Annotated in this window: 113 protein-coding genes, 1 tRNA gene, 1 other RNA gene, 1 riboswitch and 3 other annotated features (1 of these 119 running past the window's edge); of the genes, 18 read left to right on the top strand and 97 right to left on the bottom strand. The window is 39.5% G+C overall.

Annotation, left to right across the window (positions count from 1 at the left end):
* From tig to BTR25_RS02750, 15 genes are all read right to left on the bottom strand, one after another.
* Positions 1-528, bottom strand: the 5' portion of a protein-coding gene (tig, locus tag BTR25_RS02820; RefSeq protein ID WP_075685953.1) for a trigger factor. 750 nt of this gene lie to the left of the window's left edge; only the first 528 of its 1,278 coding nucleotides appear in the window; the start codon lies at positions 526-528; its stop codon lies beyond the left edge, outside the window.
* Positions 529-693: 165 nt separating this feature from the next.
* Positions 694-1,716 (bottom strand): tetratricopeptide repeat protein, encoded by a 1,023-nt coding sequence (locus tag BTR25_RS02815; RefSeq protein ID WP_075685951.1) that lies wholly within the window; start codon positions 1,714-1,716, stop codon positions 694-696.
* A gap of 148 nt (positions 1,717-1,864) precedes the next feature.
* A tRNA-Arg gene (locus BTR25_RS02810) sits at positions 1,865-1,941 on the bottom strand.
* 121 nt (positions 1,942-2,062) lie between these two features.
* A complete protein-coding gene (locus BTR25_RS02805) occupies positions 2,063-2,572 on the bottom strand; it encodes a metallophosphoesterase family protein (RefSeq protein ID WP_075685949.1) in 510 nt (169 codons plus the stop codon).
* A 2-nt stretch (positions 2,573-2,574) separates the two neighbouring features.
* Entirely contained in the window at positions 2,575-3,180 is a 606-nt protein-coding gene (locus tag BTR25_RS02800; protein ID WP_075685947.1) for an XTP/dITP diphosphatase, read from the bottom strand.
* A gap of 16 nt (positions 3,181-3,196) precedes the next feature.
* Positions 3,197-3,949 (bottom strand): ribonuclease PH, encoded by a 753-nt coding sequence (rph, locus tag BTR25_RS02795; RefSeq protein ID WP_075685945.1) that lies wholly within the window; start codon positions 3,947-3,949, stop codon positions 3,197-3,199.
* 112 nt (positions 3,950-4,061) lie between these two features.
* On the bottom strand, positions 4,062-5,111 hold the full coding sequence (locus BTR25_RS02790) for a GerMN domain-containing protein (RefSeq protein ID WP_075685943.1): 1,050 nt from the start codon (positions 5,109-5,111) through the stop codon (positions 4,062-4,064).
* Between the two features lie 237 nt (positions 5,112-5,348).
* A complete protein-coding gene (racE, locus tag BTR25_RS02785) occupies positions 5,349-6,143 on the bottom strand; it encodes a glutamate racemase (RefSeq protein ID WP_075685941.1) in 795 nt (264 codons plus the stop codon).
* A gap of 105 nt (positions 6,144-6,248) precedes the next feature.
* The gene (locus tag BTR25_RS02780; RefSeq protein ID WP_075685939.1) at positions 6,249-6,698 is read right to left on the bottom strand and encodes a MarR family winged helix-turn-helix transcriptional regulator; all 450 of its coding nucleotides are present in this window, start codon (positions 6,696-6,698) and stop codon (positions 6,249-6,251) included.
* Between the two features lie 118 nt (positions 6,699-6,816).
* Entirely contained in the window at positions 6,817-7,191 is a 375-nt protein-coding gene (locus BTR25_RS02775; protein WP_083652225.1) for a DUF202 domain-containing protein, read from the bottom strand.
* 112 nt (positions 7,192-7,303) lie between these two features.
* Positions 7,304-7,528, bottom strand: a complete 225-nt coding sequence (gene gerE / locus BTR25_RS02770; protein ID WP_009796032.1) for a spore germination transcription factor GerE — start codon at positions 7,526-7,528, stop codon at positions 7,304-7,306.
* Positions 7,529-7,705: 177 nt separating this feature from the next.
* A complete protein-coding gene (locus tag BTR25_RS02765; RefSeq protein ID WP_075685937.1) occupies positions 7,706-8,275 on the bottom strand; it encodes a class D sortase in 570 nt (189 codons plus the stop codon).
* A gap of 134 nt (positions 8,276-8,409) precedes the next feature.
* Positions 8,410-9,171 (bottom strand): succinate dehydrogenase iron-sulfur subunit, encoded by a 762-nt coding sequence (gene sdhB, locus BTR25_RS02760; protein WP_075685935.1) that lies wholly within the window; start codon positions 9,169-9,171, stop codon positions 8,410-8,412.
* A 6-nt stretch (positions 9,172-9,177) separates the two neighbouring features.
* On the bottom strand, positions 9,178-10,935 hold the full coding sequence (gene sdhA / locus BTR25_RS02755) for a succinate dehydrogenase flavoprotein subunit (RefSeq protein ID WP_075685933.1): 1,758 nt from the start codon (positions 10,933-10,935) through the stop codon (positions 9,178-9,180).
* 50 nt (positions 10,936-10,985) lie between these two features.
* Entirely contained in the window at positions 10,986-11,594 is a 609-nt protein-coding gene (locus BTR25_RS02750) for a succinate dehydrogenase cytochrome b558 subunit (RefSeq protein ID WP_075685931.1), read from the bottom strand.
* 452 nt (positions 11,595-12,046) lie between these two features.
* On the opposite strand from BTR25_RS02750, the gene BTR25_RS02745 reads away from it, so the two are divergent.
* A complete protein-coding gene (locus BTR25_RS02745; protein ID WP_075685929.1) occupies positions 12,047-12,499 on the top strand; it encodes a YslB family protein in 453 nt (150 codons plus the stop codon).
* Positions 12,500-12,668: 169 nt separating this feature from the next.
* Here the strand turns inward: BTR25_RS02745 and BTR25_RS02740 are convergent, their stop codons facing one another.
* The 13 genes from BTR25_RS02740 to zapA all read right to left on the bottom strand — a co-directional run bounded on the left by BTR25_RS02740 (position 12,669) and on the right by zapA (position 27,736).
* Entirely contained in the window at positions 12,669-13,892 is a 1,224-nt protein-coding gene (locus BTR25_RS02740) for an aspartate kinase (RefSeq protein WP_075685927.1), read from the bottom strand.
* Positions 13,893-14,002: 110 nt separating this feature from the next.
* Positions 14,003-14,181: riboswitch (Lysine riboswitch) on the bottom strand.
* Between the two features lie 77 nt (positions 14,182-14,258).
* Positions 14,259-16,031: an excinuclease ABC subunit UvrC gene (uvrC, locus tag BTR25_RS02735; protein WP_075685925.1), complete on the bottom strand. Its 1,773-nt coding sequence runs from the start codon at positions 16,029-16,031 to the stop codon at positions 14,259-14,261.
* A gap of 123 nt (positions 16,032-16,154) precedes the next feature.
* Positions 16,155-16,490, bottom strand: coding sequence for a thioredoxin (trxA, locus tag BTR25_RS02730; RefSeq protein WP_303046807.1), 336 nt, complete (start codon positions 16,488-16,490; stop codon positions 16,155-16,157).
* Between the two features lie 184 nt (positions 16,491-16,674).
* Entirely contained in the window at positions 16,675-17,652 is a 978-nt protein-coding gene (locus BTR25_RS02725; protein ID WP_075685921.1) for an electron transfer flavoprotein subunit alpha/FixB family protein, read from the bottom strand.
* Positions 17,653-17,700: 48 nt separating this feature from the next.
* Positions 17,701-18,474 (bottom strand): electron transfer flavoprotein subunit beta/FixA family protein, encoded by a 774-nt coding sequence (locus tag BTR25_RS02720; protein WP_075685919.1) that lies wholly within the window; start codon positions 18,472-18,474, stop codon positions 17,701-17,703.
* 116 nt (positions 18,475-18,590) lie between these two features.
* Positions 18,591-19,364 carry an enoyl-CoA hydratase gene (locus BTR25_RS02715; protein ID WP_075685917.1) on the bottom strand — a complete coding sequence of 258 codons (774 nt, stop codon included), beginning with the start codon at positions 19,362-19,364 and terminating at the stop codon, positions 18,591-18,593.
* 28 nt (positions 19,365-19,392) lie between these two features.
* Entirely contained in the window at positions 19,393-19,986 is a 594-nt protein-coding gene (locus tag BTR25_RS02710) for a fatty acid metabolism transcriptional regulator FadR (RefSeq protein ID WP_075685915.1), read from the bottom strand.
* 360 nt (positions 19,987-20,346) lie between these two features.
* Positions 20,347-22,050: a long-chain-fatty-acid--CoA ligase gene (locus BTR25_RS02705; RefSeq protein ID WP_075685913.1), complete on the bottom strand. Its 1,704-nt coding sequence runs from the start codon at positions 22,048-22,050 to the stop codon at positions 20,347-20,349.
* Positions 22,051-22,343: 293 nt separating this feature from the next.
* Positions 22,344-22,751 carry a DUF350 domain-containing protein gene (locus tag BTR25_RS02700; RefSeq protein ID WP_075685911.1) on the bottom strand — a complete coding sequence of 136 codons (408 nt, stop codon included), beginning with the start codon at positions 22,749-22,751 and terminating at the stop codon, positions 22,344-22,346.
* Between the two features lie 18 nt (positions 22,752-22,769).
* Positions 22,770-25,127, bottom strand: coding sequence for an endonuclease MutS2 (locus BTR25_RS02695; protein WP_075685909.1), 2,358 nt, complete (start codon positions 25,125-25,127; stop codon positions 22,770-22,772).
* Between the two features lie 13 nt (positions 25,128-25,140).
* A complete protein-coding gene (gene polX / locus BTR25_RS02690) occupies positions 25,141-26,859 on the bottom strand; it encodes a DNA polymerase/3'-5' exonuclease PolX (RefSeq protein ID WP_075685907.1) in 1,719 nt (572 codons plus the stop codon).
* A 55-nt stretch (positions 26,860-26,914) separates the two neighbouring features.
* Positions 26,915-27,469, bottom strand: coding sequence for a CvpA family protein (locus BTR25_RS02685; RefSeq protein WP_075685905.1), 555 nt, complete (start codon positions 27,467-27,469; stop codon positions 26,915-26,917).
* A 6-nt stretch (positions 27,470-27,475) separates the two neighbouring features.
* Positions 27,476-27,736 carry a cell division protein ZapA gene (gene zapA, locus BTR25_RS02680; RefSeq protein WP_075685903.1) on the bottom strand — a complete coding sequence of 87 codons (261 nt, stop codon included), beginning with the start codon at positions 27,734-27,736 and terminating at the stop codon, positions 27,476-27,478.
* Between the two features lie 152 nt (positions 27,737-27,888).
* On the opposite strand from zapA, the gene rnhC reads away from it, so the two are divergent.
* Positions 27,889-28,851 (top strand): ribonuclease HIII, encoded by a 963-nt coding sequence (rnhC, locus tag BTR25_RS02675; protein ID WP_075685901.1) that lies wholly within the window; start codon positions 27,889-27,891, stop codon positions 28,849-28,851.
* Between the two features lie 64 nt (positions 28,852-28,915).
* Here rnhC and pheT read toward each other — a convergent pair whose 3' ends face one another.
* The 3 genes from pheT to BTR25_RS02660 form a co-directional block, all read right to left on the bottom strand.
* Complete coding sequence (gene pheT, locus BTR25_RS02670; RefSeq protein ID WP_075685899.1) at positions 28,916-31,330, bottom strand: phenylalanine--tRNA ligase subunit beta; 2,415 nt, start codon at positions 31,328-31,330, stop codon at positions 28,916-28,918.
* Positions 31,331-31,413: 83 nt separating this feature from the next.
* Positions 31,414-32,451, bottom strand: coding sequence for a phenylalanine--tRNA ligase subunit alpha (pheS, locus tag BTR25_RS02665; protein WP_075685897.1), 1,038 nt, complete (start codon positions 32,449-32,451; stop codon positions 31,414-31,416).
* A 385-nt stretch (positions 32,452-32,836) separates the two neighbouring features.
* The gene (locus BTR25_RS02660) at positions 32,837-33,589 is read right to left on the bottom strand and encodes a TrmH family RNA methyltransferase (protein WP_075685895.1); all 753 of its coding nucleotides are present in this window, start codon (positions 33,587-33,589) and stop codon (positions 32,837-32,839) included.
* A gap of 118 nt (positions 33,590-33,707) precedes the next feature.
* Between BTR25_RS02660 and sspI the strand changes: the two genes are divergently transcribed.
* Complete coding sequence (gene sspI / locus BTR25_RS02655; protein ID WP_075685893.1) at positions 33,708-33,914, top strand: small acid-soluble spore protein SspI; 207 nt, start codon at positions 33,708-33,710, stop codon at positions 33,912-33,914.
* Between the two features lie 98 nt (positions 33,915-34,012).
* On the opposite strand, the gene BTR25_RS02650 is transcribed toward sspI, so the two are convergent.
* The 3 genes from BTR25_RS02650 to BTR25_RS02640 form a co-directional block, all read right to left on the bottom strand.
* Positions 34,013-34,345 (bottom strand): coiled-coil domain-containing protein, encoded by a 333-nt coding sequence (locus BTR25_RS02650; protein ID WP_075685892.1) that lies wholly within the window; start codon positions 34,343-34,345, stop codon positions 34,013-34,015.
* A gap of 21 nt (positions 34,346-34,366) precedes the next feature.
* Positions 34,367-35,452 (bottom strand): M42 family metallopeptidase, encoded by a 1,086-nt coding sequence (locus tag BTR25_RS02645; protein WP_075685890.1) that lies wholly within the window; start codon positions 35,450-35,452, stop codon positions 34,367-34,369.
* A 63-nt stretch (positions 35,453-35,515) separates the two neighbouring features.
* Positions 35,516-36,007 (bottom strand): dUTP diphosphatase, encoded by a 492-nt coding sequence (locus BTR25_RS02640; RefSeq protein WP_075685888.1) that lies wholly within the window; start codon positions 36,005-36,007, stop codon positions 35,516-35,518.
* A 104-nt stretch (positions 36,008-36,111) separates the two neighbouring features.
* Here BTR25_RS02640 and BTR25_RS02635 point away from each other — a divergent pair, with 104 nt between their 5' ends.
* Entirely contained in the window at positions 36,112-36,492 is a 381-nt protein-coding gene (locus BTR25_RS02635) for a sigma-w pathway protein ysdB (RefSeq protein WP_075685886.1), read from the top strand.
* Positions 36,493-36,498: 6 nt separating this feature from the next.
* On the opposite strand, the gene BTR25_RS02630 is transcribed toward BTR25_RS02635, so the two are convergent.
* The 24 genes from BTR25_RS02630 to BTR25_RS02515 form a co-directional block, all read right to left on the bottom strand.
* Positions 36,499-37,083, bottom strand: a complete 585-nt coding sequence (locus BTR25_RS02630; protein ID WP_075685884.1) for a TVP38/TMEM64 family protein — start codon at positions 37,081-37,083, stop codon at positions 36,499-36,501.
* 61 nt (positions 37,084-37,144) lie between these two features.
* On the bottom strand, positions 37,145-37,414 hold the full coding sequence (locus tag BTR25_RS02625; RefSeq protein WP_075685882.1) for a DUF1294 domain-containing protein: 270 nt from the start codon (positions 37,412-37,414) through the stop codon (positions 37,145-37,147).
* A gap of 111 nt (positions 37,415-37,525) precedes the next feature.
* The gene (gene rplT / locus BTR25_RS02620; protein ID WP_075685880.1) at positions 37,526-37,885 is read right to left on the bottom strand and encodes a 50S ribosomal protein L20; all 360 of its coding nucleotides are present in this window, start codon (positions 37,883-37,885) and stop codon (positions 37,526-37,528) included.
* 37 nt (positions 37,886-37,922) lie between these two features.
* Positions 37,923-38,123 (bottom strand): 50S ribosomal protein L35, encoded by a 201-nt coding sequence (rpmI, locus tag BTR25_RS02615; RefSeq protein ID WP_075685878.1) that lies wholly within the window; start codon positions 38,121-38,123, stop codon positions 37,923-37,925.
* A gap of 17 nt (positions 38,124-38,140) precedes the next feature.
* Positions 38,141-38,659, bottom strand: a complete 519-nt coding sequence (infC, locus tag BTR25_RS02610) for a translation initiation factor IF-3 (protein WP_175596693.1) — start codon at positions 38,657-38,659, stop codon at positions 38,141-38,143.
* Positions 38,660-38,792: 133 nt separating this feature from the next.
* Positions 38,793-38,926 (bottom strand) — a sequence feature (ribosomal protein L20 leader region).
* A gap of 175 nt (positions 38,927-39,101) precedes the next feature.
* A complete protein-coding gene (gene thrS / locus BTR25_RS02605; protein ID WP_075686455.1) occupies positions 39,102-41,036 on the bottom strand; it encodes a threonine--tRNA ligase in 1,935 nt (644 codons plus the stop codon).
* Between the two features lie 184 nt (positions 41,037-41,220).
* Positions 41,221-41,463, bottom strand: a binding site (T-box leader).
* 204 nt (positions 41,464-41,667) lie between these two features.
* On the bottom strand, positions 41,668-42,549 hold the full coding sequence (locus BTR25_RS02600) for a putative sporulation protein YtxC (protein ID WP_075685874.1): 882 nt from the start codon (positions 42,547-42,549) through the stop codon (positions 41,668-41,670).
* A gap of 149 nt (positions 42,550-42,698) precedes the next feature.
* On the bottom strand, positions 42,699-43,628 hold the full coding sequence (gene dnaI, locus BTR25_RS02595) for a primosomal protein DnaI (protein WP_075685873.1): 930 nt from the start codon (positions 43,626-43,628) through the stop codon (positions 42,699-42,701).
* A gap of 10 nt (positions 43,629-43,638) precedes the next feature.
* The gene (locus BTR25_RS02590) at positions 43,639-45,033 is read right to left on the bottom strand and encodes a replication initiation and membrane attachment family protein (protein WP_075685871.1); all 1,395 of its coding nucleotides are present in this window, start codon (positions 45,031-45,033) and stop codon (positions 43,639-43,641) included.
* Positions 45,034-45,270: 237 nt separating this feature from the next.
* Positions 45,271-45,732, bottom strand: a complete 462-nt coding sequence (nrdR, locus tag BTR25_RS02585; RefSeq protein WP_075685869.1) for a transcriptional regulator NrdR — start codon at positions 45,730-45,732, stop codon at positions 45,271-45,273.
* A 94-nt stretch (positions 45,733-45,826) separates the two neighbouring features.
* A complete protein-coding gene (locus BTR25_RS02580; RefSeq protein ID WP_075685867.1) occupies positions 45,827-46,213 on the bottom strand; it encodes a hypothetical protein in 387 nt (128 codons plus the stop codon).
* 108 nt (positions 46,214-46,321) lie between these two features.
* Entirely contained in the window at positions 46,322-46,696 is a 375-nt protein-coding gene (gene speD / locus BTR25_RS02575) for an adenosylmethionine decarboxylase (protein WP_075685865.1), read from the bottom strand.
* 353 nt (positions 46,697-47,049) lie between these two features.
* Positions 47,050-48,081 carry a glyceraldehyde-3-phosphate dehydrogenase gene (locus tag BTR25_RS02570; protein WP_075685863.1) on the bottom strand — a complete coding sequence of 344 codons (1,032 nt, stop codon included), beginning with the start codon at positions 48,079-48,081 and terminating at the stop codon, positions 47,050-47,052.
* Between the two features lie 166 nt (positions 48,082-48,247).
* The gene (coaE, locus tag BTR25_RS02565) at positions 48,248-48,850 is read right to left on the bottom strand and encodes a dephospho-CoA kinase (protein ID WP_075685861.1); all 603 of its coding nucleotides are present in this window, start codon (positions 48,848-48,850) and stop codon (positions 48,248-48,250) included.
* A 21-nt stretch (positions 48,851-48,871) separates the two neighbouring features.
* Positions 48,872-49,507 (bottom strand): sporulation membrane protein YtaF, encoded by a 636-nt coding sequence (gene ytaF, locus BTR25_RS02560; RefSeq protein WP_075685859.1) that lies wholly within the window; start codon positions 49,505-49,507, stop codon positions 48,872-48,874.
* A gap of 82 nt (positions 49,508-49,589) precedes the next feature.
* The gene (gene mutM / locus BTR25_RS02555; protein WP_075685858.1) at positions 49,590-50,417 is read right to left on the bottom strand and encodes a DNA-formamidopyrimidine glycosylase; all 828 of its coding nucleotides are present in this window, start codon (positions 50,415-50,417) and stop codon (positions 49,590-49,592) included.
* Between the two features lie 57 nt (positions 50,418-50,474).
* Positions 50,475-53,111 carry a DNA polymerase I gene (gene polA, locus BTR25_RS02550; RefSeq protein WP_075685856.1) on the bottom strand — a complete coding sequence of 879 codons (2,637 nt, stop codon included), beginning with the start codon at positions 53,109-53,111 and terminating at the stop codon, positions 50,475-50,477.
* Positions 53,112-53,131: 20 nt separating this feature from the next.
* Positions 53,132-54,892 carry a two-component system histidine kinase PnpS gene (gene pnpS / locus BTR25_RS02545; protein WP_075685854.1) on the bottom strand — a complete coding sequence of 587 codons (1,761 nt, stop codon included), beginning with the start codon at positions 54,890-54,892 and terminating at the stop codon, positions 53,132-53,134.
* Positions 54,889-55,605, bottom strand: a complete 717-nt coding sequence (locus BTR25_RS02540; RefSeq protein WP_075685852.1) for a response regulator transcription factor — start codon at positions 55,603-55,605, stop codon at positions 54,889-54,891. Before BTR25_RS02540 ends, pnpS begins: the two co-directional genes overlap by 4 nt.
* Before the next feature lie 129 nt (positions 55,606-55,734).
* A complete protein-coding gene (locus BTR25_RS02535) occupies positions 55,735-56,214 on the bottom strand; it encodes a MaoC/PaaZ C-terminal domain-containing protein (protein ID WP_075685850.1) in 480 nt (159 codons plus the stop codon).
* 83 nt (positions 56,215-56,297) lie between these two features.
* On the bottom strand, positions 56,298-57,236 hold the full coding sequence (gene mdh / locus BTR25_RS02530; protein WP_075685848.1) for a malate dehydrogenase: 939 nt from the start codon (positions 57,234-57,236) through the stop codon (positions 56,298-56,300).
* 116 nt (positions 57,237-57,352) lie between these two features.
* On the bottom strand, positions 57,353-58,621 hold the full coding sequence (gene icd / locus BTR25_RS02525) for an NADP-dependent isocitrate dehydrogenase (protein ID WP_075685846.1): 1,269 nt from the start codon (positions 58,619-58,621) through the stop codon (positions 57,353-57,355).
* 154 nt (positions 58,622-58,775) lie between these two features.
* Positions 58,776-59,897, bottom strand: coding sequence for a citrate synthase (gene citZ / locus BTR25_RS02520; RefSeq protein ID WP_075685844.1), 1,122 nt, complete (start codon positions 59,895-59,897; stop codon positions 58,776-58,778).
* A gap of 363 nt (positions 59,898-60,260) precedes the next feature.
* Entirely contained in the window at positions 60,261-60,722 is a 462-nt protein-coding gene (locus BTR25_RS02515) for a DUF441 domain-containing protein (protein ID WP_075686453.1), read from the bottom strand.
* A gap of 197 nt (positions 60,723-60,919) precedes the next feature.
* Between BTR25_RS02515 and ytvI the strand changes: the two genes are divergently transcribed.
* Positions 60,920-62,035: a sporulation integral membrane protein YtvI gene (gene ytvI, locus BTR25_RS02510; protein ID WP_075685842.1), complete on the top strand. Its 1,116-nt coding sequence runs from the start codon at positions 60,920-60,922 to the stop codon at positions 62,033-62,035.
* Positions 62,036-62,076: 41 nt separating this feature from the next.
* On the opposite strand, the gene BTR25_RS02505 is transcribed toward ytvI, so the two are convergent.
* The 8 genes from BTR25_RS02505 to dnaE form a co-directional block, all read right to left on the bottom strand.
* Entirely contained in the window at positions 62,077-62,463 is a 387-nt protein-coding gene (locus BTR25_RS02505; protein WP_075685840.1) for an FxsA family protein, read from the bottom strand.
* A 95-nt stretch (positions 62,464-62,558) separates the two neighbouring features.
* Positions 62,559-64,322, bottom strand: coding sequence for a pyruvate kinase (gene pyk / locus BTR25_RS02500; RefSeq protein ID WP_075685838.1), 1,764 nt, complete (start codon positions 64,320-64,322; stop codon positions 62,559-62,561).
* A 31-nt stretch (positions 64,323-64,353) separates the two neighbouring features.
* Positions 64,354-65,313 (bottom strand): 6-phosphofructokinase, encoded by a 960-nt coding sequence (gene pfkA / locus BTR25_RS02495; protein WP_075685836.1) that lies wholly within the window; start codon positions 65,311-65,313, stop codon positions 64,354-64,356.
* Positions 65,314-65,699: 386 nt separating this feature from the next.
* A complete protein-coding gene (accA, locus tag BTR25_RS02490; protein WP_075685834.1) occupies positions 65,700-66,677 on the bottom strand; it encodes an acetyl-CoA carboxylase carboxyl transferase subunit alpha in 978 nt (325 codons plus the stop codon).
* A complete protein-coding gene (gene accD, locus BTR25_RS02485; RefSeq protein ID WP_075685832.1) occupies positions 66,671-67,546 on the bottom strand; it encodes an acetyl-CoA carboxylase, carboxyltransferase subunit beta in 876 nt (291 codons plus the stop codon). The genes accA and accD overlap by 7 nt, the downstream gene beginning before the upstream one ends.
* A gap of 184 nt (positions 67,547-67,730) precedes the next feature.
* Positions 67,731-68,306 (bottom strand): FadR/GntR family transcriptional regulator, encoded by a 576-nt coding sequence (locus tag BTR25_RS02480; protein ID WP_075686451.1) that lies wholly within the window; start codon positions 68,304-68,306, stop codon positions 67,731-67,733.
* 56 nt (positions 68,307-68,362) lie between these two features.
* Positions 68,363-69,601 (bottom strand): NADP-dependent malic enzyme, encoded by a 1,239-nt coding sequence (ystJ, locus tag BTR25_RS02475; protein ID WP_075685830.1) that lies wholly within the window; start codon positions 69,599-69,601, stop codon positions 68,363-68,365.
* A gap of 112 nt (positions 69,602-69,713) precedes the next feature.
* Positions 69,714-73,079 (bottom strand): DNA polymerase III subunit alpha, encoded by a 3,366-nt coding sequence (dnaE, locus tag BTR25_RS02470; protein WP_075685828.1) that lies wholly within the window; start codon positions 73,077-73,079, stop codon positions 69,714-69,716.
* Between the two features lie 167 nt (positions 73,080-73,246).
* Between dnaE and ytrH the strand changes: the two genes are divergently transcribed.
* Both ytrH and ytrI read left to right on the top strand, forming a co-directional pair.
* Positions 73,247-73,582, top strand: coding sequence for a sporulation membrane protein YtrH (ytrH, locus tag BTR25_RS02465; protein WP_075685826.1), 336 nt, complete (start codon positions 73,247-73,249; stop codon positions 73,580-73,582).
* A complete protein-coding gene (ytrI, locus tag BTR25_RS02460) occupies positions 73,579-74,082 on the top strand; it encodes a sporulation membrane protein YtrI (RefSeq protein ID WP_075685824.1) in 504 nt (167 codons plus the stop codon). The genes ytrH and ytrI overlap by 4 nt, the downstream gene beginning before the upstream one ends.
* Positions 74,083-74,124: 42 nt before the next feature.
* Here the strand turns inward: ytrI and BTR25_RS02455 are convergent, their stop codons facing one another.
* Positions 74,125-75,063, bottom strand: coding sequence for a DHH family phosphoesterase (locus BTR25_RS02455; protein ID WP_075685822.1), 939 nt, complete (start codon positions 75,061-75,063; stop codon positions 74,125-74,127).
* A 93-nt stretch (positions 75,064-75,156) separates the two neighbouring features.
* Here BTR25_RS02455 and BTR25_RS02450 point away from each other — a divergent pair, with 93 nt between their 5' ends.
* Positions 75,157-75,465 (top strand): YtpI family protein, encoded by a 309-nt coding sequence (locus BTR25_RS02450; protein WP_075685820.1) that lies wholly within the window; start codon positions 75,157-75,159, stop codon positions 75,463-75,465.
* 57 nt (positions 75,466-75,522) lie between these two features.
* Here the strand turns inward: BTR25_RS02450 and BTR25_RS02445 are convergent, their stop codons facing one another.
* From BTR25_RS02445 to BTR25_RS02435, 3 genes are all read right to left on the bottom strand, one after another.
* A complete protein-coding gene (locus tag BTR25_RS02445) occupies positions 75,523-76,842 on the bottom strand; it encodes a CBS domain-containing protein (protein ID WP_075685818.1) in 1,320 nt (439 codons plus the stop codon).
* Between the two features lie 107 nt (positions 76,843-76,949).
* Complete coding sequence (locus tag BTR25_RS02440) at positions 76,950-77,186, bottom strand: hypothetical protein (RefSeq protein WP_075685816.1); 237 nt, start codon at positions 77,184-77,186, stop codon at positions 76,950-76,952.
* A 65-nt stretch (positions 77,187-77,251) separates the two neighbouring features.
* Entirely contained in the window at positions 77,252-77,932 is a 681-nt protein-coding gene (locus BTR25_RS02435; RefSeq protein ID WP_075685814.1) for a metal-dependent hydrolase, read from the bottom strand.
* A gap of 175 nt (positions 77,933-78,107) precedes the next feature.
* On the opposite strand from BTR25_RS02435, the gene BTR25_RS02430 reads away from it, so the two are divergent.
* On the top strand, positions 78,108-79,205 hold the full coding sequence (locus tag BTR25_RS02430) for a M24 family metallopeptidase (RefSeq protein WP_075685812.1): 1,098 nt from the start codon (positions 78,108-78,110) through the stop codon (positions 79,203-79,205).
* 55 nt (positions 79,206-79,260) lie between these two features.
* A non-coding RNA gene (ssrS, locus tag BTR25_RS02425) (6S RNA) lies at positions 79,261-79,458 on the top strand.
* A gap of 93 nt (positions 79,459-79,551) precedes the next feature.
* Here the strand turns inward: ssrS and ald are convergent.
* From ald to BTR25_RS27395, 3 genes are all read right to left on the bottom strand, one after another.
* On the bottom strand, positions 79,552-80,673 hold the full coding sequence (gene ald / locus BTR25_RS02420) for an alanine dehydrogenase (RefSeq protein ID WP_075685810.1): 1,122 nt from the start codon (positions 80,671-80,673) through the stop codon (positions 79,552-79,554).
* A gap of 175 nt (positions 80,674-80,848) precedes the next feature.
* The gene (locus tag BTR25_RS02415; protein ID WP_483295225.1) at positions 80,849-81,103 is read right to left on the bottom strand and encodes a spore coat protein; all 255 of its coding nucleotides are present in this window, start codon (positions 81,101-81,103) and stop codon (positions 80,849-80,851) included.
* Between the two features lie 114 nt (positions 81,104-81,217).
* Positions 81,218-81,376 carry a hypothetical protein gene (locus BTR25_RS27395; protein ID WP_175596686.1) on the bottom strand — a complete coding sequence of 53 codons (159 nt, stop codon included), beginning with the start codon at positions 81,374-81,376 and terminating at the stop codon, positions 81,218-81,220.
* Between the two features lie 105 nt (positions 81,377-81,481).
* Here BTR25_RS27395 and BTR25_RS02410 point away from each other — a divergent pair, with 105 nt between their 5' ends.
* Together BTR25_RS02410 and BTR25_RS02405 are read left to right on the top strand one after the other, a co-directional pair.
* On the top strand, positions 81,482-81,934 hold the full coding sequence (locus tag BTR25_RS02410; RefSeq protein ID WP_075685808.1) for a universal stress protein: 453 nt from the start codon (positions 81,482-81,484) through the stop codon (positions 81,932-81,934).
* Positions 81,935-82,021: 87 nt separating this feature from the next.
* Entirely contained in the window at positions 82,022-82,336 is a 315-nt protein-coding gene (locus tag BTR25_RS02405; protein ID WP_075685806.1) for a hypothetical protein, read from the top strand.
* Positions 82,337-82,379: 43 nt separating this feature from the next.
* On the opposite strand, the gene BTR25_RS02400 is transcribed toward BTR25_RS02405, so the two are convergent.
* From BTR25_RS02400 to sppA, 9 genes are all read right to left on the bottom strand, one after another.
* Positions 82,380-82,892, bottom strand: coding sequence for a MogA/MoaB family molybdenum cofactor biosynthesis protein (locus BTR25_RS02400; RefSeq protein WP_075685804.1), 513 nt, complete (start codon positions 82,890-82,892; stop codon positions 82,380-82,382).
* Positions 82,893-82,894: 2 nt separating this feature from the next.
* On the bottom strand, positions 82,895-83,734 hold the full coding sequence (locus tag BTR25_RS02395; RefSeq protein ID WP_075685802.1) for an EcsC family protein: 840 nt from the start codon (positions 83,732-83,734) through the stop codon (positions 82,895-82,897).
* Between the two features lie 117 nt (positions 83,735-83,851).
* Positions 83,852-85,036: an acetate kinase gene (locus BTR25_RS02390; protein ID WP_075685800.1), complete on the bottom strand. Its 1,185-nt coding sequence runs from the start codon at positions 85,034-85,036 to the stop codon at positions 83,852-83,854.
* Positions 85,037-85,285: 249 nt separating this feature from the next.
* Positions 85,286-86,269 (bottom strand): class I SAM-dependent methyltransferase, encoded by a 984-nt coding sequence (locus tag BTR25_RS02385; RefSeq protein WP_075685799.1) that lies wholly within the window; start codon positions 86,267-86,269, stop codon positions 85,286-85,288.
* 176 nt (positions 86,270-86,445) lie between these two features.
* Positions 86,446-86,946 carry a thiol peroxidase gene (tpx, locus tag BTR25_RS02380; RefSeq protein ID WP_075685797.1) on the bottom strand — a complete coding sequence of 167 codons (501 nt, stop codon included), beginning with the start codon at positions 86,944-86,946 and terminating at the stop codon, positions 86,446-86,448.
* A 202-nt stretch (positions 86,947-87,148) separates the two neighbouring features.
* Positions 87,149-87,625, bottom strand: coding sequence for a GerW family sporulation protein (ytfJ, locus tag BTR25_RS02375; protein WP_075685795.1), 477 nt, complete (start codon positions 87,623-87,625; stop codon positions 87,149-87,151).
* Positions 87,626-87,643: 18 nt separating this feature from the next.
* Positions 87,644-88,339 carry a DUF2953 domain-containing protein gene (locus BTR25_RS02370; RefSeq protein WP_254842615.1) on the bottom strand — a complete coding sequence of 232 codons (696 nt, stop codon included), beginning with the start codon at positions 88,337-88,339 and terminating at the stop codon, positions 87,644-87,646.
* A gap of 76 nt (positions 88,340-88,415) precedes the next feature.
* A complete protein-coding gene (locus BTR25_RS02365; RefSeq protein ID WP_083652224.1) occupies positions 88,416-88,940 on the bottom strand; it encodes an RDD family protein in 525 nt (174 codons plus the stop codon).
* Positions 88,941-88,951: 11 nt separating this feature from the next.
* Positions 88,952-89,962: a signal peptide peptidase SppA gene (gene sppA, locus BTR25_RS02360; RefSeq protein ID WP_075685792.1), complete on the bottom strand. Its 1,011-nt coding sequence runs from the start codon at positions 89,960-89,962 to the stop codon at positions 88,952-88,954.
* Positions 89,963-90,115: 153 nt separating this feature from the next.
* On the opposite strand from sppA, the gene BTR25_RS02355 reads away from it, so the two are divergent.
* Positions 90,116-90,916 carry an NAD kinase gene (locus BTR25_RS02355; RefSeq protein ID WP_075685790.1) on the top strand — a complete coding sequence of 267 codons (801 nt, stop codon included), beginning with the start codon at positions 90,116-90,118 and terminating at the stop codon, positions 90,914-90,916.
* 100 nt (positions 90,917-91,016) lie between these two features.
* Here BTR25_RS02355 and rarD read toward each other — a convergent pair whose 3' ends face one another.
* From rarD to refZ, 7 genes are all read right to left on the bottom strand, one after another.
* Positions 91,017-91,946, bottom strand: coding sequence for an EamA family transporter RarD (gene rarD / locus BTR25_RS02350; protein WP_075685788.1), 930 nt, complete (start codon positions 91,944-91,946; stop codon positions 91,017-91,019).
* A 392-nt stretch (positions 91,947-92,338) separates the two neighbouring features.
* Positions 92,339-93,919, bottom strand: coding sequence for an acyl-CoA synthetase MbcS (mbcS, locus tag BTR25_RS02345; RefSeq protein ID WP_075685786.1), 1,581 nt, complete (start codon positions 93,917-93,919; stop codon positions 92,339-92,341).
* A 181-nt stretch (positions 93,920-94,100) separates the two neighbouring features.
* Positions 94,101-94,307 (bottom strand): alpha/beta-type small acid-soluble spore protein, encoded by a 207-nt coding sequence (locus tag BTR25_RS02340; protein ID WP_075685784.1) that lies wholly within the window; start codon positions 94,305-94,307, stop codon positions 94,101-94,103.
* Positions 94,308-94,406: 99 nt separating this feature from the next.
* A complete protein-coding gene (thiI, locus tag BTR25_RS02335) occupies positions 94,407-95,612 on the bottom strand; it encodes a tRNA uracil 4-sulfurtransferase ThiI (protein ID WP_075685782.1) in 1,206 nt (401 codons plus the stop codon).
* A 1-nt stretch (position 95,613) separates the two neighbouring features.
* Positions 95,614-96,756 carry a cysteine desulfurase family protein gene (locus tag BTR25_RS02330; protein ID WP_075685780.1) on the bottom strand — a complete coding sequence of 381 codons (1,143 nt, stop codon included), beginning with the start codon at positions 96,754-96,756 and terminating at the stop codon, positions 95,614-95,616.
* Between the two features lie 113 nt (positions 96,757-96,869).
* A complete protein-coding gene (gene ezrA, locus BTR25_RS02325; protein ID WP_075685778.1) occupies positions 96,870-98,552 on the bottom strand; it encodes a septation ring formation regulator EzrA in 1,683 nt (560 codons plus the stop codon).
* Positions 98,553-98,874: 322 nt separating this feature from the next.
* A complete protein-coding gene (refZ, locus tag BTR25_RS02320) occupies positions 98,875-99,504 on the bottom strand; it encodes a forespore capture DNA-binding protein RefZ (protein ID WP_075685777.1) in 630 nt (209 codons plus the stop codon).
* A 158-nt stretch (positions 99,505-99,662) separates the two neighbouring features.
* Here refZ and BTR25_RS02315 point away from each other — a divergent pair, with 158 nt between their 5' ends.
* A complete protein-coding gene (locus tag BTR25_RS02315) occupies positions 99,663-100,145 on the top strand; it encodes a GAF domain-containing protein (protein WP_075685775.1) in 483 nt (160 codons plus the stop codon).
* A 54-nt stretch (positions 100,146-100,199) separates the two neighbouring features.
* Here BTR25_RS02315 and megL read toward each other — a convergent pair whose 3' ends face one another.
* Both megL and BTR25_RS02305 read right to left on the bottom strand, forming a co-directional pair.
* A complete protein-coding gene (megL, locus tag BTR25_RS02310) occupies positions 100,200-101,387 on the bottom strand; it encodes a methionine gamma-lyase (protein ID WP_075685773.1) in 1,188 nt (395 codons plus the stop codon).
* A 94-nt stretch (positions 101,388-101,481) separates the two neighbouring features.
* Complete coding sequence (locus BTR25_RS02305; protein WP_075685771.1) at positions 101,482-102,909, bottom strand: sensor domain-containing diguanylate cyclase; 1,428 nt, start codon at positions 102,907-102,909, stop codon at positions 101,482-101,484.
* Positions 102,910-103,426: 517 nt separating this feature from the next.
* Between BTR25_RS02305 and rpsD the strand changes: the two genes are divergently transcribed.
* Positions 103,427-104,029: a 30S ribosomal protein S4 gene (gene rpsD, locus BTR25_RS02300; RefSeq protein ID WP_075685769.1), complete on the top strand. Its 603-nt coding sequence runs from the start codon at positions 103,427-103,429 to the stop codon at positions 104,027-104,029.
* Between the two features lie 33 nt (positions 104,030-104,062).
* On the opposite strand, the gene BTR25_RS02295 is transcribed toward rpsD, so the two are convergent.
* Both BTR25_RS02295 and tyrS read right to left on the bottom strand, forming a co-directional pair.
* Positions 104,063-104,260 carry a DUF6954 family protein gene (locus tag BTR25_RS02295; protein WP_075685767.1) on the bottom strand — a complete coding sequence of 66 codons (198 nt, stop codon included), beginning with the start codon at positions 104,258-104,260 and terminating at the stop codon, positions 104,063-104,065.
* 224 nt (positions 104,261-104,484) lie between these two features.
* Complete coding sequence (gene tyrS / locus BTR25_RS02290; protein WP_075685765.1) at positions 104,485-105,738, bottom strand: tyrosine--tRNA ligase; 1,254 nt, start codon at positions 105,736-105,738, stop codon at positions 104,485-104,487.
* 49 nt (positions 105,739-105,787) lie between these two features.
* Positions 105,788-106,003: a binding site (T-box leader), on the bottom strand.
* A gap of 290 nt (positions 106,004-106,293) precedes the next feature.
* Here tyrS and BTR25_RS02285 point away from each other — a divergent pair.
* Positions 106,294-109,050 (top strand): transglycosylase domain-containing protein, encoded by a 2,757-nt coding sequence (locus BTR25_RS02285; protein WP_075685763.1) that lies wholly within the window; start codon positions 106,294-106,296, stop codon positions 109,048-109,050.
* A 31-nt stretch (positions 109,051-109,081) separates the two neighbouring features.
* On the opposite strand, the gene BTR25_RS02280 is transcribed toward BTR25_RS02285, so the two are convergent.
* Genes BTR25_RS02280 through BTR25_RS02270 form a run of 3 tightly spaced genes read right to left on the bottom strand, consistent with a single transcriptional unit; the run spans position 109,082 to position 111,576 of the window.
* Entirely contained in the window at positions 109,082-110,254 is a 1,173-nt protein-coding gene (locus tag BTR25_RS02280; RefSeq protein WP_075685760.1) for an acetoin utilization protein AcuC, read from the bottom strand.
* The gene (locus tag BTR25_RS02275) at positions 110,251-110,898 is read right to left on the bottom strand and encodes an acetoin utilization AcuB family protein (protein ID WP_075685758.1); all 648 of its coding nucleotides are present in this window, start codon (positions 110,896-110,898) and stop codon (positions 110,251-110,253) included. The genes BTR25_RS02280 and BTR25_RS02275 overlap by 4 nt, the downstream gene beginning before the upstream one ends.
* A gap of 45 nt (positions 110,899-110,943) precedes the next feature.
* Positions 110,944-111,576 (bottom strand): GNAT family N-acetyltransferase, encoded by a 633-nt coding sequence (locus BTR25_RS02270; RefSeq protein ID WP_075685756.1) that lies wholly within the window; start codon positions 111,574-111,576, stop codon positions 110,944-110,946.
* Between the two features lie 201 nt (positions 111,577-111,777).
* On the opposite strand from BTR25_RS02270, the gene acsA reads away from it, so the two are divergent.
* The gene (acsA, locus tag BTR25_RS02265; protein ID WP_075685754.1) at positions 111,778-113,496 is read left to right on the top strand and encodes an acetate--CoA ligase; all 1,719 of its coding nucleotides are present in this window, start codon (positions 111,778-111,780) and stop codon (positions 113,494-113,496) included.
* Positions 113,497-113,714: 218 nt separating this feature from the next.
* Here the strand turns inward: acsA and ccpA are convergent, their stop codons facing one another.
* The gene (gene ccpA, locus BTR25_RS02260; RefSeq protein WP_075685752.1) at positions 113,715-114,713 is read right to left on the bottom strand and encodes a catabolite control protein A; all 999 of its coding nucleotides are present in this window, start codon (positions 114,711-114,713) and stop codon (positions 113,715-113,717) included.
* A 449-nt stretch (positions 114,714-115,162) separates the two neighbouring features.
* Here ccpA and BTR25_RS02255 point away from each other — a divergent pair.
* The coding region (locus BTR25_RS02255; protein WP_483295224.1) for a transposase at positions 115,163-115,343 on the top strand (181 nt) is incomplete at its 3' end.

The raw sequence follows: 115,343 nt of genomic DNA, 5'->3' as shown, positions 1-115,343 counted from the left end.
GCCATCAACATATCCGTCAAAGTCGATTACAACTGTGTCACCTAGTTCCGCAGTTCCTTCTTCTTTCACAACAAGCTCAGCTTGACGGCTTTGAAGAGTTTCTAATTCTTTCGCAACATCTTCGTCCGTTACGTTTGTATCGAATTCTTCAACCTCTAACCCTTTGTACTCGCCTAATGTTACTTCAGGCTTAACTTGTACAGTAGCTTTGAAGATAAGCTCTTTGCCTTTCTCCATTTGCTCGATGTCGATATCCGGACGATCGATTGGCTCGATACCAGTTTCGTCGATTGCATTTCCGTATGCTTCTGGAAGAAGAATATCTAATGCATCTTGATAAAGAGATTCTACACCAAAGCGTTGTTCGAACATTCCACGAGGCATTTTTCCTTTACGGAAGCCAGGAACGTTTACTTGCTTAACTACTTTTTGGAAAGCAGCTTCTAAGCCTTTGCTTACTGTTTCTGCACTAACTTCTACTGTAAGGACACCGCGGTTTCCTTCTAATTTTTCCCATTTCGCTGTCATACCTTTTCCCTCCAACAATCTATTATCATTTCATTCATAAATGAATTGAGTATGGATACGTCTTGTTCAACAAGCATATACCCACTGATTTTATGTAAAATACACGTTTTACACAATGCAACCCTTACATTATAACACAGGATAAATTTCTTTCAACATGGTTACCTATATATTAGGATAAGAAATTTCTTCTAATTCTTTGATTTTAGCAAGTGCCTGTGCAATATGTTCTGAGGATGCTTGATATTCTTCTGAAATTAAATCAAAATCTGGTTCGATTCCAAAGTACTCCTGTGCTAGTAAATGATAGGCTGCAGCCCACGCTTCTGCTCTCTCTGGTTCAAGGTCTACCGGGTAGCTGATAAAAAAAGTTCTTTCTAGTATTCCTTTGATGTTTTCAAAAAGGACAGGATCTTTGCTCTCTAATCTATCTTCTAGCAGCTTTTCTATTTCTAGTAAACGCGGCTCTGTTTTGAAATCTGACAGTTCTGTTGGTACGACATTTAATTCTAGATTAAATTTTTTCACCATAATTCTCTTGTCGTATTCCTGCTCCTTTAATAAAGAGAGCAGCATCGTTTTTAAGAACGGATGGCCTTCGTCTGAGACCAAGTATTCTTTGATTTCATCCATAAAAGGGCGGATATTTTTTTCTGCTAGATTTGAGACTATCAGCATTTGCTCATTTAGATTTTTAAGAGCGAACAGGTTTAGTGCCTTACTTTCTGGTTCTTCCTCATCGAAATCTCTTTCCACCCTGCTGTTTTCGGCCATCCGTTTGCTGAACTGGAGTAAAGTAAGGAAATGATCATGTTTTTCTGGCGGAATTTCTTTTTCCTCTAGTAATGCCTCAATTGTTAGAGCAATTTCGTTATATTCATGTAATTGGACGAGCACCGTTAAGTATAAATCGACCATTTGGTAATAATCACCGATACCCTTTAACAGCATATCATTGGCTAGAACCTTTGCCTTTTGGAACGCCCCCGCTTCAAAATAGGCAAGAACAAGGCCAACTAAAATTTCACCATTTTCCGGATCAAGCTCTTTTGCTTCTTCTAGGTAATGAATTGCTTCTCGAAATCTTTTATTATGCAGGCTTTCAAGGCCTTTATCTGTTAATCTTTTTTCCAGTCCAGGGAGGAAAATGACATTATCAATCTTTTTAGGCCGCTCCCGTTTTTTCATAAAAATAACCGTCCTTTATGGAAAAGCATAGGCGTAAGCACGCTGCTGCTTCACATGTTCAATATGAAGATAAGTTTAGCACGAAACCTAGAAAAAACAAAAAAACTCACCTATCTAGGTGAGTAATATACTTTGGTATGTAGTTAAATGGCGTCCCAGGAGAGATTCGAACTCCCGACCGTACGCTTAGAAGGCGTATGCTCTATCCGGCTGAGCTACTGGGACATATTAAGTTTCTCAAAGACAAGATTTATTATATAACCCTACTATACAAAAGTCAACACTATTTCAGTATTTTTTTTAGGAGTGTAAAACGGCGGGGAAAGAGTTACACTCCCCTACCCTCTTACAGACTAAATTCAAAGGCTAAATCCTTTAATTCTTTCCCGCTTATATCAAACACTGACATTTTTATCTTATCATCTAAAAGATCTAAAATCACATATGTTTTTTCAAAGCGCTCCCGTGGCAGGCGGATGCTCCCTGGGTTTAAGAACAATGTCTTGCCGATCATTTCTGCACCCAAGATATGAGAATGTCCGAAGCAGACAATATCGGCACCTGTTTCCTCCGCCTTATACTTTACGTTCATTAAAGAGGTCTTCACAGAATACCCGTGGCCGTGAGTAACAAAAATCTTCCTGCCAGCAAGCTCTGTTATTGTATCTAGCGGATAGCTGCCAAAATCGCAATTCCCCATGACGGTTAGATACCCAGTTAATGCTGCGTCTTCATGATTTAACTCTGAATCGCCGCAATGGATCATCAAATCTACTTCATCCAGGTGCCTCTCCCTGAGAATCTCAAGTTCCCTAGTCAGACCATGACTGTCACTAACAATTAGTACTTTACTCATCCCTATTCCGCTCTCTCTATTATAGTCTCAAGAACATCTTCTAGTTCTTTTAAAGCATTTGCCCGGTGGCTGATTTTATTTTTCTCATCAGAGGAAAGCTCTGCCATCGCCAGGCCTTTCTCAGGTACAAAGAAGATTGGATCGTAGCCGAATCCGTTTGATCCTCTTCGATCTTCTAAAATAAGTCCCTCACAGGTGCCTGACACCGTCATTGTTTTTCCTTTAGGGATAGCAACAGCGAGTGCACAGTAAAACCGTGCCGTACGGTCCGCTTCTGGGACGTCTTGTAGTTCGGCTAAGACTTTATCGATGTTTGCCTGATCGTCCTTTTGTGCTCCAGCATATCTAGCTGAAAAAATTCCTGGTCTGCCTTCGAGGGCGTCGACGACTAAACCTGAATCGTCTCCAATCACCACTCGATTCAATTGTTCTGATACACTTTCAGCTTTCAAAATAGCATTATCTTCAAAACTCATGCCTGTTTCCTCTACATCCTCAATCGCCGGAAAATCAAGCAAGGTTTTTACGATAATTCCTCTTGGAGCAAAGATATGCTCAAACTCTCTAGCTTTGCCAGGATTTTTGGTCGCAATAATTACTTCGTTCATTTTGGATGATCTCCTCTTATTTTTTCCGTCTTTCGTCTATTTTCTTTGTAATGTCTTCGCCTAAGGCATGTTTTTGATGCTCAAACAATTCCATCAGCCCTTCTTGTGCAGCTCCTAGCAAATCCTGCAGCTGTTGATACGAGAATGTTGATTCTTCACCTGTTCCCTGCAATTCAACAAACTCACCATTTCCAGTCATAACGACGTTCATATCAACCAGCGCTTTTGAATCTTCAACATAATTTAAATCAAGAACCACTTCGTTGTTTTTCAAAATCCCTACACTTGTTGCGGCTAAATAATCTGTTATCGGAAACTTCATGGGTTTTTTCTCCCCGAACGAATTAAGTGCTAATGTCATCGCCACAAACGCGCCGGTAATCGAGGCAGTCCGAGTTCCTCCGTCCGCTTGGATTACGTCACAATCAATCCAGACCGTTCTTTCACCAAGTGCGGATAAATCTACAATCGCTCTCAACGCACGGCCGATTAAGCGTTGAATTTCCATCGTCCGCCCTGAAACCTTCCCCTTCGAGCTCTCACGAATATTCCTAGACTCTGTAGCACGTGGAAGCATGGAGTATTCAGCCGTAATCCAGCCCTTTCCTTCACCTCTCATAAAGTGAGGCACCCGGTCTTCAATGGTTGCGGTGCAGATCACCTTTGTATTGCCTACGGAGATAAGAACTGATCCCTCGGGATGCATTAAATAGTTGGTTTCAATATGTATCGGTCTTAATTGTAATGGTTCCCTGCCATCAAAACGCATAATAATTCCTCCTCTATTGAGGTGCTAAGCCTCTATTAAACCAAATAAAGAAGAGGCGGCGATATGGCCAACCTCTTACATTGTCACTATATAGTATATCAAAAATATATTTTTAAAAACTACCTGTGTTGACTTTTTCTGGACGAGTTACAGGCTCGGTTAACTTTGTCCCTTTATCGTCAACCAATTCCGCTTTGCCTTCCACTGTAATCGCAACACTTTTAATTCCTTTTTGCTCTGTTAAGGAAAGAACCAGCGCGTTTAAGAGGTTCTGCGAAATAACATTTTCTTCAAAGCTGCCATAGACATTTTTATTGAAGTTCAATGTTACTTTTCCTTCTTCAACCTTCGGCGCTTCAAGAAGTGCGACATCCGACATAAACTCTGATACTAGATTTGATTTTGCATGAGGTCCTTTAATCAACTGGTTAACAACTGCCGTGTATATGTCTTTCTCACTTGATTTAATCCTTGTTGTAACCGGTACATAGTAGTAAGCACCTTCCTCACCACCGATATAATAAACGGTTACTGGCTTTGTATTCGTAATATCGATGACGCCAGCTGTATCAAGATTGATGCCTGTTGCTCTTGATAGATTATCACTAATTGGTGTGCCGTCAACTGGCATTTCAGTTAATTCATGTCCGTTCATTTGCAGCTTTACTTTATCAACTGTATCGAATTGAGTTAGTGTCCATGTTACAGATTGGAGAATTTTCTTCTCATCTTCTGATTGATAGTTTTTAAATTCATTGGAGAAATCAACAGTGGCGACGCCATCTTTAATGTTCACAGAGACCTGGGTATCCTCAGGTAAAACCGCCCGGAAATTATCTGGAAGCATATTGGTTACCGGTCCATTTGCGACTAGGTGTTCTAATGCCTGCTTTGCCACACTGTTTGTTTTTGGCAGGGCTAAGGTTTGTGGAACGACATAACCGTTCTTGTCAATCAGGTAAAGTTCGGTTTGTAATGACGAAACTTCCGCTTCCTCTCCGGTTTGGCCAGTTGTCTCCTCGGTCACATTTTCCTCGGTCACGGTGACCTTTGGTGGATCTACTTTCTTCTTCGTTTCACTTCCAAATAAACCGCATCCTGATAACAGAAGTGATGATGCTAAAACAACTGTGATAATTTGTTTGGATTTATTTTTTGACATATTTTTTCCCTCCCAAGACAGTTTGTACTATCATGTATACGAGCCTATTAAAAAAAATAGACCCGCCTGAGAAAGAAAAATAGGACAAATTTAAAACTTTTTATCTAGGTATTCCTTTGTTTCGGGAAAATCTACACGTTCGATTCCCTTGGCACTCGCTTATTACCTTCTATGGGAATCGTTGGCCACTAATAGACGATCTCCAACAAAAAGAGCTCCTGTTTAAAAGAGCTCTTGTTATAGGGTTATTCTTTTCACATTGGTAATATTTTTTCCGAGCCATTGTGAGGCGATTTTTGAAAAAATCTCCTTTGATCCGGTTGTATAAAATTCATGATCAGATTCTGCCTCATTCGTTTCGAGGATTCCATTGTATTGGAGAATTGTACTTACTTCTCGGGCCGTCTCGTCACCTGAACTAATCACATTCACGTTCTGCCCCAGTACTTGTTGAATTAGAGGTTCCAACAAAGGATAATGGGTACAGCCGAGAATGAGTGTGTCCAGATTTTCATTAAGCAAGGGTTGTAAAGATTCTGTGATAATCTTCTCCGCCAGCTCACCTTCTAACTCACCGCTCTCCACTAGAGGAACAAATTTGGGGCACGCCTGACTTTTAACGGACAGCTTGCTGTTTAACGCCTTTAAAGCTTTTTCATAAGCTCCGCTCTTGACGGTTCCTTCTGTTCCAATGATTCCGACCCGATAGTTTTTCGTCCGCTTAATGGCTGACCGGGCACCAGGATAAATAACACCAATCACAGGAATGTTCAGTTCCTCACGAATTTCATCTAGGACAGCAGCAGTTGCTGTGTTACAAGCAATAACAAGCATTTTAATATTCTTCTTCAATAGAAAGGTTGTTAATTCCCAGGTAAATCTTTTCACTTCCCTTAGAGGTCTTGGGCCATACGGACAGCGGGCAGTGTCCCCTAAGTAAATGAGTTTTTCATTCGGCAGCTGCCTCATAATTTCCTTGGCAACTGTTAATCCGCCGACACCTGAGTCAATTACACCAATTGGTTGCTTCAAGCTAATCGCCTCATCCTTTACTAATCAATTCCACCCGATAGAACACAGAATTCAACCCGCCTCATGAATGGTCCGTGTGACTGCGAACATCCGGCGGGTTGAATCTTATTTCATTTCTTGATGTAGTTTCATTAAATTGGTTTGAAGAAGTTGAATTTCATCTGCCGAAAAATTCGTTAACACTTCCTCCAAATATGCCTGCCGTTTAATAATTACCTCGTTGATAATTCGTTCGCCTTCTTCTTGAAGGTGAATTCGGACCACGCGGCGGTCGTTAGGGTCCTTTACACGCATGACAAGATTACTTTTTTCCATCCTGTCAACAAGATCTGTTGTCGTGCTGCATGCTAAGAACATTTTATTAGAAAGTTCACCAATTGTCATGTCTCCATCCTCAAACAACCATTGTAACGCGACAAACTGAGGTGGTGTAATCTTGTAGTTTGTTAACATTTCTCTGCCTTTTTGTTTGATGATTCCAGATATATACCGTAGGTCTTTTTCTATGTTAGCGACCATTTCTACGCTTATCTTTTGCGTTTCTTCCGCTTTCATTTCTCCTTCACCCCTTGTAAGGCTAGACAATCAGAATTATTTTAAAAAACTGTCATAACCTTAAATCTTGTTATTATTTTCACCTTTTTCCGGGAAAATTTCAAGATTAAACTTATAATTACTTAATCAGTTCCATTTTCTTGGTTGTTTTTTTACAGCGAAAAAAGCTCATAATCCCTAGGACAAAGACCGTAAAGGCTACTGGAATGAGTATATAACCAATTACGACGAATACTTTATTTTCAAAGAATTGGATTAGTGTAACAGAACCCCCAAGGAATGCCATGACTGTACGGATATAGGCTAACAGTGTGCGTTCATTGGCAAGGTACGTCCTTTGCATTGCCAATTGAGTTCTTTCTCTCGCTAACAAATCGTCAGGAGTGACGGTGTTTTCGGCTGGTTCCTTCGTTTCCTGAGCCTCCTGCATCGCCGCCTGCAGCTTTTGGGTTTCTTCAATACCCTGTTGAATTTGTTTTTCATCTTGTCCCATTTTTAACACCTCTTTTACACTTACCAATGAGTTTTAACTATAATTTATTTAATATCCTTCTTTTAAGCCTAAAAAATTAAGAACCGGCTTCCCTTTGGGAAACCGGTCAGGATTAAAGCTCAAGCTCTCCCATCCGAAGGAGCTCTACAACTGCTTGTGAACGCCCCTTGACACCAAGCTTTTGCATGGCATTTGAAATATGATTTCGAACTGTTTTTTCGCTTATAAATAATTCACCAGCGATTTCCTTAGTAGTTTTATCCTGTACTAAGAGTTCGAATACTTCCCTTTCACGTTTGGTGAGTAACGGCTTGTGAGTATATTCATTCTCCTTCAAGTATTGTGACCCTCCTTGCCTTCGCCAGTATGAACCGTTTGTTGTGATATATTTAGTCAACATATCATATGTGAGGGTGGCATATGTAGTGACTATAAATGCTTTTGCGGAGATATTTTCAGAAAAAAACTTTATACTTTGGCAAAATAAAAAGCCCTTACTCAAAAAATGGGCTTTTTACATAGGTTTGGCATAGATAATATAGCGCTGCGGGGCATCTCCTACGTAGCTGAATGGGTAACAGGTAGTAACAATTAATTCTTCTTCTTCATCCTGAAGCGTAATAATTGTCCGATCGTCGGCCTCCACAATCTTTGTATGGCTAATTTCATAGGTGTACACACCATCAGGCATCTGTATTTCAAATTTGTCACCGATCTTCAATTCGCCTAAACGACGAAAGACGGTATCACGATGTCCTGATAATACTATTTGCCCGTTCTCGCCTGGAAAATACGATCCTGTATAATGCCCAACACCTTTAGCGAGATCATTTGGGTCGGTACCTTCGACAATCGCTAATTCTGCCTTTATTTTGGGAATAGTTAATAAACCAACTGTGTCCCCAAACTTTGGCTTGTCCTTTTCCGCAGATGCAGGCTTAGGGTCAGACTGGACCTTACCGACCAGTTCTTTCGCTTCTTTTAGAGAAGCGTTTGATTGAAGTTTTGTATCAATAATCTGCCATGCTCCTATGGCAAAAATAATAAGTCCTAAAGAAATGAACAGCAAGGGTAGCTTTTTCATATAACCAACCATCCTTTTACAATCTACTACTTAAAGTATAACAAAAAGCACGGACGAAACCCATGGTAAAATTAGAATTGAAAATAAGAAAACCATCTTTTCACGATAGAAAAGATGGTTTCGAATCTAAACGATTAAGCATTGTCACTTCCGAAAAAGCTTCTGAACGCTTGGATGGTGGTGTCACGGTTTAATGCAGCAATCGATGTAGTCAAAGGAATACCCTTTGGACATGATTGTACACAGTTTTGTGAGTTACCACAGTTAGCAAGTCCACCGTCGCCCATGATCGCTTCTAAGCGCTCTTGCTTGTTCATTGCACCGGTTGGATGTGCATTGAATAGACGGACCTGAGAAAGCGGCTGCGGGCCGATAAAGTCGGAGTTGCTATTAACATTCGGACATGCCTCAAGACAAACACCACAAGTCATACACTTTGAAAGTTCATATGCCCATTGGCGCTTTCTTTCTGGCATACGAGGTCCTGGCCCTAAATCATAGGTGCCATCAATTGGAATCCATGCTTTTACTTTCTTTAATGCATCAAACATTCTGCTACGGTCAACTGAAAGGTCACGAACAACAGGGAATGTTTTCATTGGAGCCAAACGGATTGGCTGCTCCAGCTGGTCAACAAGTGCTGAACAAGACTGGCGCGGTTTACCGTTTATGACCATTGAACAAGCACCGCAAACCTCTTCAAGGCAGTTCATTTCCCAAGTAACTGGCGTTGTTTTTTGTCCCTCTGCATTTACCGGATTATTTCGAATTTCCATTAGTGCCGAAATCACGTTCATATTCGGACGATAAGGGACTTCAAATTTCTCCTCGTAAGGAGTAGAATCCAAGGCATCTTGACGTGTAATGATAAACTCTACCGTTTTATTTTCAGACATTCTTTCCTACTCCCCTTTCTTTTTTGCATAGTTACGTTCACGAGGCTTGATTAAGGAAACGTCTATTTCTTCATAATGGAAAGCTGGAGCAGTCTGGCTGTCAACGAACTTAGCCATTGTTGTTTTTAAGAATTCCTCATCGTTACGCTCTGGGAATTCAGGCTTGTAATGTGCACCACGGCTTTCATCACGGTTATACGCACCAATGGTAATCACGCGTGCCAATTGCAGCATGTTCTGCAGTTGACGAGTAAATGCGGCACCTTGGTTGCTCCACTTAGAAGTGTCATTAATATTGATATTTTGGTAACGTTCCAGCAATTCTTCAATTTTCGCATCTGTCTTAAGCAGCCTGTCATTATGACGAACGACCGTAACGTTGTCAGTCATCCACTCACCAAGCTCTTTATGAAGCAGGTAAGCATTTTCTGTACCGTTAAGAGACATGATGCTGTTCCATTTTTCTTCTTGTTCTTTCACATGACGATCGTAAACAGAAGAATCAATAGCATCAGAACTCTTCTCAAGACCATTAATATATCGAACAGCGTTAGGCCCAACGACCATCCCGCCATAAATAGCCGATAGTAAGGAGTTAGCTCCAAGACGATTCGCACCATGCTGTGAATAATCACATTCACCAGCAGCGAAAAGGCCAGGGATATTTGTCATTTGATCATAATCTACCCATAGTCCGCCCATAGAATAGTGAACGGCTGGGAAAATTTTCATTGGAACTTTACGAGGATCATCACCCATGAACTTTTCATAGATTTCGATAATTCCGCCTAGTTTAATATCCAATTCTTTTGGGTCTTTATGTGAAAGATCCAAGAACACCATGTTTTCGCCGTTAATACCAAGCTTCTGATCCACACAGACAGAGAAAATCTCACGTGTTGCAATATCACGTGGTACTAGGTTTCCATATGCAGGATATTTCTCCTCAAGGAAGTACCAAGGCTTTCCATCTTTATATGTCCAAACTCGTCCACCTTCACCACGAGCAGATTCACTCATTAAGCGAAGCTTATCGTCACCAGGGATCGCAGTTGGGTGAATTTGAATCATTTCACCATTTGCATAATAGACACCCTGCTGGTATACGATTGAAGCTGCAGAGCCTGTGTTAATAACAGAGTTAGTAGATTTTCCAAAGATAATTCCAGGGCCGCCAGTAGCCATAATAACAGCGTCACCTGCGAATGATTTAATTTCCATACTGGTTAAGTTTTGGGCAACAATTCCGCGGCATACGCTATCGTCATCAAGTACAGCACCCAAGAACTCCCAGCCCTCGTATTTTGTAACTAAGCCGGCTACTTCATGTCGACGAACCTGCTCGTCTAATGCATATAATAACTGTTGTCCTGTTGTTGCTCCCGCAAAGGCAGTTCGAGAATGCTGCGTACCTCCGAATCGGCGGAAGTCTAGTAAACCTTCAGGAGTACGGTTGAACATAACACCCATACGGTCCATTAAGTGAATAATTCCAGGTGCCGCTTCACACATTGCCTTTACAGGCGGCTGATTTGCTAAGAAGTCTCCGCCATATACCGTGTCATCGAAGTGAATCCATGGAGAATCTCCTTCACCTTTTGTATTTACAGCTCCATTCATACCACCTTGTGCACAAACGGAGTGGGAACGTTTAACTGGTACAAGTGAAAATAATTCTACTGGTGTGCCTGTTTCTGCAATTTTAATGGTTGCCATTAAGCCGGCTAATCCGCCGCCGACAACGATCACCTTACCCTTACTCATCGTGACTCACTCCCTTAATCCAAAATCCAATATTTTCAGTACGTTCAATCTTACACAAATGCTAATAAAGTACGAATTAAAATAATTGATAATATCACGAAAACTCCTGTTGTAATGTAGGTCGAGATTACTTGTGAACGAGGTGAAACGGTAATTCCCCAGCTAACCATGAATGACCATAAACCGTTAGCAAAATGGAAAACAGTTGAGATTGTACCAATTACATAAAAAGCAAACATAAATGGAGATGATAAGATTTCATTCATCATGCTGTAGTTAACATGAGCACCGAACGCTGCTGCTACACGCGTTTCCCAAACATGCCAGGTAATAAAGATCAAGGTGATTACACCTGATACACGCTGGAGCATGAACATCCAGTTTCTAAAATAGCTATATTGGCTTGCGTTGTTTTTCGCGGTAAAAGCAATATACAGCCCATAGATTGCATGAAATAAAATTGGTAAATAGATAATTACAGTTTCTAGAACGATGCGAAATGGCAGATTTCCCATAAAATCTGCAGCCTTATTAAAGGACTCAGGTCCCCCTGTAGCAAAATGGTTTACTACTAGATGCTGAATAAGAAAGATTCCAATTGGAACAACTCCCAGCAAAGAATGCAATCTCCGATACAAAAACTCGCGATTTCCCGCCATTATTTACCCCCCTTAAAATTTTCAACATGATGTTAAGCCAAAACCCCTGTTGTACTTTTTTCAAAAGATTACTATATACTTAGCATCAGTGTGACGAATATGTGACAAGTTCATTTTACTCCCATCATCATAGAGCGTCAAGAAAACGGATACACAAAAATCCTATAAAAATAAAATTTTTTAAATATATTGATATTATAATAGACTACCAATTTGGTTTGAATTAAATGGATTTTTCTTCTAAAATATCCAATAGTTTCGCACAAAAAACAATTTATTTCACGTTAGAATTGAACCGACTTTAGGGTACGATAATAATAAATTGAAGTGGATGTAGATATTACGGAATAGCAATTTTTTCCACCCTCATTCTAAACAATAAAAACATTCAAAAATGTTCTGCCTAAAAGCTTTAATTGTATATAATAGAAAAGTAGAAAGAGGGGAAAGATGTGAAAGAAAGCACAGTTGTAAAAGAAACTACCCAGCCCGATGATTCAAGATCCGTTTCAATCTTCGGTTATGAACTGATTCGTGAGTTTGTCCTGCCTGAAATTTTAGGAAAAGATACGCCAGAAATTTTGTATTGGGCCGGGAAAAGACTTGCAAGAAAATATCCTTTAAATGGCTTTGATGAGCTAATTGATTTTTTCAACAATGCATCGTGGGGACATTTGGAAGTAAAAGCAGAACTCAAAGATGAAATCGAATTTGAATTAATGAGTCCACTATTCGTCTCACGAGTAAAATCCAAAGCCGAACACTTCTTCCAAATAGAAGCAGGCTTCCTAGCCCAGCAAATCGAACTCCAAAAACAAGTCATCGCCGAAACCTTCGAGCACCCAGTAAAAAAAGCAAACAAAGTCAAATTCACCGTCAAATGGGACAAAAAGGATTCCCTATAATAATGTAATGTGTCAAAAATTGACGGTGCCAATTGGCGGTGCCTGTCACCGCCCGTGGACAAAACCATCGATTTGTCCACCTCAGGCGGACACTCAGGGTATATTTGAAGGCTATCACTAGAGGATGAATCTCTGTTGATAGCCTTTTTTATTTTATAGAAGCTTTATTTTATTGGCTGTCTTGTGAGAGGTTGAATGCTTTGTGCAGAACATCTACTGCTTTTAGCATGTTGTGCTCTTCGACTACGACAGAAACTTTGATTTCAGATGTGCTTACTAGTTTCACATGGATGTTGTTAGCCGCAAGGACTTCAAACATTTTTGCAGCCACACCTGGATTTGAGATCATTCCAGAGCCAACAATCGAAACTTTAGCCAGCTTGTTTTCTGCATCCAGCTGTTCATAATTCAGAACATCTTTATTATCTTCAAGAACATTTAATGTTTCTAATAAATCTTCTGTTTTAATGGAGAATGCTAAATTAGCTGTTTTTGCGTCTGTTGTGCTTTGAACGATAATGTCTACGTTTAAATGATTTTCAGCAAGTGTGGTAAAAATGGTTGATAAGCTTGTTAGGGAATTCGATAACCCAAATACACTAACTTTGGTAATTTCGTCTTCAAATGCAACCCCGCGGACTACTAAATTTTGTTCCATTGATGCTTCCTCCTCAATCACTGTTCCTTCCACGTTCTCCATACTAGAACGGACCTCTAAGCGAACCGAATAATTCTTGGCAAATTCTACTGCTCTTGGATGTAATACGCCCGCTCCTAAGTTAGCAAGTTCAAGCATTTCATCATAGGAAACAGATAGCAACTTACGTGCGCTCTTGATATATCGTGGATCTGTCGTGAAAACTCCGGTTACATCTGTATAGATATCGCACTTATCGGCTTTTAATGCTGCAGCTAATGCCACCGCAGTTGTATCAGAGCCGCCGCGCCCTAGTGTGGTAATGTCTCCATCTTCAGTTATTCCCTGGAATCCTGCAACGATCACTACTTTCCCTTCAGCTAGCTGCTGCTGGACTAGTTCTGTGTTGATCCTTGTGATTCGTGCATTTCCATGTACTGCTTCAGTAATAATCCCAGCCTGCCAGCCAGTATGTGAGACAGCTGCAAGCCCCTGTTCATTAAGCGCCATTGATAATAGCGAAATGGTTACCTGCTCTCCTGTTGATAAAAGCATATCCATTTCTCGTCTATTTGGCTGCTGCGAGATTTCCTTCGCTAAACTTACTAGGTGATCAGTCGATTTCCCCATCGCTGAAACAACGACAACTACTTGATTGCCTCTTTCTGTTTCTGCTTTCACATTTTCTGCTACCTTTAAGATTCTTTCGACACTGCCAACAGAAGTCCCGCCAAATTTTTGGACAATTAACCCCATTATTTCTCCTTCTTTCCAATAGGATTAGCTATCGTGTACGTCTGAAAAAAATAAAAAGCAATGAGAGGGCATCTCATTGCTAAAATTACGAAGATATTTTTTCGCATACAATGTAAGATAGCTCTCCAAGACTAGTCGTCTTGACAATCCGGCATTTATTCAATACAGGACCAGCAAAGAAAGAAATGAGACTTTCCTTACTTCGGCGAACATCCCCTTTCATGATTCATCCTAGAAGCTCACCCTTCTCCGAATCATTACTATTGAAGCTCGCACCTCTACCTTCACTTTAGTAAATAAAAGTGATAGTAAATATTCAATTATTGACTGACTCATTATAGCATGGTCTAATTTTTCTGACAATCACTAAGTTTGAAGTTTTTTCAATAATTCTTCTGCTACATTTGCTGGAATACCGATGGCTTTGAACTCTTCCACTGTCGCTTCCTTCATTTTCTTAACTGAACCAAATTCTTTTAGAAGCTGCTTTTTGCGCTTCTCCCCAATGCCTGGAATGTCATCCAGTAAGGATTGAAAGGCCGTTTTCCCACGAATTTGCCGGTGGAACGTAATCGCAAAACGATGGACCTCATCTTGAATTCTTTGCAGTAAATAGAATTCCTGACTGTTTCGCGCAAGCGGAACAATTTCAAGCGGATTCCCATATAACAGCTGAGATGTTCTATGTTTGTCATCTTTTACAAGTCCCGCCAACGGAATATCTAGACCCAGTTCATTTTCTAGGACATCTCTAACCGCTTCAACATGTCCTTTCCCGCCGTCAATAACAATTAAATCTGGAAGCGGAAGTTCGTCTTTTAAAGCACGGGAGTATCTCCTTCTCGTTACTTCGCGCATCGACTCATAATCATCTGGCCCTCGTACCGATTTAATTTTATACTTCCGATACTCACGTTTATTTGCTTTCCCGTCTATAAAAACAACCATCGCCGAAACAGGGTCTGTTCCCTGAATATTTGAGTTATCAAATGCCTCAATTCGGTGCGGTGTATAAATTCCAAGCAACTCCCCAAGATTCTCAACCGCTTTGATGGTTCGAACCTCGTCTTTTTCAATCAAGGAGAATTTCTCATTTAAGGCGATTTTTGCATTATTTACAGCCATTTTAACAAGGTCCTTCTTTTGCCCGCGCTGAGGCTTCAATACCTTCACTTGTAAAAGCTGTTCGGCCAGGCTGAGATCTGTCTCGTCCTGTATCAAAATTTCCTTAGGCTTAAAGTGATTGGTTTTATCATAAAACTGCCCTAAAAACGTAAGGATTTCTTCTTCAGGCTCATTATAGATCGGAAACATCGAGACATCCCGCTCGATCAGTTTACCCTGTCGCACAAAGAAGACTTGAACACACATCCAGCCTTTATCAAAGGAATAACCAAATACATCACGATCGGTAAAATCGGTCATCGTGATTTTTTGCTTTTCCATAATGGTTTCGATATGAACAATTTTATCGCGATATTCTTTTGCCCGCTCAAATTCTAATTCTTCAGCCGCTGCCGACATTTTTTCCGTTAGTTCTTTTTTGATTTCTTTATAACCGCCATTTAAGAAACGGGTAATTTCGTCTGTCATTTGTTTATAGGTCTCTTCTTGCACTTCAAATACACATGGTGCCAGGCACTGTCCTAAATGATAGTACAAGCAAACCCGGTCAGGCAGGGTCGAGCATTTTCGTAAAGGGTAAATTCTGTCGAGTAGCTTTTTTGTTTCATTTGCAGCCATGACATTTGGGTATGGACCAAAGTATTTCCCCTTATCTTTTTTTACTTTTCTCGTAATAATCAGCTTTGGATGTTTTTCCGCCGTAAGCTTGATGAACGGGTAGGTTTTGTCATCCTTAAGCATTACGTTATATTTTGGGTCGTATTTTTTAATTAAGTTAAGCTCAAGAAGTAGTGCTTCAATATTAGATGAGGTAACAATATATTCGAAGTCCTCAATTTCATTGACGAGCCTTAAGGTTTTTCCATCGTGTGATCCTGTAAAATAGGAACGGACACGATTTTTCAAAATCTTCGCTTTCCCTACGTAGATGATCGTTCCCTGACGGTCCTTCATTAGGTAGCAGCCAGGCTGATCAGGCAGCAGGGTTAATTTTTGTTTGATAATCTCATTCATTCCGGCCACTCCTCTCCGTCTCTATCTTAAAAATTTTATCTCAAACCGCTAATAAAGAAAAGTAAACACTTTTACCAAATAAAAAAACTTAGCTAGAAAGTTCTAGCTAAGCTTATTTGTTCCTTATACGTGCTTTTGAAGCACACCTGCTAAAGCGTCTTTTGGCTGGAAGCCGACTACTTTGTCTACAACTTCGCCATTTTTGAAAACAAGCAATGTTGGGATGCTCATAACGCCATACTTAGCAGCCGTTTCTTGATTTTCGTCAACATCAAGCTTAACGATTTTCACTTGCTCACCCATTTCTGAGTCAATTTCCTCAAGAACAGGAGCAATCATTTTACAAGGTCCGCACCATGGAGCCCAGAAATCTGCAAGAACAACGCCAGAGCTTGTTTCAGCAGAGAAATTTTGATCAGTTACGTTTGAAATAGCCATTTGTTTAGCCCTCCTATTAATACTATTACTGTAATACTACCGCAAGTATATCACCGTTTAAAAGTTCATGCTAATAATCTGTTTCGAAACTAATTTTCCCTTAATTTCAGTATATATTCTATGCGGATGCATAGAAAAAGACAGGCAAAATTATGCCCGTCTTACCTAATGTCTAGCTACAGCACCTAGGGGCATCCGCTATTCTCTATGAATGAACTTTTAACTTTTTAAACTCTTCTGTTAACAGTGGAACAACTTCGAATAAGTCGCCGACGATACCATAGTCAGCTACCTTGAAGATGTTCGCTTCAGGATCTTTATTAATTGCTACGATGACTTTTGAGTTGGACATTCCAGCTAAATGCTGAATCGCACCAGAAATTCCGCACGCAATGTAAAGGTCCGGCGTAACCACCTTGCCTGTTTGACCAATTTGCAGGCTGTAATCGCAATAGTCCGCATCACATGCACCACGGGAAGCACCAACTGCTCCGCCAAGAACTTGTGCTAACTCTTTTAGAGGTTCGAAGCCATCCGCACTTTTCACACCGCGCCCGCCTGAGATGACTACCTTTGCTTCACTTAAATCAACACCCTCACTTGCTTTTCTTACCACTTCCTTAATGATGGCACGAAGGTCTTTGATTTCAACAGATAGGGTAGAAACTTCACCAGAACGGCTTTCGTCCTTCTTTAACGGAGCAATATTATTTGGACGTACAGTCGCAAAAATTAAGCCATCGGTTACAATCTTCTTTTCAAAAGCTTTTCCAGAGTAAATTGGTCTAGTAAAGACAACATTTCCCCCAGCAACTTCAACAGCCGTTGCATCAGATATTAACCCTGAAGAAAGCTTGCCAGCGATTCTTGGCGAAAGGTCCTTACCAAGTGCTGTATGACCTAATACCAAGCCTTCTGCTGTTTCCTGTTCAAGAACGGCTAACAGCGCTTGAGCATAGCCGTCAGATGTATACTGCTTAAGCTTCACATCTTCAACCACTACCACACGGTCTGCACCGTACTGGATTAATTCAGCTCCAAGGGAACTTACTGTTTCACCGACCAAGACACCAACAACTTCTCCACCTTCTGCAACTGTTTTTGCTGCAGCGATCGCTTCGAAAGATACGTTACGTAAGGAACCGTCGCGAGTTTCACCTAACACTAATACTTTTCTAGTCATTCCTTTTACCTCCTGCAAAATCATTTTTTGTATTGTTTTCAGTCCGATTTAGACAATTTTCGCTTCAGTATGAAGAAGGTGAACCAATTCTTTTACTTGGTCGTTAAGTTCTCCAGATAATACCTTTCCAGCTTCCTTTTTCGGTGGCAAGTAAATTTCAATTGTCTTTGTCTTTGCCTGCACATCAGCTTCTTCAAGATCTAGATCATCTAACTCAAGTTCATCAAGAGGCTTCTTCTTGGCCTTCATAATTCCAGGAAGTGATGGATAACGCGGCTCGTTCAACCCTTGCTGCGCTGTCACTAATAAAGGAAGGCTTGTTTCAATTACTTCAGAATCACCTTCAACGTCACGGGTAACGGTTACATTTGTACCGTCAATTTCAAGTTTTGTAATCGTAGTAACGTAAGGAATGTTGAGCAGTTCAGCAACGCGCGGACCTACTTGACCGGAAGCATTATCAATTGCAACATTACCACCTATAATTAAATCAGCTTCTTTATCCTTCAAGTATTCAGCCAAAACTTTTGCAGTTGTATATTGATCACCATTCTCAACATCATCTTCAATGTTGATTAAAACCGCTTTATCTGCGCCCATTGCCAGTGCAGTACGTAATTGTTTTTCCGATTCTTCGTTCCCAACAGAAACAACAGTTACCTCACCGCCATTTGCATCGCGAACTTGGATGGCTTCTTCAATCGCGTATTCATCGTAAGGATTAACAATAAATTCAGCGCCATCCTCGTTGATTTTTCCGCCGGCTACAGTGATTTTTTCCTCAGTATCGAACGTTCTTTTCATTAATACATAAATGTTCATGGTTTCCCTCCTAATATGCAAACATTTGTTTAGTTCATAAGATTATGAATATTTAACAGAAAAAAAATATAAGAGTAAAACTTCAGACAGCAAGAAAACATCTTGCTGTTCTGAAATTATTCACCTGTGAAATTTGGTTCGCGCTTTTCAATAAAAGCTTGAATTCCTTCTTTGGCATCCTTTGAAATGAACACTTCACCAAATAATTCTGCTTCTTTTCTAGTACCCTCGTAAAACTCTGAGGTTTTAGCATAGTTTAATAATTGGATCGCCGCACTGATGGATACAGGACTTTTCTTTGCAATCTTACCTGCTAATGTATAAGCCTGCTCTAATACTTCATTTTCTGGGTATGCATGGTTAGCCAGGCCATAACGGACTGCCTCCTCACCTGTGATTGGTTCTGAGGTGAAGAGCATTTCAGCAGCACGTGCAACGCCTATATATTTAGGTAGGCGCTGGGTTCCAGCAAAACCTGGTATTAAGCCAAGCTGAAGTTCTGGAAGACCAAGCTTAGCCGTTATACTGACAAGACGGATGTGGCAGGCCATGGCAAGTTCAAGACCGCCTCCAAGGGCTGCACCATGAATCGCTGCGATGATCGGTTTAGGGAACTTTTCCATACGATCAAACAAATCCTGACCATACTTCCCCAGGTTCGCAAACCCTTCTGAAGAGTTAACAGTAGTAAATTCTTTAATATCTGCACCTGCTGAGAAAAAGCGTCCTTCTCCGTGAATGACAATGACCTTAATTTCACGAATTAACTCAATTTCATCAAGGGCGACTGACAATTCTCTTAATAACCCTGATGACAAGGCATTTGCCGGTGGACGCTGCAATGTGATGGTTGCAATGCTGTCTTGATTAGACCATTTCAAATATTCCAATACAATCCCCCCAATTCCTTTGCCCGAGCTACCTGCTTTCCATACTGCCACAGCCATTGATTAATAGCCGGTGGACCGGTTTTGCAAGCGCATTCAAATCATATTTCTCCTCGTTCAAAACCCAGGTTGTGACGGTCTCGTCCATTGTTCCGAAAATCATTTGCCGGGCTAAACGGACGTCAAGGTCGCTTGAAAACTCTCCCGTTTCTTTTCCTTCTATGATGATTTTATCTATCACTCTTAAATATCCCTTAAGAACGTTATTGATTCTCAAACGAAGTTCTTTGTTGGACTGGCGTAATTCAAGCTGAGTTACGATTGCCATGTGATGGTCATCAGAAAGATTACGAAAATGAGCTTCAATCATCATTAATAACTTCTCCGTTGCCGTCTGTTTTCCTGCAATCATTTCATCTATTTTTTCGATAAAGCTTCCCATTTTTTCTTCAAAGAGTGAGATTAAAATGTCTTCTTTGTTCTTAAAATAAAGATAAATCGTACCATCTGCCACACCTGCCTGCTTCGCAATTTTCGAAACCTGCGCCTGGTGATAACCATTTTCTGCGATGACAACCACCGCTGCATCAATGATTTGCATATACTTTGGCTTATTTTTTTTCACTGCTCTCCACCCTTTGAAGAAATTTAATTAGTTATTTGGCAGTGTTAAAGATAATTGTTGATGATTGGAGCGGAAGGTGCGAGACTCCTGCGGGAGTACGGGGCAGGGGAGACCCCGCAGGCGCCAAAGCGCCAAGGAGGCTCCCCGGCACGCCCGCGGAAAGCGAAGCACCTGAAGCGCAAATCAACAAACAGCTTTAACACTGCCAATTATTAAAAAGAAAAATATGAATGAATAGTCATTCATATTTTTATAATAGAGATTTAAGCTGTTTCTGTCAAGAAATACAGAGTTATTTTTTCACTTATTCACTATACCAAATGGACAAGCTTTTTAGTACAAAAAAAATTAGAGCTTAAGCTAGGCGTGCTTTTTCTCTTCTTCCTCTATTTTTCTAATTTCTTCCTCAACGAGTGTTCTTCTTAAAATTTTCCCTACAGCTGTTTTCGGCAATTCCTTTCTAAATTCATATAATTTCGGAACTTTGTAGGCCGCCAAGTATTTTCTTGAGAACTGGTTCAACTCTTCCGGAGTTATCTTTGACCCTTCTTTTAAAACAATATAAACCTTGACCGTCTCTCCTCTATAGGGGTCAGGTATGCCGGCAGCCACCACTTCTAGAATATCTGGATGCTCATATAATACTTCTTCAATCTCTCTCGGATAGATATTAAACCCGCCTGCGATAATCATATCCTTCTTCCTGTCGACGATATAGAAATATCCCTTTTCATCCATGTATCCTAAGTCGCCTGTATATAACCAGCCATCCTTAATCGTTTCTTCTGTTGCAGTCGTATTGTTCCAATAGCCTTTCATGACCTGCGGACCTTTAATGATAATTTCACCAATCTCGCCCACCGGCATTGGTTCACTTGTTTCCATATCAACCACTCTTACTTCCGTATCCGGCCAAGGTACACCGATACTTCCCTTTACACGCGGACGGTCCCATAAGAAATTGGAGTGCGTAACAGGTGATGTTTCGGTTAAACCATACCCTTCCACAAGCTTTCCGCCCGTAAGCTCCTCAAACTCTTCCTGCACCTCAACGGGTAGGGGAGCAGAACCACTGATACATGAATCAATTGAAGATAAATCGTATTTTTTCAATTCTGGGTGATTTAGCAGTCCAATATAAATCGTTGGCGCACCTGGGAACAAGGTAGGACGTTGTTTCTGAATCGTTTTTAAGGTGGCTAAAGCATCAAACTTAGGCATAATGATCATTTTATTCGCCTGCATTACTGTCAAAATTAGCACTATGGTCATTCCGTATACATGGAAAAACGGCACAATTCCTAAGACTGATTCTTCACCTGGTTTGCATTTATAAAGCCAAGCCTGGCACATCGATGAGTTTGCAGCTAAGTTTTTGTGGGTGAGCATAACTCCCTTTGGATGACCTGTAGTACCCCCAGTATATTGTAGGAGAGCAAGATCCTCTTCAAAATCAAATTCATATTCTACGAGCTTCTTGGGCTTTATTTTTACTATTTCTTTTAGCAAATGGGTATTGCCTTCATGCTTAACATTGACGACAATTCCATATTGCTTCTTTTGGATAAAAGGATAAACCCAATTTTTTGGGAAAGGTAAATACTCCTTGATAGCGGTTACAATTATATGTTGCAAATCTGTCAAAGGCATCACTTTTGATACGCGTGGGTATAGGATATCGAGTGTGATGATTGCCTTTGCACCGGAGTCCTTCATTTGGTATTCAAGTTCACGTTCAGTATACAATGGATTCGTTTGTACAACAATCGCTCCTGCCATTAAAATACCAAAATAGCTAATAACCGATTGTGGTGTGTTCGCTAGCATAATGGCCACTCGGTCACCCTTCACTATACCAATTTGCTGTAAATAGCTGGCAAAACTAAGAGTTTCAACGTAAAGTTCCTTATACGTCATTTCCTTTCCCATAAAATGAATAGCTGTTTTTTCTGGAAAGCTTTTAGCTGCATTTATGAGGTACTGTTGAATAGGTTCTTTGGAATATTCCAAGGTTGTTGGAATCTCCTCAGGATAATGCTGCAGCCACGGTTTAGAATCGTACATAATATCCCTCCTTTTTTTACCACTTCCCTTTTATTATATTATAGTCAGATTCTTTAAACAATTAGAAAATAGACATATTTTGACACAATTAAAAAGCGGCACGTCCGTCTAACGAAGTTCACTAGTCGCTGGCGCTGAAGCTTAAGCTGGAAATAAAAAAGCTCAAGGAACCTTATGGGGGACCTTGAGCTTTTGTTTATACAAAAAACATCATATATATGATACCAACCAGTAAAAACAAGCCGCATAAACCTAGTAGTACTTTTGCTAGTGTCTCCACTTTTTTTCTCCCCTTACGAAATTCCTGCTCCTATTACATACGATAAGCCTACTGACAGAATTAAAGAAATTAATCCTACCGCACGATTATCGTTTTGGATTTCTTCATCGACTTTAAATTTCGGTGTTAAAAATTCAAAGATAAAATAGCCGATTAATAGGAGGACGAATCCAAAAACTCCCCAGCTGACCATGGTGACCAATGAATCGTTCTGTTCAATCGAGTAGCGAAATATATTAGCGATCCCGAAAATCTTTCCACCTGTTGCCATAGCTACCGCGAGATTCCCTTTTTTGATTTCTTCCCAATTCTTATATTTTGTGACTAATTCAAAAATGGCTAAAAAGACAACCACGCATAATATTACGACACTGTAATAGGCGGCACTATGCACATACATGTTATCCCAAAACTGATCCATCCTTTTTCACCCCGTACTTTATTTAAATTCAACGATGGTCACACCTGAGCCACCCTCGCCTGCCTCACCAAAGCGAATTTTCTTAACGGAGCGGTGGTTGCGTAAATATTCCTGAACTCCTTGCCGTAAGGCCCCCGTGCCCTTCCCATGTATAATGGAAACACGTGCATAGTTTGATAATAACGCATCATCAATGTATTTTTCCACTCTCATTAATGCATTTTCATATCTTTCCCCACGAAGATCAAGTTCTAGCTTTACATCAGCATCTCTTCCCCGAACAATCGCCATTGGCTTTGTCTCTACAGGCTTAGGAGTACTGATATATTCCATATCCTTTTCCTTGACCTTCATTTTCAAGATACCGATCTGTACCTGCCACTCATGATCCGATACTCTTTCCAGAAGGTTCCCTCTTTGGTTAAAGGTCAATACCTTCACCTCATCACCCGGAGAAAAGATATGTTTCTTTGTTTTCTGATTTAAATGTTTCGAAGATTTCTTTACCTGTGGTACGGCTTCCTCCAGGCGGCGCTTGGCATCAATTAATTCATGCTCCTTCACTTCAGCATGCTTTTCGATTCTCATTTTACGAAGGTCGCGAATAATCTTTTCCGCTTCACTCTTTGCCTCATCAAGAAGTTCACTCGCTTTTTCAGCCGCTTTTTCCATCATGCTATCTTTTTGCTCGTGAAATTCAATCATTTGCTTCTGTAAATCCTGGTGAAGTTTCTCTGCCTGTTTCAAATAATCACGAGCTTCCTGCTGCTCCGTTTCCGCCTGACGTTTGCTATCTTCTAACGATGCAATCATTTTGTCTATTTGGTTTGTGTCCTCGCTAACATGCGATCTAGCAGCCGAAATGACCCGGTCATTTAACCCAAGCCGCTTCGAGATTTCGAAGGCATTGCTTCGTCCCGGAACACCGAGCAGAAGCTTGTATGTTGGGCTTAGCGTTTCAACATTAAACTCGACGCTTGCATTGAGTACCCCTTCACGATTATAGCCGTATGCTTTTAACTCCGGATAATGCGTAGTTGCGATAACCCTTGCTCCCTTTCTGTGCACCTCATCTAAAATCGAAATCGCTAATGCAGCACCTTCTTGAGGATCTGTTCCTGCCCCCAGTTCATCAAATAAAACAAGGCTGTTAAAATCAACCTTTTCTAAAATATCTACTATATTGACCATATGAGAAGAAAACGTACTTAAGCTTTGTTCAATCGACTGTTCGTCACCGATATCCGCATAAACCGCATCAAAAACCGCCAGCTCTGATCCGTCATAGGCAGGAACCTGAAGTCCAGCCTGAGCCATCAAAGAACAAAGGCCGAGCGTCTTCAAGGTAACTGTTTTACCACCTGTATTTGGCCCCGTAATCACAATGGTTGTGTAATCCTTACCCAGCATAATATCATTGGCGACAACTTCGTCGACCGGAATAAGCGGGTGTCTTGCTTTATAAAGAGCGATTCGTCCCTCATTATTCATGGTCGGCATTGATGCTTTAATTTTCCGGCCATATCTAGCTTTAGCAAAAATAAAATCCAAATTTGCAAGTACATCGACAATGACCTGCAATTCACTTTCATTTTCAGCGGTTTCTGCTGAAAGAGCTGATAAGATTCGTTCAATTTCAAGCTGTTCTTTTACTCTGATATCCTGCAATTGATTGTTTAATTGGACAATCACCTGCGGTTCAATAAATAAAGTCTGTCCTGAAGCACTTTGATCATGGATTATCCCGCCATAGTGTCCGCGGTATTCCTGTTTTACCGGAATAACAAAACGATCATTTCGAATAGTAACAATGGCATCAGACAGCATTTTCTGTGCATTAGACGACCGAATCATACTTTCAAGCTTTTCACGAACTCTTGATTCATTTGAGCGCAATTGGTGTCTTAATGAGCGAAGCAGTTCACTCGCACTATCCAGTACTTCTCCACTCTCATCAATTGCCAGCTTTATCGATTGTTCCAGGCTCACTAGTGGAATAATCCGCTCAACCATATCCAATAAAATGGGGATTTCCGTTCGTTCTTCCGCAATATCCGCGATAAACCGTTTCATTTGTCTGCTAGCGTGTATCGTGCTAGCGATGTGGACTAATTCGTGTGGACTAAGGACACCACCGATTACCGAGCGTTTAATATGCGCACGAATATCATGAATACCAGATAGTGGCACATTGCCTTTAATCCTTAGAACCGTGGAAGCCTCATCTGTTTCTGCCTGAAGCCTGACTACTTCCTCGAAATCTGTTGATGGGACTAGTCTCTTCACTTTATCTATACCTAGCGATGAAGCGGCATGCTCGACAACCTGCTCCCTCACTTTTGTAAATTCTAAAACCTTTAATGCTCTCTCCTGCATGGGATGTCCTCCCTTACTTTCTATTGTGTAAAAACTCTAGAAGGTCATTGGTCTCTAGTGCATTTAAGACTGAAGACTTTTTGATCCAGCCCTTCTTTGCTGCTGATACTCCAATTTCCATATGTGTTAATGTGTCCATTTTATGGGCATCAGTATTGATAATAATTTTCACGCCTGCATCCTGCGCCTTCCTCAGATGCTCAGATGCAAGGTCAAGCCTGTTTGGATTTGCATTTAATTCTATGGCAGTATTTGTTTCCTTAGCTAGTTGAATAAACATCTCAATATCTACTTCATATCCTTCACGACGTCCAATCTTTCTTCCCGTTGGATGAGCAATTAAATCTACATGATGATTTATTAGTGCTGCTTTTAATCTTTCCATAATCTTTTCTTTTGGCTGCGAAAAGGCAGAATGAATAGAGGCAATCACAAAATCCATTTCTGATAGGACATCATCCTCATAGTCTAACGTCCCATCAGGGAGGATGTCCATTTCTACACCTGAAAGAATGAGAATATCATCGTATTTGTCATTCAGTTTTCTAATTTCTTCCCGCTGCTTAAGTAGTCGCTCTGTCGTCAGGCCGTTCGCAACCTTTAGGTATTTGGAGTGATCGGTAATCGCCATATATTTGTAGCCTCTAGCCCGACATGCTTCGACCATTTCCTCAATCGAATGCGCTCCATCGCTCCAGGTCGAGTGCATATGAAGGTCACCTTTCATATCCTCAAGCTCAATTAAAGGTTCCTCTGGAGAAAAATTCTCGACTTCTTTTCCATCTTCTCTTATTTCTGGCGGGATAAAGGGAAGATCAAAATGCTTGAAAAAATCCTCTTCTGATGTAAAAGTGCGAATTTCCCCAGTCTCAACATTTTCGACACCGTACTCACTTATTTTTTCTCCACGTTCCTTTGCCAGCTGTCTCATCCGGACATTATGATCCTTCGAGCCAGTAAAATGATGAAGTGTTGTGGTAAACTCTATAGGTTTGACTAAACGAAAGTCAGCTGAAACATCATAATCCAATGCAAACACAACCGAAACCTTTGTATCACCGGCACCGATAACTTCTTTTATACTCGGAAGCTCCAGCAGCTGCTGCTTAACCGTTTCAGGCTGCTCCGTAGCAATGATAAAATCTAGGTCTTTAATGGTTTCCCGCATTCTTCGCAGACTTCCAGCCCTTGAGAATTGATGAATCCCTTCCATTTTGGATAATAGCCCTTCAATTTGTTCGGCAACTGGAAGCATATAGGCAAGCGGCAGTCTTTCTGGCCTTGAGCCAAAATCCGCAATTGCACTTAATATTTTTTCTTCTGTCTTTGCCCCAAAACCGGCTAAAGCCTGAACCTTTTTCGCTCTGCAAGCCTCTTCCAAGCTTGTTACATCCTCCACACCCAATTCCTTATAGAGCTTGGCAATTTTTTTACCGCCAAGACCTGGCAGCTGCAGAAGTGGAATTAAGCCTTTAGGTACCTCATCCTTCAGTTCCTTTAGTACCGTCGACGTTCCGTCTTTTATGTATTCATCAATAACAGCTGCGGTCCCCTTCCCAATTCCGGAAATGACCGTAAAATCTTCGATTGCTGATAAGCTTCTATCATCAAACTCTAACGCTGAGGCAGCCTTGCGAAAGGCCGAAACCTTAAAGGGGTTTTCACCCTTTAGCTCTAAATAAATCGCAATCGTTTCCAATAAGCGAATTAAATCCTTTTTATTTACTTCCACAAAATCCACCTTCCTTATGGTTAGTATTTGCAATCCGAAAAGAAAAACTTCTCTGCTACAGAGAAGTTAAAGCAGTTGAATATTCAATCCAGAGCCTCTTAATTTGCTCAGACAAGAATGGCGTGTGATTGACAATTAAGTTCGCCATTACCGATTGGTCTAACGGTTCTTGTATCAGTTCCATTGGCACTAGGGCTACAATATATAATAGAATAAAGAAAATTAAATAGACTTCAGCAAGTCCTAGCAGCCCCCCAGCCCAAACATTTAGCTGCTTTAAAATAGGCAAGTGTGCGACAAAATCCAGCATGCTCCCAATGATCTGCAGCATGACCTTCGCCACGATAAAAATAATTACAAAGGCAATTGCACGATAGAAAGCATCTTCCATATTACTACTATCTGCTAGCAGCTTCAGAGGTGAAGTTGTTCCTAAATTAGGATAAGGAACCCATAGTGTTAATTTTGGGGCCAAATCGTCATAGTATGAATATGCTGCTATGTATGCAATAATAAAACCTGTTAAATGGACTAACTGTAAAATAAATCCTCTTTTGAGTCCAACAAAAAAACCAAAAAATAAAATTAAGATAATGGCTAAATCCAGCATGACTTTTCAGTCCTTTTCTTTTTGTAGTTCGTCTTGCAATAGCTCTAGTTGATTCTTCATTTTAATATAATCATTGACAGCATTTACTGCCGTTAACACAGCGAGCTTATTTACATCTAGCATTGGATTCCTAGAACCGATTTCGCGCATTTTATTGTCAACTAACGAAGCCACATACCGTACGTGACTTTGGCTTTCGGTACCTACGATTACATATTGCTGTCCGTATATATCAACGGTTGTTTTACTTTTATCTGTATTTGACAAGTTAATGCCTCCATTCGAATCAAAGAAATCCTATTCTATATCATAACATGAATAGACATATGTCGAAAAGCGAAACAGTCAAGAAAGAAAGAATATCCCATATTTCCCAGTAGATGCGGGATAAAAAGTCAGATTTAAGGAGTGTGCAAAAGTTGGCTAATGTAGTTTTAAATCGAAGTTTGTCAGAAATCAATACGATGCGTGAATTTTATAGTAGAAGTTTAATGGAGAAACAACCACCTGGGAGTGTTTTTGCTGCGAAGACAGCAAATTGTACGATAACAGCCTATAAATCAGGGAAAGTCTTGTTTCAAGGGAATGGGAGTGAGGCAGAGGCTGGCAGATGGGGTGGTTCGGGTTCGGATTTAAGCTCTGGGGCTAAGTCGGGGGCGTCGCCAGCGAAAGCGAAAAGTTCGCCGAAGGGAAATTTACCTGAAGCTATCAGCCAAATGTCCGTGATTGGTTCAGACGAAGTGGGCACCGGCGACTTCTTCGGTCCAATTACAGTGGTTGCCGCCTATGTAAAAAAGGAAGATATTCCTCTTTTAAGAGAATTAGGTGTTCGTGATTCAAAGGATTTAAATGATGAAAAAATCATTGCAATTGCTAAGGTTATTAAAGATGTTGTTCCTTTTAGTTTGATGACACTGAAAAATGAAAAATATAATAAGGTTCAACAAGCTGGCATGTCGCAGGGGAAAATGAAAGCCATTTTACATAACCAAGCGATCCTAAACGTGTTGGATAAAATTTCACCCGTGAAGCCAGAGGCTATTTTGATTGATCAGTTTGTTCAGGGCAGTACTTATTTTCAGCACGTGAAAAATCAAAAGGCAATTGCTACGGAAAATGTTTATTTTAGTACGAAGGCTGAGGGCATTCATTTAGCTGTCGCAGCTGCCTCCATTCTCGCCCGCTACGCCTTTGTGCAGTATATCGATAAGCTGAGTGAGTCGGCAGGCTTTAAAATTCCAAAAGGCGCCGGAGCACAGGTTGACGAAGCCGCCGCCAAGCTGATTTTGAAAAAAGGCCGCGAAGTGCTGCCTCAGTATGTAAAACTGCACTTTGCCAATACGGATAAAGCGATGAAATTGGTGAACAAAAAGAGAGGCTGAATTTTTCAGCCTCTCTTTTTATTAGTATTTAATTATAGCTAGCTAATAGACTTAGGTGTTACCATTATCCTCTTAACACAGCGCCTGCTTTTTCTTCTAAGTCTTTAAGCACCTGCGAGTGTACTTTTGTTACTTCTTCGTCCGTTAAGGTACGTTCTGGATCTAAATATTTCAGCGAGAATGCAAGTGATTTTTTCCCTGCTTCCATCCGCTCGCCTTCATATAAATCAAACACTTGAACCTCTTTTAGAAGGCTGCCGCCTGCAGTAAGGATGATATCCTTCAAGGCACCTGAGACTGTTTCTTTATCCACAACAAGCGCAATGTCTCTTGTAATAGATGGGAATCGTGGAATCGATTCATATTGAAGCGGGCCTGTTTCTGCACCAAGAACCGCCTTTAAGGAAAGTTCAAATACATACGTATCTTTTAAATCCAACTCTTTTTGCATGATTGGATGAACTTGACCAACAAACCCAATTCTTTCACCATTTAAATGAATTTCAGCGGTACGGCCTGGATGCATATTACCCACTTGTGCCTGAACATAGGATACTTGTTCTGTAAGACCCAGCTTTGCAAATAGGCCTTCTAAAATTCCTTTTACGACATAGAAGTCAACTGCTTTCTTCTCACCCTGCCAAGAATGGCTGTGCCATAAACCAGTGACCGCACCTGCAAGATGCTCTTGCTCTTCTGGAAGGTCTTCTTGACCATTTGCTAAAAATACTGCACCTGTTTCATAAACAGCTAGACTATCATTTTGACGGGCGCTGTTGTATTTTAATACCTCTAACAGCTGTGGCATAATGCTTAGGCGCAGGATGCTGCGGTCTTCGCTCATTGGCATTGCCAGGCGGATGAAGTCGCCCTTCTCGAGAGCAAATTGAGCTGCTTTTTCCTCACTTGTTAAAGAGTAGGTTACAGCTTGGTACAAGCCTGCACCCTCTAGGTATTGGCGGACGAGACGGCGCTTTTCTTGGTAATTAGATAATTTCCCTGGTGTTGACGAACCAATCGGTAAAGTCATTGGGATATTGTCGTAGCCGTAAAGCCTCGCCACTTCTTCGATTAAGTCTTCTTCAATTTGAATATCGCCGCGACGTGTTGGAGCCGTTACCGTAATCACATTTTCCTCGATACTAACAGCAAATTGCAGACGATCAAAAATTCCTTTTACATCCTGAGCGGTAAGGTCGATCCCGATTACTTGGTTAATTTTTTCCAAAGTAATCGACACCACTGCAGGCTCAATTGTCATTGTATCCACTTCAGATGATCCTTCTAATACCTCGCCGCCAGCGTATTTAGCGATTAGATAGGCAGCACGTTCACCTGCAGCGCGAACACGGTTCGGGTCTACACCTTTTTCAAAACGAGCACTCGCTTCACTTCTTAAGCCGTGGTCCTTAGACGCTTTTCTAATTGTTGGACCGGTAAAATAAGCTGCCTCTAGCAAAACAGTTGTCGTATCTGAATTCACTTCAGAATTTGCCCCACCCATAACACCAGCTAAAGCAACTGGTTCAGTACCATTGGTAATCACAAGATGATCGGAGGTTAACGTACGCTCTGCATCGTCGAGAGTAATAAATTTCTCGCCATCCTGCGCGCGGCGAACAAGAATCTCTTTTGATCCAAGACGATCATAGTCAAACGCATGCAACGGCTGACCGTACTCTAACAAAATGTAATTCGTAATATCCACGACATTATTGTGTGGACGGATTCCCGCTGACATTAAGCGTGTTTGCAGCCAAAGTGGAGCTGGACCGATTTTTACATTTTTGATTACCTTTGCTGCATATAGTGGATTATCTTCTTTTGCCTCTACGTTTACCGTAATATAATCGGTTGCTTTTTCAGAAACAGGTTGAAGATCACTTTCTGGAAGTTTAACTTCTCTTCCAAGGATAGCTGCCACTTCGTATGCTACACCTAACATGCTTAAACAATCTGAACGGTTTGGTGTTAAACCTAACTCAAGAACTTCATCGTCTCTGTTTAATAATGCAAGGGCATCGCCGCCAACCTCTGTATCTGCTGGGAACACAAAGATTCCCTCTGAATACTCCTTAGGAACAATTTTCCCTTCACTTCCAAGCTCTTGAAGCGAGCAGATCATTCCATTTGATTCTTCTCCGCGAAGCTTTGCTTTTTTTATTTTAAAATTACCTGGTAATACGGCTCCGACCGTAGCTACAGCTACTTTTTGTCCCTGGGCAACATTCGGTGCTCCACAGATAATCTGAACAGGTTCACCCTGGCCGATATCTACCTGACATTTGCTTAGTTTATCTGCGTTCGGATGCTGTACACGTTCGACAACGTGACCAACTACTACACCTTTAATTCCTTCGTTGAGAACCTCTACACCCTCAACCTCAATTCCGCTTTTGGTAATTTTTTCAGCTAATTCTGTCGCTGATACTCCGGATAAATCTACATATTCCTGGAGCCATTTATATGATACGAACATGTCGTCACTCCTCCTCTAAGATCTAGCGGCGCCTAGGGCTCTATAGTCAAATGCCTCTTGGACAACCTGCCTCCGCTTTCCTATTACTCATGTTTAGCAAATTGCTTTAAGAACCTGACATCATTTGTATAGAAATGACGGATATCATCGACACCATACTTTAACATGGCGATTCGCTCTGGTCCCATTCCAAACGCAAACCCTGTATACTTTTTAGAATCGTATCCAGCCATTTCAAGCACGTTTGGATGTACCATACCTGCTCCTAGAATTTCAATCCATCCCGTTTTCTTACAGACGTTACAGCCACTTCCGCCGCAAATTTTACAAGAAATGTCCATTTCAACAGAAGGCTCTGTGAATGGGAAGAAGCTTGGACGCAGTCTAATTTCTCGGTCTTCACCAAACATTTTCTTCGCAAACACCTCTAATGTACCTTTTAGGTCACTCATCCGAATGTTCTCACCGACCACTAGCCCTTCAATTTGCATGAACTGGTGAGAGTGAGTCGCATCGTCATTGTCACGGCGATATACTTTACCTGGACAGATAATCTTAATCGGCCCTTTGCCTTCGTTCTTTTCCATCGTACGTGCCTGAACAGGTGATGTATGTGTCCGCATCAAGATTTCTTCTGTGATATAGAAGCTGTCCTGCATATCTCTTGCAGGATGTCCCTTTGGCAGGTTTAGTGCTTCGAAATTGTAGTAATCCTTCTCTACCTCTGGACCTTCAGCAACTTGATAACCCATTCCGATAAATAAATCTTCAATTTCTTCAATAATTTTCGTTAACGGATGATGGTTCCCAACCTTAACTGGACGGCCTGGAAGAGTGACATCAATGCTTTCAGAAGCTAATTTTTCTAAAACAGCGGCTTCTTCTAATTGCGCTTGCTTGGCTTCCAACTGTGTCGCGATCGCTTCCCGAACCTCGTTTGCCAGTGCTCCCATTACAGGACGCTCTTCTGCAGAAAGCTTACCCATTCCGCGCAGCACCTCAGTAATCGGCCCCTTCTTGCCTAGATACGCAACCCGAATATCATTCAACTCTTTTAAGTTCGAAGACAGCTCGATCTTTTGAATTGCCTCTTGCTGCAATTCCTTTAAACGTTCTTGCATGATAATTCCTCCTTTAAAATTCGACAAACTTCCGGTGATTTCTTTGACCAAACAAAAAAACCCCATCCCTGGAAAGGGACGAGGTTTGTCATTCGCGGTACCACCCTTGTAAACACTTATGTATAAAACACTAGCGTTCGCTTCGTTGAGATAACGGCTTAAGCCGATGCACCTTTACACAGAAAAGCGAAAACGCCTTCTAGTGGTCCCGGTGCCAACTCGGGAGGTGAACTTCTCCTGCCTTTGCCATAAAAGTGCTTGCAGTCACGGCACTTTCTCCCTACATGGTCCTAGACAAGATACTTTTCTCCGTCATCGTTTTTGGTATTTTCAATTCATTTCAGTATTATATAATAAAATTCGCTCTGATTCAAACAAGTATCGCCTATTTTTTAAAATAATATAACAGGATGCCTGTTGCAACAGCCACGTTTAATGATTCGCTTTTCCCGTAGATTGGGATATAAAGGTTTGCGGTTGTTTTAGAGAGGAGCTCCTTACTAACCCCATTTCCTTCATTCCCAACAATTAAGGCAAACCGGTCTCCTGTGGAAGTATCAGTAAATGCAGAGGCACCTTCAAGTGCTGTGCCGTATACAGGAATATTTTGCTCTTTTAATTTGTCTACCCATTCACTTAAATCTGCTCTTACGATCGGCAGATGAAAATGACTCCCTTGTGCCGACCTTAATACCTTAGAATTATAAACATCGACGCTGCCACGGCCGACAATTACCATATCAATTCCAGCAGCATCGGCAGTCCGAATCATAGTCCCTAAGTTTCCTGGGTCTTGCACAGCATCGATAAATAAGTAAGTTTGAGCATCTACTGACCCTTGCCGGTCTAGTTGTCTGCAAACGGCATAAATTCCTTGCGGAGCTTCTGTATCTGTCAGCATATTCGATATTTCTTCCGTTACGAGAGTGACTAGTACAGAACCTGTATCCCAGCGAGGCGGCAGACCGACAGTTTCAGAAACAATCACTTCGATTACTTGCTCCTGGTCTTTTAAGGCCTCCTCCACTAAGTGAAAGCCCTCGACTAAAAATGTGCCTGATTTGTCGCGTTCTTTTTTCGTTAAAAGTTTTTTCCATTGCTTAACCTGGGGGTTATTGACTGATTGTATATGTTTCAACTCTGTTCTCCTTAAAAAAACACTTTATTTTTTCTCATTATAGCCTAACTAAAATACATAATAAAACCAAAAATGAAAATGATAGTAGAGAATAAGGTTAAAAAAGGAGTGCATATTCATGAACTTAAATTTACGTAATGCGATTGTTCACAATGTTACCGGCAATACACAAGGTGAATTAGAAGATACGATTGTCGATGCGATTCAAAATGGAGAAGAAAAAATGCTTCCAGGTCTGGGCGTTCTGTTTGAGATCATTTGGAAAAATAGCTCCGAGGATGAGAAAAAAGAAATGCTGTCTACTTTAGAGTCTGGATTGAAATAAGGAATTGCTGCCGATGTTTGAGTCGGCAGCTTTCTTATTTTGGAGGATTGTAGAGATCCGGGTACTAATTGTAGAAGTCAGCCGATTTTTTGTTGATATCAGCATCCTTTTGTTGATATCAGCATCCTTTTGTTGATATCAGCATCTTTTTTGTTGATATCAACATCTTTTTTGTTGATATCAACATCTTTTTTGTTGATATCAGCATCTCTTTTGTTGATATCAGCATCTCTTTTGTTGATATCAGCATCTTTTTTGTTGATATCAGCATCTTTTTTGTTGATATCAGCATCTCTTTTGTTGATATCAGCATCTCTTTTGTTGATATCAGCATCTTTTTTGTTGATATCAGCATCTTTTTTGTTGATATCCCATAAAAATTTGTAGATGTCACCCAGAATACTTGGAGAAATATCAAAAGATCCCCGCAAACGCCCGAGGATCCTCACTATTTATTCGAATTTTATCTTATTAACCGTTTCAGTATCTAGTCGCTTAATGACTTCGACGATTAGCTTAACTGCATTTTCATAATCATCACGATGAAGCATGGCCGCGTGTGAATGGATGTAGCGTGTTGCAATCGTGATTGCTAGTGATGGTACGCCGTTATGGGTCATATGGATGGCACCAGCGTCTGTACCGCCGCCTGGAATCGCATCGAATTGATAGGGAATGTTCAATTCATCTGCTAGTTCTGTTACAAAGTCACGCAGACCTTTATGTGAAACAAGGGAGGCATCATATAGTATGATTTGCGGGCCTTTGCCCATTTTGCTCATGGCTTCTTTTTCAGAAATGCCTGGTGTATCACCAGCAATCCCTACGTCTACACCAAATCCAATATCAGGATTGATCGCCGAAGCAGAAGTACGAGCACCTCGAAGGCCTACTTCTTCTTGAATGGTTCCAACCCCATATACCTCATTCGGATGGTCTACACCCTGCAAATGCTTTAACACATCAATCGCAATCGCACAGCCAATGCGATTATCCCAAGCTTTTGCTAACAGCATTTTTTCATTATTCATCACCGTGAATTCAAAATAAGGAACAACCATGTCTCCTGGACGAATTCCCCACTCCATTGCTTCGTCACGGCTTCCTGCCCCAACATCGATGAACATGTCTTTAATTTCAACCGGCTTTTTACGTGCTTCAGGTGATAGAATATGCGGCGGCTTGGAACCAATCACACCTAAAACATCACCTTTTTTCGTAACGATCGTCACGCGCTGTGCGAGCATAACCTGTGACCACCAGCCGCCGACTGTTTGGAAGCGAAGGAAGCCTTTATCATCAATTTGTGTGATCATGAAGCCGACTTCATCTAGGTGTCCGGCTATCATAATTTTTGGTCCGCCTGCTGCCCCTGTCTTCTTGGCAATTAAACTGCCAAGTCCATCCGTCGTGACTTCGTCCGCAAATGGTGCTATGTATTTCTTCATTACTTCGCGAACTTCCCGCTCATTGCCTGGAATCCCTTTGGCGTCTGTTAAATCCTTTAACATCGTTAAGGTTTCATCCATTTTTGCCATTGTTTAACCCCCTTTTTATGTACGTAAGAACTTCATTATACAGAAAACAGTGAAAGTTTACAGCTAATAGCCATTTTGTTGTCTTTGATAATTTACTTCGTTTTTATCAAAATATGCTTGTTCGATTTCCACATTTGTTAAACCTAGGAGGCCTGCCAATTGGAAATAGCCTTCAAACATAGCTTGATAATCCTCTAAGCTTCTTGTTTTTCGAAAAATATTAATCTGCTCATAAATGGCCAGAAACTGTTCCGTTACAGTTTGTGACGAGCTATGGTCTGTCATTTCAAAATTGCTGTTCTGAAAGCCGCACTCGATTCCTAGTGATAAAATGAAGTGGACCCCATCGACAAATTCCATAAGAATGACTTCTTTTGCTGAAGAAGGTTTCACACTCCAAAACTTAAAGCATCGGGTTTCGTTTGCTAGCTCACCCATTTCTACTAGTAAAGCGAGAACCTTCCTATCAAATAAATTCTCATCGTTCAGACCATGATTTTCTTCAATATGCTGATCCAAGGCTGCTTGCATGCTGAATAATTTACTAAGTTGCATCCATATCCACTCCTAACATAATAAAATTATATCAAAATTGGAAAAGGTTGAAACTTTTTTCGTTTATTATCGTATATTAGGAAAAATAACTAGGAGGCATACCCATGGTTTGGATACTGCGCTTAGTATTATTGTTCTTAATCTTCTTCACTATTTATTTAATCGTAAAACTTCTTATGACACCTAACCGTAAACTAGAGGCTGCTCGAAAACAAAAACGCTTCCTCTTTCTTGATGACCAAGAAGTCGTAAAGAATTTCCAACTCACCTATAATGGTGCAGTATTTACAGGAGAAAAATACTTAGGTGCCACAAAAAATGCGATTGATGTCGTTTCAATCACGATTTCACCAGAAACCACCACCACGTTGAAAGGGTTGGTGAAAGAGGATTTTTATTTTATCGAAAAAAAAGTCAAGGATAAATACCCGCTTGCCGAAATCAGTTGGAAAAGCCCCATTAAAGAATTTTTACAGCAAAAATAAAAGCCGCTAACTGTGGCTTTTATGATTCTCTCTGAAAAAAACCCTCCACTTGATGACATTTTGTTTTTCCCTGAGGAGATAGACCAGTACTGTAAGGGTTACTAGAAAGATTAATATGATACTAGGAGTAAACCTGCTGATGTATTCACCAAAAATCGTGTAGAACAATGCAATTGGGACATTCGTGACGAACGATGCCTTTAGGTATTCCCTAAACCCTGGTTTTCTCTGCATCAGACAAAAGTTTAATAAATGATAATGTACAAAAGGTATTAATCTTAACAGCGCAATCTGTCCTGTTGTGAGATTGCGGTATTCTCCAAACCAGCGATTTTTCACCTTAATCAATTTTTCATGTGTTTTTGGCATCTTATCTATGAAAATATAGAAAAAAATACTGACCCCCATTAAACCAATGATGGTGAAAACCGTCCCCCAAAGTGTTCCAAATAAAATACCGCCTGCAATGACAACTACTGATACCGGGATAAATAAAAACGACCTTACTAAATGAAAGATAATAAATGCCAATGGAGCTAAAATTCCGCCTGCTTCTACCACAACAAATAATAAAGCCAAATCCTCATTCATTTAACATTCCCCCTGGATGTTAAACCTGTTGTCATTTAAGCATATAAAAAGAGCCATGCTGTTATGTCAACATAGCCCAAAAATAACTAAATAGTCCTAATTCAATCACCGCAAGAAGCGGAAATCCAACCTTAAATGCTACATGCTTTGTCTTATGGCGATAAAGCTGCATTCCCGCTGCTCCGCCCACAGCCCCTCCGAACAATGCCACAAGCCATAATGACTTCTCACTAATCCGGTACTGACGCTTTTTAGCACGTGATTTATCAATGCCCATCATGATGAAACCGACGAGATTCATGATTAAATAGGCTCCTCCGAAATATGCCATCTCAGCCACTCCCTATAGAAAAAGCCATCCTCAAAGTTAGAGAATGGCCTTTATCATGTTCAGCTGCAGCGCCTAGCCTCGACAAGAAGTAAGGCGCTTTCGCTATTCTAATTACTTGTTTTGTTGTGTTTTTGCAACGGTTGCTAATTCAGCAAATGCAGCTGCGTCGCTTACTGCTAATTCAGCAAGCATTTTGCGGTTTACTTCGATACCCGCAAGCTTCAGTCCATGCATTAAACGGCTGTAAGAAAGACCGTTGATACGTGCTGCTGCGTTGATACGAGTGATCCAAAGTTTGCGGAAGTCGCGCTTCTTTTGACGACGATCGCGGAATGCATACATTAAAGATTTCATAACCTGTTGGTTAGCTACTTTATATAATGTATGTTTTGAACCATAATAACCTTTTGCTAATTTAAGAACTTTTTTACGACGCTTGCGCGTTACAGTACCGCCTTTTACACGTGGCATGTAATTTCCCTCCTAGATAAATCGAGATTGCTCGAGATTACTTAATGTTTGTTAATAAGAAACGAATGCGCTTGTAATCGCCTTTAGATACGATAGAAGCTTTGCGAAGTTTACGCTTAGCTTTCGTAGATTTGTTTGCAAATAAGTGGCTTGTGTAAGCGTGAGAACGCTTCAGTTTACCAGAACCAGTCTTCTTGAAACGCTTTGCAGCGCCGCGGTGTGTTTTCATTTTAGGCATTGGGATTGTCCTCCTTATTACTTTTCAATTTTCGGTGCAAGAACGAGGAACATACTGCGTCCATCCATTTTTGGATGAGACTCAATTGTCGCCACTTCCTTACAATCTGAAGCAAAGCGGTCTAGTACACGTTGACCGATCTCTTTATGGGTAATCGCCCGGCCCTTAAAACGGATTGAAGCTTTTACCTTGTCGCCTTTTTCCAAGAACTTAATAGCATTGCGAAGCTTTGTATTAAAGTCATGCTCATCAATCGTTGGGCTTAGACGAACTTCTTTAGTCGTAATAATTTTTTGATTCTTACGAGCCTCTTTATCTTTCTTCTGCTGCTCGAATTTGAATTTGCCATAGTCCATAATTCGGGCTACTGGAGGCTTTGCATTTGGTGCAACAAGTACCAAATCAAGATTTACTCTTCCAGCAATTTCTAACGCTTCGATTTTGGATTTAATTCCTAACTGTTCGCCATTTTGGTCAATCAAGCGAACTTCGCGAGCGCGAATACCCTCATTTAACAACATGTCTTTGCTAATAATTAGCCACCTCCAAGGTTTATCAAGAATACAACGTTCGGGTCAAGAAGCTTGAGAATGCTCTCCCTTTCAAACCTGACTTATGACTCTAAGTTGTTGCACCGGCAAGTATTGAAAAACTTTTAGATGCTTTTTTACAAATAAAAAAGTGCGGATGAATACACCCACACTTTTACAGAACATAAGTAATAAAACAAATAGTTCACGTAAAACCTGCCAACTGCTCTTTCGCGTCAATCAGGTGAGAAGCGGGTGCTTCTTCTTTTTTCCCTAAAACAAGTATTCAATTTTTACCTTGATAACTATAACATAAACAAAGACGTGTTGTCAAACAACCATTTGTTTATGACAACGAGATTTATTTTAACAAGAAACAAAAGATTATACAACCCTTTTTTTTCATTGTAAAAAACAAAAGGAGAGCTTTCCTCCCCTTTTGACGTTCTTATCCGCGCTCGACTTCTGCTTTCAATGCTGCTAAGAACTCAGAGAATGGCGCTGTTGCTGACTTTTGCTCTCCATATTTACGAACATTAACAGCATTTTCTTCCACTTCTTTATCCCCAACTACAAGCATATATGGTATTTTTTGCATTTGTGCTTCACGGATTTTATAACCGATTTTCTCATCACGGCCATCTAATTCAACCCTAAAGCCATCGTTTTGAAGCTGCTCCTGAACCTGCTTTGCATAGTCATAATGGACTCCAGGAGAAACCGGGATTACCTGTACCTGTACTGGTGCAAGCCAAGTAGGGAAAGCTCCCTTGTATTCTTCGATTAAGAAAGCAACGAAGCGTTCCATTGTGGAAACCACTCCACGGTGGATCACGACTGGACGGTGTTGCTTGCCATCTTCACCGACATAAGTTAAATCGAATCTTTCAGGCAATAAGAAGTCAAGTTGTACAGTTGAAAGTGTTTCATCCTTACCTAATGCTGTTTTAACTTGAACGTCCAGCTTCGGACCATAGAACGCCGCTTCGCCTTCCGCTTCGTAATAGTTTAGGCCAAGATCATCCATCGCTTCTTTCAGCATTCCTTGTGCTTTTTCCCACATCGCATCATCATTGTAGTACTTTTCAGTATCCTTTGGATCTCGATAAGATAAGCGGAAGCTATAATCGTTAAGATCAAAGTCCTTATAAACAGCTAGAACCAGGTTAACAACACGCTTGAATTCCTCTTTAATTTGGTCTGGACGAACAAAGATATGGGCATCATTTAAAGTCATACCGCGTACACGCTGAAGTCCTGAAAGAGCCCCGGACATTTCATAACGATGCTGTGTTCCAAGCTCGGCAATTCGGATTGGAAGCTCACGGTAGCTGTGAATGGCATTTTTATAAACCATCATATGGTGTGGACAGTTCATTGGGCGCAATACTAGCTGCTCATTATCCATTTCCATAACCGGGAACATGTCTTCTTGGTAGTGATCCCAGTGGCCAGAAGTTTTATATAAATCTACACTTCCCATAACTGGAGTGTAGACATGGTTATAGCCCAGACGTTGTTCCTTATCTACAATGTAACGCTCAATCACTCGGCGAATGGTTGCTCCTTTTGGCAACCACAATGGCAGACCTTGTCCAACGAGCTGTGAACTTGTGAAAAGGCTGAGTTCTTTACCGATTTTACGGTGGTCGCGCTCCTTTGCTTCTTCAAGTAAGCGAAGGTGCTCCGCCAAGTCTTCCTTTTTAAAGAAGGCCGTGCCGTAAATACGCTGAAGCATCTTATTGTCGCTGTTCCCACGCCAATAGGCACCGGCAATACTTAATAGCTTAAACTCCTTAATTTTGCCTGTTGACGGAACATGAACACCGCGGCATAAGTCAGAAAAGTCGCCCTGCTCATAAATAGTAACTGTTTCTTCACTAGGAATGGCTTCAATTAATTCAAGCTTATACGGGTCATTGATTTGCTTAAAGAACTGTACAGCTTCGGATCGTGAGACTTCTTTGCGGACCACTTCAATATTCTCGTTCACAATCTTTGCCATTGCTTTTTCGATTTTTGGAAGGTCTTCAGGTGTTAAAGATTCTTCAAGGTCGATATCATAGTAGAATCCACCTTCAATAACTGGTCCTACACCAAGGTTTGCATTTGGATAGAGGCGTTTAATCGCCTGTGCCATTAAGTGTGCTGTACTATGGCGTAGGATTTCTAGCGCATCTGGCGAGTCCTGTGTAACAATTTCTATTGAACCGTCTTCAAGGATTGGACGGCGAAGATCATATAATTGGCCATTCACTTTACCTGCAATCGCCTTTTTCTTAAGGCCAGGACTGATTGAAAGGGCAATATCTTCCGTTGTTGTTCCCTGAGAAAACTCCTTTACTGCTCCATCTGGAAACGTAACTTTCACAACGTCTGACATTGACATAGTAATTCCTCCTCGTGAGAAAAGCGGAAGCACCTTGCCAGGGGTGACAGGAGTAAGACGTTCGTCAAGAAGGTTGCTCTTTAATCTTCTTGACGGATTGGCTTATGACCCCAGCCCCTAGGCGCTGTAGCTAGACAATTCTCGAATTTTTGATAAAAATAAAAAAACCCGTCCCTGGAAAAGGGACGAGTTTAATAAACACGTGGTTCCACCCAATTTTTTATCTCTATGAAAAAATAGAAATAACTTTATTGTTTGGGTAACGGTTGGCGCCGTCAGCGATTACTAGCTTCGGTAAAGAAGGGTTCACAGCTGAAGTTTAAAGGCGGTAAGTATTTAGTCCGTGCTAGGAGGCTTGCAGCCATGTCCTCCCTCTCTGATAACCGTGAAGAAATACTATTGTCCTCATCATTACATTTACATGAATAGATTTTGTCTAGCTTCAGCGCCAAGCCACCCAAGACATAATCCAACGTTAATGGAAGGCAAAAAGTACACCTTCTGTCACGCTCGTCTTATGCTCATCGTGCCTAAACAAGGCGCTTCCACATTTCTGACTATGTAGTGTATTATAATGACTAGATTTTAAAAAATCAAGAGACATAAGTACAATAGCATTTATTTTTTAAGCACCGTTTTCCCTTGCCGTTTGTTCCTCATGATACGTTTGCTTGGTTCCACGTAAACCTTTGAACGGTTTAATGGAGACTCTTTCCTCAAAAATGCTTTTAATTGTCCGCACGAGTGGTTCCTCTGGATTCTTGGTGTAAAGGTGAATCGTTGTCGGTGCAATTGACAGCAACGGTGCAATCGAAGCAGAATCAACATAAACCGGATGATTAAAAAGAAGTTTCCGGTCAATCATTTTGGTTAATTCTCCCCGTTTAAGTTCCTCAAGCTGATCATTGTAAAACGTGATTTCTTCATCAAACAAAAGATGGAGGGTTTCAATTTTAGGTTCACGGTCTGCTAAGAAATCACGGAGCATTTGGACAAATATTTGATATTCCTGCTCCATTTTATACTCGTCAATCGAAATTTCCACATAGCTCTCTAAGGCTTGGAGATACGGACGCAAACGAAATTTCAAGAATGAATCAAACGAAAATGAAATATTATGTTGAAACATTTCATCAATCGCTTCCTTAATTTTTGTATCCTCCGTATTTTCCTTGATAAAGACAGCAAGATCTGCCCTTTCCCCTTCAAGTACGGAATATACAATGTCAATAATTTGCTGCTGCTCTTCCGGGTCTTCGTAATAATATTGTTCTGTTAATATGGCTCGTAACCAATCATCACGCTTAATTTTAGTGATAAACTCCAAAAATGCCGTTTTAATATTGTCAAATGCTGTTCTTGTTAAGCTATTATCCAATACCTTTACTATATGTCGATCTTCTGAAAGAAGAATATTAGGGTTATCAAGATTATATTGTAAGCTCATCAGCATGTGATTATAAAACCTTTTCGCATCCAATTTATTCTGGAAGATGATTTCTGCCAACCAAATCCCCCCTCTTGGCTAGTCTTTGTTTTTCTATTTATATGGGGGACTTGGCCAAATTAGAAGTTAAGACTGAGGGCTTTTCCTGTATTGTGAAAAATTTTTCTCAAAAGAAAAGGATTACCGGAAAAATCGGTAACCCAACATTCTTAATGTCTTCTGTTATGGCCTTTAACCAGTACAGGTTCACTCACACTTTTAATTCTTTCCATAATTCTTCGAGCTTTCATCTTTTCTTCTTCACCACGTTGGCTATAGGTCAAGTGATGCTCTAACTGGCCGTAGTCAAAGTTCGAGGTGAAAAAGGTCGGCAGCTTTTCCAGCATCCTAAATTGTAAAATCGGCCCTAGTACCTCATCTCTTGTCCAACTTGACACTGCCTCTGATCCGATATCATCGAGCATTAATACCGGTTCTTTTTTCAATGCTTCGATTTTTTCATTTAAAGTAGAATCCCCAATTGCACTTTTCATTTCTCGAAGCAATTCCGGAACATAGACGATCATCGAGGATATTTGCTTGTTAGCTAATTTATTTGCTATTGCCCCTAGCAAATAAGATTTCCCTACACCAAATTCCCCATAAAAGTATAATCCCTTTGATTCTAAACCTTTTTCATAATTCAGTATAAACTCGCCAGACTTTTTAATGGCTATCACACGTGAGTTATCATGTTGTAAATCATCGAAGGTAGCGTTTAAAATATCTTTAGGCATATGCAAACTCTTGATTAATTTTTCATTTTTCCGCTTTTCGTCATCCATTATTTTTCTCGGACAACGCTCATATCTTACATCAATCGTATTCCTGTTTATCACCAACTCCGGATGATAACCTTTCATCATGTTGATGCATCCCTCTAGGCTTTCACACTTATTACATTCCTTACTTTGGTTAGTAAATTCAAATAATTTCACTAAGCTTTTTTCAATCATCTCATTCGTAATGACATCATGATTTTTTCTAATAAAATCCTTAATTTCTGGGTGATTAAGGGTATCCTGACGCTGTTTTTCATATCTTTTTTGAAAATCCCCCTGTGAGGCTAACCGTTTCAGTGTTTTATTAATTTTTTCCATAAGTCACCTCTTAATCCTCTAATGCCTTCAATATTTCTTCCATTTTCCGCTTTTCTGCCTCTAGATCCTGCTTTTTTTCTTGCTTTTTATTTTCAACTTTCAATTCCGGTGCCTTATCAAACCAATCTGGAAGAAGTTCTTTTCGAATTGGTTTTTGCCATGAACCCTTTCCAGCTTTTTTACTCTTTGCCTCACGGCTGGTTCGGTCATCATTTTTTGCTATTTCCATGGCATCCTTCACCGTTTTCACTTGTTTTCTCGCCCAGTGACTTGCGATGCTATCAACAAACGAACTTGTAAATTTCATATCTGATTTCCTCATTGCCACTTCAATCAACACATTTACGACACCAGGGGGAAGCTGATATTTTATCATAATCTCTTCTAGAATTTTCAGATTTGCCGTAGAAGGTTCCACCCCACCTGAGAGCTCTTTAAAAACTACAAGAGGAGAAGTCGTTTCGTACGAATGTATCAATTTTTCCTCTTGGGTTTGTGGCTCGGTTAACTGTACACGATAGGCAGCAGGCTGAGTACGATTAATGAGACTAGGAAGTTGATCATAATTCTCAAATTGATACCAATCACGAGCGCTCTTCCTTAGATTCCCAATATTTATTTCATCTTTTTCATCAAGAGMACCGAGTACAAAGTTTTTCATTTCAATTGGACTAATATTATATAAGTATGCCAGGTTGCTAATAACGTCTTTGACTTTTTTTGTTAGTGCCTTAGGGGGGACTAGTGATTCATTTAAACCCGCCATTAATAAATCAAAGTTAAAGGTATCCATATTCAGTTGAATTGGCTTTGGTTCCTTACGGCCAATGAACTGTTGATTCTGTTCTGCATCTAATTCTTCTGACAACCCACGCGTATACTTTAGACTGCTTGGAGTAGCAGAAATAAATACGTCTTGAAATGCCCTCGTTACATCAACATAATCATTTCCCTTCGGCTTACTTATATCACTGAAAAATCGTTTAAGTCGGGAAAAGTGATTTTTTCCAATTTTACGGTATAGATAAATATTCAACATGCCATCCAAAAAAAATTGTTCTGGGGTTAATGGAGGATGGAGTTCATAAATAAGCGAACGCTCATCATCTTTCGTTTTAACCAAGGTTTTTAGTAATCCAATACCCTCAAGCTTTAATCTAGCGTCATATATATCCTTTAAATTCATCTCCAACAAGTTCATCAAAAAATGATGTGTGGAGGACTCGGACGATAATTTATTTTCCTCAAGCTCAGCCCATAATGTCATGTACAAGCTTAAGCAAGTTGACCCTACTAAAGGCTGATATAAAAACGTCAGCACTTTTCGGTCATACTCATGCAGCAATCCATTAGACATTACCACATAGCGGTCAATTGGAGTTAATTCCTGCCAATGCTGCGCCATTTCCTTCAAAACCTTTCTTAATTTAAATATAGGCTGTGTTTGGATAATATTGAGTAGATTTTGTTAGAAATCTGCGAGACTCCAGCGGGGAATACGAGCCGGGTGAGACCCCACAGGGCGGAACGACCGAGGAGGCTCACCGGGGAGCCCGCGGAAAGGGAGCGGATTTCTAAAAAAATCTACACTAACCAATAACACAGCCTAAGTGGAAAAAGAGCCAAAATCAAGATTTAGCTCTTAGGATTTTTCTTTATTGATAAGCTCTTTTAATTCTTCAATAAACACATTAATATCCTTAAATTGACGGTAGACAGAAGCAAACCTTACATATGCGACTTCATCAACATGTGCAAGCCGATCCATCACCATTTCGCCAACCAATTCACTTTTTATCTCAGAAACGCCTTGATTCCTAAGTTCTTTTTCTACCCCTTGCGTAATATCTTCCAATTCCTTTAAAGCAACAGGGCGTTTTTCACATGCTTTAATTAGACCGCGCAAAATTTTGTCACGGCTAAATTCCTCGCGTGTCCCTTCCTTTTTTACAACAATGAGCGGGATTTCCTCAATTTTTTCAAATGTCGTGAAGCGATATCCACATTCCTCGCATTCACGCCTTCTTCGTGTAGCACGTCCATCATCCACTGGCCGAGAATCAAGCACACGTGTACCATAATTTTGACATGAAGGGCATTTCATGTTGAATCAGCTCCTAAATCTAGCCTAACACTTATAAACGATAAGCTTTTCTAATAATATCTTATAAAAAAGAAAACCTTAACACAAGAAGATATTATCTAGTTTTGATCGGGCTATGTAGTTTATTGATACGCTCATAGTATGCAATAATCCGGTTTTTTAAAGTTGGATTGATGCCAAGCGGCGCCATCTTTTCAGTAGAAATATTAAAGTCAATTCCTGTTTCTAAAGGTTTAACAGAAACGATGGTAATGATTAAGAAACACGGAATAGGTTTAGATATTTCAACCGCAATTTCGCCATGGTCTTTTGAAACAGTCACAATCCGGCAATCTGCATCTTCCCGGAATAACTGTTCAACCGATTGAAAAATCTGATTAAACGTTCCTTTATAATAATGTGTTTTTAATGAATCATCCTTGTGCTTATCTGRTGTTTCGATGTGTTTCCTAAAACGTGTAAATAAATCGCTAATACCCATGATTGCCTCCTAAATGTGTTGTTAGTTTTATTTTACATCATTTTAAAGGAAAATAGAAAAAGAGGTGTAAATAAAATACACCTCTTAGCACATTTGTTTTAATAGATATTATAAAACTTTAGTTTGTTTAACTTGAACCGGACCCATACCACGTGGAATTTCAATATTTTCACGTGTTTGTGCATTCAATGCCTCAGCAATATAATCAGCAGCAATGTTTGGATTTAAATCACCGCAAGTATATACGTCAATGCTTGCATATCCGTGCTCCGGGAAGCTGTGGATTGTTAAGTGTGACTCAGAAATAATAACTACTCCGCTAACACCCTGTGGTGCAAATTTATGAAAAGCTACCTCGCGGATTTCAGCACCTGATTTAAGAGCGGCCTCAACAAAAGTTTGTTCAATAAAGTTCATATCATTCAATTTCTCAAAGTCGCATCCCCATAATTCAGAGATTACGTGACGTCCCATTGTTTCCATATTCATATTCCCCCTCTAACCATTTTTGCTTCATTCTTGAAATCCTGTTATTGACGGTATTTTTGTAACCACCACGGGGGAAAGTTAGTCCAGAGAGGTCCTAACCCTTTAAGTAATCACATACTACCTAATTTCAAGAAGTTCACGATGACTAGTATACTAATTTTATATTTCTTTTGCAACCTATCAATCTAATATTTTTTCTCTTTTTAAGATAATGGTTAAGAGGGCACCTATTATGAGCATTTTTCTAAGTAATTTAGACATATTAAAACCAGTTTATGCACAGTTTTTTAGCGTTGCGACTCTAAAAACGACAAAAAATGCTGCCTGTTTGACAGCATTTTCTTTAGTTAGCTAACTTTTACCTGTTTAGCCTTTGCCATTTCGCCGACTACATGCATGGTCAGATCTACTACGCGTGAAGAATAGCCCCATTCATTATCATACCAAGCTAACACCTTCACTTTTCTTTTGCCCATAACCATGGTTGATAACCCATCAATAATAGCAGAGTGTGGATTTGTATTAAAATCAACTGATACGAGCGGTTCCATAGTTACATCTAATATTCCCTTTAATGGTCCGTTTTTTGCTTCATTAAAGGCTCGGTTAATATCATCCATTGTTACATCCTCATTTAAGTCAACCACTAAATCTACTAAAGAAACATTCGGAGTTGGCACACGCAGTGCCATCCCATGTAATTTACCTTTTAATTGGGGTAGGACTAGCGCTAATGCCTTAGCAGCCCCGGTAGAAGTGGGAATAATAGATTGTCCACATGACCGTGCTCGACGTAAGTCTTTGTGTGGATTATCGATATTCCGCTGATCGTTTGTATACGAATGAATAGTCGTCATTAACCCTGTTTCAATTCCAAATTTATCATCCAAAACTTTTGCCACTGGTGCAAGGCAGTTGGTTGTACACGATGCATTTGAAATCACATCATGATGATGAATATCAAGCATATTTTCATTCACGCCCATAACAATGGTCACATCTTCATTTTTTCCTGGAGCAGTTAGAATCACTTTTTTTGCCCCCGCATCCAGGTGAAGACTTGCTTTATCACGAGAATTGAATTTGCCTGTTGCCTCAATCACTACATCTATTTTAAGCTCTTTCCATGGCAGTTGTTCGGGGTTGCGATTATTTAATAAGCGAATTCTCTTCCCATTCACAACTAGTTCATGGTCTAAAGCAATTACATCCCCGTTAAATTGCCCATGTATTGTGTCATACTTAATTAAATGAGCTAATGTCTCTGCTGGATAACTCGCATTTATGGCGATTATATCAAGTTTATTTTCAAGGATTGCTTTCCGAAAAACCATCCTTCCAATTCTCCCAAACCCGTTTATTGCAATTCTCCCCTTCATTTCACGGCCCCTTCCTTATAAGTGTTATACTTTTAATCTGAATTGTTGTAATTAGTATAACACATTAAAAGAAAAAAGTGATAAATAAACGTGCGGATTTTTATAATGTTTTACTATTCTGATTATTTTATTTCACACACAAAAAAAAGAAGGGTAAACATCCCTTCTAATCTAAAACTCCCCAGCTCTTTAAAATCTCTACTAGCTGCTGTTTGGTTTCGTTTATGGAGCCGTTGTTGTTGATGACGGCGTCTGCTAATGAGATTTTATCAGATAGGGGCATTTGCGAGTTTATTCTGGCCTCTGCATCCTCTAACGACAGATTGTTTCTTTCCATTAACCGCTTTAATTGTATATCTCTGTCCACGTAAACAAGGATTGTTTTATCAACCATGGAAGTAAGCTTGCTTTCAAACAGGAGCGGAATATCGAGGACAACCACCTTTTCTCCGCCACGTATGGCGGCATCAGTCTGGTCTTTCATTCTTCTTCTAACGTCTGGATGGACAATTTCATTCAAGAGCTGTCGTTTTTCAGCATGATAGAAAATGACCGATCCTAGTTTTTGCCGGTCTATCTCACCGTTATCTAATAGAATTTCTTCCCCAAACTCAGCAATAATCTTCAGATAGGCCGGTTCTCCCTTTTCAACAGCCCGGCGTGCCTCGACATCTGCATCGACAATCACAATCGCCATTTCTTTAAACATATTTGAGACTGTACTTTTTCCACTGGCAATACCGCCCGTTAATCCGATTACAAGTGACATTGGTATATCCTTTCTATCGCCTCATATTTTGAGTATTCCAATAATAATTAATAAAATTCCTGGCAGGAACGTAAACTTCTGCACGTAATCGATTCTATGAAAGAATCTCCCGCACTTTATCCCTAGTATAAGAAATAAAGAGCTCATTACGGCGACACTAATCGCTAAATAGTACGGGGAAAAACCAAGCATAGCTGCTCCAATACCAGCACCAAAAGCATCTAGAGACAGGGCAAAGCCTAGCATAAATGCTTCAATACCGGTGATTGTACCCGATTGGTCAAAGTCAGCTGACATCGGTTTTTTTAAAATATTGATAGCGATTCCTAAAGAACGGATTTCAAAATTAACAATTGTTTTTTCGTGCTTGACCTTTTCCTTTTCTTTCTCGGGCCGAAAAAATTGATACAGGACCCAGACACCTAGACCAATAAGAATGAATCCACCAAGACTTTTTGTAACGCTCGGAGAGAAAACTTGTTCAAGCGCATGTCCTATGGAGACTGCAATTATTAAGGAAAAAGCAGAACAAGTAGCAATAATTAGCACTGATTTGATTGGCAAAACCATCCGCCTTAAGCCATACGTAAAACCAACACTAAAGCTGTCAAGGCTTAGCGCAAAAGCTAGCAAAAGAATGGAGAACAAATGAAACATGGTGTATAAGGCTCCTTCCGTCAATCACTACGATAGTATATGGAAGGAGCCCATCCATTGTTAAAAGAAAAGCTCTAGACCTTTATAGTTTTTGGCAGTGCGGGCAAAAATGAGTTCCTCTGCCGCCAACAGTTGTCTTCTCTAGAGGAGTGCCGCAGTTTTTACATGGTTCTCCTTTCCGCCCGTAAGCGTATAACTCCAGCTGAAACATTCCAATTTCACCTTGAGAGTTAACATAAGAGCGGATTGTACTTCCCCCTTTTTTAACAGCTTCACTTAATGTATTAATGATTTCTCTGTGCAGTCCTGCAATTTCGTCCTCACTCAAGGAGTTAGCAATTCGTTCTGGATGAATACCTGCTCGGAATAAGGCCTCATCTACATAGATATTTCCGAGACCGACCAATATTTTTTGATCCAAAAGTGCGGGTTTCACTTTCCGATTGGTCTTTTTTAGCTTTTCGCTTAAAAATTCTTTTGTAAATTCTTCAGAAAAAGGTTCAGGTCCGAGTCCAATTAGCGGCGGTTTGTCAAACTCTTCCCCCTTATTATACAAGTGCATTGTTCCAAATTTACGGACATCGCGGTATCTTAATTCGCTTCCATCAGTGAAGTGGAACAAGACATGTGTATGCTTATCAAAGGACTCCTCTTTTGGATAGAGTCCGTATTTCCCTTCCATCCGCAAATGTGAAACCAACGCGTAGTGGTCGGTATAGATGATCAGAAACTTTCCTCGTCTGCCCACATCCTCAATGGTTTCACCTTTAAGAGCATCGATAAATTGTTCAATATCTACGGGATTTTTAATTATTTTTGGCCAAAAGATGGTTATTTTTTCAATTTGCTTATTTGAAACAAGCTGTTTTAGCGTTTTCCTAACGGTTTCAACCTCTGGCAGCTCAGGCATAATGGACCCCTTTCATTGGTTGTATAGCAAGCAACAGTGTCTAGATCTCCATCCTGACTATTTCGCATCGAACCAACTTGGTCCATACGCGTAGTCAACCTTTAGCGGAACTTTCAATTCTAATGCCTGTTCCATCACCAAAGGCACCAGTTTCTTTAGTGTTTCAAGCTCTTCTTCAGGTGCTTCAAAAATTAATTCATCATGTACCTGAAGCAGTAATCGTGTTTTTAAGTCTTTATCCTTTAATGCTTCCGCCATATCGATCATCGCCTTTTTAATGATATCGGCTGCACTTCCTTGGATCGGCGTGTTCATCGCCGTTCTTTCCGCAAAGCTTCTAAGGTTAAAATTACGGCTTGTTATCTCAGGAATATATCTTCGTCTATGCAGTAAAGTAGATACGTAGCCTTTTTGTTTAGCTGAATGAATGATCGTATCCATATATTCTCTTACTCCAGGATAGCTATCCAAGTACCGTTCAATAAATTTCCCAGCCTCTTTCCGAGTAATACCTAAGCTTTGTGAAAGACCATAATCACTAATCCCATAAACGATTCCAAAGTTTACCGCCTTTGCATGGCGCCGCATGTTTGAAGTGACATCCTCGGCAGCAACATGAAAAACCTCCATCGCTGTTTTCGTATGGATATCGAGGTCATCCTTAAAGGCCTGAATTAGCTTTTCATCCTCAGAAATATCAGCAAGAACTCGTAATTCAATTTGCGAATAGTCGGCTGCAAAAATGACCCAGCCTGGTTCTGAAGGGATAAAGGCTTGACGAATCTTTCTGCCTTCCTCCAGACGGATCGGGATATTCTGAAGGTTCGGGTCAATGGAACTCAGTCTGCCTGTTGTCGTTAAGGTTTGTTGGTATCTAGTATGTACCTTGCCCGTTTTTGGATGAATCACCTTTAATAATCCTTCAATATAGGTTGATTGCAGCTTTCCTAACTGCCTGTAATGGAGGATATATTCGATGATTTCATGATCTTCGGCAAGCTTTTCTAGTACATCTGCTGAGGTTGAATAACCCGTCTTCGTTTTCTTTAAGGCTGGAAGATTTAATTTTTCAAAAAGAATAACACCTAATTGTTTAGGGGAATTGATATTGAACATTTCTCCTGCTAACTCATAGATTTTTGCTTCAATTTCCAAAAGTCTGTCATGGATTTCTCCGCCCATCTTTTGAAGGCGTTCTTCATCCACCTTAATTCCGCAAGACTCCATATCCGCTAAAATGAGTGATAACGGCATTTCTAAATCTGCAAACAGTTCATATTGTTCATTTTTATATAATTCTTCTTCTAGCAAGAGCTTTAGATCTGACATAGCCACACTTTTACGAACAAGATGTTCTGCTAAAACGCTTGATTCTGGGATGCTCCGCTTCGCCCCTTTACCGTAGAAGGATTCGTCACTTTGCATTTTTCGCACTCCAAAATATTTTGCAATGGAAGCAAGATCTTCGATTGTTTCAGAAGGATTGATAATGTAAGCTGCCATTAGGATGTCAAAGTCGACACCTTTTAAATGGATAGCATGTCTTCTTAAAGATACCTCTGAGCGTTTCACATCATAGACCGTTTTCTTTTTTGTTGCATCCTCTGCCCATTTTTTGAAGGTGACTGATTGGATAGCAGCATCGGCAGGCAAATAAAAATACCCTTTTTCATTAACAAGTGAAAAGCCGATAACTTCAGCATAATGATAATTATCATCCAGCATTTCTACATAAAAATAATTTTCGTCAGCAAAAATATCATCGGTAATTTGGTCCACTGTTTCAAATTCAAGGTCTTCGAGCACTACCTCCTCAGTTCCGGAAGGATCCTCTCCGAGCTTGTCCAATAAGGTATTGAAGCCAAGTTCTTTGAATAATGACACAATTTTATCTCTTATATAACCCTCATATAGGATGTTATCTACCTCTACCTCTACTGGGGCATGCCTTTCAATCGTTGCAAGCTCCTTGCTCATGATTGCCTGGTCTTTGAATTCGGCCAATTTCTCTTTAAGTTTATTACCGCTTACTTGCTCAACCGATGCAAGTAAATCCTCAAGAGTTGAAAATTCCTTTAAAAGCTTAATCGCCGTTTTTTCACCAACACCGGGAACACCAGGGATATTATCAGAAGGGTCACCCATTAACCCTTTCATATCAATAATTTGTTCAGGGGTTAAACCATACTTCTCCATAATATGTCGAGGAGTATATTCTTCAATATCCGTGATTCCTTTACGGGTGATTCCAACTGTTACCTTTTCTGAAGAAAGCTGTGTTAAATCTTTATCCCCAGAAATTACTTTCACCTCATAACCGTCTTGTTCAGCGGTAAGTGAAAGTGTTCCGATAATATCATCTGCTTCATAGTTTTCCAGTTCATATCTTTTAATCCCATAAGCATCTAGAAGTTCTCGTATGTACGGAAATTGCTCTGATAGTTCTGGAGGAGTTTTTTGTCTGCCGCCCTTGTATTCTCCAAAGGTTTTGTGGCGGAAGGTGGTTTTCCCTGCATCAAAGGCTACGAGCATATGTGTTGGTTTCTCATCCTCAATGATTTTCATTAACATCATCGTAAAACCGTACACAGCGTTCGTGTGAATTCCTTTATCATTATTTAGCAGCGGCAGTGCAAAAAAAGCACGGTAAGCTATACTATTCCCATCAATTAACACTAGTTTTTTCTGTTCCATCGAATTTCCCCTTCCAGGCATTACATATACTTTTGAAGTTCAATGACAAATTCACTGCCTTCACCAACTTTACTTTTCACTGTGATATGTCCATGATGTGCTTCTACTAAATGTTTCACAATGGCTAGGCCCAGTCCCGTCCCGCCTGAATCTCGGCTTCTCGCCCGGTCGACTCGGTAAAAACGCTCGAATATTCTTGGTATTTCATTGGAAGCAATTCCGACTCCGGTATCAATCACATGTACAGCTACTTTTTTCCCATGATCAATGATGGATACCTTTACATACCCTTTTGCCGGAGTATATAATATGGCATTCGTTATTAAATTGATAAAAATTTGCTTTAGTCGATCAAAGTCTCCCTGGATGTATAAATCATCAACAGGACATTCTAGGCTGAGATTAATTTCTTTTGCATATGCCTTTTTATCAAGCATGGTGTTGACATCCTTCAGTAAGGCAACCAAATTAACCTTTTGGATATGGAGTCTAAATTCTTGATGTTCAATTTTTGAAAGATCGAGCAAATCCTGAATAAGGGACTGAAGCCGGTCACTTTCTTTGTTAATTATCGATAGGAAGGCTTCTAATGTTTCTTTATTGTTCATCGCCCCATCTAAAAGTGTTTCTGCAAACCCTTTTATCGATGTAACAGGGGTTTTTAATTCATGAGATACATTGGCAACAAAATCTTTTCTCATTTGCTCCAGTTTTTTTAACTCGGTAATATCATGGAAAACGAGTAAAACACCCTTCCATACATTGTTTATCCCAATAATTGGGATACCATACGCAACAAAGTATCTTCTCTCAATTGCTAACGGCAGCACCAGGTGTTTACTGACTTTCTGCTCAGTACGGAACACTTCTGCAATTAAATCACTTACTTCTTCATGCTCAATGATTTCATAATATAATTTATACATATAATCAGCTGATTTTACTTGGAAGATGTCAACATAGCCTTTGTTAACTAAATTTATGTATCCTCTACTATCGATTAAGAGTAATCCTGCCTCCATATTCTCAATCAAAGCCGTGAGCCTGTCCTGCTGCATTTCCTGAGCTTTTTTCATTTCTTCAAGATTCTGTGCTAGCGTGTTGATGGAGGTACTCAACATACTCGTTTCATTCATGCCATTCGAAACGGACCTTGCTCGGTAATTTCCATTAGCAAGCTGGATCGCAGCGTTTGTTGCTGATTCAATTGGCTTCGTGTATCTTGAGGTAATCTTGATACCTAGGTATATAAAGGCAATCAAGGCTATTCCTAAACTAATCGATAGAATCCACCAAATTTGCCCATAGGCTTCTTTTAGTTCATTCGTTTTGGTTATGATAAATAAATAGCCCTCTTCTTCACCATCCTGTAAGATCGGTCTCCAAGCATAGTACAAATCATATTCATCTTGTTCAACAAGTTTTGTTTCTTGTTTTGTTCCTTCAATGATCACTTCCTTGATATTTTCTTTTAAGCCCTTTAAATTGGATTGACTCTCGTAGCCGCTGTCATGCAGAATCATTCCTTCTGTATCTGTAATCGCCAATCTGACGTTTAGCATTCTGCTAAATATTTTGATATCCTGAGTGGTAACATTGTTTACCCCGCCGTTATCCTCAATATAAATACTTAATAAATTGATTTCTTTTTGTAATCGCTCATTATACGTTTCTAAATAATAGCTTTTAAATAACTGACCAAGTAAGATTCCCAATCCAACCAAAATGGTGATAATTAACGTTATAAGGGCAATGAGAAGTCTTGTTCGGAAATTACTCATTGTCCGCTAGGTTCCTCCAGTTTATAGCCTAGACCGCGGACGGTTTTTATATAGATAGGTTTCTTCGTGTCTTCCTCGATTTTTTCTCTTAAATGTGAGATATGTACATCTACAATCCTCGTGTCACCGGCAAACTCATAATTCCAAACTGCGCTTAACAGTTGATCACGGGTTAAAACACGATTTTTATTCTGAGCCAGATAGTGAAGTAATTCATATTCTTTTAGTGTTAACTCTAAGCGGATTTCATTAAAGAATGCTTCATACTTATGAGGGAATATTTTTAAGCTCCCAATCCCAATTTGTTGGTTTTCTTCTAACTGACCATCTGAGCTATTGTCAGATTGAATCTGTACTCTTCTAAGGATTGCTTTTACACGTGCAATCACTTCCCTTGGACTAAAAGGCTTAATCATGTAATCATCAGCCCCAAGCTCAAGGCCTAAGATTTTATCAAATTCATCGTCCTTTGCTGTCAGCATCAGGATGGGGGTCATAATTTTTTGTTGTCTGAGCAGCTTGCATACTTCCATCCCGTCCAGTTTAGGAAGCATAAGGTCAAGTATCATGATATCCGGCTGCATGGTTTCTGCCAGTTGTTTTCCCTCTAAGCCGTCCATTGCAGTCAGTACCTCAAAACCTGCTTGTTCTAGGTTATATTTTAATAATGTAAGGATTGACTGCTCGTCATCCACAACAAGAACTTTTTTCATCCGTAACGCCTCCTGGCTTTAATACACTTCCTCTTCATTATAATATAGAACGAAAAAGAATACCTGCAACAAACCTGCACCAGTTAGTTTTCACGAAAAAAAGGAATGTGAGTACATTCCTTTTTGATACTAGTAAAAATTATCTAGTATTTTCCCTTCCATGCCTTCTAGTCGGTGTGGGGGGCAGACGTTTAATTTTCCTTGGATTACATCCTCGTCTTGTTCGTTCGTACCAGTGACCTGTATGGTAATTGTGTGGGTGTCCGGCTTTACTTCGGTTACTTGTAATAGCAGATTGACGGTTCCATAATGATAGACAGGCTTTAGAAACTGTAATTCATGACTTAATATATGGCTTCCTGGTCCAGGAAGATATTTTGAAACTGTCGATGTAATCATTCCTGTGAGCATGATGGTCGGAACAATTGGCTTTTTCAGTGGAGTTTGGGATGCATAATCATGCTGAATAAAAAGAGGGTTTGCGTCATCGGTTAATCCTAAATACAACAGAATATCCTTATCCTCTACTTTAGTCGTTAAAGATAGCTTCTCACCAACAGTAATTTCATTAATTTGTCTGCCTAGCTTTCTCTTTTTTCCTAACAGCATAAGATTCACCTCACATTTGTAAGCGATTACATTACTATTTAAAGAAAATCGGGGCTCTACACCCCGAGTTTCAACAAAAATGATTAAACTAGAACTTCCATTACACTACGTACAGATTGAGCAGACTTATCTAATGCTGCTTTTTCTTCTATAGTTAATTCAAGTTCGATTACTTTTTCGATTCCATTTGCACCAAGGATGGTTGGTACTCCAAGATAAATACCATCGTAGCCAAATTCACCTTCAAGGTACGTAATGGACGGGAGTACACGGCGCTGATCTTTTAGAATTGCTTCACACATTTCAACAAGTGCTGCTGCAGGAGCATAATAGGCACTCCCGTTTCCTAGAAGGTTAACGATCTCACCGCCGCCTTTTCTAGTGCGTTCAACGATTGCTTCTAATCGATCTTTAGCTATTAATGTTTCTAGTGGAATACCACCAGCATAAGAGTAACGAACAAGCGGAACCATATCGTCACCATGTCCGCCAAGAACAAATCCAGTAATATCTTTCACTGAAAGATTTAATTCTTGGGCAACAAATGTACGGAAGCGAGCCGTGTCAAGGACGCCAGACTGACCAATTACACGATTTTTAGGGAATCCAGAAGCTTTAAATACAGTATATGTCATCGCATCAACTGGGTTGGTTAAAACTAGAATAGTACAATTTGGAGAATATTTAACAATCTGCTCTGTTACACTCTTCATAACCTTTTGATTTGTTTGAACTAAATCATCACGGCTCATTCCTGGTTTACGAGCGATCCCAGCAGTGATCACAACGATATCAGAATCACGAGTATCTTCATAGTTGGAAGTGCCAGTAATATTTGCATCAAATCCTTGGACAGGACTAGCTTCAAGCATATCTAGTGCTTTGCCCTTCGTAGGGTTTTCCATTTGTGGAATATCAACTAGAACGACATCGCCTAATTCTTTTTGTGCAAGCAGGAATGCAGTTGTAGCTCCAGTAAAACCTCCGCCAATTACCGAAATCTTTTTACGTTGTAATGACATTATCTTTTCTCCCCTTTATGTAAATTAATCATAAGGGCTACCCGAAAACAGCCCTTACCTTTTACTCTCGAGAATTGTCTAGCTCCGGCGCCAACGACTAATGGGCACTGCTTGTCTTACTCCATATTTTTGATTAATTCGTCACCAAATTCAGAGGTCTTTACTTCTGTAGCACCTTCCATTAAGCGGGCAAAGTCATATGTTACCACTTTAGAAGCGATTGTTTTTTCAACTGATTTAATAATCATGTCTGCTGCTTCATTCCAGCCTAAGTGCTCAAGCAATAATACACCTGATAAAATAACTGATGAAGGGTTTACTTTATCAAGACCTGCATATTTTGGTGCCGTTCCATGTGTTGCTTCGAAAATAGCATGCCCAGTTTCATAGTTGATGTTCGCTCCTGGAGCAATACCAATTCCACCTACTTGTGCAGCAAGTGCATCAGAAATATAGTCACCGTTTAAGTTCATTGTTGCAACAACATCGAACTCACGTGGACGTGTTAGGATTTGTTGTAAGAAGATATCAGCAATTGCATCTTTAACGATGATTTTGCCTGCAGCTTCTGCATCAGCCTGTGCTTTGTTTGCAGCTTCTGAACCAAGACTATCTTTGATGCGGTCATACTGAGCCCATGTAAATACTTGATCGCCGAATTCCTTTTCAGCCAGCTCATAGCCCCAGTTTTTGAACGCGCCTTCTGTATACTTCATAATGTTACCTTTGTGTACTAGAGTTAGTGACTTACGCCCTTCTTTGATCGCATAATTAATAGCTGCGCGCACTAAACGACTAGTACCTTCTTCAGAAACAGGCTTAATACCAATACCTGATGTTTCAGGGAATCTGATTTTGTTTACGCCCATTTCAGTTTGTAAGAAATTAATTAATTTCTTAACATCTTCTGAGCCTTGTTTATATTCAATACCTGCATAAATATCTTCAGTATTTTCACGGAAAATAACCATATCAGTATCTTGTGGACGCTTAACAGGTGATGGTACCCCTTCGAACCATCTTACCGGACGTAAGCAAACGAATAAGTCTAACTCTTGGCGTAATGCTACGTTCAAAGAACGAATTCCTCCGCCGATTGGTGTAGTTAATGGACCTTTGATTGCAATCAAATATTCGTTGATTACATCTAGAGTTTCCTTTGGAAGCCATTCACCAGTTTGATTAAAAGCCTTTTCTCCAGCAAGAACTTCCTTCCATACTAACTTGCGCTCACCTTTATAAGCCTTTTCAACAGCTGCATTTAGTACTCTCTCAGAAGTTGCCCAGATATCAGGACCAATTCCGTCACCCTCGATAAATGGGATAACTGGATTGTTAGGAACATTTAATACTCCGTTTGAAACCGTGATTTTTTCGCCTTGCATAGTTGTATTCTCCCTCCTCGTTATGTATGAAGCAATCGACTACGCTTTAACGCAGTCCATTATTAAAGATTGTATACCAAGGTTAGTGTATTTGAAAACCCTAACCTTTTCATACAATCTAATTAGAACAATTTTTCATTAAAAAGTAAAATGATTATACCCCTCTTTGACCGATTGGTACATAGGTCTGCATACCAGGACCTGTATATTCTGCACGCGGTCGAATCAAGCGGTTGTTTTCATATTGTTCTAGAATATGTGCAAGCCAGCCTGAAACTCGGCTAACTGCGAAAATCGGTGTAAACAAATCATGGTCAATACCTAGACTATGGTACATTGATGCTGAATAAAAATCCACATTTGGCGGAAGCTTCTTCTCGCCTGTTACAATGCTCTCAATTTTCTCAGACATTTCAAACCAATGAGGCTCACCTGTTAGCTCTGTTAATTTCTTTGACATTGCTCTCAAGTGCTTTGCACGCGGATCACCTAAGCGGTATACCCTGTGACCAAACCCCATGATCTTTTCCTTCTTCTCAAGCTTACCACGAACATATGGCTCTACATTTTCAAGATTGCCGATTTCAGTAAGCATTTTCATAACCGCTTCGTTTGCACCGCCATGAAGTGGTCCTTTAAGTGCACCGATAGCAGAGGTAACGCCCGAATAGACATCAGATAAGGTTGCCACGCAAACGCGAGCTGTAAAGGTTGATGCATTTAATTCATGATCAGCATGTAAAACAAGTGCTTTGTCCATTGCGTCGACCGCAATCTGTTCTGGTTCATTTCCAGTTAACATGTAAAGGAAATTCGCGGCAAAACTTAGATCCTGCCTAGGAGCAATTGGTTCAAGTCCTTTTCTAACTCGTGCAAAAGTTGTTACAATTGCAGGCATTTTTGCTTGAAGACGAATTGCTTTACGGTAGTTAGCTTCTTCATTCATATCATCTGCTTCTTCATCGTATAAGCCTAATAATGAAACTGCTGAACGAAGTGCTGCCATTGGGTGGACTTTTTGAATTGGATACATTTTAAAGTGGTTAATAACTTCTTGTGGAAGAGCAGCATTTTCGGTTAGCTGTTTCTTCAATTCAGCCAATTCCGGCTCTGTAGGCAATTTGCGGTGCCAAAGTAAATAAATCACTTCTTCAAAACTAGCATTATCAGCTAAATCATCGATATCAAAACCAACATACGTTAAGGTGTCATCAATAATTGAGCTGATGGAGGAAGTTGTTGCCACAATCCCTTCAAGACCTCTTGTAACTGTCATAGAAAATCTCTCCTTTTTTTAATATTCCCCATTATCCATCTGTAAAAAAACGTATAATAACAACTGGAGCTGCATGGATCCCCAGCTTAGGTAAAACAATGGTATCCCTTATGTGAAAAATATCCCCATTGCCAAAGAACTAATAATGAGCGCATCTTCTAACAATTGAGCGCTTGCTCGGCTCTAGAATAACAAAAGCACGATGTTATCTTAAAGATAAACGTTATTTTACAAATAATCTACCATAATCATGAGACTTATGTAAAAAAGGATGCGCTTTCAAGTCCTATTATAAACAATTATCAGATTTTTGTGAACGAAAAGCGCCCGAAAAGTGTAAAAAAATATTATTTCACAAAATATCTAGCGGAAAAATTCAATTATTTTCATTGCTGTATAGGCAATCCCGGCACCGATTAATGGACCCACTGCAACACCTTTAAAAATTGAAACTGACAAGATCGTGCCTAATACAAGGGCAGTAGTGATTTGCGGGTCATCAGAAAGCAAGGATACTCCGCCCTTTGCTAATAAGGCAACAACCATGCCAGATATCAGTGCAACCCAAGCCATAGGGGATTTAAATGCACTTGACAGGTCTTTAAATCCAATTTCGCCACTGGCGATCGGGACTAGAACTGCAATGGTTATGATCGTCACCCCCCAATTGATTCCTTTTGTCTGTAAAAATGAAAAGGATTTCGTTTCTAATCCTGCTACTTTCAATATTAACAACACCGCAATTGCAATTAATAAGGAATTGTTTTTTGCAATAATTCCGATTACCAGTAGAAGCAGCAGGAATAATAATGATTCACTAAATATCAAATTGATCCATCCTTTTTTCACTATACTACCATAATTGCCCTGTACCACATTAAAGGAATACAATAATGGCTATGAACGATCCGAATTCCGTTTCTATTTTCTTATCAGTGTTTTTAAGGTTTTAATACTGTCCAATTAGCCCAAAAATGTTAAACTAATTCTATATGGTTTAGTTGTTGAAAGGGGGCATGTTGTTGAATAAAAAGTACATAAATCAGACGATACGGTTTATTCTTGTAATTGGGATTGTCATCCTCGCGTCAATATCTCTTTATTATTTGTCAAAGGTAACCTACCCATTTCTAATCGGACTAATTATTGCGTTTTTAATGAATCCGGTTGTAGAAATCTTTGAAAGAAAACTTCGAATGCCCAGGGGTCTAGCAGTTTTCATCGCTCTAATCCTACTATTTGCAATTATTGCAGGTTTACTGACACTGTTGGTAGCTGAAATCGTATCTGGCGCCAATTATTTGGCTAGAGTTGTTCCACAGCATCTTGATACATTAATCAAATATATCGAGGATTATATTACAGCACAGATTATCCCACTTTATAATCAATTAACAAGTGTATTTAATAAACTTGATTCGGGTCAACAAGACACGATCATAGGAAATATCCAAAACATTGGCAACACGATTGGATCAACGGTTGGAACATTCATTCAAAATCTTTTCGGTAACATTCCTGTCATTTTATCATGGTTCCCAACAGCAGCAACTGTGATCATTTTCTCCCTTTTGGCCACATTTTTTATTAGTAAGGATTGGAAAAGATTATCAAGATTTAGCAATAAAATTTTACCTGAAAAGGCTAAAAGCAGCAGCAGAACAGTCTTTTTTGACTTAAAAAGGGCATTGTTTGGATTTTTAAAAGCACAATTAACCCTTATTAGTATTACGACAGTCATTATTTTAATTGGATTACTAATTCTTAGGGTGGATTACGCCATTACGATTGCACTCATCATCGGAATTGTTGATGTAATTCCCTATTTAGGAACGGGTTTAGTTTTTGCACCTTGGATTATCTATAGCATCATTACCGGGAATCTTGGTCTTGCCATTGGCTTGGGTATCCTTTACCTGCTAGTCATTGTACAGAGGCAGATCATGGAGCCTAAGATTCTATCTTCCAACATTGGACTTGATCCATTAGCAACCCTAATTGCCTTGTTTGTCGGTTTTAAATTAATTGGTTTCTTAGGGTTAATTGTCGGGCCTGTTACACTTGTTATTATAAGCACCCTTTATCGTGCACATGTGTTTCATGACATCTGGACCTTTATTAAGGGAAATGAAGTATAAACTAAAAACGTCAACCTACAATGAATTAGGTTGACGTTTTTTTAGTTAATAATCTTAATATTTCCTTTTTCAATCCATTTACGTAGACCATTTTTCATTAAAAATTTAAACGGTCTTCTTGAAGCTGGCAGTAACAATAGGAAGCCTACTAAATCAGTGACAAAGCCAGGAGTTAACAATAGTGTACCGCCTACAAGGACACAGATTCCATCTAAAATGGATTCACCAGGGATTTGCCCGTAGCTTAGCTGTCCTTGAGCGTTTCTAAGTGTTTGCAAGCCTTCTCGTTTGGCTAAATAGGCACCGATTACACCTGTAAGAATGATTAAGGTAATTGTAGGCAGGACACCGATTACTTTGCCTGATAATAGTAAGAAACCGATATCAATAGCAGGTATAATAATAATCAGAAGAGCTAAATATCGCATGTGATCTCCTTTTAAAAAAACGGCTTGTATTCATTATATAATGTCTGGACCAAATTATGATAACAAAAAAAGAAGGGAACCCCCTTCTTTTTTTGTTATAGTACGCTTGCGTGACCGTTGTAGATTACTCCACGGGACGCGTCGACGGTAATTTCTTGTCCGTCTCTGAATACATCTAGAATGTTTTCAACCCCAACAATAACTGGGATTCCAAGGTTTAGACCTACTACGGCTGCATGGCTAGTTAAACCGCCTTCTTGTGTGATTAACGCCACACACTTTTCAATCGCTGGCACCATATCACGATCTGTTCCAAGCGTAACTAAAATGGAACCAGGTTTTACCTTATCCAGTGCTTCTTGGGCGCTTTGAGCAGTCACTACTCTACCGAATGCTGACTTACGGCCAATGCCCTGTGCTTTCGTAATGATATCCCCTACCACATGTATCTTCATTAAGTTTGTTGTTCCAGCTTCACCCACAGGAACACCTGCAGTTATGACAACTAAATCACCATGTTTTACAATACCGCTGTATACACTTTCTTCAACTGCTGTATCAAGCATTTCGTCTGTTGTCGTTGCGATTTTACCGAATTGTGGATAGACCCCCCAAACAAGAGCTAGGCGGCGGCATACAAAATCGTTTGCCGTTACAGCAACGATTGGTGCCTTTGGACGGTATTTAGAAATCATCCTTGCTGTATGTCCACTTTCTGTAGGGGTGATAATTGAATTAACGTCTAAATTAAGTGCTGTATGTGCGACAGATTGACCAATCGCATCTGTTAAGTTATGTTCCGCATCCTTACTGCGAGCCGATAAAATTGCTTTATGATTTAATGCCGATTCAGCTCTAGAAGCAATATTGTGCATGGTTTGAACAGCTTCAACAGGATACAGACCTGCAGCCGTTTCACCCGATAGCATAATTGCATCCGTACCGTCAAAGATAGCATTTGCAACGTCACTAGCCTCAGCACGTGTAGGTCTAGGATTACGCTGCATAGAATCTAGCATTTGCGTAGCCGTAATAACAGGTTTTCCAAGCGTATTACACTTCTTAATAAGCATTTTTTGTACTAAAGGTACTTCCTCAGCTGGTATTTCTACCCCTAGGTCTCCGCGAGCAACCATTAAGCCATCTGATACTTCAAGAATTTCATCGATATTATCGACACCTTCTTGGTTCTCTATTTTAGGAATGATATGAATATGTGTAGCTTGGTTTTCCTCTAGAAGCTGACGGATTTCCAATACATCTTTACCACGGCGAACGAAAGAAGCTGCAATAAAGTCAACTCCCTGTTCAATTCCAAAAAGAATATCTTGAGTATCTTTTTCCGTAATACCCGGCAGATTAACGGAAACACCCGGTACATTGACACCCTTTTTGTTTTTCAATGTTCCGCTGTTAAGGATTTTTGTAAGAATTTCATTTGCCTCTTTATCAATATTTAGTACTTCTAAACCAATCAAGCCGTCGTCTAAAAGGATTTTAGAACCTTCGTTTACATCATCAATTAGACCTGGATATGTAATTGAAAATTTCTCTGTTGTACCTAGTACTTCATTCATGGAAACGATAATACTGCTTCCAGCAGTTAGTTCGATTGCCCCGTCCTGCATGTTATTCGTACGAATTTCAGGACCTTTTGTATCAAGTAAAATGGCAACCGTTTTACCTGTCTTTTTAGCTGCTTCACGGATATTAACGATTCTTTGACCATGTTCTGCAAAATCACCGTGAGAGAAATTCAAACGGGCAACATTCATTCCGGCTTCCATTAATTGTGTTAGCTTCTCGATACTCTCACTCGCTGGACCAATCGTACAAACTATTTTTGTTTTACGTAACATTAAAAATATCCTCCTCTAATTTTACCAATTCCTAAATGGAAAGTTCTTTTGAAAGTTTAAATAAATCAAGATCAAGTGTATGCTTTCTTGCTAAAGCTTCAATGATGTCATAATCGACAAGAGTGTTCTTTTCGATTCCAACCGCTCGTCCGCCTTTACCTTCAATCAGAAGTTCCACAGCCCGTGCACCTAGTCTGCTTGCAAGTACCCTGTCTGATGCAGTTGGTGAGCCGCCGCGCTGAATATGACCTAAAACTGATACTCTAGTATCAAGGTCAGCTACTTCCTTTAATTGTTTAGCAAAGTCTGTACCACTGGTTACACCTTCCGCTATAACGATGATACTATGCTTCTTACCGCGCTCCTGACCCTTACGAAGACGCTCAGCAATTTCATCCATATCATAGTTTTCTTCTGGGATTAAAATCGTCTCAGCACCGCCTGCAAGTCCAGCCCAAAGTGCAATGTCACCTGCGTCTCTTCCCATTACCTCAATCACGAATGTTCTTTCGTGTGATGTAGCTGTATCACGAATTTTATCAACTGCATCAATAACAGTATTTAACGCGGTATCAAAGCCAATCGTTAATTCTGTACCCGGGATATCATTATCAATTGTTCCTGGTACACCAACACATGGGTATCCACGCTCTGTCAAGGCTTTTGCACCTCGATAAGAACCGTCTCCGCCAATTACAACAAGGCCCTCAATACCTTGTGCTTTTAAATGCTCAATTCCCTTTAGCTGACCTTCTGCCGTTTTAAACTCTGGGCAGCGAGCTGTATGAAGCATGGTTCCTCCGCGGTGGATGATATCACCCACGGAACCTAATTCAAGCTTTTTAATATTTCCAGAGATTAAACCAGAATATCCTCCGTAAATACCAAATACCTCTACACCATGAAAAATAGCTTTCCGAACAACGGCACGGATAGCAGGATTCATACCTGGTGAATCCCCGCCACTTGTAAGCACACCAATTCTTTTCATATATTTCACCTCTAAAAAAATTATTAAATCTATGTATATTATTAAATAAGTATTAACAATGGTTACCCCTTTTATTATTTACATAAAAGTCAGGAATATTTATAAAATACCACGAAGAAATGCCCATAACAACTTAATCGTATTAGTAATTTTAATAGACGGAATTGTCCGTTAAATGCAACCGCTTCAAAGCATGCTGTAAACGGATTCATTGAATTTTTATAGAAATCTTTGTGAAAGATTGGTGAACAATGATTTGCTCTAAAGATTGATTACAAAAAAAGGCTATGTTAATTTTGCCTGACGATTTACGCTCCAGGCACTTCGCTTCCGTTAACATTATCCTTTAACATAGCCAAAAGAAAAACGCGCTACATGAGCACGTTTTAAGGTATGCTAATATAATCTTTATCGAAAGAATATTCACCAATTGTTCTAAATCTATTGTAGCGGTCAGTAATTAATTCTTCCTCAGAGAAGCCTAATAATTCCTTTAAGGCTTTTCGGAGTGCTAAATCCATTGCTTCCGACTGCTTCTTAACATCACGATGTGCCCCGCCTTTGATTTCAGGAATAATATCATCAATTACTCCAAGTTCTTTCAAATCAGGAGCCGTAATCTTCATCGTTTCCGCTGCAAGTTTTGCATGCTTAGCATCCTTCCATAGGATAGCTGCAGCACCTTCAGGTGAGATAACAGAATAAGTCGAGTTTTCAAGCATATAGATTCTATTGCCTACACCTAGTGCAAGAGCACCACCGCTTCCACCTTCACCGATCACGATACAAATAACGGGAACCCTTAAGCTCGCCATTTCAAACAAATTACGAGCAATCGCTTCACTTTGTCCACGCTCTTCTGCCGCTTTTCCAGGATATGCTCCCTTCGTATCAATAAAACAGATGATTGGCCGTCTAAATTTATCAGCCTGTTTCATTAGCCGCAGTGCTTTTCTATACCCTTCTGGATGTGGCATCCCAAAATTTCTGCGGATATTTTCCTTTGTATCTTTTCCTCTTTGATGACCAATAACCGTTACCGGCAATCCTCTGTATTTGGCAATTCCTCCAACAATGGCTTCGTCATCCCCAAATGATCGATCCCCGTGACATTCAAAAAAGCCTTCAAACAAGTTCTCAATATAATCAAGCGTAGTCGGCCTGCTCGGATGGCGGGCAATCTGCACACGGTCCCAGGGTTTCATATTTCCGTATATATCCTTCTCAAGCTTCTCAAGTCGAAGTTCTAATTTTTCAATCTCAGAAGATAAATCAACATCTGCTGATTTCGTGAAATCCCTTAGTTCTTGAATTTTGTTCTTCAATTGTAAAATTGGGCGCTCAAATTCTAATTCTCCTACCATCTAGGTTCACCTCCTGGCTGATGAATTTCGAGAATGTTCGTTAGTTTCTCAACTAACTCTAAGCGTGGAATGATCGCATCCAGCTGCCCATGCTTCAATAGAAATTCAGCTGTTTGGAAATCCTCAGGAAGTTCTTCTCTAATTGATTGTTCGATGACTCTCCGTCCAGCAAAACCAATTAATGCTCCTGGTTCAGCAAAATTATAATCACCTAGCGAAGCAAAACTGGCTGAGACACCACCTGTGGTTGGATGTGTCATAATGGAGATAATCAAGCCCCCATTATCACTGAATTTCTTTAAAGCAACACTTGTCTTTGCCATTTGCATTAAGCTCAGAACACCTTCCTGCATTCTAGCTCCACCTGAGGCTGTAAAGATAATGAACGGCACTGACATTCCATCCGCCTTTTCGATTGCCCGAGTAATTTTTTCACCTACAACCGATCCCATACTGCCCATTCTAAAAGTGGAATCCATAATCGCAACAACCACTTGATTACCATTCACGCTGCCGCTTCCAGTCACAACAGCTTCATTTATTTTCGTTTTTAAACGGTCTTTTTCTACTTTTTCAAGATAATCTGGAAAATTTAATGGATTTTCCGAAATCATATTCTCGTCAATTTCATTAAATGTACCCTCATCAATAAAACTACGAATTCTTTCGTTAGAATTCATCGCATGATGATAGCCACAGTGTAAACATACTTTGAGATTTTTATTTAACTCTTTTGTATACATGATTGTTTTACAAGATGGACACTTCGTCATGATTCCTTCAGGGACATCGTTCTTAGCTGCCTCAGATGGTATTGTAGCGTATTTCTTCTTCTTTTGAGTATTTTTAGTAAAAAGTTCTTTAAGCAAGTTGTAGAAACCTCCCTTGTAGGAAAATAAACGTAATAATTTCTATCTCTGAAGTCTTTCTATATTTACATAGATTCAAACCTATTGACTGGTCTGACCACTACGGTCTTAAAATGACCCATTCTAATAATTGGGCTTTTTTTGCTTGTCTACCTACTATAATGTAAATAAAATTCAAAATCTGTTAGTATTTGTCGGTAGAAACAGACAAATTTCTTAGTTTACTGTAAGCCTCAAGCGTCATTTCTTCATTCTTATTTTCTAAGGCTTCTAATATTGATAGAAAGCTTTTCCTTTTATATTCTTCTTTCGTTAAGTTTAATGAATAGTAATAATCCTTTAGAATCAGCCAAATTCTAGAGACTAAATGGTTGTCAGACCACTCCATAATATGATAAAAGAACTCATCGTCATCTACTTGGTCAGCTTCAACCCGTTCCTTTAACTTTTCTAACTGGCGGGGGTTAATTCTATACATTGCCAGCCGCAGGCAATCCATTTCAATTAAGTTCTTTGTTTCCACAACATCTTTTTTAGCTTTTTCATCCTGAAGAATGAAGGTGCCAAGCAATTGTACAAGCTGATTTCCACGAAAATCCCTTATAAAAGTTCCTTCACCACGTCTGGTCTCTATTAAACCTAACAACTCTAATGCCCTTAAAGCTTCGCGAACAGAAGAGCGCCCGACATTCAGGCGCTCGGATAATTCACGTTCAGAAGGGATTTTATCTCCAGTTTTCAAGCCATCTGCTGAAATCATTGCTCTTAGCTGTTTAACAATTTCGAGATAAACCTTAGTATTAGTCACTTACAACATCACTCACTTTTACCAATAATAGCGAGCCTCTTTGTTTTTTCCTTTATATCTTCAGGATCCACCTTCAAACGGGCAACACCTGTTTCCATTGCTGCTTTTGCAACGGCAGCTGCTACTTCTGGAGCGACTCTAGGATCAAAAGGTGCTGGAATTACATAATCTTCATTTAGCTCGGATTCACTTATTAAACTTGCAATGGCTTCAACAGCAGCCACCTTCATTTTTTCGTTAATATGAGTTGCCCGAACATCTAATGCACCACGGAAGATTCCTGGGAAAGCCAAGACATTATTCACTTGATTTGGAAAGTCAGATCTTCCTGTTCCTATCACCCTCGCACCCGCTTCTTTTGCAAGTTCCGGCATAATTTCAGGAACCGGATTAGCCATCGCAAAGATTACAGCATCAGAATTCATCGTTTCTACCATTTCTTTTGTTAATGCACCTGCTACCGAAACACCAATAAAAACATCAGCACCCTTAATGGCATCTTCTAGACTGCCAGTCAAGTTATCACGGTTTGTGAATTTAGCAACTTCTGCTTTGACATCATTCATTCCTTGCGGGCGTCCTTCGTAAATCGCACCCTTTGTATCGCACATGATAATATCTCTTACTCCATAGCTGTATAATAATTTTATGATTGCAATGCCTGCAGCTCCTGCGCCATTTGCGACAACTTTAATTTCAGTTATTTTTTTGCCAATCAATTTTAATGCATTTACAAGTCCAGCCACTGTAACGATTGCCGTACCATGCTGGTCATCGTGGAAGATTGGGATATTTGTTTCTTTCTTCAATCTTTCTTCGATTACAAAACAGTTAGGTGCTGCGATATCCTCGAGGTTAACACCGCCGAACGTTGGTTCAAGTAACTTTACGGTTTCAATAATTTTCTCAACGTCAGTGGTATTTAAGCAGATTGGAAATGCATCTACACCAGCAAAGCTTTTAAATAGGACGGCTTTACCTTCCATAACTGGAAGTGCCGCTTCAGGTCCAATATTTCCAAGGCCAAGGACGGCTGTTCCGTCGGTTACTACAGCAACCATATTGCCCTTCATCGTATAATCGTAGACGGTTTCTGGTTTCTCATAAATTTCTTTACAAGGCTCTGCCACTCCTGGTGAATATGCTAAACTTAAATCCTTTGCATTTCGCACTGCTACCTTTGATTTAGACTCCAATTTCCCCTTGTTAATACGATGCATATGTAAGGCTTCTTCCCGTAAAGTCAAGACATGTCACCCCTTATATTAGTGCAAAACATTCAATACCCCTATTGTTTATCAGTGGTCAGACCACGCCATCTCTCTACAACTATAACATATCTGTGGTCGTTGTAAAGATTTATTCTCTCAAAACTACATTGTTAGAACCTAGTAAATCTCTCAGTAAGTCCAATAGCTTACCGCTAGGATTTATTGAATAATCATTACCCAATCTGACTGTTTTCTTAGTGGACTCATAATGGAGAACTACATTACTGTTACCCTTGTGTTCCTTAAATAATTTTTTTAGATGGTTTAAAGATTCATCGTCTTGTTTCTGTTCAATTACTTTTAAATACAAAATCGACGGCCTCTTGGTTTTTGCCGCTAACCATGCTGGCATTTCAAAGGCTTGTTGGATGTTAAATTGTCCTTTTCCCTCTCTTTCCTCCACTTTTCCTTCAATGACGGCAAAATTCCCTTGCTCTAAAATATGGGAAAACCTCTTGTAGACAGTTGGAAACGCAACTGCCTCCATTTCACCGCTAGCATCACTTACGGTAAAAAAGGCCATTGAATCTCCTTTCTTTGTTCGTATTTTTTTGGCAGCCGCTATATATATACCCGAAGCTACTTGCTTCTTGTCTGTCGATAGATTGTAGAGCATTTGTGCTCCTGCCTGCTCCAGTTCTTTACGGTAAATAGAAACTGGATGGTCTGAAAGATAAAAACCTAGCGCGATTTTTTCGTATGCGAGCTTATCCTCCTGCCTGATTGGATCGACGGAAACATATTTTGGCTTTAGAGACATTTCTTCCTCAGAGAACAATTCAAATTGATTCGACTCGTCAATTTTAAATAACTGTGCATGTTCAAGTGCAACATCGAGAGTGGCCAGTAATACCGCTCGGTCTTCACCAAATTCATCAAAGCTTCCTGAATGGACTAGTACCTCAAGGATTTTGCGATTGATAGCTTTTGAAGAAACACGGATACAAAAATCGAATAAATCGTCAAACCGTTTCTTCTTTCTCGCTTGAAAAATTCCTCTTAAAGCCGTACCGCCTACACCCTTAATCGCCGCTAAGCTATAACGAATACCCTTTTCTTCGACCTGGAAGGGGTAGTTGCTGTAATTGATAGAAGGGGGAAGGACCTCAATCTCCTTTTGTTTCGATTCCATGATGTATTGCGCAAGTCTTGTCTCATTGCCCACCGCTGATGTTAGCAGACCTGCCATAAAGTGAAGCGGGAAATTCGCTTTCAAATATGCCAGCTGATAGGCAATCATACTATAGGCAACGGCGTGGCTCCGATTAAATCCATAGTTTGCAAAGCGGACAATTAAATCATAAATCTCATTGGCAAGTATGCGGTCATACCCTTTTTGCAATGCACCTTGTACAAAGTGGTTTCGTTCCTTATCAAGTACCTCTTTTTGCTTCTTCCCCACCGCTCTCCTCAGTAAATCTGCTTCACCTAGAGAAAAGCCAGCCATCCTTGAGGCAATCTGAATGATTTGTTCTTGATAGACAATGACACCATAGGTATTTTCCAAGATGGGTTTTAAATCAGGGTGCGGATATTCAACAGGCTGGAGTCCATGTTTGCGATCAATAAAGAGCGGGATATTTTCCATCGGTCCTGGACGGTAAAGGGCATTAACTGCTACGATATCTTCAAAGCGGGATGGTTTCAAACGGGATAAAACCTTTCTCATTCCTTCAGATTCAAGCTGAAAAATACCTGTGGTCTCACCTCGTGCCAGCAATTCAAATGTCTTAGCGTCTTTCAAATTGACTGAACGAATATCTACTTTTTTACTAGTTCTCCGATTGATGGAAGCGGTAATCGACTCAATTAACGATAGATTTCTTAACCCCAGAAAATCCATCTTTAATAGGCCGATTTCTTCTAGATGTTCCATGGAGTACTGAGTTAAATACACATTGTTATGGCCTTGCTGAATGGGAATTAATTCAACTAACTGCTTTTGACTTATCACAACCCCCGCTGCATGCGTAGAGGTATGGCGTGGAAGTCCTTCAAGCTTCATAGCAGTTTCAAATAGCCTGCGGTTTAATGGACTTTCATCAATAAACGCTTTAAGCGGCTTAGATTCTTTATATGCTTCAGCTAATGTAATCCCTAACCGTCCCGGGATTACTCGCGAAAGTTGTTCCAATTCTTTTGGATTTAGACCAAACGCTCTGCCGACATCTCGTAAAGCGGCTTTTGCCGCCATCGTTCCAAAGGTAACAATTTGCGCAACATGCAATTCCCCATATTTCTTCGCAACATATTCAATTACTTCATCACGACGGTGGTCCGGAAAGTCGATGTCAATATCGGGCATCGAAATCCGTTCTGGGTTTAAAAATCGTTCGAATAAAAGATCATGTTCAATCGGATCAACATCTGTAATATATAGAACATAAGCAACGAGAGACCCTGCAGCGGATCCTCTTCCCGGTCCTGTAAAAATATCGTGTTCCCGTGCATACCTCATAAAATCCCATACAATTAAAAAATAATTGCTGAAGTTCATCCTATTGATCACCGATAATTCATAGGACAACCTTTCTACATACTCCACTAAGGGAGTCTGAAAACGTTCACTTAAACCTTTTTTGCACAAAGCTTCCAAATATTCTACTGCTGACATTCCGTTATTTGTTGGATATTCCGGTAGATATGTTCTATTTAATTCGATATTTACCTTGCACCTTCCTGCAATAAAGAGCGTATTTTCCAAAGCTTCAGGAATATCAGAAAAAACTTCAACCATCTCTGGAACAGATTTTAGCCAAAATTGATCCGTTCCTAATTTTTCCCTATCTTCTGCCTGCAGCTTAGCACCATTTTTAATTGCTAACATACATTCTTGCGCAAACATATCCTCTTTTTCTAGGTAATGGACTCGATTTGTTGCAACTAATGGAAAATTTAATTCCTTAGACAATACGAGCAGCTGTTTTGTTAACCTTTCTTCATCTGGTAATTGATGGTCTTGAATCGACATAAAGAAGCCTTCTTGTCCAAATATAAACTGAAATTTGAAAATTAACTCTTTGGCGAAATCTGGGCGGTCGTTCAGGATTGCCTGTTCAATCTCTCCTTCAATTCCTGGAGTAATCGCAATAAGCCCTTCAGCATAATGTCTTAACCATTTATAGGGAATTCCCTTTAATGCCTTTGTTTGGATTGCACTTGAAATCTTTAAAAGATTCTTAAATCCTCTATCATTTTCCGCTAGTAAGACAAGCGGAAAAGCATCTTCCTCTTCCTGTTCACTTTCTACGTCTACTGTTAAACCAATAATCGGTTTTAGATTATTTTTTATACACTGTTTATAAAATTCGATTGTACCGTACATTACATTTCGGTCTGTCAAAGCAAGCGCAGTATAACCTTTTTCCTTGGCATTACTGACCAATTCAGGTACCGAGGCAGTACTAGTTAATAAACTATAGGCACTATATACGTGAAGGTGAATAAAAGACATTTTGTCACCCCTTCTACCATTTTCTCTATCTTTAATTATAGAGCAAAAAAATGAAAAAAGGAAAATATGTTCTGCTTTTAAAATCCTTTTTCTACTCTCATAAATAACAAGGATTGTCCATATAGATGATATATAGACTTTGAATATTTGCAGAGGCGGTTGAAGCAATGAAAGAAATTGGTTTTTTCCCTACCTTTATTGAAAGTTATTTTATTGCATTAGGAGTTATTCTTGGCGGTGCTTTGATTGGAGGGATAGCAGCCTTTTTAACTGGACAACCACCGCTTACTGCTGTTTACCGGCTATCCACTGACCTAAGGATTTGGGCAATTGTGGCTGCCATTGGCGGTACCTTTGATGCCGTTTATAGTTTTGAACGTGGGTTATTCAATGCTGAAACTAGGGATATTTTTAAACAGCTTCTAATTATTCTTTCAGCATTAGGCGGGGCTCAGACTGGGGCTTTATTGATTAATTGGTTAACTCAGGAGTATATTTCATGAGAATACCACCTTATTACCGGCGACCATCCTGGCAGCGTTTTTTTGCAGGTACAGCCATTGGCGGAGCACTCAGCTGGACCATTTTTTTATATATTTTTGGTGTTTGGCAGGAAGAGCATACTGCCTTGATTGAAAAACAGACTAAGGAAATTGTCGATTTAAAAGAGGAGAAGAAAATTTGGCAGGAAGAATATAAAGAGATCAACAAGCGGACGATTGAACAGCTGACCATTCAAAAAATCAATGTCAAAATAGCCAATTTTGAAAAGTATAAACTCGATTCCTTGAGTGTTTTAGAGATAGAGGATTCTGTAAGAGATGATATCAGTATGATGATTGCAAAGGATATGGATACGGTTTATAAAAGTAAGGAACTGATTAAAAAAATTATTCAAAATAAAACCGTAAAAATCAATGATAAGCGCTATAAGCTTCAGGTTAGAGAAATTATCATTTACACTACCTTGTCCATTTCACTTGAAATTAGTTTTGAAGATTAGTAATCGGCCCCCCGTTTCTGGGAAGGGCCGATTACTTTTTTCTTAGTAATTTTTACAGACTTCTGTTAATTCTCTGATTACTTCTTCGGTTTCATCCCATGAGTAGATGCTGGCGCCTGATGCGAGCGGGTGGCCTCCGCCTTTAAATTTCCTAGCTACTCCATTGATTATTGGTCCCTTTGAGCGCAGTCGGACTCTTATTTGGTCCTCCTCTTCAATGAAGAATACCCAAGCTTTAACTCCTTTTACATTGCCTAAAGTTCCGACGAGCAAAGAGGCCTGAGGAGCAATGGCATCGTACTTATCTAATAGCTCTTTATTTAAAATAACTGAAGCAACACCGTCATCTGATAGTTCAAAGTTCTGCAATATGTAGCCATTTAATTTGATGATATTTGGCTCAAGGTCATACATACTATCATACAGCTCGGTCCTTGAGAATTTATAGTGGATTAATTCCCCTGCATAGGCGAAGGTTTTATCCGTTGTACTTGGAAAAAGAAATCTGCCTGTATCTCCAACGATTCCTCCATATAACAGCCGAGCAGCTTTATCATTTATTTTTAAGCCCTTATCTTTACCAAATAAGTAGAATTCATAGATCATCTCACTAACTGAACTAGCAGTCGTATCAACCCACCTGAAATCTCCGTAAGGATCTTCATTTGGATGGTGGTCGATTTTTATCAGCAGATCGCCTAATGTGTAGCGAGTATCACAAATCCTCTCTACGTTCGCTGTATCACAGACGATGACCAATGCCCCTTGATAGACTTCATCAGCAATCGTATCTAACCGTGACATGAAATGAAGTGATGGATCTTCCTCTCCGACGGCATAAACCTTCTTTTCAGGAAAGGAAGCTTTTACTATTTCGACCAACCCGCATTGAGAACCGTAAGCATCCGGGTCAGGCCGAACGTGCCGATGAACAATGATGGTTTCGTACTGTTTTATGTATTCTAAAATTTTCTCTTTCATAAGATCACCTAGTTTATTATTTTTTTCTATTGTAGCATTTTGTCCGAAATAAAGTTACAATGAAAAAAGATTTTTGATTTTGGAGGAAGATAAATGTCAGTTCTAGTTGTGTTTATTGTCATCTGTTTTGCCTTTTATTTATTTTATAAAACTAAATTTTTCAGGTGTAAACGACCTGTTGAGAAAAAGTGGCTTTCAGCAAAATCAAATATAGCTCTTGGCTTGTTTGTTGGATTATTTGGGATTAATCATGCGATCTATATTTCCATAACGACGATTGAATACATCATTGCTGCGATATTTATTATTTACGGCGGTGTGTTTACCTTAGTTGGGTATAAAAAGTACAAGCACTATCTACCTTTTGCCATTCAAGAAGCCGAAGGTGTTGACGCAAAATAAGTAAAGCAGCCGCTTCTCATCGGAAGCGGCTTTTTTATTTTCATCATATGCGATTCCCTAGCTTCTATCAAGCAATTGACACATCATCATCGCCTTACCTACTAGTATTCCCTCATTGAAGACTTCTACGTCAACTTTCCCGAATTTTCGGCCTACCTCTAGGACTCTTGGAAAAATTTCTAATACACTTTCGAGCTGGACAGGTTTGAAAAAATAGATGGTCATATTTTCTACCACAAGGTCTCCTTTTTTATAGCTTCTTAAAATTCGGTTGGCTGCATCGGAAACAACTGTAGTAAAAACTCCATAAGAGATTGTTCCAAGATGGTTCGTCATTTGCGGAGTAACCTCAAGGGTATAAACTTCCTCCCCCTTTGCTCTTCCGCTCATTAAAACCATTTGATTTGTGACGATGTCATCAATCGTTTCTCCCACTTGAGGCTGTCTTTGGTTCATCTGCAAGGCTTTCAAGACGTCCTGCCTGCTAATGATTCCCACTAAGCGATTAGAATCGTCCACCACCGGAAGAACCTCAATTCCTTCCCAGACCATCATATGGGCTGTTGAGGCGACACTTGTCTTACCGCTGACTGTCATCGGCTGTTTTGTCATAATCTTATCAATCGCTATTTCTAGGTTTTGTCCTAAAATATCTTTTGAGGTTACCATACCCTGGATTTTCATATTTTGGTCGACAACCGGGTAACGACTATGCATCGTTTTCTGATTAAATGCATGCCAATCTGCAACCTTATCAGATGTTCTCAAAAAGAATGTATCTGTGAGAGGCGTTAAAATATCTTCAACCAGAATAATCTCTTTTTTAATCAACTGGTCATAGATGGCGCGGTTAATCATCGTTGCAACTGTAAACGTATCGTAGCTTGTCGAGATAATCGGCATCTCAAGACGGTCTGCTAATTTTTTGACATGTTCATCCGTATCGAAGCCCCCGGTAATCAGTACAGCTGCTCCGGCTTTGAGTGCCAGTTCATGTGCATTCGTCCGGTTACCGACAATTAGAAGGTTATCTGGCCCTGTGTACCTCATCATCGCTTCTAGTTTCATCGCACCAATAACAAATTTATTAAGAGTTTTATGCAAACCCGCTTTACCGCCTAATACTTGGCCATCTACAATATTGACGACTTCTGCGTAAGTTAGTTTTTCAATATTTTCTTTTTTCTTTCGTTCAATTCGGATCGTTCCAACACGTTCAATCGTACTAACATAGCCTTTGTTTTCGGCCTCTTTAATTGCTCTATATGCTGTGCCTTCGCTCACATTCATCGCCTTGGCGATTTGTCTCACTGATATTTTTTCCCCAACAGGAAGCTCATCAATGTATTGTAAAATCTGTTCATGCTTAGTAGCCAAGACCTTCACCCTTTATCTTCTTATTCCTATTCATGGAGTCGAATAATTAATCTTATGGTTAATTATAAGGTGAAAAAAGGCTTGATTCAATGCAGTCGCTCACATATTTAGTGAAAAGAGCGAGATTTCTTCTTAGATTTTATCGGCTGATCCGCTTTCACTAGACGCTTCGGGCTGTATAATATAGCCGTCAGATTTCCTGCAATTACGATAAGTGCAAAAGCCAGCCAAACAAGTGAAAAGGTACCTTGAAGCCCTTCTGCATTGATTGATAATCTTGGAACTGCGAAGTATAGCATAAAACCGCATAATAAAAGACATAGCAAATATCTGTTCTTTTTCATCTTCATTTCCTCCCTTAAATATAACTGCTTGTATTATTTTTATGCCTGAGGAAGGAAAAAAAGTATTATAATTCTACCGTTTCACCTGATTCAAGAACTATCCCATTTTTAGCCTCTAGTAACTCTATGAATTTGGTCGGGTCCTGTTTGATCGGCGGGAAAGTATTGAAGTGGATCGGAACAATGACTTTTGCCTGTAAAAGCTTGGCAGCATAGGCAGCATCCTCTGGACCCATAGTAAAATTATCACCTATTGGCAGGAAGGCTAAATCAATGGAATGTCTTTCACCAATTAATTTCATGTCTGAAAATAAAGCTGTATCGCCGGCATGATACACTGTCTTACCTTCATTCATAAATAAGATTCCTGCAGGCATGCCGCAATAAATAATTTCTTGGTTTTCGGTAATATAGCTTGAACCGTGGAATGCTTGGGTGAGTTTCACTTTTCCAAAATCAAATTGATAGGCACCGCCAATATGCATGGCATGGGTTTTAACACCCTGCCAGCTTAGATACGTTGCAAGCTCATGGCTAGCAATTACTAGTGTGTCATGCTTTTTGGCTAACTCTACTGTATCCCCTACATGATCGCCATGCCCGTGCGATAAGATAATGACATCAGGCTTAATCTCTTCTACCTTAAGATCTGTTAGAGTGTTTCCAGTAATAAAAGGATCAATTAAAATGGTCTTCCCATTTGTTTGAATTTGTACAACAGAGTGTCCGTGATAAGAAACTTTCATCATGTAATCCCCTTTCAAAAATATATGTAGTATAACTTCCATCTTTAGAAGCCATTTCCTTCTTCCAACATACCCATTTTTCATACCATTTAGGACAATGAGTTGTTTTTGTTTATTTACATTTTAAGATTTCGTTGTTACTCTCAATTTATAATCTGTTTTTAGGAGGGGTTTTGTGAACGATCGATTACATAAACTACAGGATTGGATGAAAGAAGAGAATATTGAAGTTAGCTTCATCACTTCAACAGAAAATGTGTTTTATTTGAGCGGGTTTTATACGACACCACATGAACGACTATTAGCGTTAGTCGTATTTCAAGAAGAAGAACCATTTCTTGTCTGTCCAGGAATGGAAATCCACGATGCTAAGAGGTCTGGCTGGGCCCATGAAATAATTGGTTTTAGTGATATTGACCAGCCATGGGATTTAATAATGCGTGCCATAAAGAACAGAATTAAGGTAGTAAACAAAGTGTCAATTGAAAAAGAGCATATGAATGTTGAGCGGTATGAACAGCTCTCTAGATTATTCCCGCAGGCAGTTTCCGTCTCGGCCGAAGAAAAATTACGAACACTGAGAATGATTAAAGATGAAAAGGAATTAAAAATCATTGAAGAGGCATGTGCATTAGCAGATTATGCGATTGAAGTGGGCTGTAGTGAAATTACAGAAGGGAAAACGGAATTAGACATTTTAAACGCTGTTGAATTTGCTTTGAAGAAAAAAGGCGTAACCGAAATGTCGTTTTCTACAATGGTCCTTACCGGGGTAAATGCCGCTTCTCCTCATGGAAACCCGGGACAAACTAAGATTAAAAAAGGCGATTTGGTTCTATTTGATTTAGGCGTCGTTGTGGACCGCTACTGCTCTGACATTACTAGAACCGTCGCATATGGTGATATAAATGATAAGCAAAAAGAAATATATGATACGGTTTTAAAAGCACAGCTGGCAGCGATTGAAGCAAGTGTTCCTGGAGCTGCTGCAGCTGAGGTAGATCAAACAGCCCGCAAAATTATTTCTGATGCAGGATATGGTGAATATTTCCCACACCGCCTTGGCCATGGCCTTGGAATCAGCGTCCATGAATATCCTTCCTTAACAGAGACAAATCCATTGGTGATTGAAGCTGGAATGGTCTATACGATTGAGCCTGGAATTTATGTTCCTGAAGTAGCTGGTGTACGTATTGAAGATGATGTGTTTATTACTGGTGACGGTGCTAAAGTATTAACCAAGTTTCCAAAAGAACTAACCATCATCCGCTAGGTTAGATGGATTTTTTTTACATTGATTAAATGATTCAATTGATGTAATATACAAATACAGGCTGCGTTGTTCGTAGTGATAATAAAGTTTTAACCTTTAAACTGTAACAGGGAGTTTTACTATCGAAACCATAATGACAAGCCTCTGTCTATATTGACATGGAGGACATGCAGGAACGTTTCTGCGAACACCCACTTTGAGGAGTGGTGGTTTAAAACTTTCTTAACTGAGTTACGGCAAATGCGGCTTTATCAACTTGTTCTTTCTAAACCAGTTCCTTTAAGGAGCTGGTTTTTTCATGCATACAAAAAGGAGAACTCCATTAGTTGGGCTCTCCATTCCATCTTTAGAATTGTTGCAGCAAGGATTTTGTATCTGAGTATACAAGGCCATGTGCTTCAGCAACTGCCTCATAGGTTACAAAACCGCCGAGGGTGTTGATCCCTTTGAGTAAAGCATCATTATCTAGACATGCCTGTGTATAGCCCTTATTGGCTATTTGAATCGCATAAGGTACGGTTACATTGGTTAATGCAATTGTTGAAGTTCTTGGAACTGCACCAGGCATATTAGCAACAGCATAGTGCACAACACCATGTTTAATATACGTTGGATTGTCATGAGTGGTAATACGGTCGGTCGTTTCGAAAATACCGCCTTGATCAATTGCAATATCCACTACCACACTTCCTGGTGTCATCGCTTGAATCATTTCCTCTGTAACCAACTTTGGGGCCTTTGCTCCTGGAATAAGAACTGCACCGATGACTAAATCAGATTCTTTAACAGCTTCGGCAATATTATACGGATTTGACATTAAAGTAGTCACATCGGATCCAAAAATATCATCTAACTGGCGAAGACGATCTGGATTTAAATCAATAATCGTAACTTTCGCTCCAAGTCCAATTGCCATTTTGGCCGCATTTGTTCCTGCTACACCGCCGCCAATAATGGTCACAGTCCCTCTTTGCACCCCTGGTACACCTGAGAGCAGGATCCCTTTTCCTCCGTGCACCTTTTCTAGGAATTGTGCCCCAATTTGCGCTGCCATTCTACCAGCTACCTCACTCATTGGAGTTAACAATGGCAGCGAACGATTTGGAAGCTGGACTGTCTCATAGGCAATTCCAACTACCTTATTATCGATTAAGGCTTTTGTTAGCTCAGGCTCTGGAGCTAAATGTAAATATGTAAAGAGAATTAACCCTTCTCGGAAAAATTGGTATTCACTAGGTAGTGGTTCTTTAACCTTCATGACCATATCCATAGACCATGCTTCTGAAGCAGTGTCTACTATTTTTGCACCTGCAGAAGCATAATCTTCGTCCGTGAAACCGGAACCTAGTCCTGCTCCCTTTTCAATATAAACCTCGTGGCCAAAATTCAATAGGTTAAAAACACCCGCTGGTGTCATGGCAACACGGTTTTCATTGTTTTTTATCTCTGTAGGAACACCGATCCGCATGTACTTACCTCCAATTTATACTCTTCTTAGTATAATGAATTCTCATTTCCTTAGTAGTGAAAGCCCTACCATGAAAACATTATCATTTTACCAAAAAAAACAAAGAATACCCAACCTTTTTTATTATGAACTTTTCAATATAAAAAAACTTTGCGGATAACCGCAAAGCTTTTTCCTAGTACCAAGGATAATATGGGTATGGCGGATAGAATGGGACTGGCGGTCTAAGTACTGACCCTAATGCTAATCCCCCTAACAATCCTAGTGGAAACCCAAAACCAATTCCACCAAATCCAAATCCTGGTCCTCCGAATCCTGGTCTTCCGAATCCTAGTCTTCCGAATCCGGGCCTTCTCCCGAAACCGAACCCTGGACCAAATCTTACATCATTAGGATTTATTCCTGCGTGGTACTGCCCCATCATGTGCATTTATACTTCCTCCTCATTTTGTCTTTATACACTAAAAGGATATGCACATGAGCGGATACTTTCTTGGGTTAACGTCCTAATATCGTTAAATTTTATAGATGGATGTACCAAGCTTCATCTATTTTTCTCGTCCATTTCCACATTAGAAGCCTGCGGACTTTCTTGGTCAATAATACCACTATTATAAGAGTCCATGATTTGTTCGCTTACTTCTCTTGCACCGTCTTCATTCATCTCAAATGTAGCGCTATACTCTGAATCCCTTTTTGCCATATAGATCTTCTCCCTTCATAGGTATAATCACCTTATTATTTTTCGAAAAATTGCAACATCTATTCCTAGAAAAAATTGTTATAATTTAGGTAAGGGGGAGAAAGCATGGGACTTAGTTATCAAAAAATCTTAGTCGCGGTGGATGGATCAACTGAGGCGGAATGGGCATTTAAAAAGGCGATTGACATCGCCAAAAGGAATAACGCTGGATTGTTATTAGCTCATGTCATTGACACAAGATCGTTTCTATTAATTGATTCTTATGACCCTGATATTGCGGACCGAGCAAACAAGCTAGCCACCGATTTCCTTGATCGATACAAACAAAAAGCTCTTGATTCAGGAATCAAAAAAGTAGACTATGAAATAGAGTATGGATCTCCAAAAGTTAAGATTCCTAAGGAAATGGCAAAAAAACATAAGGTAGATTTAATCATCTGCGGTGCTACAGGGATGAATGCCGTGGAAAGATTCTTAATCGGCAGTGTTTCAGAACACATCACTCGCTATGCTCCTTGTGACGTGCTTGTTGTTCGTACAACTAAAGAACTCCCTTAAACTCTTTGATCTATTTTTGCAATCCAATCGTTTATACTCATCAAAATATTGTAAAATAAAACTAATCACACCATTGGAGGCAGTTACATGAACGAACATTTTTCCTTTGACCAACGTCTAGGAATTCCAATACCAGATCTACATTTAGATTGGCATAACTATGATGAAAAAACTCAAAATAAAATCTTGTTTGATTGGGAGAAAATTCGCGGCAGGATACCAGATCGTATAGCAGAACTTGAACAGACTATTAATGAAAAGCAAGCGCAACTTTCAACCGAAACTAACTTTCCCCGCTCATGCGAATTGAACAATGAAATTGCTGAGCTTGCATCAATCATCAATGATTTATGGTTATGGTACAGAGCAAACCAAATACTATCAGCTAAAATCCATCAATAAAAATGAAGGGCTCCCTCTATTCTTAAGTAAGGGAGCCTTTCATCTATAAATCCTTTTTTATTTCTCTAACTACATGGCCGATTTCAGGCAGGATTAGCTTATTCATGGCAAGTTTTACTGCACCTGTCGAGCCTGGTGTCGAGAAAACAGCCTTATCTCTTACCACTCCAGCTACAGCCCTTGAGAGGATGGCAGCAGAGCCGATATCCTCCTGATAGCTTAACATTCTAAACAATTCCCCAAATCCAATAATTTCTTTATCAAGTATTTCTTGAACAGATTCAATGGTTACATCTCGTTTGGCAATTCCTGTTCCACCATTTGTAAGAATGACATCAATATCCTTTCTGGCGCAGCCTTTTAGGATTTCATCCTGAATTAGTGTCGTTTCATCCTTTACAATCACATAATCAACTATTTTATGGCCATTCTGTTCAAGCAGCTCGATCATCAGCCTGCCGCTTTTATCTGTATCCTGATTTCTCGTGTCACTGACCGTAATGATTTTACAATTTATATTCTTAGGCGCTTCCTTCTTGTGCTCTTGGTTACTCATCGTTAAACTGACTCCTCTTTTTCCTTAAGATAACGAAGTTGGTAGTATTTATGCGCTAGGTCCGTGACCTTTCTTGTTAACTGATAATTCGCACCTGCACCTATTGCCATACTGACGAGTGGAATTCCCTGTATTATTTTTTTTCGAAACAAACTGATTACCATCGCTTTAAGTAATTGCTGTATCGGTTGTTCGAGCCAAGTAACATCCATAATTTCCTCATTACCTTCATAGAAATATGCTTCTGTGCTCGATTCTAATTCATTCATCAAGACAGACCAGCCGTGTTTCTGTAACCTTGGAGGCAAGGTTGCTGTATGGAAAACCTTTAAAGAAGTCATCATTTCATTGGGAGTATTAATCTCAAATCCATAGGTCATTGCGGTTAGCTGAACCACCCGTAAATTAATGACCGCCATAGCAGGAATATCCGTCCCTAAAAGAAGCGTTCCTCCCGTTCCGGCCAACCCACCCTGTGTAAAGGAATATAGTCTGTGTCTGGCTATTTGCTGCATTGCTATGTATTGCAATTGATCAATGTTCAATTGTTTTAAGTCTTTGACGTTCTCAATATCCTTATTAAATATTCTCCCAGAAGAAAGGATTCTTTCTTTTGCATCCATTTGGAGCTGCGAGCCTTGAATCATCCCATGTAGATGAAACAACCAGCTGTCAATCACTGCAAAAAACTGCTTTTGAATATTTTCAGGCAGTAGAGAAAAAGAACGCTCAATATATTTTTCATATGTTAATTGCAGGTCGTTTGCTTCGTAATTCAATAAGGTATGTTCCCAGTTACGTATTTCCTCTAAGACTGCAGATTCCCGTTCTGTCAAAGGCATCGCTGTCCCCCCTACTCTTCCAATATTTGCTTACATTATATCACAAAGACAGGAAAGGAAAGAACTAAACCAAAAGGCAAACAATCCAGATGATTGTTTGCCCAACAATATTTCTATCTATGCTAAACGCACTACATCTCTTGCTATCATGACTTCTTCATTTGTAGGAATAATCATAACTTTTACAGGTGAATGTGGATAGTTAATAAATGCTTCCTTACCTCTTACTTTGTTAAGAGTTGGATCCCAATATACTCCCATGAATTCAAGTCCCTTTAGGACATTTTCTCTAATAACATCACTATTTTCACCGATACCGGCAGTAAAAATAATCGCGTCTACTCCGAACATACGTGAAGCATATGAACCGATATATTTATGAATACGGTTGGCAAATACCTCTAATGCAAGCTGTGCACGCTCATTTCCTTTGCTTGCCTCTACTTCAATATCGCGTAAATCACTTGAGAAGCCAGATACTCCAAGCATCCCACTCTTTTTATTTAAAACATCAAGCACTTGTTCTGCCGTTTGGTCAGTTTTTTCCATGATAAATGGAATTAGAGCAGGGTCAATATTTCCAGACCTTGTTCCCATTGTAACACCAGCAAGTGGTGTGAAGCCCATTGACGTATCAATTGATTTCCCGCCTTCAATAGCGGCAATACTTGCCCCGTTACCTAGGTGACAAGAGATGAGACGCAATTGTTCTACTGGCCGCCCTAGAAGCTCTGCTGCACGCTGTGATACATACTTATGTGATGTGCCATGGAAGCCATATTTACGAATTCCAAACTTCTCATAGTATTCGTATGGCAAACTGTAAAGGTATGAACTTTCAGGCATTGTTTGATGGAAGGCAGTATCGAAAACTGCTACTGCAGGAACATTTGGAAGCACCCCTTTAAAAGCCATAATGCCAGTAAGGTTAGCTGGGTTATGTAACGGTGCTAATTCCGAAAGTTCTTCAATCTTAGCCAGGACTTCATCTGTGATTACAATAGAATCATTAAACGCTTCTCCACCGTGTACTACACGGTGACCAATACCTTCGATCTCATTTAATGATTCAATGATTCCTAAAGTGGTTAATTTATCTAAGAGCATTTTTACTGCTACTTCATGGTCGGGAATATCAGTTGTTTCTGTAACTTTTTCATCATTCACTGTGATGGTAAAAATGGAATCATTTAATCCAATTCTTTCAATTAGTCCTTTTGTGATTACATCTTCGTTTGGCATTTCAAATAGCTGAAACTTAAGTGAAGAACTTCCTGCATTAATCGCTATAATTTTTGACATGTATAATACCGCTCCTTTATATAACCAACATTAGCTTTTAGAGGTCTGTATACGTACACTTTTATTGTGCACAAACCAATGCCGATTATTGCTCTCAATTTCCCATTAAAACACTGTATTTATTACAATACAAGGGTTTAATTGGTTGGAAACGGTTACGTTCAAATAAAGTTCAATTCTCATTATTTAGACTTTTCCAATAAAATTTTTTCCTACAAAAAAAGATAAGACCGTGATGCTTAATCGGTCTTATCTTTTGTTCTCTTGAAACCATTTTTCAAGCTTTGTTAGCATTTTATCCATTTCAACTGCATTTGATAATTTTGGGAGGTCAACTAGTAAAGCTTGTTTTGGTGCTGTTACGCCTTCTCCCTGCTTTTGTAATACAAGGATACTTTTGGCTGCATTTTTATTGTTAAACATACTCAATGGTAATTGAAGCAGTCCCTGAACGATGATGTTTTCTTTGAAAAATTCGCGAAGCTGTCCGGCTTGCTCGCTTTCAAATAGTCCATTAGGAATAACAAAAAATAGGTATCCACCTGGATTTGTATGGCGAACACTTTGTTCTATGAACAGATGATGTGCATATGAATGACCTTCGTTGGCTTTTAATTGATAATCGGCTGCCCGTACATCATTGGGATAGAAACCAAATGGCAAATCTGCAATCACCGCATCGACAGGATCGATAAATAATGGTTCAAGGCTGTCTTGGTTAAAAAGCTCAATTGGATGCTCTTGTAAGTTTGCATTCACATAGGCTAACTTGATTAAGAGATCGTCAATATCAACACCTATTGAATTTACATTACTAGATAATTGATTTAAAACGGTTGTTAAGAGATTGCCTGTCCCGACAGCAGGGTCTAGCAAACGGAAGGAAGGCTTATTGATAAATTTATTAACCAAATAGCCCATGACCATCCCGACTGAATCAGGGGTCATTTGATGGTTAGGCTGCACATTCTCTTTCATTCCCTTTAAAATGACTAGCTGATAGGCTTTACGGATTTCCTCCTTGGAGAAATTATCCAAGTTAATCTCTAGGTACTGTTTCTTTATTCTTTTTTGCGATAGTTCACTTAGTTCTTCTTGAAGAATGCTGCCATGAAAAAGGTTCTCCCCTGTTTCGGCAAGAGCTTCTAAATATGTACACTCTAATTCTTCTTGCAGGACTATGGCTGTTTCATTGAATAATGTAAAAAGTTGTTCCACTGGAGAAATCGTCACTTTCTTCTCCCCCTATAAAAAAATTTCTTGCTCACTCCTCCGCTGGAGTCTTGCAGATTCACAAAAACCTTTCACTAGTCAAACTTAACACAGCCTACATTTTATATGAAAAGGAATATGTTTTACAAGTTAAATGAAAGAGACCTCGTTTGTGCGAGGCCTCTTTGTATTAAATATTATTTTGCGTTTTTAGCGGCTTCGAGTACTGCTTCGTAGTTAGGGTGATTAGTAGCCTCACTTACATATTCCACATATGTTACGGTGTCAGTAGAGTCAACTACAAATACCGCACGTGCGAGTAATCTTAGCTCTTGGATGACTACGCCATAGGCTTCTCCGAAAGAAAGGTCGCGGTGATCTGAAAGCGTTTGAACATTTTCGATTCCATTTGCTCCACACCAGCGCTTTTGAGCAAACGGCAGATCCACACTAACTGTTAAAACTTTAACGTCGCCTAAGCTATTCGCTTCCTCATTGAAACGGCGCGTTTCTGCATCACAGACACCTGTATCTAAAGAAGGTACAGCACTGATTAGACGAACTTGACCCTTTGTGTTTTCTAGAGTGACTGCAGATAAATCATTAGCCAATACACTAAAGTTTGGCGCCTTATCTCCTACCTTCACTTCGTTTCCTAGTAATGTGACTGGATTTCCCTTAAAAGTTACATTTGCCATACTTACATCCTCCTTTTTCGCTGCAAACCGGGTATTCAAAATTCTAGTTTGCTTCGATATGTACAGTGTTAATATATCTTGTCAGAATCTTTTTTGCAATTATTTGAACCCAATATTAGCAGCTTTAAGAAAACTGCCGATTGGCGAGGCTTACCCAAGAAAAAAGTTAACCTTCCTTATTTGAGGAAGATTAACTTTTCCATTAAATATTAAAACCTTGTTTTTGAGAATCATGCTGATACGATGGGTTTGATTGGTTAGAATTCTGCCCTTGATTAGGTTCATTTTTTTTCGAAAGCATTTGTTGTATCTTATCTACTGCCTGAGGAGCCATTTCTAAAATCTTTTCATATAGATGTGTACTTTCATCAAGATGAAGCATCTTAACTCCCTGAGAATTAACGATTAAGAAGGCAATAGGTGTGATGGATACACCGCCGCCGCTCCCTCCGCCAAAAGGAAGCTTCGACCCGCTTTGCCCTTCACCTTGCTTTTGTGAGCCATCCATTTTAAACTCACTGCCTCCAGCAGCAAATCCAAACCCTACTTTAGAAACGGTTAGAATGACGCTTCCGTCAGGAGTTTCAACAGGATCCCCAATGATTGTATTAACATCGATCATTTCCTTTAAGCTCTCCATTGCAGTCGTCATCAAACCTTGAATTGGATGTTCAGACATGTTCTGTTTCCTCCTATTTTAAACGGATTTAGTTTTTTCTTTACTGTAATTCTCATTCATTCTTAGATTTGGGCGTCCGCCCTTCCAGAATTTTATAAGTTTTAATCCTGCCAAAATAGCATGCCCGATTCGAAACTGAATAATACATGTGATTCGGGTTTGTATAATCGCTAGTTGAAAATGAGGAGTGACCGATATGTTTGGCATTTCTTTTAATTTTAAGAAGTGGCTGAGTATTCCTACCATACTCCCTTTTATCGTCCAAAATGCCCCAGAAAGTACACCAGTGGCTGCTGCATCTCCTACCCCGACTAAAGTATGCCAATCAAATTGCTTAATAGAGACTCTTGATAAAAATCTCTTAACAATCGAACCCATATGAACAACATGATTCAAAATTTCTCTGACGTTATGCATGTTTTGCATAACTTTATTAGGTGTAATTTGTTGTTCTACATTCTTAGAGTTGTCAGGGGAGTCGCCCATTTGTTTTTCTCCCGTAACGATTATACTGGGTGAATTATCATCGATCTTGATTAGTGGGACTTTCATCTTATACTTAATCAAGCCAAACCAAATTTTAAATTCTATTTTTAAGTCATCGTTATCATTATGATGATAGTAATCAATGTGAACAGTTATTTTAGTAATAAGGATGATAAGAAAAACCAAAAGAATAATAAGAGCAATCAGCAGCCAAATCAAATTGTTCACAACCTTTCAGCCTACTAGTATTACCTATAATAAAAAAAATAAACCTGCCATTTAATGACAGATTTATTTATCCTATTTAGCGCTCTACATGGACTACAGTTGTTTCTGTAAAAAGATCATGCAAACCTTGTTTTTTCGGCATAAAGGCGACAATGATGTAGCCTACAATAATGGTTGCAGAAATAAAGCGACCAATCCATTCCCTAAATAAAATCGTATTCCATGATAATGTTCCTGTATTTAGATCTACAACTTTAAGTCCAAAAACCATCTTTCCTAATGTTTGATTGAAGTATTTCGTCATTAGAACAAAATACAAATAGAAAATAACAGCTGATGCTATCGAAATTGGAGCAAACATATTAGAGTCTGCTAAAGGAATTTCTAGCAGGCGAAATAATGGTTTAACTAACAACCTAACAAGACTGCCTACAATGACAATATCTAGTAAATAAGCCCAAAAGCGCATCCAAAAACCCGCGTAACGGATAGTTCCCACCCCACCGTCTTCTTCAATCGGGTCCTGTTTCGAAATCATAGTCTCTCCATTTTGAGTGAGATCTTCTGGTATCAAACCTGTTTGATTCTCATTCGTATCCATTAGCTATCCCCCTATTCCGCATACAAGTACATAAGTCGTGGTGAGTTAGGTCGAGATAGTAATGCCGTAAGCCCAGCCATTTCGTTATTATCTGTTAATAGCTGCTGAAGTTTCATCCCAAAGAGTGAGCCAATTCCTAACGTGTCGTTAAATCGGACTACCTTGGCACCCTTAAGTTTTTCATCCTTTTTCATTTGTTCGATTACATCTTCTAAATAGCCAAAACCATCGATTAAGTTTAATTCTAACGCCTGGCGCCCATCATAAATGCGTCCATCAGCCAGATTTTTTACTTCGTCCATTGGCATATTACGCCCTTCAGAAATTACTTTTACAAAGCCTTCGTAAGAATTATTAATCATTGTCTGAAGAATTTGTCTTTCCTCTTCTGTCATCTCTCTCGTCGGACTCATAATATCCTTATATTCACCACTTTTAATCGTTACAAAATCTACACCGTATTTTTCAGCCAGACCTGCATAATTAATACTTTCCATAATTACCCCAAGGGAACCTGTTAGTGTTTCAGGACTCGCAAAGATTTTTTTGGCGCCTGCTGAAATATAGTAACCCCCTGAAGCCGCCATTGATCCCATCGAAATATAAATGGGCTTTTTTGCTTCATTTTGAATTTCAAGTAATTTATCATGAATTTCTGCACTTTCCACGACTCCCCCGCCTGGAGAGTTCACTCGCAGAATGACCCCTTTAATACTGTTATCCTTCTTAATGTGATTTAATTTCTCCATAAAAGCTTTATGATTATAGCCAACACTTTTGATGAAGGACTGAGCATCCCCTGCATCCTGAATAACTCCAGAAACATCAACTACAGCAATTTTCTTTAATTCATTGCCCTCTTGGACAACTTCCTCCTCAAACGGCATTTCGCTGGCAGCTAAAAAATCCGTGAAATTTGTTTCTACTCCCTTGATTGCAAAAGCCGATAAAAAATTAATTATGACTGATACAAAAAATAGTGCCGCAGCAATCCCTAAAGCGGCCCACCGTTTTCCATTCATATGTATGTATAGCCTCCTACCTTCTAGTTAATTTTTAGTGATTCAATTTCATATTGTCTCAATAAAATGCTAAACTTATTTTAGCCTAACAATATTTTATCAAAATAGTTAGAAATAGGGAAAAATAACACACTGTTAACTGGAGGTACATAGATGGGACATCGACGCAATATACATTTTTATCATCACCTTGATATGAAAACGCTTAAAAAGGAAACGAAACTTGAGGAGTACGTTCAGCATTACGGTTTAACGATGGTTGCTGATCACAGGGATGCCAATATCATTGCAAGTATTGGTGATGATGGCACTTTTCTTCAGGCTGTTAGACAAACGGGTTTTCGTGAGGATTGTCTTTATGCTGGAATATCAATTAAGGATACCTTAAGTATGTATTGTGACTTTAAACTTACGGAATCCTCAAAAATGATTGAAGCGGCTGCAAATGAGGATATGGAGGTACGACGATATCCTTTAATTGATGTAAACGTTGATGGGCAAGGCACATTTTTATGCTTAAACGAATTTAGTATCCGTTCAGCGATTATTAAAACCTTCGAATTAGATGTTTTTATAGGTGATATTCATTTTGAAACGTTTAGAGGTGATGGATTGATTGTCGCTACACCTACTGGAAGTACAGCCTATAATAAATCTGTGAACGGGGCTGTTGTCGACCCGCTTCTTCCTTGTATGCAGGTAAGTGAAGTAGCCTCTATTAATAATAATAAATACCGTACATTAGGTGCCTCCTTTATTCTGAGCGGCGATCGCTCTCTTACCCTTAAGGTACTCTCGTTTGGAAATGAACATCCGACAATGGGGATGGATAATGAAGCATTAAGTATTCGCCATGTTGATAAAATTCAAATTAAACTAAGTGATAAGAGGATTAAAACACTTAAGCTTAAAGACAATTCCTTCTGGGAAAAGGTCAAAAGAACATTTTTATAATTGATTGAAGCGAAAGGTACTTCGCCTCAATCATAAATATCCTTTATCAAATCTTATAACATAACAAAAGCTGCCGGGATGCCGGGCAGCTTTTGTTATGTTATAAGTGAAGTTTTTCTTTTTGAAGTCTTACAACCATATGTGATAAGATTTTAGTTTTTGATAGTGAATATAAGGTGAGAGCGGACCAAATAAACATAAAGGCAAGTAATTGCATTTTTGTAAAATGCTCATGATAAACGAATACTCCTAGGATCAACGTCAAGGTCGGAGCGATATACTGCAAAAATCCTAACAGCGATAATGGAATTTTCTGTGCACCTTTTGCGAAATAGAGCAATGGTACTGCTGTCGCAGCCCCTGCACCGATTAGTAATAAGTCAGTCGTTACATCAATCGCTAAAAATGAATTTGTTCCTTTTATCAATAAGTAAACGATAAAAATGAAGGCAATAGGGGTGAGAACGAGTGTTTCCAAAGTTAGCCCTACAGTGGAGTCGACATTTATTAATTTTTTTGCTAATCCATATAACCCGAAAGAGACTGCAAGAACAATCGAGATCCACGGAAAGCTCCCGTACGAAATCGAAATAATCACTACCCCAATGGCAGCCAAGAGAAAGGCAAAATACTGATACCCAATTAGTTTTTCTTTAAGTACAATCATCCCTAATAAAATACTAACTAGCGGATTAATATAATAACCAAGACTTGCTTCTACCATATGACCTGTATTAACAGCCCAAATATATATGAACCAGTTGACACTAATTAAAAGCGAAGCGACTGTCAGTGCATACATCTGCTTTCTATTTTTAGCAAAGCCTCTTACCGTAATGACTAACAGGCTCCACTTTCTTGAAATGAGTAGAACAATCACCATAAAAACAAATGACCAAAAAATGCGGTTAGCTAGGATTTCTTGAGTGTTTACATGTCCCAAGAACTTCCAGTAGATCGGCAATAACCCCCATAACAAATAGGAAAAACCCGCATGAATTGTCCCCAGCCTTACTTCACTTTTTTCCATACTTCTTTACCCTCTATTCTTTCTAGACTCGAAACATTCTTCATTATACATCGAAACTTAAAAAAATAGTTGAATTTTTTTTATTAGGGCTTGTCATTTTATAAAAAGGCTGTGTTAAACTAGGCTGTTGGTTTGCACTCCAGGCGCTATGCTTTCCGCGGGCTCGCCTGTGAGCCTATTACAGCTTCGCACCTGCGGGGTCTCACTCAGCTCGTACATCCCGCAGGACAAGGAAGGCTACGGTAGCGAAACATCGCACGAAGAAAATGTGATTTTCATTTTCGAGGAGTCAAGCGCCTTTCGCTCCAATCAACAGGTTTTAAAATCAACAATAACCATTAACACAGCCTATAAAAAAAACAGACGGTACAGGACCATCTGCTTTTCAAAACTTATTTAACTGATTGCATTTCTTTTTGACGCAGTTCAATTCGTCTAATTTTACCAGAGGTTGTCTTTGGAAGTTCTGTTAGATACTCAATTTTCCTTGGATATTTATATGGTGCAGTCAGAGTTTTAACATGCTCCTGTAAGGTTTTTGTTAAGTCAGGGTCATTCACATCAATTTCATCCTTTAGGACGACAAACGCTTTAACGATAAAACCGCGAATCTCATCAGGACTCGCAACTACCGCACATTCTTTTACAAAGGGATGCTTAACAAGCGCATCCTCGACTTCAAAAGGTCCAATTGTATAACCTGAACTGATAATGATATCATCACCACGGCCTTCAAACCAGAAGTAACCATCTTCATCCATCTTCGCTTTATCGCCGGTTACATAATATTCACCACGGAATTGCATTGCTGTTCTTTCAGGGTCTTTATAATAATTTTTAAATAAGGCTGGTGTATCTATGTGTACAGCGATATCGCCAACTTCTCCAACCGGACATACCTCGCCTTCTTCATTTATAATGTCTACTCTGTTACCAGGTGTGGGCTTGCCCATTGAACCTGCCTTCAATTCCATTCCTTTTGTCACACCAACTAACAAAGTATTTTCTGTTTGTCCATATCCATCACGTACCTTAACATTAAAATACTTCTTAAAGGTTTCAATTACCTCACGATTTAATGGTTCTCCTGCAGAAACGGCACTATGCAGGCTTGGCAGCTGATAGTCATGAAGGTTTTCGACCTTAGCCATTAAACGGTATTCTGTCGGAGTACAACAAAGGACATTGACTGAATATTTTTCAAGGAGACTTAAATATTTTTTAGGCTCAAATTTACCATTATAAACGAGACCGGTACCGCCAGATCCAAGCACAGATAAAAACGGACTCCAAATCCACTTTTGCCAGCCAGGTGCTGCTGTCGCCCAAACTGTATCACCCTCTTCTATGCAAAGCCAGTTCGCAGCTGTTGTCTTCAAGTGTGCATATGCCCAGCCATGTGTATGGACAACCCCTTTTGGGTTTCCAGTCGTACCAGAAGTATAGGATAAAAAGGCCATATCATCTCGTTCCGTTGCTGCGGGCGGGAAGTCAGTGGACGCCAGCTTCATTTCCTTCTCTAGACAAAACCATCCCTCACTAGATGCTCCAACAACAAATTTAACAAGCGCTTGTGCACAGCTTATGCTTGCAAATTGCTCGACAAACGGATAATTACTGATTATCCCTTTTACATCACCATGTGTAATTCGGTATTGCAGGTCCTTCTCCCTTAACATTTCGGAGCTCGGAATGACCACCAACCCTGCCTTCAAGGCGGCTAAATATACAACATATGCTTCAATTAACCTCGGAATGACTACTAGTACAACGTCACCCTGCTTAAGACCGTTCTGCATAAAAACATTACCAGCCTGATTAACTTTACTCATTAATTCACTATATGTAATCTCCTGTGTTTCTCCAGCTTCGTTTTCCCATTTTAATGCTTTTCTGTTAGGTTCCGTTGCAAACTTTTCAATTTCTGAGACAAGATTGTACTTATCAGGCGCAATTAATTCTTCGCGTTTCATAACGTTCCCCCTCAAAATAGTTTAGAACACATCACCAAATTTCATTATACATAATAAATAGAAAATTTAAAATTATTATTCATTAAATTCTACACTAGCTACTAGTATCTGGTCCTAAGCTAAAATATGCAAAAAGAGAGTGGGAATAAACCCCACTCTCTGTAGCCATATTATTCAGTTATTATCGTGAAAATCCGCCGTTTAATTGTGACTCAGCCATAGATACTAAACGCTTAGTGATCTCACCACCAACAGAACCGTTAGCGCGAGAAGTAGTGTCTCCACCAAGTTGTACACCAAATTCAGAAGCGATTTCATACTTCATTTGATCAAGAGCTTGTTGAACTCCAGGTACTAGTAATTGATTTGAATTGTTGTTGCTTGCCATGTGGTATCACCTCCTTGTGAGTATAGAATGTGTAGAACCACATGGCTTCATACTTTTTTTCAATTGGTAATTGTTCACAAAAGTTTCGGAATAATTTTCCTAAAATAAATCTACGAATTCAGCCACTTCTTTTCCATCTGGCTTAACTGTAATCATTTCCGTTTCTTGCACGGCTTCAGCAATCAGCGGATCAAAGTCAAAGAAGCTTTCATAGTACTGGACTTTTTCTCTCTTTGGTTTGGTCTTTGGTGATGCAGGAACAAAAATAGTACAGCAATCCTCGTATGGTCTAATCGAGATGTCATAGGTATCAATTTCTTTTGCAATTTTAATTATATCATTTTTATCCATTGTTAATAATGGTCGTAACAAAGGGGTGTTGGTCACTTCATTTATGGCATACATACTTTCTAATGTTTGACTAGCCACCTGTCCAAGATTTTCTCCGGTAATAATCGCAAGACCTTCTCGTTTCTTCATGATTTCATCTGTAATCCGAAGCATAAACCGTCTTGTTGTTGTCATCGTATAGTTTTCAGGGATTTGTTCACGAATTGCTTGTTGGACATCTGTAAAAGGAACGATATGGACCTTCATCGAGCCATATACTTCAGCTAACTTTTTAGAAAGATCAATCACTTTTTCCTTCGCGCGTTCACTTGTAAACGGCGGGCTGAAGAAATGAACTGCTTCAACCTCTAATCCTCTTTTCATTGCCATATAGGCTGCAACAGGGCTGTCAATTCCTCCAGAAAGCATTAACATTGCTTTTCCGCTCGACCCAACCGGCAATCCACCAGCACCTTGAATGTCTTCGCATGACATATATACAGCTTCTTTTCTAACTTCAATTTTTAAATTTATATCAGGCTTTTTCACATCGACTTTAATCCCCTCGATATTTATTAATATATGGGAACCAAAGGTTTGATTAATACCATCTGTATCTAGTTCAAAGGTCTTATCAGATCGTTTTGCGGTAATTTTGAAGGTTTGGCTTTCTTTATAAAGACTAGATACAAGCTTTAAGGCGGCATCCTTTAGCGTTTCAATCTCTCTCTCCACCTTGATAGCGGGGCTTAGTGACTGTATGCCGAAAATTTTTCTAAGCTTGATGATTATTTCATCTGGATTTTCACCGTTTAATAACACATACATCCGGTCACGGCCAGCCTCAATCTTCACTTTTGGAAAGGGTGCCAATGCCATCCGAATGCTCTTTTTTAACTTATCAACAAACTTGTTTCTGTTTCGCCCTTTAGTAGATATTTCACCATAGCGAATTAATATACGATCATATTCCATATTATTTCATTACCCTTCTAAGTTGTTTAACTGCTTTTTCTGTAGCAGTAATGACTTTTTTTGCTTCCAATTCTGTATTATCGTGCGTTAGACTTATTCTAAATGCACTTTCGGCTAAGTCCTCAGAAACGCCCATAGCTACTAGCGTTTTACTTGGTGACTTTTTCTTTGAGGAACACGCACTAGTAGTCGAAAGGAAGATACCTTTCTGTTCAAGAGCATGAATCAAAACTTCCGATTTCATTCCTTTAATTGAAAAATTCAATATATGCGGTGCTGCATTTTCACTCGGGGTATGAATGGTTAAGTCCTCAATCGTCAATAACCCTTCAGACAGGATTGCTTTTATTTTTTCCATGTTCCTGATCGCTTTATCACTATTCTCCATTGTTAAACGTAAAGCCTTTGCCATCGCGACGGCACCTGCCACATTTTCCGTTCCACTGCGAACCTTCCACTCTTGATTTCCACCTGAGAATAAGGAATCGATCTTAACTCCTTCCCGAATAAAGAGTGCACCAGTGCCCTTTAGACCATGAAATTTATGTGCTGAAATTGAACATAAATCCACCCTATTTTCGTAGAGGCTCATCGGAACTTTCCCAATCGCCTGGACCGAATCTACATGGAATAAAATATCAGGATATGGTTGTAAAACCTGCCCAATTTCTTTGATTGGCTGAATCGTCCCCACTTCATTATTTACATGCATAATCGATATTAAGATGGTATCATTTCGTATTGAATTTTTTATCTCTTCTACCTGAACTCGTCCGTCGGAATCTACTGGCAGGCAGGTTATTTCGAACCCATGCTGTTTAAGTTGCTCCATAGCTCCGCGTACAGATGGATGCTCTATGCTTGAAAAAATCACATGGCGTCCTCTATTTCGATGTAATAATGCTGTCCCTTTTATTGCTAAATTATTACTCTCTGTCCCACCAGAGGTAAAATAAATTTCTGTTGGTTTAACTTCAAGCAGGTTCGCCACTTGTGTTCTAGCATGAGAAAGCAATTTTTCAGCTTGTATTCCTAATCCATGCAATGAGGAAGGATTGCCAAAAAATTCACTAGATACTTTAACAAAGGCATCTAACACCTCTTTATACGGCTTTGTTGTCGCACTATTATCAAAATAAATCATAGAATCGCCTCCTTTGAACCCTGTGCAGAAGTAAATATTATCACAAAAACTCCTATTTGGAAAAATAAAAACCGATTCAGGACAATACTGAATCGGTAAAAGGTAATCTATCCTTATTTAACTGTTGCTTTAATTCGCTTTAACGCCTCTGGATCGATCGCTTCAATCGAAGTAGCGGCCTGTTCTAATGCTTCTTGATACTCATATTGTCTGAAGGCTGTTTCTGCGTCCTTTAACCCTTTTGCAACAGAAGGGTATTGGCTTCGGTAGCGGTTTCCATACTGAATTGCTTTTTCAGCGAGCATCGCATTTTCAATCATCTCAACCGTTGTATCCGCAAGCTTTTCAACCGTTAGAACAGCAATTTCCAAGTATTGATTAAGTGCTGAAACATTAAGCGGCTTTTCTTCTAGCTGGCGCGTTACATTTTGGATACTTTCATTTGCATCCTCAAATAAATACTTATAGTCTTCAGGCAGGCCTGGGATATTACTTTTGGATGCATAGCGGATCGTCTCGCCAATCTTCTTCGTTAATTCCTTGACGTTTTCCCTAGCCTCAAATTCGTCTTTCCTTAGTGCTTGAAGCTTTTGTGAAAAAATCTCCTGTTCTTCATGAATAGAATCAAGCTGTTCTTTAATATCCTTTAATTCTTGGCAAATGACGGTTTGAGCCGTCTCGTTGATACTGATCTTTTCAAGCAAGATCTCGTAATGCTTTGTAACAGCAGCTAACTCTTTTTCTAGATGTCTTTGAATTTCAAAGTCATGCTCTGTCAGATGGTAGCTATCTTGGACATGAACCACTTCGTCTGAAAGGTAATCATTTTCGGTTTGTACCATAGTTAACAAACCTGTTGTTCCCTTTTCATTTTGAATGACAAAATGTTTTGCATTTACTTCTTTCTCTAAAAGGTCGAATACTATATCAATTCGTTCCTTCACTTCATTCAAACCCTCTTCAGCTTTTTCAATCTCAGTTTCTTCAATCATAACCATGCCTTCACTCAGCTTTTCCCTCAAGGCTGAAATTTCCTTTTCAAGCTGCAAATGTTCTAAATGGTAACCCTTACCAGTCATTTCACGGTACCCATCAAGCACATCATTCAGTTGAGCTGGTAAAATTGATTGACATTCAATTATTAACTGTGGAATAAGACTCATATTGTTTTTTATTGTGATCAAGTTACTTTGAATCTGTAGGACTAGTTCACGCGCTTCAAGATAATTTCCATTTTCCGTTTTCTCTTCGTACTCATGGAATTTCATCGTTACAGCTTCAAGATCTTCTTCCAATTGTTTCTCCGCTTTGCCGAAACTGTGACGGTGAGCTAGAAGTGTCTTCTTTGTTTCACGGTACATTTCCTTTAGCAGGTCAATTTCTAATCGATTTTTTTCCTCGCTGCCTACAAGCTCATGTAACTCTTCTAATATTTTTTTTATAAGCGCTTCAGTTTCCTGTAGTTTAGTGTTGATTTCCTGCTGTGTTGCTTTCGCTTTTTTGAATCGATAACGATCTATGTATTCTTCCGCATCGAATAACTTTTCCTCTAAATCAGGCAGTTTAACCGTTACGACATCATCCCACTGATTCCGCCAGCGTTCAAAAAGTTCTTCTGTCTGGCCAGTCATGTTCAATTGTTTCACCTTAGACATTTCATCTAGAATAGGCCGATTAAATAAGTCAATCTTCCACGCCTCTAATCTGTCCATCTCTTTAAAATACTTTTTCTTTATGAAATACCCTAATACAAATATGGCTAGTAAAAGGATGAATGTTCCAATGATAAATTTCACATGAAAGCCCCCTGTTCCAAACTTCAAATACCCTATAGTAATCTATATAAAAAATCTCATTAATGGTAAAGTTCAATGCCTTTATGATACCATGTAAACGACAATTTTTGACTATTATTTTCATTTTTTTTGTAAAAGTTTTAATACGATCATAAAGACCTACTCAGATAGCATTAGAAAAACTTGGCATTCGCCAAGTCCTTAAGGCTGATCATGAGGCGTAGTTGCCCTTTTGCGTAATAGGAAAGTATAACAATTTATACTTTCCTATTAGCTAAAAAAGCGCTTAGCTATGGTACACAGCTAGCGCTTTTTTCAATCGTTATAAAATGGCTTCTTTTTTTTCGATTACTCGATTACCAAGCGTTGCTTCAATCCAAATAAATAGTTCTTTTAAATACTTTTGCTCAAAAAAACGTTCATTTGGAAATATATAAAGAACTTCTCTTAAATAATGTGCATGAATAAAGGGCATCATGAGTAAACCTTTGTATTGTATAATCAAATAGGGAATAGAGTGCGGGCGAAATTCTTTTCTTTCAAAGCCTTTTTCAAAAATCTTTTGAAAGTAGTATTTCTCCTTTATGGAATAAGTGGCCATAATTTCTCTTACCATTTGAGAATTCATGGACAATTCTCGATAGACAAAGCTTGTCAATTCGATATTCTCACATTGAAAATGAAGCAATTCAGCCGTAATACGTTTGAGACATTCCTTAGCACCTTGATCAATCAAAGCAAATTGTTCGTCAATGATGTTAATGTATTGTTCAAAGAAATGCGTAAAGCAATACTCTAACACGCCGAGTTTGTTCTCAAAATGGTAGGCAATTGTTGCGGAGTTTACGTTAGCCTGAGAGGCAATATCTCGGATTGACGTTCCAGAATATCCATTTGAATTAAACAGTGAAATCGCAGCTTTGACTATTTTTTCTTTTGCATTCTTTTTCATCCGTACTCCCCCTGTAGGCTCACGTTCATATTTTCCCTTACTTAATGATTCTTTCAATGAACGTTGATTCCTTTTTAAACTTATCGACAAAGTACTCTTTTTTTCTAGTATTTTTGATAAAATACTTAATAATTTTTACAAAGAAAAGGTGAAAAAACATGTTTAACGTCGAAATGTATTCTGGAAGCAGATTGGAAAACTATCAACTTGTCATAAAACAATTGGATGCACTGCTGCATGGAGAAAAAAATCAGGTTGCAAATTTAAGTAATGCTAGTGCCTTAATAAACCAATTTCTGGATCGTATCAACTGGGTTGGGTTTTACTTGATGGACACAAACAATGAACTAGTCCTCGGGCCCTTTCAAGGACTACCTGCTTGTGTTCGTATTCCACTTGGTAAAGGAGTTTGCGGTACTTCGGCACTGAAAAGGGAAACTGTCCGTGTGGCAGATGTACATCAATTCCCTGGTCATATTGCCTGTGATGCAGCGTCACAATCTGAAATCGTCATACCTTTATTAAAAAATGGCCAGCTGCTCGGAGTGTTAGATATTGATTCTCCTGAAAAAAACCGCTTTGATGAGCTTGATCAAGAACAGCTGGAAGAACTTTGTGCAGTTTTAGTTAAGCATTTGTAAGCTTCTTCTCTAACACGAGGAAAGCCCACCAGTATCAGGGGGCTTTCCTCTTTTTTATATTTTTTCAAGCGCTTGCTCTAAATCTTCTTTTATATCTTCCCACGCTTCTAGACCAACTGATAGGCGGAGTAATGTATCATCTATGCCCATTTTTTTGCGGTCCTCCTCCGGAACTACAGCATGGGTCATCGTTGCTGGGTGTTGGATCAAGGTTTCCGCATCTCCTAAGCTTACAGCAATTTTTATCAAACTTAATTGATTCATAAATAATTGGGCTGTTTCCTTTGTGCCTTTAAGGACAAAGGAAATTAGACCCCCAGATTTTTTCATTTGGCTCCTCATGATTTGGCTGTCATTCGGGTGTTCACTTTCCCCTGGAAAGTAAATCTTTCCGACTTTCGGATGGCTGCGTAAAAACCCAAAAAGCCTTTGTGCATTTTCACAATGACGGTCCATTCGAACAGGCAATGTTTTTAACCCTCTGAGTAATAACCATGCATCAAAGGGAGATATCGTTCCTCCGATATCCTTCTGGGTTGTCCGTGAAACAGATTGAATAAATTCCTTTTTGCCCACAACTAAACCAGCTATTACATCTCCATGACCACATATATATTTTGTAGCACTGTGAATGACAATTTCACAGCCATGAGTAAGGGGTGTTTGTAAATAGGGTGAACAGAAGGTATTATCGACGACAACCGGAATACCTCTTTCGTTAGCAATATTTGAAATTAGCTCTAAATCAACAAGCTTCATTGTCGGATTAATAGGAGTTTCGATATAAATACAAGCTGTATTAGGACGCAATTGTTTTAAAATGGCTTCTTTAACGTCCATTGCTGAAAATTCGTGATCAACTCCATACTTCTCCTTTAACATTTGCAATAGCCCGAAGGTGCAGCCATAAACCCCTTGTGAACAAAGAACATGGTCGCCCGTTTTTGTTAATGCCACCAATACAGCAGAAACTGCAGCCATCCCAGAAGAGAAGGCCAATGCGGCTTCTCCTTTTTCAAGCTCTGCAAATCTGTCTTCTAATATCTTGACTGTTGGATTCCCTAACCGCGAGTAAATAAACCCTTCTTCCTTACCTGCAAACCTTTTTTCACCCTGCTCGGCACTGTCAAAAGTAAAAGTAGATGTTTGATACATTGGTGGAACTAAACTTCCTTGATGCTCCTTAGTTTTGTATCCAAAATGAATAACATCCGTTTCAAAGCGAAAATTCTTCTTCTCCATTATGAGCCTCCCATTGGTAAGCGCTTTCAATAATTCTTTCTATATATTATGAGTTCTACTTATAGATAGTTAAAGGCACTTTGTTTAAAGTGCCTTAACTTGCTATTATATTATGATTTTGTGTTACCATTTTATTTTTGCCCGTACCCTTTGCAAGATAGAGCGCCTCATCTGCCCGTTTAAACAAGAATTTAAATGTATCAAAGTGTTCTTTTGTCCAGTAAGAAACACCGCATGACACCGTGATTTTAGGTGATGAGCATTCTGCGATTTTTTCAACGATTCGTTCAGCAATAATTGAGCCTGTTTCTAGAGAAACTCTCGGAAGATAAATGGCTAATTCTTCCCCTCCCCATCGGGCACCAATATCACTAGTACGAATATTGCTTTTAATTAATTCAGCTACTTGAATGAGCACCTCATCGCCAACCTGATGACCATAGGTATCGTTAATTTCCTTGAAATTATCAATATCAATCAGCATAAAGGTTCCTTCATCATCTTCCTTCATCGACCTCTGTATACCTTCATCCAAATAATTACGAGAATGAAGCTTTGTTAAATGATCTGTAATGATCATAGTTTCTAGTTCCTCGCGGAGCTTGGTATTTGCTAAAGCAAGTGATGAATGATGAACAAGCGCTTTTAAGAGATTAAAGGATTCAAAAGAAAAGGAATACGGTTCTTCTTGTAACACAACTGAAAACCCTTGAACTCTCGTATTTTGGCAGATTGGAACTGCCATAATCGAACGAAAGTGCAATTGTTCATTGAAGTTAGGAAGATTACTATCTCCAATAAAGAGGGAATCTTTTTCCTGTATAATCTTATTCTTAATGTAATCCGTATAGTAGACTGCTTGGCTCGTTGAAAAGAAAGCCGAGCTTCCTGGAAGCAATTTTAACTCTTGCTCACTAGAAAATAGAAAAAAGCCAACTTCCTGTACATGAATGGCATGACGGATTTGTTCTGAAATATAGTTCATTGTTTCAGTAAACTGCAAATTAGAGTTTAACCGCTGGGATGTCTCATTAATTAGTTTTAAATTGGATATAGCTTGTCTAGATTTCTGATAGAGCTTAGCATTTTCCAATGCGCTTCCTGCTGACATAGCTAATGAGGTTGTAAACTCTATTTGTTGAATAGAAAAATCCATCAGTATTGGAGCATTCAATTGCAATACACCATATACCCCTTGTTTCCCTTTGATTGGCATATACATAATTGACTGCTTTTTATCGGCTGAGAGTCCAAATTTGATGTGTCCAAACAAATAAGCTTCCATTACATTTGTATTTTTCCGTTTAAATTCAACATCAATAATTGGAAGATTACCAGTTGTCTTATGATCATGGGGTAAAAGCAGATAATAGGTATATTCTGGAAAGACCTCTTCAAGAGTGGTAACAAACTCCTCGTAAATCTTATCATTATCTAAAAAAGCATGAAATTTTTCTGCAGCACAAAATAACTGTTTATACCAATTTCTTTCATCTAATGCTTCCTTCTCAAAAATATCCATTCTATCACCTAATCCAACCAGAATTCCAAATATATACATCGTTCTTTCATTATAATAAATTTTTGTAACTAATTGTTGTATAATTGAAAAATTTAGTATAAATTATTGATGTGCAAAATTTAATAACTTAACTTGACATTATCATGAATAAAATTATATAATATCGTTTGTGTAAAATATTGCAGCCTATGTGAACACTTTAATGGTCTCATTTTGTTCCTCATAAGAAAAGCGGAAGGCAACGCTTATCGGCGTATGGACTGGAGCGCTTCGACTGAGATAATGGAAACACGAAGAGCGTAGCGATTCGATGTTGACTTATCGTAGGGAGAAGAGCGAAGTACACTAGCCGATGGAGTCTGGAGCTGGACAATTCTCAAAGTCCATATCTTTTTGATGGTGCATCGTGTAACCCTTAGCTGCTAGGGCGAAGGTGCATGAAAACAAAATGGCTATCACTGCGGTTTCATAACGGTTTTTATTTTACCAAAATAAAAACACTAAGGAGGAGTCATTCATGGCTCGTTATACTGGCTCTAGCTGGAAAATCTCTCGTCGTCTTGGAATCTCTCTAAGCGGCACAGGTAAAGAATTAGAAAAGCGTCCTTACGCTCCTGGACAACATGGTCCAAACCAACGCAAAAAGCTTTCTGAATACGGATTACAATTACAAGAAAAGCAAAAGCTTCGTCACATGTACGGAGTAACTGAGCGTCAATTCCGTAATCTTTTCGATAAAGCTGGCAAATTTGCTGGTAAGCACGGTGAAAACTTCATGATTCTTTTAGAATCTCGTTTAGACAATGTTGTTTACCGTTTAGGATTAGCTCGTACACGTCGTGCGGCTCGTCAGTTAGTTAACCACGGTCACATTATGGTTGATGGCGCTCGCGTAGATATCCCATCATACCGTTTAGCTCCTGGTCAAACGATCAGCCTTCGTGAAAAGTCACGCAACCTTGATGTTGTTAAAGAAGCAATCGAAGTTAACAACTTCGTTCCTGACTTCTTAACGTTTGATGCAGACAAGCTTGAAGGTACTTTCACTCGTTCACCAGAGCGTTCTGAACTTCCAGCTGAAATCAACGAAGCTCTTATCGTTGAATTCTACTCTCGTTAATAGTAAAAAGCCCGGACATTTGTCCGGGTTTTTTTATTTTTTATGAGCCCATTGAATGGCTCGGGAATATGCGAAAGCCAGTATTAAATATAGAATAATTACGATTACCAACGTCCAGATCCGTTCCTCGATGACACCATCTGCAAGAATTACTGGCCCTAGACCAAAGAAGGTAACGAGTAAAAGAAGAAGTATAAACAAAGCATGAACTAAAATTTTCAAAAAACCCATCTCTTGGTTCACCCCTTTACATATATAACGGAAATTCAATGAGGACTGTTACATACGAAGCGATTTTTCGATACTGAGTTACTTCATGAGGACCGGTTCACGTCCTCCCAACGGATTTCGGGCTTCATGACTGCTCCATGAGGACCGAATCGGTCAGAAATGGCCCCATTCCTCATGGTTAATCCATATAAAAAGGGCCACCAGTCGGTAGCCCTTTTTCGTACTTAGAATTTAATTAAAGTGTATTTCTTCTTTCCTCTTCTAATAATGGTAAACTGACCCTCAATCTGGTCTGTGTCTGTTAATACATAATTCGAGTCCGTGATTCGTTCGCCGTTTAAGGAAACAGCACCATTCGTTATATCTTCACGGGCCTGGCGCTTTGATGGCGAAATTTTTGCGGCTACTAATAAGTCCACTAAATTTTCCTCGCCTGCCGCTTCATAGGTTGGAACGTCCTTGAAGCCCTGCTTGATCTCTTCTGCAGAAAGATTGCGCACATCGCCACTAAATAGAGCTTGAGTAATTTTAATCGCCTGCTGTAAAGATGCTTCGCCATGAATTAGACGAGTCATTTCCTCGGCTAATGCTTTTTGCGCTTTCCTTAGGTGTGGTTCCTCTTGTACTGCTTTCTCTAACTGCTCAATTTCCTCATGGGAAAGGAACGTAAAGTACTTTAAATATTTTATGACATCAGCATCTGCCGTGTTAATCCAGAACTGGTAGAATTCGTACGGAGAAGTTTTTTCCGGGTCCAGCCAGACTGCTCCGCCTTCCGTTTTACCAAACTTCGTGCCGTCAGACTTTGTCACAAGAGGTATTGTTAATCCAAAAGCCTTTGAACCTTCAGGCTGCATTTTGCGAATTAACTCTAAACCCGTGGTAATATTTCCCCACTGGTCACTACCGCCAATCTGCAATTTACAATTATGGCTCTCGTATAGATGATTGAAATCCATCGCTTGCAGAATCGTATACGTGAATTCTGTAAAGGAAATACCTGTATCAAGTCTAGAAGCAATCGTGTCCTTCGCCAGCATGTAGTTAACACCAATATGTTTACCAATATCACGTAAAAACGTAACAATATCCATGGATCCGGCCCAGTCATAATTATTGACCATAACTGCGCCATTTTCACCCTCAAAATTAAAAATAGCCGCTAGCTGTTTTTGAATACCTTCAACATTTTTTTGGACAGCTTCCAGTGTTTGAAGATTACGTTCTTCGCTCTTTCCACTTGGATCACCTATTAACCCTGTAGCACCACCTACCAATACAATAGGACGATGTCCATGCTGTTGAAATCTTCTTAATGTTAAAAATGGCACCAAGTGACCAATATGCAGGCTGTCTGCTGTTGGATCTGCCCCGCAGTATAAAGAAATTTTTTCGCTGCTCATCACATTTCTCAATGCTTCTTCATCTGTTTGTTGGTAAATGAGTCCCCGCCACGCTAAATCTTGTAATAAATCCATTCCTTTTCCTCCTAATTCTCGTGAAAAATAAAAAACGCCCCTGCAAAAATGCAGGGACGCTATATGCGCGGTACCACCCAGCTTGAGGGAAATTCCCTCCTACTCGAAAAGTTAACGGTTTTTTGCCGTTCTCCGCTACTTTTATCTTCACGGTGAAAGCTCTGAGACGTAATTCATTCTTCAATATGTATCAGCTTCCACCAACCGCTGACTCTCTATAAACAGGGATTGAAAAACTACCGTTGATTCTCTTCACAGCTTTTAATATAAAATTTAACTTATAGTTTTTTTACCATAGTTTCAATCCTAATGTCAAACACGAACTGGAAAAATCAGAAAAATGTAGAACTTTGTCATTCTAAGTCCTATCTATATGCTATAATATATCTGATTTAATCCCGCATTAACGGACAGGAAAACCCCCACTCCAAGACTTAGAAGAATTGAAGTGGGATAAGTGGGGGGGGTAACTCCCCAAAAAAGCCCGAGCAATTCAACTAACCATCAGGGGGGAAGACCCCCTGATGGAAGTTTCATTTAATAAGAGGTGATTCTATGAATGAAAAACTGCAAGCGTGGATGAATAAATTAAAATCCACTGTCAACTTGCTTACCCATAAAAGAGCAGTAAAAAGCGCCAGAATTACGTATCAAGTATTTTGGAACCTTTTACTTCTGTTTTTGACTGTCGTCATTCTTGGGGGAGCTTTCGCAACTGGTGTAGGTGCTGGCTATTTTGCCTCACTTGTAAAGGACGAGCCAGTTCGCTCATACAACAGTATGAAAAAAGATATTTATAATTATACTGAAACATCGGACTTATTTTTTGCTGATAATGTTTATTTAGGAAAGCTTCGTACTGATTTAGAGCGTGAAGAGGTAAAGCTTGATGAAGTGTCTGATTATGTCATAAAAGCTGTCATTGCTACCGAAGACGAATACTTCTATGAGCATAAGGGCGTAGTACCGAAAGCTGTTTTTCGTGCTCTTTTTCAAGAGGTCACAAACTCTGCGATTCAGTCAGGCGGAAGTACCTTGACACAGCAGTTGATTAAGAACCAAATCTTAACGAATGAAGTCAGCTTTCAGCGAAAAGCAAACGAAATCTTGCTTGCACTTCGTTTAGAGAAATTCTTTACCAAGAAGGAAATTCTAGAAGCGTACTTAAACGTTTCGACCTTTGGGAGAAATTCCTCTGGAAAAAACATTGGTGGCGTTCAAGCTGCAGCCAAAGGAATCTTCGGTGTAAAAGCTAGTGAATTGACTTTACCGCAAGCTGCCTTTATTGCAGGTCTACCCCAGAGTCCCTTCGGATATACACCTTTTACACGAGAGGGTACAATCAAAAATGTTCTTGATCCGGGCCTAAATCGAATGAAGACAGTCTTAAAAAGAATGTACGATGCTGGCTATATTGACCAAAAGCAGTATGATGAAGCGTTATTATATAATATTACTCAGGATTTTATCCCTGCAGGAGATAATCCAATTGAGAAATACCCTTATTTAACCTTTGAAATCGAAGATCGTGCCATAAAGGTACTGACTAAAGTGTTAGCTGAAAAAGACGGCTACGAAGAAAAGGATTTAGAAGATGATGATGGCCTATTCTATAAGTACCGTACACTTGCTAGTCAAAACTTACGTCAACACGGCTATGAAATCCATACAACTATCGATAGAGATATTTATGATGCCATGCAGGTTGTAAAGAATAATTATTCAAATTATGGACCTGAAAAGCCACAGGAAAAAAAGGATTTTGAAACCGGTGAAACGGTCAATGTAATGGAACCTGTTGAAGTCGGGGCAATGCTCATTGAAAATAAAACAGGGAAAATTATCAGCTTTGTCGGCGGCAGAGATCATAAAAGAGAACAGTTAAATCACGCCACAAACGCAAAACGACAAAACGGTTCAACAATGAAACCGCTCCTTGTCTATGGACCGGCCATTGATTTAGGTGTAGCTTCACCTGGGACAATCTTACCGGACGTCGCCTTAAGACTTGACCCTAGCAGAAATAGACCATGGCCATACAACTATGATCTACGGTATAGCGGGTTGGTGTCAGCAAGATATGCGCTTGCTTGGTCATATAACGTTCCAGCGGTTAAACTTTATAAAGATATTGTACATCAGCGACCAGCAGCTTATCTGGAAAAAATGGGTTTTACCAGCCTCCTAAAGCCTGACTTTGAAAACCTTTCTACTTCCATTGGCTCATTGGAAGTTGGGGTGTCAATCGAAGAGAATACAAATGCATATAGTACCTTTGCAAATGGTGGAAAATTTGTTGATGCCTATATGATTGATAAAATTGTTGATAAAAAGGGCAAAATTATCTATCAGCATGAAGTGCAGCCGGTCGAGGTCTTTAAGCCGCAAACAGCTTACTTGACACTAGATATGATGCGTGATGTCCTAAGCATGGGGACCGCAAATGGGCTTGAGAGAAGATTGAAATTTAACGCTGACTGGGCTGGAAAGACAGGTACAGGTGTTGACTTTTTTGATTCCTGGTTCGTTGGAACTAATCCAAATATTACAATGGGAATTTGGACAGGGTATGATACTCCGAAATCATTGAATGCAGGATATGCTCAAAGGACTAATAACCTCTGGGCTGAGTTAGTTAATGCTGCTTATGATATTAAACCAGAATTAGTCAATCCCGCAGAATCATTCCAAATGCCTGAGGGAATTGTAAAACGTTCTTACTGTGCTGTTTCAGGTTTACTGCCTTCAAAGGCATGTTCAAATGCAGGCTTAGTTGAAAGTGATTACTTTAGTGTAAGTAATGTTCCCACCAAGTATGATGATAGTTTGATTGAAGGGAAGTATGTGCAAATTGGGGATAAAAAATATTTAGCACTTGATAGTACCCCAGCTGAATTTGCTCAACAAGGTTTAATTTTAAATCCGGACTTCATTGACAGAATGGTCGGAAAGAATTTTTCAAACACTAGTCAGCTGATTCCTAAAAAAGCACGCTGGGCTAATATTTTGGTTCCAAATGACAAGATGGTGGATAACGGAAAACGTCCGGATAGTATAAATGTGACCGTAACTGGATCAACCATCACTTGGAACCCGCCTGGTGATAATGACATTGTGGGTTACCGTGTTTATAACGGTTCAGCCAAAGTGGCAAGTATACGAACCGGTTCACCCCTCTCCTTTGCTGGTAAAACTGGTACTTTTTATGTAACTGCCGTAGATATTGCAGGAAATGAATCAGCACCATCAAATAAGGTTGAAATCGGCGGCAAAAGTGAAGATAAAGAGGAAGAAGATTCACCGTCTTCATAAGAAAGGAGGAGCATATTGGCTCCTCCTTTCTTCATTTTGTTTCACTTTTTTGATGATTTCTAATCGGGTATAAAGCTTTTTCTAAAGTGAGTAAGTTTTTCTCAGTAATTTCAGCTTTTCTTGGGATTGGTTTGTACATATCAGCTGGATCGTCCCATTCTAGGGGCAATGCAACAGGCGCTTTTTTCTGCCAGTTTTCAACCCACTCTGATGGTAAACTTCCATATGCATTTGAATTTTTAGTCATTTCAAGCCAAATGAGAGACCAAGCTCTGGGAACCACCCGCCATATATCATAGCCGCCTCCCCCTACTGCAATCCATCTGCCCCCACAATATTTGTGAGCGATTTCATGAGCAAGCTTGGGAATTTCGCGATATATGTTCATTGTTGCCGATAAGTGTGTTAAAGGATCATAATAATGGGAATCTGCTCCATTTTGAGTGAGAATCACATCCGGTTTAAAAAACTCAGCAATTTCCCGTAATGACGTTGAATAGGCATTTAACCATGATTCATCCTCTGTAAAAGCGTCCACTGGAATATTAAATGAATAACCGTATCCTTTTCCCTGTCCCCGTTCATTAACATTACCGGTACCAGGAAATAAATAACGCCCTGTTTCATGAATCGAAAGGGTACAAACTGTCGGGTCATCATAAAATGACCATTGCACTCCATCCCCATGATGAGCATCTGTATCAACATATAGGACACGTGCATTGTATTTCTGTTGTAGATATTTAATCGCTACGGAGCTGTCATTATATATGCAAAATCCAGATGCTTTTCCCCGAAAACCATGGTGGAGACCTCCCCCAAGATGAAGCGCATGCAGTGCCTGTCCTGTCATAACCTGATCGACTGCCGTTAATGTTCCACCCACCAATAGGGAGCTTGCCTCATGCATATTAGGAAATATCGGTGTATCTTCAGTGCCCAGGCCATAGTTTTCAGCAATTTCCTTTGGAAGCTGTCCCTGCCCTGCCATCCTGACAGCATCTACGAAACTTGGGTCATGTATAAGACATAATTCTTCGTCTGTTGCCATTCTCGGTGAAATGATCTGGTTATCTTCCAAAGCATTTAATTTTTGCAGTAAATCTAACGTTAACTTTAACCTAAATTGGTTAAAAGGATGATGACTGCTGAATTTATAGTTCAGCAATTCCTCTGAGAAAATAAACGAACTCCGATCCTTCATAGTGAAACACCCGGCATATTTGGCCATAATACGTGATAGCCTGCTTGTTTTAGGTCTTGGATTAACAAGGTTGGATTCATTGTTTGGACCCTAATGACTAATATCTTAAATGAATTATCTGTTTTATCTGGATAAACTAAAACACTCAATATATTGGCTTTTCTCGCTTTAATAATGCTAGTAATCTCACTAAGCTTCCCTGCTAGATTAGGGACCCTGATTTCAATTTGAGAACCTGGCTGGTGTGCACCAGTTAATTCAACTAAGGTACTTAGCATATCCGTTTCGGTAACAATTCCAACAAGTTTGTGGTTATTAGTGATTGGAATGCAGCCGATTTTATGTTCATAAAAAACTGCGGCAATTTCTTCAACAAAATCAAGGGGATGTCCGGTAATGACATCCTTTTTCATAATAGAGTCCACAGGTCTTTGTAAATCCTCTAGATGTTCATCTGCACGGAAAATAGATGGAGCTGCATCCCTGATATCAGAAAGGGTTACAATCCCAACTAATTGTTTGTCAGTATTGACGACAGGGATGTGGCGAATCTTCTTTGATTCCATCACCTGCATGGCATGCATAATGGTATCTGTCGGTAAAATAGTTATAACTTCTTTTATCATAATCTCTTCTACGATCATTAGAAATCCCCCTCAATTAACCGAAATGCCAGGTGAAGCCGCTTCTTAATACATAAAACGATTCATGAACCGGAGCCGGTCAAACTGTTGAACAGTTTCCATATCGACCCTCTTACCAACTCTTGCCATTAAGCAATTCGCGGGATGAGAGCAAATTTCAGGTTCATCCGTTGCATACCATTCAAGGCCGCCTGCATTCATCATTTTTTCCATTATCTTCCGATATTCCCAGACATTCAAACCAGTTCCTTTTAGATCCCAATGCCAATAATACTCAGTTGTAATGATTAAATAATCCTCCATAGCATCATCCATCATTGACACCCTTAAAAGATTTTTCCCGACTGCACAACCTCTAAATTTGGGGATGACTTCAATTGCCCCGAGTTCTATTAAATTATCAATCTTACCTTCTGACCACCGCTCGAGGGGGTCTGGATAAAGATAGGTAACATATCCAACGATTGTATGGTGGTCTCTTGCGATAATAATTCTGCCCTCTTCAAGTTTAGCAATACCGACTAGAGCTTGATGCTGCTGAGCGGGTGGACGAAACGCTATAAGGTGTTCATGAAATTCATAGCCTGCCAATTTATCCGAATGAATAGGTCCTTCAATAATTAAGGTTCCATGTGGAGTTTTAAGTTCCTTTGCATTGTAGGTTTTTTTATGTTCCATTCCTTCACCACCTTGAAAATATTCTTCAATAATACCTTCTATTATACATAAATTTTATAGATTTATAGGCACTTCACAAAATTTTCTGTTTAATCAAAAAAGGAGATTTTGGTAAATAAAAATAAAATATTATTTTAAAAATTGAGAATACTCACTATTTGTACTATAATTATTTCATATTACGCAAGAGGGGGAATTGGAATGAAAGTGGAGACTCTGCCAGTTATGCAAGGGGAGCATAATTTAAGAAGCTATGAAGAAACATATAAGAATTTCGACTGGAAAGAAACAGAAAAAGAATTCACATGGCATGAGACTGGTCTTGTAAATATGGCGTATGAGGCGATTGACCGTCATGCTAATACCTTCCGCAAAAATAAGGTTGCATTATACTACAGAGACAACTCAAGAAATGAAAAGTTCACATTCAAAGAAATGAAAGAGCTTTCAAACAAGGCTGGAAATGTTTTGAGATCCTATGGTGACGTTGAGAAGGGCGACCGCGTATTTATTTTTATGCCTCGATCTCCGGAATTATATTTCTCTGTACTCGGTGCAATTAAGCTCGGTGCCATTGTTGGTCCGTTGTTTGAGGCCTTTATGGAGGGCGCAGTTAGAGATCGATTACAAGACAGTGAAGCTAAAGTTCTGATTACAACTCCTGATTTATTAGAGCGTGTGCCTGTAGGCGATCTCCCAGCACTGAAGCATATTTTCCTTGTAGGTGAAAATATTGATGAACAAGGGCCGTATTTAGACTTTAAGAAGAAATTCGAAGAAGCAAGCTCTGATCTAAGAATCGAGTGGGTTGATCGGAAAGACGGTCTCATCCTTCACTACACTTCTGGATCGACAGGCAAACCAAAAGGAGTATTGCATGTACATAATGCAATGATTCAGCACTATCAAACTGCTAAATGGGTTCTTGACCTGAAAGAAGATGATGTATATTGGTGTACAGCTGACCCAGGCTGGGTTACTGGTACATCGTATGGAATCTTTGGCCCTTGGTTAACAGGAACCTCTAATGTGATTGTTGGAGGCCGATTCAGCCCTGATAATTGGTATAAAATGATTGAAGATTTCGGTGTGACTGTGTGGTATAGTGCTCCAACTGCCTTCCGAATGCTGATGGGAGCAGGCGATGAAATCGTTAAGAAGTATAATTTAAGCAGTCTCCGTCATGTTTTAAGTGTTGGTGAACCCTTAAATCCTGAAGTGGTAAAGTGGGGAGCAAAGGTCTTTAACAAACGAATTCATGATAACTGGTGGATGACGGAAACTGGTGCACAGCTAATTAGTAATTACCCTTGTATGGAAATTAAACCTGGTTCTATGGGTAAACCAATCCCTGGAGTGGTCGCTGCCATTGTAGATGATCAGGGAAATGAACTTCCTCCGTACCGCATGGGGAATCTGGCGATTAAAAAAGGCTGGCCATCTATGATGCATACCATTTGGAATAATCCAGAGAAGTATGATTCATACTTTATGCCAAGCGGCTGGTACTTCTCAGGCGATTCTGCCTATATGGATGAAGATGGTTACTTCTGGTTCCAAGGAAGGGTCGATGATGTTATTATGACCTCCGGCGAACGCGTTGGCCCATTTGAAGTGGAAAGTAAGCTTGTAGAGCACCCTGCAATTGCAGAGGCAGGCGTAATTGGGAAGCCTGATCCTGTTCGCGGTGAAATTATTAAAGCCTTCGTAGCATTAAGGGACGGATTTGAGGCTACTGATGAGCTGAAAGAGGAAATAAGGCTTTTCGTTAAAAGAGGTCTAGCTGCTCATGCTGCTCCTAGAGAAATTGAGTTCCGCGAAAAGCTTCCAAAGACCAGAAGCGGTAAAATTATGAGACGTGTCCTAAAAGCTTGGGAACTTGATTTACCCACTGGCGACCTTTCCACGATGGAAGACTAAAGAACGCAAGCGGCTTGATCAGCCACGACAAGCATAAGACGCTCCTGAACCTGAAGGCGTTCTTTGCCTTCAATTCAGGAGTGGCTGTAGACCATAGAGGGGCTAGGCGCTGGAGCTGGATGCAGAGAACGTTATCCACATCCTGAACCTTTTATAATTTCTAGACAAAAAAAACAGTGTCAGGATACTCGGTATACTGACACTGTTTTTTTATATTTTTATTTTGTTGATTTACGATGCTCGATTCGATGTGGAAGAACGACGATTTGTTCCTCAACCTCTTCCTTATTCATTAACTTTGTTAATAAACGCATGGCAACGGCACCTAAGTCATATAAAGGCTGAACGATGGTTGTCAGCTGCGGACGCACCATAAGTGACAGTCTTGTATTATCGGAGGTAATCACTTCAAAGTCTTCAGGGATACTAAATCCTTTATCCTGTGCACCATGAATAACACCAAGTGCCATTTCATCAGAACCAACTAAGATAGCAGTCGGCTTTTGGTCTGCCTCCACTAATTTCTCAAATGCTTCAAGCCCAGAATCATAAGTGTAATCCCCTTCAATGACAAGCTCGTCATTAAATGGAATTCCTGCTTTCTCTAGCGCGATTTTATAGCCTTTTAGTTTCCTCTCGACATTTCTTGGCTCATGAAGAGGCCCAATAACAAAAGCAATTTGTTTGTGACCGTTTGTTACAAATTCAGAAACTGAGTCAAAAACGGCTTTTTCATAGTCGATATTGACTGAAGGAATTTTTCCTGATTCTTCAATAGATCCCGCTAGAACGATTGGGACTGGAGACTTTTCGAATTCTACCACGTGTTCTTGAGTGATATTTCCACCCATAAACACGATCCCATCTACTTGTTTACCTAACATGGTGTTAAGTAAATGTAACTCTTTGTCCAGGTTTTGGTCAGAGTTGCTTAGGATGATATTGTATTTATACATCGTTGCGATATCTTCAATTCCACGAGCTAATTCCGCAAAAAAGATGTTAGAGATATCAGGGATAATAACCCCAACAGTAGTTGTCTTTTTACTTGCCAATCCTCTTGCTACTGCATTCGGACGGTACCCAAGTCTTTCAATGACTTCTAAAACTTTCTTTCGAGTTACCGGCTTTACATTTGGATTTCCATTTACTACACGTGAAACAGTTGCCATTGAAACATTTGCTTCGCGGGCAACATCATAAATAGTTATATTCACGTTTAACACTCTCCTTAACACGTACGTTATTTTCTTTATTTTATAACTTATTCATTAATACTAGTCATTTTTCTTTTATATTGATTGTGAGATAGTAAACAATCTTTATCATATGTATTTAATAATACGATAATAAAATTAATGCCGCAATTGAATTTGTCCTCATTTTCACTATATTTTCATTAAATATTTTTAAGGAGGTAGATTTTGGCGAAATTTACTCCCTTCTCACCAGTTTGGCCAAAATACTTTGGCTGTAATTAAAGTTTGCTGTTGATTTGTGCTCCAGGTACTTCGCTTTCCGCAGGAAGTCCGGAGCCTCCTCGGCGCTAAGCGGAGGGCACTGAAAAAGTCCTTTGTTTTGAGGCAGTTGAAGGTTGATTTTATCAACCCTTCAACTGCTTTTTATTTTATAATTAAGGTAACAAGACTTTAAAGGTGGTACCGAAATGATTTCCTTTCAAGATTCATTCAATCTTAGCCCATATATAGGAATTTATGATCTCATTGTTCCAAAAGATAATATGCTTCGCCAAATTAAAGAACTAGTCGACTTTTCATTCATAATTGAAGAATTAAAAGATAAATATTGTCTGGATAACGGTCGCAATGCCGTGCCACCAATTCGCG

This window comes from Bacillus sp. MRMR6 (genome assembly GCF_001940785.1).
Classification (GTDB): Bacteria; Bacillota; Bacilli; order Bacillales; family Cytobacillaceae; genus Neobacillus.
Note: the sequence above shows the minus strand (reverse complement) of the source record. Positions and strands in the feature narration are given on the sequence as shown.

Excerpts from the sequence above, each read along its gene's own strand:
- BTR25_RS02815 (WP_075685951.1), bottom strand. The coding sequence starts at position 1,716 with ATGAAAAAACGGGAGCGGCCTAAAAAGATTGATAATGTCATTTTCCTC.
- BTR25_RS02805 (WP_075685949.1), bottom strand. The coding sequence starts at position 2,572 with ATGAGTAAAGTACTAATTGTTAGTGACAGTCATGGTCTGACTAGGGAA.
- BTR25_RS02800 (WP_075685947.1), bottom strand. The coding sequence starts at position 3,180 with ATGAACGAAGTAATTATTGCGACCAAAAATCCTGGCAAAGCTAGAGAG.
- rph (WP_075685945.1), bottom strand. The coding sequence starts at position 3,949 with ATGCGTTTTGATGGCAGGGAACCATTACAATTAAGACCGATACATATT.
- BTR25_RS02790 (WP_075685943.1), bottom strand. The coding sequence starts at position 5,111 with ATGTCAAAAAATAAATCCAAACAAATTATCACAGTTGTTTTAGCATCA.
- BTR25_RS02780 (WP_075685939.1), bottom strand. The coding sequence starts at position 6,698 with ATGAAAGCGGAAGAAACGCAAAAGATAAGCGTAGAAATGGTCGCTAAC.
- BTR25_RS02775 (WP_083652225.1), bottom strand. The coding sequence starts at position 7,191 with ATGGGACAAGATGAAAAACAAATTCAACAGGGTATTGAAGAAACCCAA.
- BTR25_RS02765 (WP_075685937.1), bottom strand. The coding sequence starts at position 8,275 with ATGAAAAAGCTACCCTTGCTGTTCATTTCTTTAGGACTTATTATTTTT.
- sdhB (WP_075685935.1), bottom strand. The coding sequence starts at position 9,171 with ATGTCTGAAAATAAAACGGTAGAGTTTATCATTACACGTCAAGATGCC.
- sdhA (WP_075685933.1), bottom strand. The coding sequence starts at position 10,935 with ATGAGTAAGGGTAAGGTGATCGTTGTCGGCGGCGGATTAGCCGGCTTA.
- BTR25_RS02750 (WP_075685931.1), bottom strand. The coding sequence starts at position 11,594 with ATGGCGGGAAATCGCGAGTTTTTGTATCGGAGATTGCATTCTTTGCTG.
- BTR25_RS02740 (WP_075685927.1), bottom strand. The coding sequence starts at position 13,892 with ATGGGGTTAATTGTCCAAAAATTTGGCGGGACTTCTGTTGGCAGTGTC.
- uvrC (WP_075685925.1), bottom strand. The coding sequence starts at position 16,031 with ATGAATGAGATTATCAAACAAAAATTAACCCTGCTGCCTGATCAGCCT.
- BTR25_RS02725 (WP_075685921.1), bottom strand. The coding sequence starts at position 17,652 with ATGACTAGAAAAGTATTAGTGTTAGGTGAAACTCGCGACGGTTCCTTA.
- BTR25_RS02720 (WP_075685919.1), bottom strand. The coding sequence starts at position 18,474 with ATGAACATTTATGTATTAATGAAAAGAACGTTCGATACTGAGGAAAAA.
- BTR25_RS02705 (WP_075685913.1), bottom strand. The coding sequence starts at position 22,050 with ATGTACGATTCTAAACCGTGGCTGCAGCATTATCCTGAGGAGATTCCA.
- BTR25_RS02700 (WP_075685911.1), bottom strand. The coding sequence starts at position 22,751 with ATGGATCAGTTTTGGGATAACATGTATGTGCATAGTGCCGCCTATTAC.
- BTR25_RS02695 (WP_075685909.1), bottom strand. The coding sequence starts at position 25,127 with ATGCAGGAGAGAGCATTAAAGGTTTTAGAATTTACAAAAGTGAGGGAG.
- BTR25_RS02685 (WP_075685905.1), bottom strand. The coding sequence starts at position 27,469 with ATGCTGGATTTAGCCATTATCTTAATTTTATTTTTTGGTTTTTTTGTT.
- pheT (WP_075685899.1), bottom strand. The coding sequence starts at position 31,330 with ATGTTCGTATCATATAAATGGCTCCAGGAATATGTAGATTTATCCGGA.
- pheS (WP_075685897.1), bottom strand. The coding sequence starts at position 32,451 with ATGCAAGAACGTTTAAAGGAATTGCAGCAAGAGGCAATTCAAAAGATC.
- sspI (WP_075685893.1), top strand. The coding sequence starts at position 33,708 with ATGAACTTAAATTTACGTAATGCGATTGTTCACAATGTTACCGGCAAT.
- BTR25_RS02645 (WP_075685890.1), bottom strand. The coding sequence starts at position 35,452 with ATGGCAAAAATGGATGAAACCTTAACGATGTTAAAGGATTTAACAGAC.
- BTR25_RS02640 (WP_075685888.1), bottom strand. The coding sequence starts at position 36,007 with ATGCAACTTAGTAAATTATTCAGCATGCAAGCAGCCTTGGATCAGCAT.
- BTR25_RS02635 (WP_075685886.1), top strand. The coding sequence starts at position 36,112 with ATGGTTTGGATACTGCGCTTAGTATTATTGTTCTTAATCTTCTTCACT.
- BTR25_RS02630 (WP_075685884.1), bottom strand. The coding sequence starts at position 37,083 with ATGAATGAGGATTTGGCTTTATTATTTGTTGTGGTAGAAGCAGGCGGA.
- BTR25_RS02625 (WP_075685882.1), bottom strand. The coding sequence starts at position 37,414 with ATGGCATATTTCGGAGGAGCCTATTTAATCATGAATCTCGTCGGTTTC.
- rplT (WP_075685880.1), bottom strand. The coding sequence starts at position 37,885 with ATGCCACGTGTAAAAGGCGGTACTGTAACGCGCAAGCGTCGTAAAAAA.
- rpmI (WP_075685878.1), bottom strand. The coding sequence starts at position 38,123 with ATGCCTAAAATGAAAACACACCGCGGCGCTGCAAAGCGTTTCAAGAAG.
- thrS (WP_075686455.1), bottom strand. The coding sequence starts at position 41,036 with ATGTCAGACGTTGTGAAAGTTACGTTTCCAGATGGAGCAGTAAAGGAG.
- dnaI (WP_075685873.1), bottom strand. The coding sequence starts at position 43,628 with ATGGAAAAAATTAATAAAACACTGAAACGGTTAGCCTCACAGGGGGAT.
- nrdR (WP_075685869.1), bottom strand. The coding sequence starts at position 45,732 with ATGAAATGCCCTTCATGTCAAAATTATGGTACACGTGTGCTTGATTCT.
- speD (WP_075685865.1), bottom strand. The coding sequence starts at position 46,696 with ATGGAAACAATGGGACGTCACGTAATCTCTGAATTATGGGGATGCGAC.
- BTR25_RS02570 (WP_075685863.1), bottom strand. The coding sequence starts at position 48,081 with ATGAAGGGGAGAATTGCAATAAACGGGTTTGGGAGAATTGGAAGGATG.
- coaE (WP_075685861.1), bottom strand. The coding sequence starts at position 48,850 with ATGTCACTTGTAATCGGATTAACGGGCGGTATTGCCAGTGGAAAAAGT.
- ytaF (WP_075685859.1), bottom strand. The coding sequence starts at position 49,507 with ATGTTTCATTTGTTCTCCATTCTTTTGCTAGCTTTTGCGCTAAGCCTT.
- mutM (WP_075685858.1), bottom strand. The coding sequence starts at position 50,417 with ATGCCTGAGCTGCCAGAGGTTGAAACCGTTAGGAAAACGCTAAAACAG.
- polA (WP_075685856.1), bottom strand. The coding sequence starts at position 53,111 with ATGGAACAGAAAAAACTAGTGTTAATTGATGGGAATAGTATAGCTTAC.
- pnpS (WP_075685854.1), bottom strand. The coding sequence starts at position 54,892 with ATGAGTAATTTCCGAACAAGACTTCTCATTGCCCTTATAACGTTAATT.
- BTR25_RS02540 (WP_075685852.1), bottom strand. The coding sequence starts at position 55,605 with ATGAAAAAAGTTCTTGTTGTGGATGACGAGCAGTCAATCCTTACATTA.
- BTR25_RS02535 (WP_075685850.1), bottom strand. The coding sequence starts at position 56,214 with ATGCTGTTAGGAAAAAAGAGAAAGCTAGGCAGACAAATTAATGAAATT.
- mdh (WP_075685848.1), bottom strand. The coding sequence starts at position 57,236 with ATGTCATTACAACGTAAAAAGATTTCGGTAATTGGCGGAGGTTTTACT.
- icd (WP_075685846.1), bottom strand. The coding sequence starts at position 58,621 with ATGCAAGGCGAAAAAATCACGGTTTCAAACGGAGTATTAAATGTTCCT.
- citZ (WP_075685844.1), bottom strand. The coding sequence starts at position 59,897 with ATGACAGTTACAAGAGGTCTTGAAGGGATTGTGGCAACAACTTCCTCC.
- BTR25_RS02505 (WP_075685840.1), bottom strand. The coding sequence starts at position 62,463 with ATGCGATATTTAGCTCTTCTGATTATTATTATACCTGCTATTGATATC.
- pyk (WP_075685838.1), bottom strand. The coding sequence starts at position 64,322 with ATGTTACGTAAAACAAAAATAGTTTGTACGATTGGTCCAGCGAGTGAG.
- pfkA (WP_075685836.1), bottom strand. The coding sequence starts at position 65,313 with ATGAAAAGAATTGGTGTGCTTACAAGTGGCGGGGATTCACCAGGTATG.
- accA (WP_075685834.1), bottom strand. The coding sequence starts at position 66,677 with ATGGTAGGAGAATTAGAATTTGAGCGCCCAATTTTACAATTGAAGAAC.
- BTR25_RS02480 (WP_075686451.1), bottom strand. The coding sequence starts at position 68,306 with ATGATTTCAGCAGATGGCTTGAAAACTGGAGATAAAATCCCTTCTGAA.
- dnaE (WP_075685828.1), bottom strand. The coding sequence starts at position 73,079 with ATGTCTTTTATTCACCTTCACGTATATAGTGCCTATAGTTTATTAACT.
- ytrH (WP_075685826.1), top strand. The coding sequence starts at position 73,247 with ATGAAAGAAATTGGTTTTTTCCCTACCTTTATTGAAAGTTATTTTATT.
- ytrI (WP_075685824.1), top strand. The coding sequence starts at position 73,579 with ATGAGAATACCACCTTATTACCGGCGACCATCCTGGCAGCGTTTTTTT.
- BTR25_RS02455 (WP_075685822.1), bottom strand. The coding sequence starts at position 75,063 with ATGAAAGAGAAAATTTTAGAATACATAAAACAGTACGAAACCATCATT.
- BTR25_RS02450 (WP_075685820.1), top strand. The coding sequence starts at position 75,157 with ATGTCAGTTCTAGTTGTGTTTATTGTCATCTGTTTTGCCTTTTATTTA.
- BTR25_RS02440 (WP_075685816.1), bottom strand. The coding sequence starts at position 77,186 with ATGAAAAAGAACAGATATTTGCTATGTCTTTTATTATGCGGTTTTATG.
- BTR25_RS02435 (WP_075685814.1), bottom strand. The coding sequence starts at position 77,932 with ATGAAAGTTTCTTATCACGGACACTCTGTTGTACAAATTCAAACAAAT.
- ald (WP_075685810.1), bottom strand. The coding sequence starts at position 80,673 with ATGCGGATCGGTGTTCCTACAGAGATAAAAAACAATGAAAACCGTGTT.
- BTR25_RS02415 (WP_483295225.1), bottom strand. The coding sequence starts at position 81,103 with ATGCACATGATGGGGCAGTACCACGCAGGAATAAATCCTAATGATGTA.
- BTR25_RS27395 (WP_175596686.1), bottom strand. The coding sequence starts at position 81,376 with ATGGCAAAAAGGGATTCAGAGTATAGCGCTACATTTGAGATGAATGAA.
- BTR25_RS02410 (WP_075685808.1), top strand. The coding sequence starts at position 81,482 with ATGGGACTTAGTTATCAAAAAATCTTAGTCGCGGTGGATGGATCAACT.
- BTR25_RS02405 (WP_075685806.1), top strand. The coding sequence starts at position 82,022 with ATGAACGAACATTTTTCCTTTGACCAACGTCTAGGAATTCCAATACCA.
- BTR25_RS02400 (WP_075685804.1), bottom strand. The coding sequence starts at position 82,892 with ATGAGTAACCAAGAGCACAAGAAGGAAGCGCCTAAGAATATAAATTGT.
- BTR25_RS02395 (WP_075685802.1), bottom strand. The coding sequence starts at position 83,734 with ATGCCTTTGACAGAACGGGAATCTGCAGTCTTAGAGGAAATACGTAAC.
- BTR25_RS02390 (WP_075685800.1), bottom strand. The coding sequence starts at position 85,036 with ATGTCAAAAATTATAGCGATTAATGCAGGAAGTTCTTCACTTAAGTTT.
- tpx (WP_075685797.1), bottom strand. The coding sequence starts at position 86,946 with ATGGCAAATGTAACTTTTAAGGGAAATCCAGTCACATTACTAGGAAAC.
- ytfJ (WP_075685795.1), bottom strand. The coding sequence starts at position 87,625 with ATGTCTGAACATCCAATTCAAGGTTTGATGACGACTGCAATGGAGAGC.
- BTR25_RS02365 (WP_083652224.1), bottom strand. The coding sequence starts at position 88,940 with ATGGATACGAATGAGAATCAAACAGGTTTGATACCAGAAGATCTCACT.
- sppA (WP_075685792.1), bottom strand. The coding sequence starts at position 89,962 with ATGAATGGAAAACGGTGGGCCGCTTTAGGGATTGCTGCGGCACTATTT.
- BTR25_RS02355 (WP_075685790.1), top strand. The coding sequence starts at position 90,116 with ATGGGACATCGACGCAATATACATTTTTATCATCACCTTGATATGAAA.
- rarD (WP_075685788.1), bottom strand. The coding sequence starts at position 91,946 with ATGGAAAAAAGTGAAGTAAGGCTGGGGACAATTCATGCGGGTTTTTCC.
- mbcS (WP_075685786.1), bottom strand. The coding sequence starts at position 93,919 with ATGAAACGCGAAGAATTAATTGCGCCTGATAAGTACAATCTTGTCTCA.
- BTR25_RS02340 (WP_075685784.1), bottom strand. The coding sequence starts at position 94,307 with ATGGCAAGCAACAACAATTCAAATCAATTACTAGTACCTGGAGTTCAA.
- thiI (WP_075685782.1), bottom strand. The coding sequence starts at position 95,612 with ATGGAATATGATCGTATATTAATTCGCTATGGTGAAATATCTACTAAA.
- BTR25_RS02330 (WP_075685780.1), bottom strand. The coding sequence starts at position 96,756 with ATGATTTATTTTGATAATAGTGCGACAACAAAGCCGTATAAAGAGGTG.
- refZ (WP_075685777.1), bottom strand. The coding sequence starts at position 99,504 with ATGAAAAAGAATGCAAAAGAAAAAATAGTCAAAGCTGCGATTTCACTG.
- BTR25_RS02315 (WP_075685775.1), top strand. The coding sequence starts at position 99,663 with ATGTTTAACGTCGAAATGTATTCTGGAAGCAGATTGGAAAACTATCAA.
- megL (WP_075685773.1), bottom strand. The coding sequence starts at position 101,387 with ATGGAGAAGAAGAATTTTCGCTTTGAAACGGATGTTATTCATTTTGGA.
- BTR25_RS02305 (WP_075685771.1), bottom strand. The coding sequence starts at position 102,909 with ATGGATATTTTTGAGAAGGAAGCATTAGATGAAAGAAATTGGTATAAA.
- rpsD (WP_075685769.1), top strand. The coding sequence starts at position 103,427 with ATGGCTCGTTATACTGGCTCTAGCTGGAAAATCTCTCGTCGTCTTGGA.
- BTR25_RS02295 (WP_075685767.1), bottom strand. The coding sequence starts at position 104,260 with ATGGGTTTTTTGAAAATTTTAGTTCATGCTTTGTTTATACTTCTTCTT.
- tyrS (WP_075685765.1), bottom strand. The coding sequence starts at position 105,738 with ATGGATTTATTACAAGATTTAGCGTGGCGGGGACTCATTTACCAACAA.
- BTR25_RS02285 (WP_075685763.1), top strand. The coding sequence starts at position 106,294 with ATGAATGAAAAACTGCAAGCGTGGATGAATAAATTAAAATCCACTGTC.
- BTR25_RS02280 (WP_075685760.1), bottom strand. The coding sequence starts at position 110,254 with ATGAAGGATCGGAGTTCGTTTATTTTCTCAGAGGAATTGCTGAACTAT.
- BTR25_RS02275 (WP_075685758.1), bottom strand. The coding sequence starts at position 110,898 with ATGATCGTAGAAGAGATTATGATAAAAGAAGTTATAACTATTTTACCG.
- BTR25_RS02270 (WP_075685756.1), bottom strand. The coding sequence starts at position 111,576 with ATGGAACATAAAAAAACCTACAATGCAAAGGAACTTAAAACTCCACAT.
- acsA (WP_075685754.1), top strand. The coding sequence starts at position 111,778 with ATGAAAGTGGAGACTCTGCCAGTTATGCAAGGGGAGCATAATTTAAGA.